Origin of the sequence: Lapillicoccus jejuensis (assembly GCF_006715055.1) — a bacterium.
In the GTDB taxonomy this organism is placed as follows: Bacteria; Actinomycetota; Actinomycetes; order Actinomycetales; family Dermatophilaceae; genus Lapillicoccus; species Lapillicoccus jejuensis.
On record NZ_VFMN01000001.1, the window covers coordinates 2381238 to 2496580 of the forward strand.

Sequence of the window (115343 nt, forward strand, 5' to 3'; positions counted from 1 at the left end):
GACGCCGCCGACATCGTGCTCGGCATGGGCGGCTCGGCGCTGCGCGCGCTGGGCTTCGGCAAGCCGCTCGTCGTGCAGGGCGAGAAGGGCTTCTGGCGGCTGCTCGAGGCCGACTCGATCGACACCTTCCTGTGGACCGGGTGGTACGGGCTCGGCGACGGCCGGGACGGCCGCCCCACGCTCCGCGCCGCTCTCGAGCGCCTCGTGTCCGACAGGGAGCTGCGTGAGCGTCTCGGCCGCCTGGGTCACTACGTCTGCCGTGAGCGCTTCTCGCTGACCAGCGCGGCCCAGCGCCAGGTCGAGCTGTACCAGGAGGCCCTGGACAGCCGCCCCGCGACGTTCGCGACGAGCGCCCGCGAGGCGACCCGTATCGGCTCCCAGTACGTGCACCACGCGATGCTGCGCAAGTGGCGCCGGGCGACCGGCGGCCCGCGCGACGACTTCAACGTGCCGCAGCCCGCCTTCCCGCGCGAGCCCGTCGCGCCGCGCCTCCCCGTCCCCGACCGCGAGAAAGCGGGAGCACGATGACCCAGGACCGCATCCCCCTCGTCGACCTGCGCGCCCAGGTCGCGGAGCTGGGGGAGGAGCTCGAGACCGACCTGCTGCAGGTGCTGCGCAGCGCCGGCTTCGTCGGGGGCCCGCACGTCGCCGCCTTCGAGGAGGAGTACGCCGCCTTCACCGGCGCCCGCTTCTGCGTCGGCGTCGCCAACGGCACCGACGCGGTCGAGCTGGCCCTGCGCGGCGCGGGCGTCGGCCCCGGCGACGAGGTCGTCGTCCCGGCCAACACCTTCATCGCCACGGCGGAGGCGGTCGCGCGCATCGGCGCCCGCACCGTGCTCGTGGACGTGCGTCCCGACACGCTGCTCGTCGACCCGGCCGAGCTGGAGGCGGCCCTGACGGACCGCACCCGCGCCATCGTCCCGGTCCACCTCTTCGGGCAGCTGGCCGACCTCGACGAGATGCGCGAGGTCGCCGACGCCCACGGGCTGGCCGTCGTCGAGGACGCCGCCCAGTCGCAGGGAGCCTCCCGCGGTGGCCGTGGGTCGGGGTCGCTGGGCCACGTCGGGGCGACGAGCTTCTACCCGGGCAAGAACCTCGGGGCGGCGGGCGACGCGGGGGCCGTCACGACCGACGACCCCGAGATCGCCCGTGTCGTGCGGCTGATGTCGAACCACGGCAGCCCGTCCAAGTACGTCCACGACGTCGTCGGGATGAACTCCCGGCTCGACGCGCTGCAGGCCGTCGTCCTGCGTCACAAGCTGCGCCGGCTGGCGGCCTGGAACGCCCGCCGGCGAGCCATCGCCGACCGTTACGGCGCGCTGCTGGCCGACCTGGCCCTCGAGCTCCCGCGGGCGGCCGAGCGCGAGGCGCACGTCTGGCACCTGTACGTCGTGCAGGTCGACCGCCGCGACGAGGTGCTGCGTCACCTGCAGGACGCGGGCGTCGACGCCGGTATCCACTACCCGGTGCCGGTCCACCTCACGGAGGCCTTCCGCCACCTGGGTCACAAGCCCGGCGACTTCCCCGTCGCGGAGGCGGCCGCCGAGCGCATCCTGTCGCTGCCGATGTACCCGCACCTCAGCGAGCAGCAGCAGGACCGTGTCGTGGAGGTCCTCGCCACGGCCCCCGGGCTGACCGGCGCCGACCGAGGATGACCCAGGTCGAGCCGGTTCCCGCGACGGCCGTCGCCGCCGCGGACCCGGCCGAGGGGGCGCCCCACCTCGGTCGGGCCATGGGCACCGGCCTGGCCTGGAGCCTGCTCAACAACGTCGTCGGACGGCTGGGCAGCTTCCTGGCGGGCATCGTCGTCGTGCGGCACCTGGCGCAGGCCGAGTACGGCACCTACGCCACCGGCCTGGTCGTGCTGACCATCCTGCTCAGCATGAACGAGCTGGGGGTCAGCGTCGCCGTCATCCAGCACCGGGGCCGGGTCGAGGACATCGCCCCCACCGTCATGACGATCTCGGTCGTGTCCAGCACGGTGCTGGCGGCGATCGCGTTCGGGCTCACGCCGACGCTCGCGGGGTTGATGGGTGCCCCCGAGGCGACCGGCCTGATCCAGCTCCTGCTCGTCGGCGTCGTGCTCGACGGGATCGCGGCGGTTCCCAACGCCCTCCTGACCCGACTGTTCCAACAGCGTCGACGCCTCGTCATCGACACCGTCGCGTTCGTCGTGGGCACACCGATCACCGTGGTCATGGCGATGACCGGGCACGGTGCGTGGAGCCTGGGCTGGGGGGCGGTGGTCGGCAACCTCACCACGGCCGTCCTGGCCCTGGTCTGGTCGCCGGTGCGGGTGCGGCCAGGCTGGCGCCCCGACGTCGTCCGGGGGCTGCTCGGGTTCGGTCTGCCGCTCGCCGGGGCCTCGCTGCTCGCGCTCCTCATCCTCAACGTCGACTTCATCGTCGTCGGGCACGTCCTCGGGCCGGTGCAGCTGGGTCTCTACCTGCTCGCGTTCAACCTGTGCTCGTGGCCCATCACCGTGGTGACGTCGGCGATCCGACGCGTGGCCATCGCGCTCTTCGCGAGGCTCGCCGAGCACGCCCCGGACGGCGGCCGCGCCGACGTGGGGCGGGTGCTCGGGCTCGTGCTCGCGGTGACCGTGCCGCTGTGCGCGGCCCTCGGCGGGTACGCCGACGTCCTCATCCGACTGCTGTACGGCGAGCCGTGGGTCGCCGCCGCCGCAGCGCTCACACCGCTGGCGGTCCTCAGCCTGGCCCGCGTCGGGGTCGAGGTGACCTATGACTTCCTCGCCGGCAGCGGACGCACCGCGTCCACGGTCTGGCTCCACGGGGTCTGGCTCGTCGCGCTCGTCCCCGCCCTGACCGTGGGCGCCCACGTGGGCGGCATCCGCGGGGTCGGGATCGGTCACGCGGTCGTCGCCGTCCTCGTGGTCGGCGCCACCCTCGCCGTCGTGCTGCACCGCGCCGGCGTGCCGGTGCGGGCGACAGGTCGCCAGCTGCGCCCCGCCGTGGTCGGCGGGCTGCTGCTCTGCGCTCTCGCGGTGACGACAAGGCAGCTGCTCGGAGACACCCTGGCGGCTCTCGGCGTCGGGGTGCTCGTCGGGGCCCCGCTCTACCTCGCCTGCCTCTGGCCGCTGCGACGCGCGGCTCGCGAGCTGTGGGAGCTCCGGGCGGCGCCGGTCGACGGGGCGGGCCCGGCCCCCGCCTGACCGACGCGGTCAGGGCCGGGTGGTCCGCCGGGAGAGCAGCGCCTGCCAGTCGCGGAAGGACCGGTGGGTGAGGAACGGTTTCTCGAAGGCCAGGGAGAACACCCACGAGCCCACCAGGGCGACGGGGACCCCGAGGCCGGTCAGCAGCAGGAAGTGCGCCATCGGGGACACCCGCAGCGATGCGAGCCAGAGATGCCACACCAGCCACAGGATCGGCAGGTGCACGCAGTACACGCTGTAGGAGAAGAGACCCACGGAGCGCAGCGGTCGCGACCCGAGGACCGCGCACAGCCGCGGGAGACCTCCGCACGCGAGGGCGGCCAGGGCGACGGCCGTCACGGCGCCCGCCGCGAGGTCGACCCAGAAGTACTGTTCGTCGACGCGGGCCGAACCCAGGACGCCGATCCCCACGACGAGGGCACCGGCCCCGACCACGGCCACCCGCGACAGCCCGCGGCGCCGGGCGGGGGTCACGCGAGACTGCAGCACGGTGGCGGCCGCCACGCCGAAGGCGAAGAGCAGCGCGAACTGCGGCGTGAGGTTGAGCAGACGGTGCAACGGCTCGACCGTGGTCGCGCCGAGGTAGGCGCCGACCACCACGACGGTGGCCAGCGACACCAGTCCCCGGGTGCCGAAGCGGCGGCGCACCCAGAGCATGAGCGGGAAGAGGAAGTAGATCTGCCACTCGACGGCGATCGACCAGAAGGCGCCGTTGGGTTTGGGGCTGTTGACGACGTCCTGCAGGAGCAGGCCGTGCACGACGACGGCCTTGAGGCTCACCTTGTCGCCGGTGAGGTCGGCGGTGACGACGCCGAAGACGAGACAGGAGAACGCGAGAGCGGCCCAGTAGGTCGGCAGGATGCGCCAGGCCCGTCGCCGCACGAACGTCCTCACGCCACCGCGCAACCGCCACCCGGACCGGGCCGGCGCGATGGCGAGCGAGAACCCGGAGACGACGATGAACACGCTGACCGACAGGTGACCGTAGAGGAGCCACCCGACCCACACCGGTCCGTCGTTGACGGGGTAGGCCGGCCAGATGGTGATCCAGATGTGGTGCAGCAGGACGTAGAGCGCCGCCAGCGCCCGCACCCCGTCCAGGTGCTCGAGGCGGGCCCGGCCCGGGGTGGGTGCTGCGGGGTCCGCCGCGGGGTCCGTCAGGCTCGTGGGTGTCGCATCGGTCCGGCTCATCCGGCACCTCCCGGTCCGTGGCTGTCGACTCGGTCGTCCGTGCCGATGAGACGGGCGAGGTCCCCGGCTCGGGCCGACCAGTCGTGCTGGGCGGCGTACGCCCTGGCCCGGTCGGCGAACCCGGGTCCCGGCCCCTGCTCGAGCAGGCGGCGGACGTGGGCGGCGAAGTCGGCCGGGTCGTGCGCGATGGTCACCAGCGGCGTCCCCAGGGCACGGGCCGAGGGTAGGTCCGTCGTCACGGCCGGTCGCCCGGCCGCGAGGTACTCCAGCGTCTTGAGCGGGAAGCTCGCCCGGTTGAATCGCGAGTCGGCGTAGGGCGTGAGGCCCACGGTGGCGAGGCCGAGGTACGACGGCAGCTCCTCGAACGGGCGGGGGCCGACCCACTGCACGTTAGGACGGGCGAGCAGCGCATCGAGGCGGGTCAGCTCGAAGGTCGCCTGTCGCGGGCCGACCAGCAGGAGCGAGTGACCCGTGTCGGCGACGGCCACGAGGTGGTCGAGGTCGATCCGGTCCGAGAGGTGCCCGATGAACACGGCGACCGGTCCGGGGAGGCGGACGTCGGTCGGCCGAGGTGTCTCGTCGACGTCGGCGTAGTGCGCGGTGTCGCACCCGTTCGGCACGACCTCGACCTCGACGCCCCGCGCCCGCCACCGCTGGGCGAGCTCGTCGGACACCGCGGTGACGACGTCCGCCTTGCGCAGCTGGTCCGCCTCGCGGCGAGCCAGCCAGCGCGGGGAGAGGCCCATGAGGGCCCCGGCGGCGGCGAAGTCGTCCGTGCCCCACAGGACGCGGGTTCGCTCACCACAGGCTCCGAAGAGGTCGTCGAGGGATCCCACCACGACCGCCTCGACGTCCCCGCCCAGGGCGGTGGTGGCCCGGCGCATGGCGCGGCGGCTCGCGAGCAGGGCCAGGCGTCGGACGCCCGGGCGGCTCACCCCGGGTGGGGCCAACGGCGTGAGCCGCGCCAACCCGTCGCGCACGAGCGACAGCCCCTGCCAGTTGTCGGGACGCGTGATCTCGGGCCGCCGGTAGGGCGTGAGGAGGGACATGGGCGGATCGACGAACAGCACCGGACCGTCGGCGCTGAGCTGCTCGGCGAGGTGTCGGTCGGACAGCCGGGCGCCGTCCCAGGAGGTGCCGGAGCAGATCACCACCGTCCGTCGCCACCGGCGCGGGTCGGCCCAGGCGGGCCGAGGACCGGTGCTCACGGCACCAGGGCGGGCACCGCCGCCGGGCTCGGGTCGCGCGGAGGCGCGGCTGCTGCGGAGGGCGTGGGTGGCCCGTCCCCGGAACGCCGGCGGCGCAGCAGGTGCGTGGCGCACGTGGTGAGCACGATGCCGACGACCGCCCCGGCACCGATGCTGCGCGAGGGGCGCCCTCGCACCGGGAAGGCCGGGTTGGTCGAGATGCCTTGCAGTGACAGGGCGCTCGGCCCCGTGGCCCCCACCTCGCGCTGCAGCGCGTCGAGCTGGGTCTGCATCGACGCCAGGACGAGCTGCAGGCCGTCCTCCGCCTGCGGGGCGCTCGACCCCGTGCTGAGGACGGTGATGACCGAGCCGCCGGTGCCGGTCCGGTCGGTCCCCATCATCAGGCTGCCGTCCCCGACGGCGATCTCGAAGTCGCCGACGCCCCGACGGGACAGGCTGTCCCGGTTCTCGGGGGACTCGACGACCCGCAGCAGCACGCTGACCGCGGTGGACGCCCGTCCGGCCCCCGTCACCTTCAGGGTGTCGGGTTGGCTCGGGGGCACGACGATGGCGGTGCCGAGCGCGTGGTACTCGGGACGGGCCAGGTGCGCGGTGACCCCGGCGACCGCGGCCGTGCCGAGCCCGAGGGCGCACACCGCCGCGACGGCCCGCCGTGACAGGGGCCGCTCGGGGACCGTGCGCGCCGCGGACAGGGAGTGCAGCGACCCGACGGCGCCGATGAGCAGGAAGAGCACGCCCACCGCCATCGAGAAGCCGAACAGGTCGAAGGTCGCGGCGTTCACGGCCAGCACGGCCACGCCGGCCAGCAGCGTCTGGGCCAGGTCACGGTCCTGCCCCACCCGCGACCGGCGGCGGATCCGCGCCGCGACGACGAGGACACCCACGAGCAGGACGACGCAGCAGAGCAGGCCGACAACCCCCGTCTCGACCAGCAGACCCAGGTAGGCGTTGTCGAGCGTGCGGTAGAGGCTCGGGATGAAGGTGCCGATGCCGCGGCCGAACAGGGGGCTCTGCTCGAGGTAGGCCAGCACCGGGCCGTAGTCGTCGGTGCGACCCCCCGTGCTCGGGTCGCTCCCGGCGTTGAGGAACAGGCTCTTGAAGGTGCCCAGCAGCCCCGGCACGGCGACGGAGCAGGCAGCCGCTCCGACCACCGTGGCGAGCAGGACCCGCCGTCGCAGCGAGGCGGGCCAGGTGAAGAAGAGCAGGGCCAGGGCGATGGCCGCCCCGAGGATGCCGCTGCGCGCGATCGAGAGCGGGATGGCGCCGGCCATGAGCACCGCGGCGGTCCACGACAGGCGCCGCACGCGCAGGTCCTCGGCGAAGCGTCCGTAGTGGACGGCGAGTGGCGCGAGGGCGGCGAGGACCACCCCGAACTCGATGGGGTGCGCCGTGGTGCCGGTCACCCGTCGGAAGCTCGACCGCGCGATGAGCTCGCCGATGGCGCCGTTCGGGGTGAGACCCGGGATGCGGACGAGGTGGGCGACGTCGAGGCCGAAGAAGAACTGCAGCAGGCCGAGGAGGGCGACGAGGCCGCCCCCGACGGCCAGGGTCTGCAGGACCGCGTCGAGACGCCGGCGCGTCGTCGTCCCGTCGACCATGACGAGGACGGCCCCGCACCACCCGACGAGGGACAGCAGCGCGCGGTCGGCCGAGCTGACCTCCTCGGCGGTCGAGACCGGACGATCCATGCCCGCGACGTAGGAGACGAGGACGGCGAGGGCGAAGGCCAGCAGCAGCCACTTGACCGGGTTGCTCGGCGACGACGGTCGGGGGGCGACCGCGGCGCTGGCGACCCACCAGACCATCATCGCGATGGCCACGAGGCCGGCGGGCGTCCCGGCGGCACCCAGCGGGCCGACGACCAGCTCGGACGGGATGCTGACCAGGACGACGACGTACGCGATGAGGACGGGTTGGTCGTAGCTCCGGAGCCGGGCTGCGCGAGGGGCGCTCACGGCGTCAGCGCAGGACGTTCAGCTCGGCGCGCGACGGCTCCCGCTGCTCGGCCCCGTCCTCCGGACCCGGCTCGTCCGTCGACGGCGAGGTCGGGGCTGGCCGGGCGGAGCGGGCCTGTCGACGGGTCCGCACGGTCGGCGCGAGCGATCCTGCCGACTCGTCGGCGCCGTCGCCGGACCGGGTGCCGGCCAGCTCGCGGGTCCGGTCGTCGAGGTCGTCCTCCGCGTCGGGGGACGCGGGGCCGGCGCGGCGGGACCGGCGGCGCACCGAGCGGTGCTCCGCCAGCAGGATGAGGCCGAGGCAGAGCAGCATGGTCACCGCGGCGACCGCGACGCCGAGCTGGATCTGCGCCTTGCGGATCACCGTGGGCTCGAGGGACCGGGTGAGCACGACGGTCGAGATCTGCAGGTCGCTGCTGACCTTCTGGGACGCCTGGAGCGAGGCCAGGTCGCGCTGGACCTCCGACACGACCTCGTCGCGCAGGCGCTGGGACTCGGCGGCGTCCTTGGACTGGGTGGTGACCATGAGGACGGGGCCGGCGTTCTCACCGAGGTCGGGGACGACCGTGTACGTCGACGCACCCGACTCGCCGACGAGCTTCAGCTGCGTCTGGTCGTCGGTCACGGCGACCTGCACGACGGACGCGACGATGGCCACGGCTCCGCCCAGCGAGAGCAGGGGGTTCGTCGGCTCCGCGACGCCCGGCTCCTTGGCCGACGGCACGAACAGCACCGACGCCTCGCTCTGCTGGACCGGCGGGACGAAGACCAGGACCTGGGCGCCCGCCACGAGACACAGCGCCATGCCCAGGACGACGACCCAGAGCCGTCGTCTCAGCAGGGTGAGCGAGTAAGTGAGCACGGTGAACCTGTCTTCCCCCGAGGACCCCAGCGATCCCCGGCTCGAGGGTAGATCAGGAGGAGGTGGCCGAGGGCGGGAATGGGAGGGACCCGGGAGCCACGACGGAGGCCACCTGGGCGGCGGCGCGGCCCCACGTGTAGTGCTCGCGGCGCTCCGGGGCCCGGGCGGCGCAGGTCGCGTACACGGCGTCGTCGCCCAGCACCCGCGTGACGACGGCGGCCAGCTCCTCGGGGTCGTCCCCGTCCACGAGGCCCCCGGAGACGGCGTCGATGATCTCCGGCATCGCGCAGGCCCGGCGCCCGACGACGGGCAGCCCGCGCGAGAGGGCCTCCGCGAAGACGATGCCGAAGCCCTCGAAGCGTGACGGCATGACGAGCAGGTCGTGCTGCTCGTAGAGGTCGCGCACGGCGGACCCGGGCAACGGCCCGCGCACGTCGAGCCCCGGCGGTCGGGGCAGCCCGCCCGGAAGGGCCTTGGGGCCGGCGATCGTCAGCGTGACGGTGTCGCCCAGGCGGTCGCGCAGCAGCGCGTACGCCCGCACGACGGTGTCGCCGGCCTTGGTGTCGAAGTCCCGCCCGACGAACAGCAGCCTGGCCCGGCCCCCCGGACGGCGTGCCGCGACGGGGGTGTCGGCGAGGGGGACGTTGACGCCCGGGTTCACGACGTGGACCCGGGCCGGGTCCGCCCCGGACCGCACGACGGAGTCGGCCAGCCAGCGGCTCATCGCGAGGACCCCGGTGGCCCGTCGGTAGAGGTGCTGCTGACGGCGGTGCAGGCGCTCGAGGTCGCGCCGGTCGAGGGTGCGGAAGTGGGGCACCGTGGGGTGGGCCTCCATCTCCTGCAGGAGCAGCTCGTAGGAGAGGTCCTGCAGGAGGTAGTACGGCTGGTCCAGCTGGGCCAGGTCGCCCACCTGGAGCACGGGCGCACCGGCCGCGCGCCTCGCAGCGAGGGCCCGGGTCCTCCGCTCGACCGCGGCCACGCCGATGGGCGAGTGGCGCCAGTGGCTCCTCCACCCCGTCGGGGTGCGCCTCGCCGAGGCCACCCTGAGCACCTGACGCACGGCCGGCGGGAGGGTCACGTCGAGGTCCTGCACGTCGAGCAGGGGCTGGAGCGCCCCCAGCAGACGCACAGGGGTCCCCGACCAGGCCGCGTCCCGGTCAGGGCCCCAGTGGCAGGCGAAGCCGAGATCGGTCACCGACCCCCTCCCTCCGCCGGCACGACGCTCGGCGTCGGGCAGGTTAACGGAGGCAGGGGGCCGGGAGGACCGGATCCCGCTTCGCTCAGTTCGCCGTCACGGCGGTGGTGGTGCCCTGCCAGACGTTGTTGGACCACACGTTCGCGGCCCCGTCGCTGAACCGGGCGCCGTTCGGGCCGGTGTTGACCGGGCCTCCCGCGCCGCAGCCGGTGAAGAACTTCTTGCCGAACACGTTGTTGGTCACCGTGATGTGGTGGTTCGGCTGCTCCGAGCCCTTGGTGTAGGACGGGTAGATGCAGTAGCCGCCACCGTTGAGCAGGTTGTTGTTGATCGTCCAGTACGAGTTCGGCGTGCCCTCGGGGTACATGGCGATCGGCGTGGTCTGGTTGATCGGCACCTCCAGCGTGTTGTGCCTCAGCACCACGTTGGTCGCCCCACCGTTGGCGATGACGGCGTCGTTGTGGTCCTGGCCGGAGATGTTGACCAGCTGCCCGATGTAGGAGTCGGTGATGGTCGCGCCGGAGCCCGAGAAGTGGACGCCGCTCGTGACGTTGTGGATGTAGACGCGGGTCATCGTCACGCCCCGGCCGTAGAGCAGCACGCCGTAGTCGGCGCCACCGTTGTTTCCGGCGGGACGGGTGATCTCGACGTCCGTGAGCGTCAGACCGGTCGCGCTGCCGTTGTAGGCGGAGCCCTGCTGGACGATCATCGTGCCGCCCCCGGTCGACGAGCCGCTCGCGCACTGGATCCGCGAGTTGCGGATCGTCACGTTGCTCGCGTCGATCTGGAGACAGGTGCGCACGTCCTTGCCGTCGATGACGGTGCCGGGCGTCGTGATGGTCGACGGACCCGTGTAGGGCTGGAGGGTCACGCCGGTGTGCTGCCAGCCCGCCGAGGTCGGCGTCGGGAACGTCGTGCTCGGCGGCGTCGGGGTCGGCGTCGGGGTCGGCGTCGGGGTCGGAGTGGACGGGGCCGCGACGAACACGGGGTCCACGTAGTAGGTGCTGTCCCGCCACGAGCTGCTCGGGAAGGCGCTGCTGCCGGCGTAGCGGAAGACACCCGTCGTCTCGGTGACCGGCGCCGCGCCGAGGGTCCGGCCGGCGCTGAAGGCGTACTGGCTGGTCGCGTAGTGCCCCTTGGGCGCGAAGTACGAGGCGACGTACGTCGTCCCGGCGGTGACGTTGACCGGCTTGGCGAAGCTGAGGCTCTGCCAGCCCGACGCCGTCTCGGTGGTGACCGTGCCCGAGGCGAGGAGGGCCCCGGTGCTGCTCCACAGGTTCGCGACGTGCGTGCCGGTGTTGCCGACGGTCTTGTAGAAGCGCACACCGGTCACCGTGCCGGAGGTGCTGGTGCTGAACCGGACGCCGACCTCGACCGAAGCCGGGTCGCCGTCGTCCTGCGGGGTGCTGGAGGTGGCGCCGCCGCCGTCCGAGAAGGACGTGCGGGTCAGGGCGGACGCCGACGTCGCGGGGAAGAGCCCGGCGAGGGAGCCGGACACGGCGACGAGGGACAGCGCCAGGACGGCGCGGGAAGGACGGATTCTCAGGGTGATGGGGTTCACGGGAGCTCCAGGGCCCAGGCGGGCCGGGGTTGGGTCGACGCCCCGTCGAGGTCCGTCCGTGGGGTGGACGGCTCCCCGCCCGTGGGGTGGGCGGAGGGAGGCGGGTGCAGGACTCGCTGGGGCGGCGGTGGGGGTGGGGTTGGGGAAGGTTCACGTCCCTGCCAGGCGCGCTCCCGCCGCTTCCGCGAGCGCAGCGAACCTAACCGAGAGGTGGGGGTGGTGCAAGATGAGCGCCGGAGGGGGAGGCCGACAACTCAGGCAATTCGGACTCCACCATACGGTGGGCCGGTTGTGTCGTCCCTCGTCCGTTCGGCCGAAAGGGCGACGGGACGAAGCGCCCTCGGCCTATCCTCCTGGCGTGGTGGCGGCACGACGGGCGTCGGGTTCAGGCACGGCGACCGGGGCCCCGCGCACGCTCGCCTGGTCGGTGCACGCCCGGCTGGGTCCGACGGGTCGGCGCACGGTGCGCGCGGTCGTCGACGCTCCCCTCGCGCCGGTCGTCGGGTCTGTCCGCTCCTCGCGCTGCGAGGACCGCGTCGCCCTCACCCTCGACGACGGACCGGACGACGCCGTCACGCCGGCCCTCCTCGAGCTGCTCGCGGCCCGCGGGGTCCGGGCCAGCTTCTTCGTCCTGGCCCTGCGGGCGCAGCGCCGGCCCGACCTGGTGCGCCGGATGCTCGACGACGGTCACGAGGTGGCCCTGCACGGCGACGACCACCGGCGGGTCAGCACCATGTCGTACCCGGAGGCGCGGTCCTACCTGGACACCGCCCGTGACCGGCTCGAGCAGGTGACCGGGAGTCCGGTGCGCCGCTTCCGACCGCCGTACGGCTCGCAGTCGGTGCGCAGCTACGTCGCGGCGCGCGTGGCGGGGCTGCAGGTGTGCGTGTGGAGCGCTGACGCGCAGGACTGGGTGGACAGATCCGGGGAAGAGGTATCTCGGGATGCGGTTTCCGCCGTCTCCCCGGGGGGGATCCTCCTGCTGCACGAGCGTCTCGAGCCGGACCCGCTGCGCGGCAGCCCCACGACGAGCTTCGACCGGGTGCGGATGGTGGAGGGTGTCCTCGACGGACTCGTCGGGAGAGGGCTGTCCGCGACGTCGGTCAGCGGTCTCGAGGAGGAGGCCCGGCTGGTCCGCTCGGCGTGGTTCCGCCCGTGACGCCGACGGGCCCGCCGGTCGTCGGCGTCGTCGTCGTGACCTACCAGAGCGAGGCGGTCGTCGCGGCGTGCCTGGCAGCCCTGGGGGAAGCGGCTCGGACGACGCGTCTGGACCCCGTCGTCGTCGTCGACAACGCGTCGACCGACGCGACGACGAAGGTCGCGGTCGACGCCCGTCCGGGTGTCGTCGTCCTCCCTGCCGGGGGCAACCTCGGTTACGCGGCCGCCATCAACCTCGCCTGCGCGCAGGCCGTGCCCGAGGACGTGGACGCGGTCCTCGTGCTCAACCCCGACGCGGTCCTGGCGCCGGGGTCGGTCGACGCCATGGTCGGGGCGCTGCACGACGGGGCGGGTCTGGCGGTGCCCGTCATCACGGCGCCGGGGGGCGCGGTCTCCCCCAGCCTCCGCCGTTGGCCGGGACCGGCGACCGCGTGGTCGGAGGCGCTGCTGGGCGGCGGGTGCGCAGGACGGATGGGGTGGGGCGAGACGGTCTGCGACCCGGCGGTGTACGAGCGGGCGCACGACATCGACTGGGCCACGGGTGCCGTCGTCCTCGTCGGCGCCGACGCCCGTCGGGTGCTGGGGCCGTGGGACGAGTCGTTCTTCCTCTACAGCGAGGAGACCGAGCTGATGCTGCGCGCCCGCCGAGCAGGCATCGCCGTGCGGTTCGTGCCGGACGCACGCTGTGCGCACGAGGGTGGGGCCTCCGGCACGTCGCCGCAGCTGTGGGGTCTGCTGCTGCGCAACAAGGTCCTCCTCTACGGACGCGACCACGGACGCCTGGCCACGGCCTGCTTCCGCGCCGGCCTGCTCGTCGGGCAGGGGCTCCGGGCCATCGCGGGGAGCCGGAGATCCGCGGCCGCTGTGCGAGCTCTGTGCGGAGGCCCTGTGCCGCAAGGGGACTCGCGTCCTGCGGCTGCGGAGCGGTGAGCCGGGGTTCTCAGGCCGCCCGGCTGCTCTCGTCGCGCAACCAGCCGGCCGCCATGCTGCGGCGCGCGGCCAGGGTGCGCCCCACGAGCGTCACCGCGAGGAAGACCGCGGCCTGCGCCGGTGAGGCGGCCCGGCGCCGGACCGTGCGGGTCACGTCGCTCAGGCCGGTTCCAGTGCGCGGCGACGCGCCGGTCGGGCCGCGGTCGACCTGGCGGTTGCCCTGCTGGGCCCGCACGCGACGGCGCACGAGGTCGCCCACCGTCCTGGGCGCCTCGATCCGGGCCCGCACCGAGTCGTCGACCACCTTCTCCTGCGGGGCGAACGCGAGGTCGACGACCAGGTCGTCGCCCAGGACGTCGGGGCGCGGGGTGATCCGCGCGAACCCCTCCTCGTCGACGCCGAGGACGCCTCGTCCGACGAGACCGTCGCGCACCGACGGCAGGTGCTGCCAGACGGCGTAGTAGGCCCGCACCACCCACGCGGAGCGTTCGGTGCGCAGGTCGCGCCCCGGGGCGACGGCGTGCCGACCCCCGTGCAGCTGCTCGGCGAGACGCCGTACGCCGTCACCGGTGACGACGACGTCGGCGTCGACGTAGAACCGCGGGAAGCCCTGTGCTCGTTGGTCGCCCAGCACCAGCGCTCCGTGCTTGGAGCCGACCGGCGTGCTGACGACCACGGCCGCGATCGGGTGGCGTCGGGCCACCTCCTCGGTGTCGTCGCTGCATCCGTTGCAGACCACCACGACCTGCAGACCGGCGCCGCCGTCCGGTCCGGCGAGGGCGTCGAGGAGGCGGCCCAGCACCGCCCCCTCGTTGTAGGCGGGGACGACGACGCTGATGGTCACGGCCGGGGCGCGGACGGGCCCGTGGCCGAGCGGATGCCGATGAGCGACTTGGGCAGGCCGGCGAGGCGCTCGAACTGCACCTGCGCGTCCGGGAACAGCGCCCGGAACATCGTCGCGTCGACCAAGGTGGCCGACTGGACCCGCGAGAGCGCGACGTCGAGCGACTCCGCGCGACCGCTGTGGCCGAGCGGGAGGCGCTGCAGCAGGCGGGCGCGCGAGCTCTCCGGCAGCCAGTGGAACACCGGCGCCATGAAGTGCGGCTCCACGGGGAACCAGAAGTACGGCGTCTGCACGACGTACCCGCGGGCGACCCGGCGCACCTCCGCGGCGAACGCCCGCATCTCGGGCCACCGACCGACGTGCTCGAGCACGGAGTTGGCGTGGGCCAGGTCGAACTGGAGGTCGGCGACGTCCTGCAGGTCGCACCCGTTGCCCTCACGGAAGCGGAAGCGGTCGTCGTCCTCGGGGTGCGGCTCGCCCGGGAGGTTGACCACCGTGACGGTGACGTCGTACCGCGTCAGCACGTCGCCCTGGATCGCGTTCCAGTAGGACCGGGTGCCACCGATGTCGATGACGTCGACGTGGCCCTTCTCGGCGTGGATCGCTGCGAGCTCGCGCACCAGCAGCTCGCTGCGGCGGGCGCGCAGCCGCGACCCGAGGCTGCCCGGGTCGTCGTAGTTCGTGGCCCGTCGCATGACCGTAGTGATCGTGCTCATCCGTCTACCTCCCCAAGTGACGCCGCGAGCATAGGAGGGCGGTGGGCGGCTGCGTGGCGCTTTCCGGGATTCCTGGGGGAACCCGGGTCGTACCCACCCAAAAGGGAGAGGATCCCGAAAACCGCTGTCCGCCCGACGTCCTCAGGTCATAGTGACGGGGACGGCGTGGGGCCGCCGGGGGGTAAAGGGGTTGATCTTGCGTACTGGGAAGACGTCGATCGCGCACGTCCTCGTGATCGTGCAGAACCTGCCGGTCCCGCTCGACCGTCGGGTGTGGCTCGAGTGCCAGGCGCTCACCGCCGCCGGGTACCAGGTCAGCGTCATCTGCCCGAAGGGCCCGGGGGACCCGGCCCGCCAGGAGATCGCCGGCGTGCGGCTCTACAAGTACCGCCCGGCCCGGGAGGCCAAGGGCCTGCTGGGCTTCGTCTGGGAGTTCGTCTACTCCTGGGTGCGCACGGCGCTGCTCTCGCTCGTCGTCTGGGGACGGGAGCCGTTCCAGGTCATGCAGGCCTGCAACCCACCGGACACCTACTGGGCCCTCGCCCGTCTCTGGCGGATGCGGGGTGTCCGCTTCGTCTTCGACCAGCACGACCTCAACCCGGAGCTGTTCCTCTCGCGGTTCGGCGAGCCCGAGGGCCTCGCGCAGCGGACCCAGTACGAGGGACTGCTCTGGCTCGAGCGGATGACCTACCGCCAGGCGGACCACGTGCTGTCCACCAACGAGTCCTACCGCGCCATCGCGCAGCGGCGGGGCGGCAAGGCGCCCGAGGACGTCACCGTGGTGCGCAGCGGCCCGGACACGCGGCGGATGCGGCCGATCCGGCCGCGGGGGAGCGGCTGGCGCGGCGGCAGCACCCTGCTGACCTACCTCGGCGTGATGGGACCCCAGGACAACGTCGACGTGCTCCTCGAGGTGATGGACGACCTCGTGCACCGTCGCGGTCGCGACGACGTGCGCCTCGCCCTGCTCGGCTTCGGCGACTGCCTGGCCGACCTCAAGGCGGAGTGCCACGTCCGCGGTCTGGACGGCCACGTGCTGTTCACCGGCCGGGTGGGCCCGGCCGAGATCGCGGAGTACCTCAGCTCGGCCGACATCGGGCTCTCGCCCGACCGACGGACCCCCCTCAACGACGCCTCGACGATGAACAAGGCCATGGAGTACATGGCCTACGGACTACCCGCCGTCAGCTTCGACCTGACCGAGACGCGGGTCAGCGCCGGCCCCTCGGCGCTCTACGTGCCCGACGGGGACGTGGTGGCCTTCGCCGACGCGGTGGAGGAGCTCATCGACGACCCCGACCGCCGGGTGCGCATGGGGGAACTGGCCCGGCACCGGGTGGTCGCGGACCTCGACTGGCGTCCCCAGGCGTCGGCGTACGTCGCCGCGTTCGACCGGGTCAGCGGCTACGTCCGCACGCAGCCGCTGCCCGACCTGCTCCCGGCCCTCGTGGGACCCAGCCCCTCGACCCGCTACGTCGAGGACCAGGACCCGGTCGTGTTCCGGCGCTTCCTGCGCGAGCGCGGACGGCTGTCCCGCGCCCACGACCTGACCGCCTGACCCCTCACCCCTCGACGCCCGTGGGGGCGAAGCCGTCCTTCCGACGGCATACTGGTCGCCCGTGACCACGGACACCTGGCTCGTCGTCGGCCTCGGCAACCCGGGGGCGACGTACGCCGGCAACCGCCACAACGTGGGGGCGATGGCCGTGCACGAGCTCGCCGCCCGCCACGACCCGGGTGCGGCCGCCGGCCGCGGACGCCGTACGGCGACCCCGACGTTCAGGACCCACAAGGCGCGCGCCACCGTCTGCGAGGTGCGCCTCGGCACCGCCCCGGGCGGGGCGCCCGGCCCCCGCGCGGTCCTGGCCGTGCCGTCGACGTACATGAACGAGTCCGGCGGACCGGTCAAGGCGCTGCTCGGGTTCTTCTCCGTCCCCGTCGAGCGGCTCGTCGTCGTCCACGACGAGCTGGACATCCCCTCGGGGGACGTGCGGGTCAAGCTCGGTGGGGGGGAGGGCGGGCACAACGGGCTGCGCTCGATCACCGCCTCGGTGGGGACCAAGGACTACCTGCGCGTGCGGGTCGGCATCGGCCGGCCGCCCGGGCGGATGGACCCGGCCGACTTCGTCCTGCGCGACTTCGGCTCGGTCGAGCGGGCCGAGCTGCCCTTCACCCTCGACACGGCGGCCGACGCGGTGGAGTCGCTCGTCGCCGTCGGGCTGCTCGACACCCAGCAGCGCTTCCACGGGGCCGACCGGCCGACGGCCCGGTGAGCACGCCCCGACGTCGTGCCGGTAGGTCGGGTTTGCCGTCCGGTGCCGCGTTTGTGACAGTTTGCTGATGGACGGGTCCACCTGCGTGACGTCCGGGGTCCTGCTGGGAGATCTCCGGGCAGCAATCCTGCCCAAAATGCGGCGCCGACCGGTCGCCTCCCCCCAGAATGGCCGATGTCGACGCCGACGGCGCGTCGCCTCCGGGGCACCCGCCATGGTCGTGGGGAACGACCAGGGTCCCGGTCGCCGGCGCCGTGCACGGGTCGACCCGTCGCCGCGCTCCTGCGGAGCGCGACCGGTCGGTGGGGGCTGTGGAAGGGGCAACAGAAGTGACCGAGTACGTGGGCACCTATCACCAGGGCGTGCCCGTGGATGACGAGCTGACCGTCACCCGCGAGGCGAGCCCGGGGCGCGCGCGACCGTGGGGGGAGCGTCGCCGACCGCGCAAGTGGGTCTCCGGCTACCGCACCCGCGTGCTGGCGGCCGACCTCGTCTCCGCGGCCGTCGTCGCCGCCGTCGTGGCGCTCGCGACGCCGTCCCAGGGCAGCCTGGGCCGCATCCTCGTCCTGGGCGTGACGCCGCTGGTCTGGGTGCTCGCCCTGGGGCTCGTCCAGACCTACAGCGAGGCGCACATCGGCGCCGGCACCGCGGAGTACCGCGCCGTCGGGCAGGCCGGGCTCCTCGTCGCCTCGACCGTCGGCCTGCTCTTCTTCGTCACCGACGTGCGGGTGCCGCGGGCCGTCCTGGTCCCGCTCGTGCCCGCCACCGTGCTGGCCAGCATCGTCGTCCACTGGGCGCTGCGCCGGGACCTGCTGGCCCGCCGCGAGCGCGGGGCCTGCCTGCACGACACCGTCGTCGTCGGCCGCGCCGACTCGGTCGAGGCCCTCATCCGCGAGATCGTCTCCGCCCCGGAGGCGGGCATGCGCATCGTCGCCGCCTGCGTCTCCGGGCTGGACGACCCCGCCCACCGCGAGATGACCGAGATCGAGGGCGTGCCCGTCTTCGGGCCGCCGGAGTCCGCCCTCGCCGCCGTCGACGCCTACGGCGCCGAGGTCGTCGCCGTCTCCAGCCACCCGGACCTCGTCGGCGCCCCGCTGCGCCGTCTGGGCTGGGCCCTCGCCGAGCGCCAGGTCGACCTCGTCGTCGCCCCCGGCATCGTCGAGGTCGCCGGTCCTCGGCTGTCGCTGCGGCCCGCGGCCGGCGTCTCCCTCCTGCACGTCGAGCGCCCGCTCGACTCCGGCGCCCGCGTCGTCGCCAAGCGCGTCGCCGACGCCCTCATGACCGCCGGCATCCTCGTCGTCGCCCTGCCGGTGATGGCCGTCATCGCGCTGCTGGTCAAGCTGACGAGCGCCGGCCCGGTCTTCTACCTCCAGGAGCGCGTCGGCACCCGCGGCGAGCGGTTCCGGATGGTCAAGTTCCGCACGATGGTCGTCAACGCCGACGCGCTCGTCTCGTCGATGGCCGGCGGGCACGACGTCAACGCCGTCCTGTTCAAGCAGCGCGACGACCCGCGGATCACCTCCGTCGGCAAGATCCTGCGCAAGTACTCCCTCGACGAGCTGCCCCAGCTGTTCAACGTGCTGGCCGGCCAGATGTCGCTCGTCGGGCCGCGCCCGCCGCTGCCGCGCGAGGTCGACGCCTACGAGCCCGACGCCGTGCAGCGGCTGCGCGTGCGCCCCGGCATGACCGGCCTGTGGCAGATCTCCGGCCGCAGCGACCTCAGCTGGGAGCAGAGCCTGCGCCTCGACCTCTGGTACGTCGACAACTGGTCGCTCGTGCTGGACCTGCAGATCCTCGTCCGGACGGTCAAGGCCGTCATCCGACACACCGGGGCCTACTGACACATGACCTCCACGACGACGACCGCGGGCGACGACCACGCGGTCGCCCGCCGCCTCGCCGACTCCGCGGGGGAGGTGCTCCTCGGCCTGCGCGCCGCGCGCACCGACCTCGAGGGCGCCGAGCTCAAGGACGCGGGGGACCGCGCCTCGCAGGAACACCTCGCGGCCGCCCTCGCCGACGTCCGCCCCGACGACGCCGTGCTCAGCGAGGAGGCCAAGGACGTCGGCGACCGCGCGAGCGCGACCCGGGTCTGGATCATCGACCCGCTCGACGGCACCCGCGAGTTCAGCGAGCGCCCCCGCGAGGACTGGGCCGTGCACGTCGCCCTGTGGCAGGACGGCGACCTGGTCGCCGGCGCCGTCGCGCGGCCCGCCATGGGCGCCACGCTCGCGACCGACGCACCCCCGGCCCTTCCGGAGCGCCCGGGTGGCCCCGGCGCCCCCGTTCGCCTGGCGGTCAGCCGCTCGCGCCCGCCGGCCTTCGTCACGGCGCTCGCCGAGCGCCTCGGGGCCGAGCTCGTCCCGATGGGCTCCGCCGGGGTGAAGGCCATGAGTATCCTGGACGGCGCCGCAGACGCCTACGTGCACGCCGGGGGGCAGTACGAGTGGGACAGCGCGGCCCCGGTCGTCGTGGCCCGGGCCGCCGGACTGCACACCAGCCGCATCGACGGCAGCCCGCTCACCTACAACCGCGAGGACCCTTTGCTCCCCGATCTCCTCATCTGCCGCCCGGAGCTTGCCGACTTCCTCCTCGACGCCATCGCCGACACGCACGCCACCGCCTGACAAGGGGCCCCCACGTGACCGACACCCCCAACTACCAGCTGTCCCAGCTCCGGGTCCTCGAGGCCGAGTCGATCCACATCATGCGCGAGGTCGTCGCCGAGTTCGAGCGCCCCGTGCTGCTCTTCTCCGGCGGCAAGGACTCGATCGTCATGCTGCGGATCGCCCAGAAGGCCTTCCACCCGGCCCGGATCCCGTTCGCGGTCATGCACGTCGACACGGGCCACAACTTCGAGGAGGTCCTCGCCTTCCGCGACAAGCGCGCGAAGGAGCTCGGGGTCCAGCTCATCGTGGCCAGCGTGCAGGAGGCCATCGACAACGGCTCCGTGAGCGAGCCGCCGGACGGCACCCGGAACCGGATCCAGACCCCGGTGCTGCTCGACGCGATCGACAAGCACCGCTTCAACGCCATCTTCGGCGGCGCCCGCCGCGACGAGGACAAGGCCCGCGCCAAGGAGCGGATCTTCTCCTACCGCGACGAGTTCGGGCAGTGGGACCCCAAGAACCAGCGTCCCGAGCTGTGGAACCTCTACAACGGCCGGGTCCACGTCGGCGACAGCATGCGGGTCTTCCCGCTGTCGAACTGGACCGAGCTCGACATCTGGCAGTACATCTCGGAGGAGGGCATCGAGATCCCCTCCATCTACTACGCCCACGACCGCGAGACCTTCGTGCGCGACAACATGGTCTACGCCGTCCACGACGTCTGCCGCCCCAAGGCGGGCGAGGAGGTCTCCGTACGGCGCGTGCGCTACCGCACCGTCGGTGACGCAAGCCTCACCGCCGCGGTCGAGTCGGACGCCGACACCGTGGAGAAGGTCATCGAGGAGGTGTCGACCACCCGCATCACCGAGCGGGGGGCGACCCGGGGGGACGACAAGTTCAGCGAGGCCTCGATGGAGGACCGCAAGCGAGAGGGCTACTTCTAAGCCATGGACATCCTGCGTTTCGCGACCGCCGGGTCGGTCGACGACGGCAAGAGCACCCTCATCGGTCGGCTCCTGTTCGACACCAAGACGGTCTTCGAGGACCAGCTCGACGCGGTCGAGCGGGTCAGCCGTGACCGCGGCGAGGACTACACGAACCTCGCGCTGCTCACCGACGGCCTGCGCGCCGAGCGCGAGCAGGGCATCACCATCGACGTGGCCTACCGCTACTTCGCGACGCCCAAGCGCAAGTTCATCATCGCCGACACCCCCGGGCACATCCAGTACACCCGCAACATGGTGACCGGCGCCTCGACCGCGGACCTCGCGCTCGTCCTCGTCGACGCCCGCAAGGGCCTGGTCGAGCAGAGCCGCCGGCACGCGTTCCTCGCCTCGCTGCTCCAGGTGCCGCACCTCGTGCTGTGCGTCAACAAGATGGACCTCGTCGACTACTCCCAGGAGACGTTCGACGCCATCGCGCACGAGTTCACCCAGTTCGCGGCCAAGCTGCGCATCCCGGACCTGACGATCATCCCGGTGTCCGCGCTCAAGGGCGACAACGTCGTCTCGCGCTCGGACAACATGCCCTGGTACGACGGCAGCAGCCTCCTGCACCACCTGGAGAACGTCCACGTCGCGAGCGACCGGAACCTTGTCGACGTCCGCTTCCCGGTGCAGTACGTCATCCGCCCGATGAGCGACGACTGGCACGACTACCGCGGGTACGCGGGCCAGGTCGCCGGCGGCGTGCTGAAGAAGGGCGACGAGGTCCTCGTCCTGCCCTCCGGCTTCACGAGCCGGATCGCCTCGGTCGAGACCGCGGACGGCGAGGTCGACGAGGCCTACCCGCCCATGTCGGTGACCGTCCGCCTCGAGGACGAGATCGACATCTCGCGCGGCGACATGATCTGCCGGCCGCACAACCAGCCGACGCCGACCCAGGACGTCGACGCGATGATCTGCTGGATGGACGAGAGCGCCCAGCTCCAGACCGGGCGCAAGTACGTCATCAAGCACACCACCCGGACGGCGCGCTGCATCGTCAAGGACCTGCAGTACCGCCTCGACATCAACTCGCTCCACCGCGACGAGGAGGCCGGCACGCTGGCGCTCAACGAGATCGGCCGCGTGCGGCTGCGCTCGACGGTGCCGCTCATGGCCGACGCCTACTCGCGCAACCGCACCACCGGCGGCTTCATCCTCATCGACGAGGCCACGAACCGGACCGTCGGCGCGGGGATGATCGCGGACAGCGGGCGGTGACCGTCCAGCCGGCCGCTCCGGCCGGCGCCGCGCCCGGGCCGGCGGCCACGCCGCCGGCCCCGGGCGCCCAGGCCGCCCCGAGCGCCCCCACCGCCCCGGCCCCCCTCGCCGTCCGCCGTCGCGGCCTGACGATCGCGATGGTCGGTCAGAAGGGCCTGCCGGCCACGATCGGCGGGATCGAGCACCACGTCGAGCAGGTCGGCGCCCGGCTCGCCGAGCGCGGCCACGACGTCGTCGTCTACAGCCGCGACACGTACGGCGACATCCCGGCCGACGGCCGCTACCGCGGCATGCGGGTGGTCGCCGCGCCGACCATCGGCACGAAGCACCTCGACGCCATCGTGCACAGCGGTTCCTCGACCCTCAAGGCGATGGCCGCGAAGGCCGACATCGTCCACTTCCACGCGCTCGGCCCCGGCCTCGTCGCGCCGCTGCCGCGCTTCCTCAGCGGCTCCCGGGTCGTCCTCACCGTGCACGGCCTGGACAACGCCCGCGACAAGTGGGGCAAGGCGGCCCAGGCCGTCCTCGGGACGGCGCACTGGATGAGCGGGCACGTCCCCGACGCCACCGTCGTCGTCTCGCGCGAGCTCCAGGCGCACTACGCCCGCACCTTCCACCGCGAGGCGGCGTACATCACCAACGGGGTCCCGACGCCCGAGCGGGTCGACGCCCCCGAGGTGCCCCGCCGCTTCGGTCTCGAGCCGGGCCGCTACCTCATGTTCGTCGGGCGGCTGGTCCCCGAGAAGCGTCCGGACCTGCTCGTGCGCGCCTTCCGGGAGAGCGCGTACGACGGCCAGCTGGCCGTCGTCGGCGTGTCCTCCTTCACCGACGGCTTCACCGCGCAGCTGCGCGAGCTGGCCGCCGACGACGAGCGCATCGTCTTCACCGGTTTCGTCGGCGGGCGCGACCTCGCCGCCCTGTTCCAACACGCCCGCCTGCTCGTGCAGCCGTCCGACCTCGAGGGCCTGCCGCTCACGCTGCTCGAGTCGGTCGCCCACGGCTGCCACGTCCTGGCCAGCGACATCGCCCCGCACCGCGAGGTGCTCGGGCGCGGCACGCCCGCGCACCGGCTGTTCCCGGCCGGCGACCTCGACGCGCTGCGCGCCGGGATCGAGGCGCCCGTGGACGGCGACGCGTGGGACGTGCCGGAGCGCGAGGCCATCCTCCAGCACTACTCGTGGGACCGGGCCACCGAGCAGCTCGAGCAGCTCTACCTCGAGCTGCTCGCGCGCCCCCGCGGTCTGCGCCGCCTCGGCCGCGCGAACGGCACGCCGTGACCGTCGTCGCGGCGCCGCCGACCCTCGTCGGCGAGCACCGCGTGCTCGCCGACCTCGAGCTCGTCCTCGACGGCGTGCTGGAGCCGGGCCACGTCCTCGGCGGGCCCGTCGCGCCGGACCGGAGCGACCCGTCCGCCGCCGACCGCACCGGGCTGCTCGTGCCCGCGCCGCTCGTCGGGCCCGCGCTCGAGGGTGGCGCCCTCGTGCTCGTCGACGAGGAGTCGACGCCGCTGGGCCGCCTGACCGACCTCGAGGCCGAGCCCACCCGGCCGGCCGGCGACGCGGACGCCCCGGTCCTCCTGCGCGGCACGCTCCATCGCGAGCGCCGCCGCGAGAGCGGCGCCGGCCGCGCCCTCGCCCTCGACCCGACCCGCCCCCTCGCGCCCGGCACCCTCCTCGTCGTGCTCGCCCGGCCGGCCCTGCTCGCCGACACCGCGCGGGTCGTGGCGGCCGCCGAGGCCGGTCGGGTCCTGCTCGTCGTCCCCGACGACGCCAGCGACACCGCCGGCGTCCCGACCGCGGTGCTGAGCGCGGCCGCCGTCCGGCTGGCCGCGCGCCTCGTCGACGCCGGGCTCGCCGTCGACGTCGCGACCGCCCCCCTCGCCCGGCGGGGTACCGCCGACGACGCCCGCCTCGTCGACCGGCTGGCCGCCCGCCTCGGGGCCGGGGCCCGGCTCGTCCTCACCGACGACCCCGGTCTCGACGAGGCCGCGGACGGCTGGCAGGACGTCGTACGGGCCCTCGACCTCGGCGAGCCCACGCCGCAGCTCGCCGACGAGGACCGGACCGGCCTCACCCGCTGGCGGCGCCCCCGGGCGCAGCGCGGTCTCGTCGTCTTCCTCACCGGCTTCTCCGGCTCCGGCAAGTCCACCGTGGCGCGGGCGCTGCAGGACTGGCTGCTCGAGCACACCGACCGCACGGTCAGCCTCCTCGACGGCGATGTCGTGCGGCGGCTGCTCTCCTCCGGGCTCGGGTTCGACCGCGCCTCGCGATCGACGAACATCCGCCGGATCGGCTACGTCGCCGCCGAGGTCGCCCGTCACGGCGGGCTCGCCGTCTGCGCCCCCGTCGCGCCGTACGACGTCGACCGGCGCGCCGTGCGCGCCATGGTCGAGGCCGCCGGCGGCGACCTCGTCCTCGTCCACGTCGCCACCCCCCTCGAGGAGTGCGAGCGGCGCGACCTCAAGGGTCTGTACGCCAAGGCCCGCGCCGGCCTCGTCCCCGAGTTCACCGGCATCTCGGACCCGTACGACGTCCCCACCGACGCCGACGTCACGCTCGACACCACCGACACCCCGACCGCGGACGCGGTCGCCCTCGTCGTCGCCCGGCTGCGCGCCGGCGGCTGGATCCCGGAGGCACCATGACCATCGACTGGCTGCTCGTCGTCGCGTCCCTCGCGATCGGCATCGTCGTCGGCCTCACCGGCATGGGGGGAGGCGCGCTCATGACGCCCGTCCTCGTCCTGCTCTTCGGCGTCCCGCCGCTCACCGCGGTGTCCTCCGACCTCGTCGCCGCCGCGGTGATGAAGCCGGTCGGCTCCTTCGTGCACCTGCGCCGCGGGACGGTCAACCTCGAGCTGGTCAAGTGGCTGTGCGTCGGTTCCATCCCGTCGGCCTTCGCCGGCGTGCTCATCCTGCGGTGGATCGGGCACGGGCAGTCGATCCAGTCGGCCATCCAGGTGGCCCTCGGCGTGGCCCTGCTCATCGCCGCCGCCGGGCTCGTCGTCCGCGCCTACCAGCGGCTGGTGGAGCGAGCCCGGGTCCGTGACGGGCGCGCCGCCCCGCTGCCGCAGGGCCGTCCCGAGGTCACCGTCCGCAAGCTCCCGACGATCGTCGTCGGCATCGTCGGCGGCGTCGTCGTGGGGATGACGTCGGTCGGGTCCGGCTCGCTCATCATCATCGCCCTCATGGCGCTCTACCCGACGCTCAAGGCGAGCCAGCTGGTCGGCACCGACCTGCTCCAGGCCGTCCCGCTCGTCGCGTCGGCCGCGCTCGCCCACATCCTCTTCGGCGACTTCAAGCTCGCCCTCACCGTCTCCCTGCTCATCGGGGCGGTCCCCGGCGCCTGGATCGGCGCGCGGCTGTCCTCGCGGGCCCCCGGCGGCATCATCCGCCGGGCCCTCGCCTTCGTGCTGCTCGCCTCGGCCGTCAAGCTGCTCGGCGTGAGCACCGTGTGGACCGGGGTCATCCTCCTCGTCGTCCTGCTCGTGGCCCCGGTCGTCTGGATGGTCGTCCGGCGCCGCCACGGCTTCCCCGCGACGGCCCGCCGTCGCGACCGCGACCGGCGCCCGGAAGGGGCCGCTCCGGCCGGGGCCCGGTGACCGTCACCGCCCGCGGCGGGGCGAGCCGCGACGGCGGCACGCGCGAGCGCGAGCGGATGGCCCGCGGCGGCGGCCTCAACCTCGTCGGCGCCATCACGACGCAGGCCTGCCAGCTGCTCATCGTCGTCGCGCTCGCCCACCTGGCCGGGCAGCGCGAGGTCGGCCGCTACGCCGTCTGCTTCGCCCTCGTCTCGCTCCTCGGCCTGCTGGCCCTCGCCGGCTTCCGCGCCGGCCTGACCCGCTTCGTGGCCATGCACCTCGCGGACGGCGACGCGGCGCGGCTACGGGGCACCGTACGGCTCGGGCTGGGCATCACCCTGGGCGGCTCGGTCGTCATCGCGGTCGCCCTCGCCCTGCTGGCCCCCGCCGTGGCGGGGCTGATGGGTGACGACAGCATCGTCGCGGGCGTCCGGCTCGTCGCGCTGTCCCTCGTGCCGTCCTCGCTGGCCGAGGCGGCGCTGGCCGCCACGCAGGGCTGGCGCTCGCAGAAGGCCTTCACGCTCATCGGCCGCGTCTTCGACCCGGTCTCGCGGCTCGTCCTCACGGTCGTGCTCGTCGCGCTCGGCCACGGCTACCTCGGCGCGATGACCGCCCTCGCGGCCACGTCGTTCGTCACCTGCGCCCTGGCCCTGGCCGCCCTCGCGCGCCGGATGCGCCGCGTCGAGCGGGCCCGTCCGCGGCACGAGCTGGGCGAGCTGATGTCGTTCTCGATGGTCAGCTGGCTGTCGGCCCTCGCCGCGACCGGGCTGATCTGGGCCGACACGCTCATCCTCGGCGCGATGCGCAGCGAGGAGGAGGTCGGTGTCTACAACGTCGCCTCCCGCCTGGTCACCCTCGCCGTCTTCGTCCTGCCGCCCATCACGGCGACCTTCTCGCCCCACATGGCGCACCTCTACCACGTGGGGGACCTCGACGAGGCGGCCAAGGCGTACGGCGCCGCGACGCGCTGGACGCTGCTGCTGTCGATGCCGGCCTTCGTCCTCCTGCTCGTCTTCCCCGGCGACCTGCTGCAGATCTTCGGCCGCGGCTACGGCGAGGGCGTGCTCGTCACCGTGATCCTCGCCGTGGGTCAGCTCGTCGGGGCGGCCGCCGGGCCGTGCGGCATCGTGCTCAACATGAGCGGCCGGGTGTGGCTGAGCCTGCTCGACAACGGGCTCGTCCTCGTGCTCAACGTGGGGCTCAACCTCGCGCTCATCCCGCGCTTCGGCATCGTCGGCGCGGCCGTCGCGTGGAGCGTGTCCCTCGTCGTCGTCAACCTCGTCAAGCTCGTCCAGGCCCGACGGGTCGTGGGCATCTCCCCGGTGGGGGCGATGACGGGGAAGATCCTGCTGGCCGCCTTCGTCGCCGTCTGCGGTGGGGTGCTCGTCCAGGACCTGCTCACGGCGTCCTGGCTCGTCGTCGTCGTCGCCGGCGCCGCCGTGGTAGGTGTGATCTACGTCACACTGATGGTGACCCTCGGGACCCACCCGGACGACGCCGCGATCGCCCGCCGACTCGTGCTCCGACGTGGGACGACGCGCGGTCGACGCCCCGCCTGAGGGTCCGACACGCCCGGCGGGGGCCGGTTCGGAGCCCCGTGGCATGTATACCGTTACGTGACCTTTCCCGGTCCGCTGGCACACGAGACCGAGTTGTCTCCTCCGCGGGCGGTCCTTAGGGTGGCCACCGCCCAGCCCCCGGCGCCCCGAGCCGACCGAGGTGCGACCCCGAACGCGCCTCGCTCCCGACCCGGACACCCCCACGCGCCGGGCGGTCCACCGCACCGGGTCGTTCCCGTGGACCGCGTCGGACGGGCCCGTTCCGACGTGTCTTGGCAGGGACCCCCGGGACGGACGACCCATCCCTCCCACCTCGCGGCCGACGGCCGCGAGGCGCCGAAAGGACCCCTTGGGTGACCCCAACCCGATCCCCCCGACGTCCCCTGCTCCTCGCCCTGCCCGCCACGGTGGTGGCCGCCCTCGTCGGCGGCCTCACCCTCGGCGTGGCCGGCGGAAGCGCGACGGCGGCCACCGAGGCCGCCACCACCAGCCCCGCGACCGCCTCGGCCCCCGCCGCGTCGGTCGCCGGAGCCGGCGCCGCCGCCCGCACCCCGGTCGCCGGCATCACCAGCCTGTCGCGGGCCGGGGCGAGCACCGTCCCGGCGGGCAACGCCCCCGCGGACCGGTCCCTCACCGGTGCCCCGGCGGCGGCCGGACCCTCCGCGAAGGCGCTGCGCACCGTCAAGGTCTCCACGGCGGCCCAGCTGCAGAGCGCGCTCGACCAGGCCAAGCCCGGTGACCTCATCGCGCTCGCCGGCGGCACCTACCGCGGCCCGTTCCTCGTCCGCTCCAGCGGCACCGCCGCCAACCCGGTCGTCGTCAAGCCGGCCGGCACGGGCGCGGTCGTCCTCACCGCGAGCCTGCCGATGCCGTCGTGCGCCGCCACCGGCCCCGACGGCAACCGCACGATCCGGTTCATGAACGGCTCGAGCCACTGGGTGCTGTCCGGGATGACGATCAACGGCGGCGTCGTGCTGTCGGGCGCCAACGCGGACGCCACGCAGAACTGGCAGAGCAAGATGATCAGCACGAAGAACTGGCAGGCGCGGCGCGCCGTCCCCGGGTCGTCGACGCGGGCGCCCGCGCAGCTGTCCCAGGTGACGCCGTACCTCTCGCAGGTGCTGCACCAGAGCGTCTCGAGCGCGGACGACATCCAGCTGCTGGACAACACGATCACGGGCAAGGGCATCTTCGGGCGCCTGACCCGCTTCGGGGTCATCAGCGGCAACACGATCACGAACATCGCCTGCGGCACCGGGCCCGCGCTGTGGCTGAGCAACTTCAGCAGCGGCTGGACCATCCGCAACAACGACGTCTCCAAGGTCGCGAACTCCGCCGCGAGCCACTACATGCACGAGGGCATCCGGATGGGTAACCAGTCGGACTACAACGTCGTCGTCGGCAACACCGTCCACGACATGCCCGGCGACAGCCGCGCCATCACCACCGACCAGGACGGGTCGTGGAACACCGTCACCCGCAACACGGTGAGCTCGGTGGCCATGGCCTTCAACGACCAGCAGGCCGGCTGGGGCAACACCTGGACCTACAACCTGGCGCAGAACATCGGCCAGGCGGCCTTCAGCTTCCGGATGCAGGACATCGGCTTCACCGCCCCCTCGCCGAACAGCAGCACCTACTACGCGCAGGTGACCTGCAACCGGATCGCCTCGACGCCGACGAAGGTGCGCAGCTTCCAGGCCGGCGCCATGAAGGGCGGCACCATCTCCGCCAACGTCTTCCCCACGCCGTACGTCGGCAAGAACCTCGCCTCCTACTGGGTGGCCCAGGGGAACACGTGGAACGGGGCCAAGAAGCTCCCCTCGCCGAGCACCTCGACGGCGGGCTGCTGAGAGTTCGCCCGAGGATCCGCTGAACGTCGCGGGCGGGCCCACCCGGTGGTGCACACTGGGTGGGCCCGTCGCCCGTGCCGGGCCCGTGTCGGACCAGCAGCAGGAGCGTCACCGTGGGGGTAGTCGGAGCCACGACCGAGGGGACCCTGACGGCTCCCGGGCCGAGCCGGGGGTCGCGGGCGGTCACCCGCCTGCTCGAGCTCCTGCTGGCGGTCGTCGTCGCGTCGGCGGCCGTCGTCAGCGGCTACAACTGGGTGGACGGTGACAAGCGGCTGGCCGTGCTGCCCGTCGTCGCCGTCGTGGCGATCGCCATGGGCATCCTCGCCCTGACCCGGTTCTCCGTCTTCGTCCTCATCATCCTCGCGGTGCGCCCGATCCTCGACGCGCTCAAGCTGAGCGGCAGCACGACCGGCACCACGGTCGGCAACACCGCGGCCAACCGCGGCCTGGACCCGTCGAGCATCGTCGGCGTCCTCTTCCTCGTCGCCGCCATCCTCTGGCTCGCCGGCCGGGTGCGCTCGGGCCGTTTCATCGGCGGTTCGCGCGTCCAGCTGGCCATGGGCGCCTTCATCGTCGCCTGCGTCGTCAGCGTCGCCGGGTCGCAGCACGCCCAGGCGAGCGCCCTCGAGTGCCTGCGCATCGGCACCGTCCTCATGATGTTCGTCGTCCTCAACCAGCTGATCACCTCGCGGGCGATGATGACCAAGGTCATCGGGGCCTGCTACGCGGGGATGTGCGGACCGCTGCTCTACACGGCGTACGGCTTCCTCCTCGGGCACCCCGAGTCCGAGCTCAAGGGCGGCTTCACCCGGATCACCGGGCCGTTCAGCCAGTCGAACACCTTCGCCCGCTACCTGGCCTTCCTCGTCGTCTTCGGCGTCGCGATCTACCCCTACGCCAAGCGGTGGTGGAAGGCCGCGCTCGGCGCGATCCTCCTCGTCGGCACCGTCTTCCTGCTGCTCACCGTCACCCGCACGGCGATCATCGGAGCGCTCGTCGGCATCGTCCTGCTCGCCTGGACCCAGCGCCGCAAGGCCGTCGGTCTCGGGCTGGTGGTCGTCATGGCGGGGGCGTTGCTCGTGCCCGGGGTGGCCGGGCGGTTCGCCGCCCTCAGCGACGACACCCCGACGACGAGCAGCGCGGGCGGGGCCACCGGCAACTCGCTGATCTGGCGGCTCAACTACTGGACCGAGGTCCTGCCGCTCGCCAACCGCAACCCGGTCACCGGGATCGGCCTCAACGGCACGCAGTACGAGACCGACGTCGAGAAGCAGCCGCACAACGACGTCATCCGCGCGTACGTCGAGACCGGCGCCTTCGGGCTGCTGGCCTACCTCAGCATGCTCCTCGCGCTCGTCGGCGTCGGCCGCAGGGCCATGGGCCGGGCGGCCCGCGGCACCCTCGAGCACGCGGTCGGGGCCGGGTCGATGGCCGTCTCGGTGACCTTCGTCCTCGGCAGCCTCGCGGCCAACGTCATGTCCAACGTCGTGACCCTCTTCTCCGTCGTCGCGTTCGCCGCCTGCGCGTCGTACGTGTCGCGTTCCCAGGGGGCCTCGATCACCGACCACCAGCGGATGCTCGTCGGGGCGCCGCGCTCCTGAGCGCGCCCGGCGCGACCACCAGCCCGGACGACGTCGGCCGGCCCACCCCGCGGGGTGGGCCGGCCGACGTCGTACGGGCGGTGGGTGGGGCTGTGGGGAGCCCGGTCAGCAGGCCTTGGCGGTGACGTCGTTGGCGGTCGCGGCGACGGAGCCGGCGTTCGAGCGCAGCCCGGCGGCGGTGCCGGCGAAGTCGTTCGCCGTGCCCGTCCGGTCCGCGGCGGTGGCGGCCGCGGACTTCAGGGCGGCGGCGACGTCCGGCAGCTGGGTCATCGGGGTCCTCTGAGCGGTCACGGCGGCGGACACCGCCGACGCGGCGGCCTGGAGCGCGGTGACGCCCGCACGCTGGGTCGCGACCTGCTGGTCGAGGGCGGACGCCTGACCGGACGCGGCGCCGGCCTGCGCCGAGACGATGCCGCGCTGCTGGGCGACGACGCCGCAGTTCTTCGCCGTGCCGTACGCCGACCCGCGCAGGGTCTGCAGCGCGGCGCGGGCCTTCGACAGCTCGTCGTTGCCCGTCTTGACCGCGGCGCGGGCCGGGTCGAGCGAGGGCAGGCTCTTGGTGCGTTCGGCCAGCGTGTTGAGCGCCGCGGCCAGCTGCGGACCGACGAGGGGGCCGGCCGTCGTGGTGGGGGCCGCGCTCGTCGTGCTCGGGGCGGCGGAGGTCGTCGTGCTCGACGCGCCCGACGTGCCGCCCACGCCGGCGAGGTAGGACCCGCCCGCGCTCGGGGTGCCGGTGGAGGTCGAGCCGCAACCGGCCAGCAGGCCCGCGCAGGCCGCGAGGGCGAGGGTGTGACGAAGGCGCATGGTCCGTTCCGCGGGGTCGTGACGAGCAGGGATGGGCGCGAGCCGAGCCCTGCCCCCAGCTGGGATGGTAGCCACGCCGGCAGGGGGCTTGCTGGGAAATGCCCGAACCGTCGGTTGCTCCGCGGGCCCGCCGGTAGACTCCGAGCACGTGCCCAGCCGGCGCTGAGCCTCGGACGGGGCCCGCGCGGCGGGAGGGGCACGACCGCCGGCGGCCGCCACGGCCATGACAGGGGATCGACGTGAGCGCACGAGGACCGATGGGCAACGCCCTGACGGTCGCGCGGGCGCGCCTGACCCACGTCACCGACCGCGTCTCCGGTCGGCACCGGATGACCCCGGGCTACCTCGTCGTCGGCACCAAGCGCGGCGGCTCGACCTCGCTGGCCGACTGGATCGAGGAGCACCCGCTCGTGGGTCCCTGCCGCGTCGGCAAGGGCACCCACTACTTCGACATCCACCACCACCGCGGCCGGGCCTGGTACGACGCCCAGTTCCCCACGACGGGGGAGGGCTACGCCCTGACGGGGGAGTCGAGCCCGTACTACATGTTCCACCCGCTGGCCGCCCAGCGCGTCGTCGCCGAGCTGCCGCAGGTCAAGGTCGTCGCCTGCCTGCGCGACCCCGTCGAGCGCGCCTGGTCCCACCACGCGTACGAGGTCGCCCGGGGGCACGAGACCGAGTCGTTCGAGCGCGCCCTCGAGCTCGAGCCGGAGCGCCTGGCCGGCGAGGCCGAGCGGCTGGCCGCCGACCCGTCGTACGACGCCCCGCACTGGCGCTACCACGCGTACCTGCGGCGGGGGCACTACGCCGAGCAGCTGGCGCCGTACCTGCAGGGGCTGGGGCCGCAGCAGGTGCTCGTCGTGCAGAGCGAGGCGCTGTTCGCCGACCCGGCGGCCCAGCTGGCCCGCGTCTTCGACTTCCTCGGGCTGCCGGCCCACGACGGCGGCGACCACCGCGCGCTCAACGCCGGCCGCGACCGCTCGCCCGTGCCCGAGGCGGTGCGCGAGCGGTTGCGCGCGTACTACGCGCCGCACGACGCGGCCCTCTACGCCCTGCCGGGCGTCGACTTCCGCTGGCCCCACCCCGGTCCCGCGGCTGCACCCACCACCGCCGTCCAGGCCCGCACCGGCGCCGCCTGACCCGACCACCGACCCGCGTCCCGCGGGTGGTGCCGACGAAGAAAGACACGACATGGAGATCATCGAGTACCTGCGCGTGGCCAAGCGCCGCTGGTGGATCCTCGTGCTCGTCCCGGTGCTCGCCGCCGGCCTGACGACCGCGTTCCTCCTGCTGCAGCCGACCACCTACTCGGCCACGGCGACCATCAACTCCGGCGCGCTCGTCGGCAACGAGGGCAGCCCCTTCAGCGGCACGCAGGCCGCGCAGTCGTTCGTCGCGGCGTTCTCGGCGGCCGCCGACAACCCGTCGGTCAAGGCGCAGGTCGCCCAGGCCACCGGGGTCTCCGCCTCGGACCAGACCGACGGCGTGACGAGCACCGCGGTGGGCACGAGCTCGGACGTGCAGGTGGCCTACACCGACACCAAGGGCCAGCGCGCCCAGGAGGTCGTCGGGCAGACCGCGCGCAAGGCGCTCGACCTGATGTTCAGCTCGCGCGCGGCGGCGGCGACCGCCACCCGCGACCGCGCCCTGCAGGCCAACCAGGACGCCAACGCGGCCATCTCCGCGCTGGCCACCAAGTACAAGATCGCCGACCCGCCGCGGGCCTACCAGACGGCGCTCAGCCAGGTCGCCACGCTCCAGCAGCAGCAGGCCCAGCTCCGCGCGTCGGGCAACGCCGCCGGTGCGGCCGCGATGGACGCCCCGATCGCGAGCGCCCAGAACAGCCTCGGGCAGTACCTGCCGATCCTCGCCGAGTACAACAACCTCGCCGCCACCGCGGCCGCGACCCAGCAGGACCTCGCCACGGCGCAGGCGCAGTACCGCCAGGCGCTGTCGATCCAGTCGGCCGCCCAGGGTGACGCGGTCATCTACGTCGGCCCGGCGATCGCGGCCTCGCGGGTGACGACGCTCGTCACCACGGTGGTCCCGGTCTTCGCCGCCGGCATCTTCCTCGGCATCATCCTCGTCGTCCTCGTCGAGGTCGTCTCGCGGCTGCGCCGCGCGGCCCGCGAGGAGCGCGAGGCCCAGGCCGCGGGCGAGCCGGTCCCCGGCTCGCGCTCCGCCCGTCGGCACGGCGTCGACGACGGTGGCGTCGGGACGACCGGCACCGCCGGCACCGCCGCTGCGCCCGACGCGCCGGTGCGCGCCGGCGACGACGACGAGGCGCTCACCCGCAGCTCGGCGGCGTCGTACCGCTGACGCGAGGCGGCGCCGCCGGGGTGACCCGGCGGCGCCGTCCCCTTTCCCCACACCCGCTCCCGCCCGGGAGCACGAGGAGGACCCCCGGATGACCGAGGCCACGCCCCGGCCCATCTTCGTCGTCGGCTGCCAGCGGTCGGGCACGACCATGCTGCGGCTGATGCTCGACTCGCACCCGCGGATCGCCTGCGGTCCCGAGACCCGGTTCCTCGAGGACCTCGAGCGGGTCACCGGCAGCGACTGGAAGCGGCTGCAGCAGTTCGGCTTCCCCCGCGAGGAGTGGCTGGCGCGGATGCGGGCGTTCTTCGGCGGCATCCAGGACGACTACGCCGCGTCGAAGGGCAAGGCGCGCTGGGCCGACAAGAGCCCCCGCTACGCGCTGCACATGCCGTTCCTGCACGAGGTGTTCCCCGACGCGCAGTTCGTCCACGTCATCCGCGACGGCCGTGACGTGGCGGTGAGCCACCGCAAGCGGTTCGGCTACTGGAGCAGCGTCAAGTCGTCGGTGAAGTGGCCGCGCTACATCAAGGCGGCGCGCACCGCCGGCGCGGCGATGCCGGCCGACAGCTACCACGAGCTGCGCTACGACGACCTCGTCGGCGACCCCGAGCGCACCCTGCGCGACCTGCTCGCCTTCCTCGGCGAGGACTGGGACGACGGCGTGCTCGACTTCGTCGGCAAGAAGCACGACGTCCCCGACCGCTACCACCGCCAGCACGCCGCCCGCACCGCGTCCGCCGGCACCGACGGCGCCGTCTACGCCTCCCGCGTCGGCACCTACCGCACCGAGCTCGACCCCCTGGTCCGCGCGCTCTTCTTCGTCACCTCGCGCCGCACCCTCAAGGACCTCGGCTACTGACGTCCCTCCGGGGGCCCCGGACATTATCGGGTCGCCCGATAATGTCCGGCCCCGCCGGAGAACCGAAGTCCGGTGAGGCTCACGGTTCTCCGGCGAAGGCGGACCGTCCGTCGTCCACAACCCCCTGCGGCGATCCCGACCGTCCACAGGCCGGCCCACGCGCCCGTACGACGCGCCGCGGCGTCGCCACCCTGGACCCATGAGCGACGACCTCCTCGAGCGCAGGGCCCTCGGCCAGCACGGCCTCGTCACGACGAGCCAGGCGGCCGAGCTGGGGGTCGACCGCTGGGCGCTGTCGGCGCTCGTCACCGCCAAGCAGCTGGTGCGTCTGGGTCGCGGGGTCTACGCCCTGCCGGCGCCGGAGCTCGACACCGCCGAGGGCCGGCACGAGGCGATGGCCCGAGGGGCGCTGCTCACCTACCCCGAGGCGGCGCTCTCCGGCATCACCGCCGTGATGGCCCACGGCCTGCCCACCGTCGACAAGCTCCCCACCCGGCCGCGCCTCGTCGACGACCTCCCGCGCGAGGTGCTGACCCAGAGCCTCATCCTGCGGCCGAGACGGGGCGAGGGCGTGGTCACCACCGACTGGGGACGGACCGTCGGCGTCGCCGACGCCGTCGTCCAAGTCGCCCGGGAGCACGGCACGGGGCCGGGGCTCGTCGCGGCCGACGCGGCCCTGCACTCGGGCGTGGTGACCCCGGAGCAGCTCGAGGCTGTCGCCGAGCGGGTGCACGGCTGGCCGCGCTACGGACGCGTCCGCACCATGATGGCGATGCTCGACGGCCGCTCGGAGTCCCCGGGGGAGACGTTGCTGAGGCTCGAGCTCACGGCGGCCGGGATCGAGACCACACCGCAGGTGGAGATCCGCGACCCGCACGGACGGCTCGTCGGCCGCGTCGACCTGCTGGTCAAGGGGCTCAAGCTCGTCATCGAGTTCGACGGGCTGGTCAAGTACCGCGACGGCGGCGCCGAGGCCCTCGTCGCCGAGAAGCGCCGCGAGGACGAGCTGCGAGCCCTCGGGTACGTCGTCGTCCGGATCGTGTGGGCCGACCTGCACCACCCGGTGCGCCTGCTCGCCCGGGTCCGCGCGGCCATGGCGCTCGCCGCGCCGCTGCCCGCCGCCTGAGCCCCTGGCACGGCCTCGACCACGGGGCGCCGTACGGGAGCGGGCCTTCGCCGGACTTGGTGAGGCCTCGCCGGACAACGGTTCTCCGGCGGAGCCGGACATTATCGGGCGACCCGATAATGTCCGGGGCCCTCAGGAGCGGAGGGAGGCGGGGCCGGAGGGGGGCGTGAAGGCCGAGAGGTCGTCCACGTCGTAGCCGTAGGCGCGCATGCGGTCGCCGAAGCGGCGGGTGATGAGGCGGCGCTGGACGGCGCCGGGGCGCAGGGCGGGGCCGGCGTACTCGGCCCAGCGGGCGGCGTAGGGGTCACCGCGGCTGGCGCTGAGGGCGGAGTGGTCGATGGGCGTCGACAGGCCGAGGAAGTCGGCGACCCGGGCCAGCTCCTCCTGCGGGGCGGAGACGAGGCGCTCGTAGTGGACGACGAGGACCCGGTCCAGGTGCGGCAGGTCGGCGGCGAGGGTCTCGTGCGCCCGCATCCAGTGGTCGACCATCCCCGACAGGCTCTGGAACTTGCGGGGGTCCGAGGAGGTGAAGCGGCGCCACTTCTTGTTCGACAGGGCGACGGCGACCGGGTGCCGGACGACGACGACGAACGCCGACCCCGGGTAGAGGGCCTGGAGGAAGCGGCCCATGACGATGTTGGGCGGCGACTTCTCCACGAGCAGCCGGGCGTCCTCGCGCCAGTACGGGCGCCAGGCCGCGAGCATCGCCTCCGCGTTGGCGGCCGACACCAGCGGCGACTCCTCGGTCAGGTGCGCCTGCGGCGCGTAGGCGAAGCGCCCCGAGCCGCCGTACACCTTGGCCTTGGGGTAGACCGGCTGCAGGTGCTGGCCCTCGTCCTCCTTGACGCCGGTGCCGGTCAGCCCGCAGATGTCCGGGTGGCCGTCGAGGACCCGCGAGAAGGGCGTCGTCCCGCTGCGGTGCAGCCCCCCGACGAAGACGAGGCGGGAGGGGTCGATCGTCGTCATGACAGGGCCTTCACGAGGTCGCCGGCGGACTGGGTCGTCGTGACCTGCTGCGGGGAGGTCGTCCCGAGCGACCCGCCCGCGCCACCACCCCCGCCGCTCGTCGCGGTCGCGGTCGGGGTGCTCACCGAGCCGGCGTCGGCCGGCAGCGTGACGGACCCGGACGTCGCCCAGACGAAGGCGTGGGTGCGGCCGCCGGCGGTGAAGGCGACGCCGTCGGCGCGCTTGGTGGCGATCCCCTCGATCGTCGCGCCCGCGGACGCCCGCGCCATCGCGACGAACGCCTTGCCCGTGCCGCGGACCGACCCGTCGGGCTCGAGGAGGCCGTAGCGCGGCTCGTCGGCGTTGCGGCCGTCCGGGTTGGGCACGAGTGGCAGCCACAGCACCATCGAGGCGCCCCGGCCGAGCAGCACCGCGACGGTCTTGACCATCTGGTCGACGCGCTCCTGGTCGGTGAGCGAGCCGCCGCGCAGGAACTGCCCCGCCTCCCACACCTGGACGGGCACCCCGGACGGCGTCGTCGCCCGCAGGTAGTCCATGAGCAGCGGGGCGGCCTGGTAGCTCTCGTAGAAGTGCACCTGGCGCAGGTCGGTGACCTTGTCGGCGAGCAGCTTCGTCGTCAGCTGGAGGTACTCGAGGTTGCGCGAGGCCTGGTCCGAGGACAGCGCCGTCTTGAGGTCGTCGGCGCTCGTGACCTCGACGATCTGCTTGCCGCGCGTGCCGAACCGTCGCTCGTAGTAGGTGTTGTAGGCCTTGACGGCCTGGGCGTCCTGCCCCTGGTCGAGCAGCCGCTGCGCGATCCCCGCGCCGTACGCCGTCGAGCTGATCCCCATGTCGGCGACCTTCGCCTGCGGGTCGGCGGCCCGGATCGCGGTGGCGGCCGCCGTCACGAGCTGCTCGAGGTCACCGATCGACCCGCCCCAGAAGGACGGCGAGTTGACCTCGTTCTCGACCGCGTAGACGTGCACGCCCTGCGCCGAGTAGCGCTTGACGGCCTCGATCACCCAGCTCCGGTACGTCGTCATGTCGGCCGGCATGAGCGACTCGGTCTTGCGTCCGCGCGCCTTGGTCGCCTGCTGGTCGCCCGTCGCCCAGCACGCGCCGACGCGCAGCTTGAGCATCATCGACACCTTGAGGCTGCGGGCCTGCTGCACCACCGTGTCGACGGCCGACCAGTCGCGCTTGCCCTGCTGCGGCTCCACGTCGCACCAGGTCAGCTCGTAGAACGTCGGGACGTCGGCGCCGAGCTGGGCGACGTAGCTGCGGGCCAGGTCGACGCGGCTCCAGTCGAACTTCGCCCCCAGCGCGAGCGTGCGGCCCGGGGCCTGGGTGACCACCCCGGTCGGGGCGGCCGTCGGCGCGGGCGTCGACGACGTCGGGGTGGGGGAGGGCGCGGACGAGCCCGTGCAGGCGCCGAGCACGGTGGACAGCGCCAGGGCGAGCAGGGCGGCGGCCGCGGCCGGGCGTCGCCGGCGGTGGGCGGGTCGCGAGGTCATGCGGTCCCTTCGGTGAGGCCGTGGGCCGGCTCGGCGGCCTCACCGGCGGACGAGGCCCGCCAAGCCGAGTCGAGCCGGGCGGCCATGTCGTCGGCGAGCGCGCGCACCCGCGGGTCGAGGTCGAGCCGGCCGCTGCCGTGCGAGACGCGCCGGTCGACGTGCTCGTCGAGCTCGGGTCGGTAGGGCAGGCCGACGAACGCGCACAGCCGGCGCATCTGCGCGGGCGGGTCGGCCGCGAAGGCGTCGTACGAGACGAGGGCGACGTCGTCGCGGGCGTCGAGGCCGAGCTCGAAGTACAGGCCGTTGCGCACGACCCAGAAGAGCGCGGCCGCGCTGTGCTCGCTCATCGCCTCGAGGTCGAAGGAGCGGATGAGCTCGACGGTCGCCGGGGCGAGCCGCTCGCCCTGCCAGCGCTGGTCGGCGAGGCCGGCGGCGATGTCACGCAGCGCCCACAGGTTGGCCGGACCGAACTTGGAGACCTCGGACCGGGCCCGGGCGTCGACGTCGCGGTAGACCCACAGGGCCCGTCCCGGGGCGAGCCCCGGCAGGTCAAGGAAGGTGTCGACGAGGTGCGAGTCGCAGATCGGCTTGACGAAGACGACCTGCTGGCGGCTCCTCAGGACGACGTCGCGCAGGACGTCGGTCGAGCGGATGCGGAAGCGGTCGAAGAGCGCGCCGTCGTTCTCGTTGCGCACCTCGGTCTCCGGGGCCTCGTCGAGACCGCGCATGAGCATGTTGGTGCCCGAGCGCTGCAGGCCCACGACGTAGACCGGGACGGCGGAGCCGGGCGCCTGCGGGTGGGCGCGCCGCCACCTCGCCTTGCGCCACGCGGCGCGTACCCGGGGACGCGGGTCGAGCCGGTCCTCCTCGACGATCCGGCCGAAGCCCTCCGTCCGGGCCCAGTGGACCCGGCGCACCACCTTGCGGACGAGCTGCTGCCGACCGGTCAGCGGCCCCGGGTGGGGCGCGATCTGGCGGTCGTACCAGTCCTTCACAGTCGGGACCTCGCTGGCAAGTGGGTGCGGGAGAGCTGCTCGACCTCCTCCAGCCGCATCGGGCACTCGGCGGCGACGGCCTGCAGGAGGTCGTCGACCCCCGTGACCGGCGTCCGCACGAAGTGCGGGCCGACGAACGTGGCCCAGTCCTCCTCGGTGAGGCCCAGGGCGGGGGCGAGCAGCGCGGTGTTGTCGATGACCTGGTGGGGTCGCGGGTCCACACGGTACATGTTCGGCGCGAGCGACACCCCGGAGCGCAGCAGCAGCGCCAGGCGGTGACCCCCGTCGCCGACGTGGAGCATGTGCGCGACCGGCAGACCCGAGTCGGTGACCGCGGGCAGCGACACGCGGCGCAGGGTCAGCGGCCGGTCCGCGTCGAACCCGTGCCGCTCGACCGACGTGAACACGGCGAGGGCCTTGCCGACCCGGCGGACGAACATCCGCTCGACCTCGGCCTCGTCCTGCAGGACCCACGGGAAGAAGCGGCGCAGCTCGACCTCGCGGAACCACGTCGCGTACGGGTGGTCGCGCAGCTGCGCGGCGAAGTCCGGCAGGTCGTCGGTCGTGGGCCGCTCGGCGTCGATCCGGTCGAAGAGCGAGGCGCGGACGATGACGTCGTACCGGTACGGCCGGATGAGGTCGGAGACGTCGAGCGTCGCGTCGCCGGCGTGCTTCGGCCGCCACGTGGTGACGCGGCGCACCGTGCGGCGCACGGTGTTCGGCCAGGATCGCTGCACTGTCTGGTCCTCCGGACGACATCCCCCGCACTCGTCCCCCCGAGGCGGTCCGAGGCCTTCCCCTCGGCCTCGACCTCCAGTATGACGGGCCGGTTCCGCCGACCCGGGTCATTCCCGGATTTTCCACAGGCCGGCGCCCGGTGTGGTGTCATGGACCCCGGTCGTCCCCACGGCGGCCGGGCGTCCCGACGGCTCGCACCGACCGGGAGCCCCAGGGGCAGGAGTCACGTGCGGATCCTTCACGTCAACAAGTACCTCTACCGGCGCGGTGGCGCGGAGGGGTACATGCTCGACGTCGCCGCGCTGCAGCGCCGCGCCGGCCACGAGGTCGAGCTGTGGGGGATGCACCACCCGGAGAACCTCGCGCCGCTGCCGCTGGAGGACACCTTCGCCTCGTACGTCGAGCTGGAGCCCGCCCCCGGCGGCCTCGCCGGCGTCGCCGCGTCGCTGCGGATGGTGTGGAGCCGCGAGGCCGAGCGCGGCGTGCGCGCCGCGCTCGAGCGCTTCCGGCCCGACGTCGTGCACTGCCACAACATCTACCACCAGCTCTCGCCGTCGGTGCTGCGCCCGATGCGGCAGGCGGGGGTGCCGGTCGTCATGACGCTGCACGACTACAAGCTCGCCTGCCCGAGCTACCAGCTGCTCGCCGACGGCGCGCCCTGCGAAGCCTGCGTCGGGCACGGCACCTGGCACGCGGCCGTCAAGCGCTGCAAGGGCGGCTCGCTCGCCGGCAGCGCCGTCCTCGCCGTCGAGTCGGGCCTGCACCGCGCCACGGGGGCGTACGACGCCGTCGACCGGCTGGTCTGCCCGAGCGCCTTCCTCGCAGGCGTCATGCGCCGCCAGGGCATCGAGGACGACCGGCTGCGGGTGGTCAACAACTTCACCGACGTCCCCCCGGCCGCCCCCCGCGACGACGCCGGCCGCGACGTGGTCTACGCCGGGCGCCTGTCGCACGAGAAAGGCGTCGAGGACGCGATCCGCGCCGTCGCCCGCACCACCGGCGACACCGTCCTGCACGTCGCCGGCGACGGCCCGCTGCGCGCGTCCCTCGAGGAGCTCGCCCGCCGCGAGGCCCCCGGCCGGGTCGTCTTCCACGGCCGTCTCGACGCGGGGGAGCTGGCCGACCTGCTGCGCCGCAGCCGCGCGCTCCTGCTGCCGGCTCGCTGGCACGAGAACCAGCCGATGATCATCCTCGAGGCCTACGCGGTCGGCCTGCCCGTCGTCGTCACCGACCTCGGCGGCCTGCCCGAGCTGGTCACCGACGGCGAGCACGGGCTCGTCGTGCCGCCGCGCGACCCGGCGGCGCTCGCCGCCGCCGTCGACCGGCTCGTCGCCGACCCGGACCTCGCCCTCGCCATGGGCCGGGCCGGGCGGGCCCGCCTCGAGTCCGGCTTCGGCGCCGAGACCCACCTGGCTCGCCTCGACGAGGTGTACGCCGCCGCGGCGCACCGCGCCGAGGGCGCCGGGACCACCGACGCGGCCACGAGGAGCAGCGCGTGACGACGTCCACCCCACCCACCGGCCCCGCGCCCACCGGCACCGACCGGACGGCGACCAAGGTCCTCTTCGTCGCGGGCACGGGTCGCAGCGGCACGACCATCCTCAGCTCGATCATCGGCCAGATCCCGGGCGCCATGGCGGCGGGCGAGATCCGCTACATCTGGGAGCGCGGGTTCCTCGAGGACCACCGCTGCGGCTGCGGCGAGCCGTTCAGCAGCTGCCCGGTCTGGACGCAGGTCGTCGCCACCGCCTTCCCCGACGGACCGCCGGACCCGGAGGCCGTCTCGCGCGACCTGCTCGACCGGCTGCGGATGCTGAGGGTGCCCTCGATGGTGTGGCGCCAGCTGCGCGGGCGCCCCGTCGTCACCCCGCACCCGCACGACGAGGCCATCGCCGCGCTGTACCGGGCCGTCATCGAGGTCGTCCGCCCGACCGTCCTCGTCGACTCCTCCAAGGTCCCGCCCTACGGCAAGCTGCTCGAGCGGCTGCCCGGCCTCGACCTGCACGTCCTGCAGGTCATCCGCGACCCGCGCGCCAACGCCTTCTCCTGGCAGCGGCTCAAGGAGACCCGCGACCGCGAGGGCGCGACCGACACGATGGAGCAGCTCGAGCTGTGGCGCTCCGCGGCGATGTGGCTCGTGTGGAACTACCTCGTCGAGTTCTGGTGGCCCTGGCGCCGCCCGAGCAACGTGCAGGTCCACTACGAGCAGTTCGTCGCCGACCCCCGACGGGCCGTCGAGGACGTCGCCAGCGCCCTGGGCGTGGACGCCTCGAGCGTGGACTACGTCGACGAGCACGCGATCCGGATGCGGGTCAACCACACCGTCGCCGGCAACCCGAACCGCCACGACACCGGGGTGGTGCGGCTGCGCCGCGACGACGAGTGGCGCAACGCGATGCCCCGCTGGAGGCAGGCCCTCGTCACGGCGATGACCCTGCCCGGCCTGCGGCACTTCGGCTACGGCCTGCGCGGCTGAGCCGACCACGACGGCGAACGGCCCCGCCCCCTTCCGGGGCGGGGCCGTCGTCGTGGCGGGGCGCTGCTGGTGCCGCGCTCAGGGCAGGGTGACCGTGACCCCGTTGGAGAAGCGGCTGGCGCCGATGCTGTTGAGCGCCTTGACCTGGTAGACGTGGGTGCCCGAGGCGGGCGCCGGGTCGGTGAGGGTCTGGGTCGGCGCGGTGACGGTGCCGACGCGCACGCCGTCGCGCACGACGACGTACTTCGTGATCGGGCTGCCACCGGGGTCGGCGACGGTCCAGGTGAGGGTGACGACCGAGGGCGGCGTCGTCGTGTCGCGGGTGAGGACCGGCTGGCTCGGCACGCCGCTGGACGGCGTCGCCGTCTTCTCCGGGGTGCTCACCGACGCACCGACGGCGTTGAGGGCCTGGACCGTGTAGTAGTACTGCGTGCCGTCCACGACGGCCGTGTCGGCGTAGGTGCGCGTCGTGGCGTCGACGTCGACGAGCGCCGTCTCGGTGCCGCTGCTCGTGCCGCGCAGGATCCGGTACCCGGTGACCGGGGTGCCGCCGTCGAAGGTCGGCGCGCCCCAGCCGAGGTTCGCGACGTGCAGGCCGCCGGCGGCCTGGAAGGCCGTCGGGACGCCCGGCGCCGTCGTCGCGGCGGCCTGGGGGGTCGCGGTGACGGTCGGGCTGAACGGGCTGTCACCGGCGGCGTTGCGGGTGACGACGGCGTACGCGTACGTCGTCCCGTTGGTCACCCGGGTGTCGACGAAGCTCTCCTGCCCGGGGTTGCCGACGACGCTCCAGGCGCCGCCACCGACCGAGCGGTAGACCACGTAGGAGTAGGTCGGGTACCCGCCGTCGGTCCACGGCACGTCCCAGGTCAGCGCGACCGTCGCGTCGCCCGCCTGCGCCGACACCTGGGTGGTCGCCGGGGCCGTCGTACGGAAGTCGAGGTCGCGGAACTGCGTGAGGAACGGCGTGATCGTCGAGTCGACGCGGGTGAAGTCGCCGCCCACGACGACCGCGCGGGGGGTGGAGGTCATCGACCACAGCCCGAGCGCGCTGTTGACGTTGGGCGCGAAGGCCTGGGTGACCCCGCCGTCGGTCGTCACGGCCGCGAGCTTCTGCCGGTCGAGGCCGTCGAAGGAGGCCCCGCCGGAGAAGTGGCCGCCGCAGTACGTGTACGGCCCGAACACGGCGATCGACTGGACGTCGCCGTTGGCGTGCTTGCTCCACACCGTCTGCCCGGTGGTCGCGTCGAGCCGCGAGCACCCGCCGCCCGAGCCGGTCGCGGCGACGAGCAGCGCGTTGCCGGACAGGGTGAGCGCGTACGCCGGCGCGCGCGCGGTGAGGTTGGTCGTCCCGCCGCGGAACGTCGGGTCGACGGCCGCGGTGGCCGTCGACAGCAGGGTCAGCTTGCCCGCGGGGCCGTAACCGCCGACCGTGGTGAAGTCGCCGCCGACGTAGACCTTGGTGCCGTCGGGGGTCGCGAGCAGCGAGCGGACCCGCTTGTCGAGGACCGGCGCCCAGGCGGTGTCCATCGTGCCCGTGGTGGTGTCGAGCTTCGCGGCGTAGGTCACGGTGTGCGCCCCGGCCGCGTCGGTGACCTTGGTCAGCAGCCCGCCGACGAAGACGCTCGAGCCGGCGACCGTGATGGTGTCGACCTCGCGGTTGATGCGGCCGGTGAAGGCCGTCTTCGTCGCGCCGGTCGCCAGCGAGACGGCGCCGAAGCTGGCCGCCTTGGTGCTGCCGTTGAGCGAGAGGAAGGTGCCGCCGACGAAGAGGGTGTCGCCGCTGGCGGCCAGCGCGAGGACCGACCCGTCGGTCGCCGGCCGCCAGGTCGTGTCGAAGGCCCCGGTCTCGGTGTCGTACTTGGCCAGGTGCCCGGCCGGGAAGGTGTGCCCGCTCGGGTCGACGACCTCGGTGAAGTCGCCGCCGACGACGACCGTCGTCCCGAGGCTCAGCAGGGCGCTGACCCGCCCGTTGGTGCCCCAGGTGCGCGAGGCGTTGGGCACCGCGCCCGACGAGCCGTCGGCGACGGCTCCGGCGGTCGCGGCGGCGCCGACGAGCGTGGCCGCGACGCTCACGGCGAGCAGGCGCAGGGGTGCGCGCATGGTGGTCTCCTGGGCGGGTCCGGCGGTGAGGTGTCGCGCGGGTGGCGCGACGTGACGGGGACGACGCGTCACCCGGCGCACTCCCCGAGCCCGCGACCGACCCGGACGCGCCAGCGCCCGGACCCCGCCGCACCCGTCCCCACGGGTGGCGGCGGGCCCACGGTAACCCCCGCCACCGACACGGGGTGCCGGTTCGCCGCAGGATGGCCCGATCGGGCCCCGGGTGCGCGGGCGCGGCGCGTCAGCGCACGGTGACGAGGACCGCCTTGGACACCTTCGAGGTGCCCGCCGCGCTGACCGACTTGACCTGGTAGCGGTAGGTCTGCCCCTTGACCACATCGGTGTCGACCCAGCTGCCGCCGCCCTGCGAGGTCGCCGGCAGCGTCGTGACCCGGATCCGGTCGCGCACGACGACGTACTTGGTGATCGGCGGTCCGGTCGTGGCGCCCACGGTCCAGGTGACCAGCACCTGCGGGCCGGTCTGCGACGTCGCGGTGACGACCGGGGTGGGCGGCAGGCTGCTCGTGGGGGTCACGGGCAGGGCCGCCGCCCGCGGACCCTCACCGACGGCGTTGAGCGCCGACACCTCGTAGGTGTACGACGTCCCGGCGGCCGCCCCGGGGTCGGTCCACGTCGTCGCCGCGGCGCCGGTGCTGCCGACCAGGACCCGGCTGCCGCCGGACGGGGTGCGGTAGACCCGGTAGCCGGTGACGGGGGAGCCGCCCGTGGCCGACGGGGTCCGCCACGCCACGTCGACCTGGCTGGTCGAGACGGTGGCGAGGACGTCGCGGGGCGCCGCGGGGGCCGCCGCGGCCCCCCGCGCCGGCACGAGCCCGCTCACCGTCGTGGTCGCCGACGCGCCGAGCGCGTTGACCGCGACGACGTCGTACGCGTAGGTCGTCCCGTCGACCACGGCCGTGTCGTCGAACGCGGGGGTCTTCTGGCGGGAGGCGACCACCTTGGTCGTCCCGCCCGAGCGGCGCGTCACGGTGTACCAGGTGACGGGCGAGCCGTGGTCGGTGTCGGGGGCCGACCAGGTCAGCTCGACCCGGCCGTCGTACGCCGTCCCGACGAGGGCGGTGACGGGCGCCGGCACCGACTGGGCGCTCGGCGGCACGACCTGGGCGAGGTGACCGAGCCCGGTCGTCGCGCCGAACCGGGTGAAGTCGCCACCGACGTAGAGGCTCGTCGCGTCGGCGTCCATCGACCAGATGCCGAGGGGGCTGTCGACGCGCGGGGCCCACGCCAGCACGGTGCCGGTGGCGGGGTCGACGGCGGCGATCTTCTGGCGGTCCTGCCCCCCGAACGAGGCGGTCCCGCCGAAGTGCCCGCCGCAGTAGACGACGCCGTCGACGACCTCGACGCCCTGCATGTCGCCGTTCGCCCGCTGCGACCAGCGGGTCGCGCCGGTGATGGTGTCGAGGGCGGCGCACGCGCCGCCGCCGCCCCCGACGGCGACGTACACGCTCGTGCCGTCCCCGGCGACCGCCTGCACGGGTCCCCGGGTCGTGCCGTTGGTGGGCCCTGAGGCGAAGGTGGTGTCGAGCTGGCCCGTCGCCACCGAGAGCCGCGCGAGCTTGCGGGCCGCGGTCGTGTTGCCCCCCATGACGGCGAAGTCGCCGCCGACGTAGACCGAGCCGCCGCCGGGGGCCACGAGGAACGTGCGCACCTGCGCGTCGGGCGCCGGCGCGGGCACGGCGCTGCGCGCCCCGGAGGTCGTGAGCCGGGCCAGGTAGGGGCCGGTCGTCCCGCTCGTCGTCGACACCGAGAGGAAGGAGCCGCCCACGAGGACGTCGCCGCCGACGAGGGCGAGCGCGTTGACGCTGTTCGCGGCCGAGGGGGCCCACGGGGTGAGCGCCCCGGTGGCCAGCGAGACGGCGGCGAGGCGGGTGCGCGGCTGCCCGTTGACGCTCGTGAAGTCGCCGCCCAGCCACAGGGTGGTCCCGTCGGTCGCCACCGAGAGGACCGCGCCGTTCGTGCGCGCGGCGAAGCCGGCGGCGAAGGTGCCGGTGGCCGGGTCGAACACCGCGACGTTCCCGGCGGCCCGGCTGGCGCCGGACGGACCGACGAGGGCGCTGAACGCCCCGGCGACGACGAGGCGCCCGCCGGTGGCGAGGACCTCGTGCACGCGGCCGTTCGTGCCCCAGGTGAGGGCGGCCGAGGTCGGCAGCGGGCTCGTCGTCGCCGCGCCGGCCGGGGCCGCGGCGACGGCGCCGAGGCCGGTGGCGACGAGGGCGACGGTCGCGGCGAGGACGCCGAGGCGGCGTCGGGCCGTGCGCGGGCGGACGGGGTGCGAGGCGGGTCGGCGCAGCGGCATGGAGGGTCCCTCGTGGCAGGTCGAGGGACGCCCGCACCCGGGCGTCGTCCCCCGAGGACGGCACCGGTCCGAGATGGTCCTGTCGCGCGACGACCGACCGGCGCGGAACAGCAGAGCACGTCCAGCGGCCTCCCAGGCAGGAACCGCGGATTTTGGGTCGGCGAGGGACCTGTCGTCACGCAACCGTCATGTCGGCGCGCCCGGTCCGCCCGGCTACGTCCGCTTCGGCCGCCCGCTGTCCCGTCGCTGCTCTTTCGCACCTCCGTCGCACCTCCGCCGCACCTCCGCCGCACCTCCGCCGCACCTCCGCCGCACCTCCGCCGCACCTCCGCCGCACCTCCGCCGCACCTCCGCCGGCCCGTACGACGCCGCGACGGCGGCCGGTGTCGGTGCCCTCGCCTACGATGAACAGGTCGCCCGACGGTCTCCCGGTCCACCCCGGGGTGTCACCGCCTCGGGCCGTTCGCCGTGACCGACAGGTGCTCGACAGACCGTCGCCGGCCCCACCCCGCTCGTCCACCCGCTCGTCCTTCGGAGCACCGTGAGCCCCAGCACCGCCCTGCACCCCACCTCCACCCCCGTCGGATCCGGCGGACCCGCCGGCCCGGCCGACCCCCCGGTCGGTCCCCTCGCCGCCCTCGCCCGGGTCTGGGGCGCCTCCCCGCTCGTCGAGCAGGTGCGCGCCCGCGCCCGCGAGCGCGCCCTGGACGTCGAGGTCGCCGTCCCGCCGGGGGCGCGGGCCGCCCTCACCGCCCTGCTGGCCCAGGGGGGCACCGGCTTCCGGGCCCCCGTCCTGCTCGTCACCGCGACGACGCGCGAGGCCGAGGACCTCGAGTCCGCGCTTCGCTGCTTCCTCGGCCCGGACGCGGTCGCCTCGTTCCCCAGCTGGGAGACGCTGCCCCACGAGCGGCTCAGCCCCCGCTCGGACACCGTCGGCCGCCGGCTGGCGGTGCTGCGGCGGCTGGCCCACCCGGACCCGCAGGACCCTGCGGCCGGCCCGCTCGGTGTCGTCCTCGCCCCGGTCCGGGCGCTGCTCCAGCCGCTCGTCGCCGGGCTCGGCGACCTCGTGCCCGTCGTCCTGCGCCCGGGGGACGAGCGCCCGCTGGAGGACGTCGTCGAGGCGCTCGCCGGGGCGGCGTACACCCGCACCGACCTCGTCGAGAAGCGCGGCGAGTTCGCCGTCCGCGGCGGCATCCTCGACGTCTTCCCGCCCACCGAGGAGCACCCGGTCCGCGTCGAGTTCTGGGGCGACACGGTCGAGGAGGTGCGCTGGTTCAAGGTGGCCGACCAGCGCAGCCTCGAGATCGCCGAGCAGGGCCTGTGGGCCCCGCCGTGCCGCGAGCTGCTGCTCACCGACGCCGTGCGCGCCCGCGCGGCCGAGCTGGCGGCCGAGCTGCCGGGGGTGGCCGACATGCTCGGCAAGCTCGCCGAGGGCATCGCCGTCGAGGGCATGGAGTCGCTCGCGCCCGCGCTCGTCGACGGCATGCAGCCGCTGCTCGACTGCTTCCCGCCCGAGTCGCTGGTCCTGCTCAGCGACCCCGAGCGGGTGCGCACCCGCGCCCACGACCTCGTCGCGACGAGCGCCGAGTTCCTCGAGGCCAGCTGGGTCGGCGCCTCGGCCGGCAGTGGTGCCGTCCCCGTCGACCTGCAGTCCGTCCTCGGGACGGCGTCGTACTGGCCGCTGGCGCAGGTGCGCGAGCACGCCCTGTCGGCCGGCCGCCCCTGGTGGTCGCTCACCGGGTTCCTCAGCGACACCGACCTGGCCCGGTACGCCGACGCGCCGTCCGGCGACGACGAGCCCGGCGAGGCGGTGGCCCTCGGCGTCACCGAGGTCGAGCCGTTCCGCGGCGACACCGAGGCGGCCGTCGCCGCGCTGCGCGGCTGGACCGCCGACGGGTGGAAGGTCGTCGTCGTCACCGACGGTGCCGGGCTGGCCCGCCGCGTCACCGAGGTGCTGGCCGACGCCGGCGTCGCCGCCACCCTCGACCCGGTCGGCGACGACCTCGCGCCCGGCGTCGTCCACGTCAGCACCGGCTCGCTCGGCCACGGGTTCGTCGACGAGGCGGCGAGGCTCGCCGTCGTCACCGAGACCGACCTCACCGGCCAGCCCGGCCAGGGCTCGACCAAGGACATGCGCCGGATGCCGTCGCGGCGGCGCAACCAGGTCGACCCGCTGCAGCTGCGGGCGGGCGACTTCGTCGTCCACGAGCAGCACGGGGTCGGCCGCTTCGTCGAGATGATGCAGCGCACCGTGGGCGGCGCGACCCGCGAGTACCTCGTCATCGAGTACGCCCCGAGCAAGCGCGGCCAGCCCGGCGACCGGCTCTTCGTCCCCACCGACCAGCTCGACCAGGTGACGAAGTACGTCGGCGGCGAGGCGCCCTCGCTCAACAAGATGGGCGGCTCGGACTGGCACAAGACCAAGGCCCGTGCCCGGCGCTACGTCAAGCAGATCGCCGCCGACCTCATCCGGCTGTACAGCGCGCGGATGGCCACCGTCGGGCACGCCTTCGGCCCCGACACCCCCTGGCAGCGCGAGCTCGAGGACGCCTTCGCGTACGTCGAGACCCCCGACCAGCTCTCGACCATCGACGAGGTCAAGGCCGACATGGAGAAGCAGGTCCCGATGGACCGGCTGATCTGCGGCGACGTCGGCTACGGCAAGACCGAGATCGCCCTGCGGGCGGCGTTCAAGGCGGTGCAGGACGGCAAGCAGGTCGCGGTGCTGTGCCCGACGACGCTGCTCGTCTCCCAGCACCTGTCGACCTTCACCGAGCGCTACGCCCCCTTCCCGGTCGTGGTCCGCTCGCTCTCGCGGTTCCAGAGCGACAAGGAGGCCAAGGAGGTCCTCGCCGGTCTCGAGGACGGCAGCGTCGACGTCGTCATCGGCACCCACCGGCTGCTGACCGGTGAGGTCCGCTTCAAGGACCTCGGGCTCGTCGTCGTCGACGAGGAGCAGCGCTTCGGCGTCGAGCACAAGGAGCGGCTGAAGACCCTGCGCACCGCCGTCGACGTGCTGTCGATGTCGGCCACCCCGATCCCGCGCACGCTCGAGATGGCGGTCACCGGCATCCGCGAGATGTCGACGCTGCTCACCCCGCCGGAGGAGCGCCACCCGGTGCTCACCTACGTCGGCGGCTACGAGGAGAAGCAGATCGTCGCCGCCGTGCGCCGTGAGCTGCTGCGCGAGGGACAGGTGTTCTTCGTCCACAACAAGGTCAGCTCGATCGAGCGGGCGGCCTCCCGGCTGCGAGAGCTCGTCCCCGAGGCCCGGGTCGCGACGGCCCACGGACAGATGGGCGAGCACCGGCTCGAGGCGGTGGTCCAGGACTTCTGGGACAAGAAGTTCGACGTCCTGGTCTGCACGACGATCGTCGAGACGGGGCTGGACATCTCCAACGCCAACACGCTCATCGTCGAGCGGGCCGACGCCTTCGGGCTGAGCCAGCTGCACCAGCTGCGTGGGCGCGTCGGCCGCGGCCGGGAGCGCGCCTACGCCTACTTCCTCTACCCGCCGGAGAAGCCGCTCACCGAGACGGCGCACGACCGGCTGATGACCATCCAGAGCCACACCGACCTCGGTGCCGGCATGCAGGTTGCGATGAAGGACCTCGAGATCCGCGGCGCGGGCAACCTGCTCGGCGGCGAGCAGTCGGGCCACATCGAGGGGGTCGGCTTCGACCTGTACGTCCGGCTGGTCGGCGAGGCCGTGGCGGAGTTCCGTGGCGAGGGGGAGTCGGCGCCGGTCGAGATCAAGATCGAGCTGCCCGTCGACGCGCACCTGCCGCACGACTACATCCCGGGCGAGCGGCTGCGCCTCGAGGCCTACAAGAAGCTCGCCGCCGTGCTCGACGAGGCCCAGGTCGAGGAGATCGAGGCCGAGCTGCGGGACCGGTACGGCGCCCCGCCGGCGCCGGTGCAGACGCTCCTGCAGGTGGCGCGGCTGCGCACCGTGGCCCGGGCCGCCGGGATCACCGACGTCGCCGTCCAGGGCCGGTCGGTCCGTTTCGGGCCGGTCGAGCTGCGCGAGAGCCAGCAGCTGCGGCTGCAGCGGCTCTACCCCGGCACGATCGTCAAGGAGGCGCTGCACACGATCCTCGTCCCGCAGCCGATGACCGCGCGGGTGGGGGGCAAGCCGCTGCGCGACGAGGCGGTCCTCTCCTGGGCCGCCGACCTCGTGCGGGCCGTCCTGCTCGACGACATCGCCGGTGCCGCCCGGGTCCAGGCGACCCGATGAGCGCCACGGGCCCCGCGGACGGCACAATGGCCCGCGAGCACGTCATCCCGCACGCCCGGCGCACCCGCCGGGCGGCCCGGCCGGAAGGACCCCGCATGCTGCCGCTCCCGACCCGCGCGACCGAGGTCGGCCGAGCCGTCCCCCGCCGTCGGCGGCGCGCCGCCGTGCCCGCGCTGGCCGCAGCCGGTCTCGTCCTGCTCGGCGGCTGCAGCACCGTGCAGAAGATGAACGCCGTCGCCGTCGTCGACGGCCAGGCCGTCACGGCCGACGAGCTGACCACGGCGACCGACCAGTACAACGCCTTCGCCCGCGCGGCCGGTGGCACCGAGGCGACGCAGACGCAGATCCTGCCCTACCTCGTGCAGTCGCGGATCGTCGTGCCCTGGGCGCGGAGCACGGGCGCGTGGAAGCCGGACGCCAGCTACGCCCAGGTGCTCAGCCGGGTGCCGTCGCCCGCGCCGGAGACCAAGGACCTCTTCGAGGCGATCGTCGTCTCGGGCCAGGCCGCGCAGGGCGGGCTCTCGGAGTCCGCCGCGCAGAGCCTGCAGAAGGCGGTCCAGGACGCCGACGTCACCGTCAACCCCCGCTACGGCACCTTCGTGCGGGGGCTGGCGCCGACGGTGACCCCGCTCTCGCCGAACTGGATCACCCCGGGCTCGACCCCGACCGCGCAGGCCACGGCGCCCGCCGGGCAGTGAGCGGGGGCCGGCTCACCCTGCTGCTGACCAGCCCGCGGCTGCCCGCCGGGCTGCTCACCCGCGAGGCCTGGCAGGTCCTCGAGGCCGCCGACGAGGTGCTCGGGCACCCCGACGAGCCCCAGGTCGCCGCGGTCACCGCCGCGGGGCTGAGCGTCGCGGACCCCGCATCGGCGCACCCGGACCTCCCGCTGGGCCGCGACCTCGTCGCCCGGGCCGACGGGCGCGCGGTGGTCTGGGTCGGCTCCTCGGACGCCGACCCCGGCCTGACCGACACCGTCGCGGCCGAGGTCACCCGGCTCGTCGGTGCGGGGGTCACGCCGCCGGACGTCGAGGTCCTCGTCGGCTCGTGGGACCCGCCGGGGGCCCGAGTCCTCGACCTCGTCGCCGTCATGGACCGGCTGCGCTCGCCCGGCGGCTGCCCCTGGGACGCCCAGCAGACCCCGAGCACGCTCGTGCCCTACCTCGTCGAGGAGGCCCACGAGGCGGTCGAGGCGATCGAGGCGGCCGCCGACGCGGAGGCCCGTGGCGCGGTCCCCGACCGGGTCGCCGTCGTCGAGGAGCTCGGGGACGTGCTGCTGCAGGTCGCCTTCCACGCCCGCGTCGGCGAGGAGCACCCGCACACGCCGTTCGACCTCGACGACGTCGCCGACGCCATCGTCACCAAGCTCGTGCGCCGCCACCCGCACGTCTTCGCCGTCGACGGGTCGTTCGGCAGCGACGCCGCCGACGCCGGGGCCGTCGAGGCGAACTGGGAGCAGATCAAGGCCGGTGAGAAGGCCGCCCGGGGCGACGGGGACACCGGGCCGCTCGCCGGCGTGCCCGCCGGACTGCCCCCGCTGGCGAGGGCGACCAAGGTCGTCTCCCGGCTGCGGCGCCGGGACGCGGCCGACCTGCTCGACGGGGCCCTGACCGACGACGACCCGGCGCCCACCGCGGTCGCGGGTCGGCGTCTGCTGTCGCTCGTCGCCGAGCTCGAGGCCGACGGCGTCGACCCCGACCAGGCCCTGCGCGGGGTGCTGCGCACCCTGGACGCGGCGGCGACCCGCCCGGGCCCGCCGGACCGGGACCGCTAGGCGGTCAGCCGGCTCCAGCCGTGCGTCCAGCCGAGCAGCGCGGTGAGCCGCTCGTCGGACTCGGCCAGCTCCTCCTCGAGCCGGGCCCGCACCGCCGGGGTCAGCTGGGTCTCGCGCGTGTCGTCCCAGTGGTTGGTCCGCTGGAACTCCACCCCGTCGAAGGCGGGCAGACCGACCCGCTCCAGCACCTCGTCGTACGTCGTCGCCGGGTCGGCGAAGAAGTCCTCGGACCGCACGACGAGCAGCTGCTCGCGCGGCACGAAGGAGAGCCACCGCTCGAGCTGGTCGGCGTACCGGCCGCGGGTGACGTAGGACGCGTTGCGGAACAGCTCGATGCCGCGGCGGCTGCCCAGCCCGAGCCGGCGCGCGTGCGCGATCCGCTCGGGCTCGGCGTCGAGCGCGTCGACGAAGCTCAGCGACTCGGCGGCGTACTCGAGGTTGTGCAGGTAGTGGCTGTAGGCCCGCTCGACCGGGTCGCGCAGCAGGGCCACGAAGAGGGCGTCCGGCAGCCGCTCGGCGGCGCGGGCGGGCACCCGGGGGTCGGCGAGGTAGAGGGGGCTGGCCTCCATCGCGCGCTGGTGCGGCAGGACGGCGGGGAAGTGCCCGGCGTACCAGCCGGGGCCCTTGCCGTAGTGCAGGCTCAGCGCGTTGAGCTCCTTGGAGCGGGGGGTGACGACGTCGGGGTGGGCCGCCAGGTAGCGGAAGAGCGACGTCGTCCCGCAGCGCTGGCCGCCGATGACGACGACGTCCGGCAGCGACGTGCCGACGCCGGGGGCGAGCGAGCGCGCCCAGGCGCGGGTCGTCGTGTAGGCGCGGCGCAGGCGGGTGCGCTCGCGTCGTCGCAGCGCGCCGTGACGGGCTGGTGCGGGCACGGGGGACCTCCTGGGACGGGCCGGGCCGTCGGGGGGACGCGGTGGCGAGGGGAGAGCGGTGAGAGGTGCGCTGGGGACGGGGCTGCCGGCCGGGGAAGACTCGCAGTCCGAGGTGAAGCCTACTCATCCGGGAGGGATCGGGACGGTGAACGCGGGAACCGGTCCGACCGCACCTCGGGCGCGCGCGCCGCGGGTCCCGCGAGGGTGGCTAGGCTCGGGTCGGCCCCCGGGGACCGCCCGGGCCCGCCCACCCGTCACTCACGCAAGGAGCCCCTGTGGCCACCATCGAGGCAGTCGGCGCCCGCGAGATCCTCGACTCGCGCGGCAACCCCACCGTCGAGGTCGAGGTGGCGCTGGACGACGGCACGATCGCCCGCGCGGCGGTCCCGTCCGGCGCGTCGACCGGCGCCTTCGAGGCGTCCGAGCGTCGCGACGGCGACGACGGCCGGTACCTCGGCAAGGGCGTCCAGGGCGCCGTCGACGCGGTGCTCGACGACATCCACCCGCGCCTGGTCGGTTTCGAGGCGTCCGAGCAGCGGCTCGTCGACGCCGAGATGATCGAGCTCGACGGATCGCCCAACAAGGCCACCCTCGGTGCCAACGCCATCCTCGGCGTCTCGCTGGCCGTGGCCCGCGCCGCCGCGGACTCGTCCGGGCTGCCGCTCTTCCGCTACCTCGGGGGCCCCAACGCGCACGTGCTGCCCGTGCCGATGATGAACATCCTCAACGGCGGCGCCCACGCCGACTCCAACGTCGACATCCAGGAGTTCATGGTCGCCCCGATCGGTGCGCCGTCCTTCCGTGAGGCGCTGCGCTGGGGCGCGGAGGTCTACCACGCGCTGAAGTCGGTGCTCAAGGCCCGCGGCCTGGCCACCGGTCTCGGCGACGAGGGCGGCTTCGCCCCGAGCCTGGAGAGCAATCGCGCCGCGCTCGACCTCATCCTCGAGGCCATCGAGAAGGCCGGCTACACCCCGGGCACCGACATCGCGCTCGCGCTCGACGTCGCCGCGACCGAGTTCCACGAGGAGGGCGGCACCTACCGCTTCGAGGGCGAGTCGCGCACCTCCGAGCAGATGGTCGACTACTACGCCGACCTCGTCGCGTCGTACCCCCTCGTCTCGATCGAGGACCCGCTCGACGAGGAGGACTGGGACGGCTGGAAGGCGATGACGGACCGTCTCGGCTCCTCGGTCCAGATCGTCGGCGACGACCTCTTCGTCACCAACCCCGAGCGGCTCCAGCGCGGCATCTCGTCGGGCACGGCCAACGCGCTGCTCGTCAAGGTCAACCAGATCGGCTCGCTCACCGAGACCCTCGACGCCGTCGCTCTCGCGCAGAGCAACGGCTACCGCTGCATGATGAGCCACCGCTCCGGCGAGACCGAGGACACGACGATCGCCGACCTCGCCGTCGCGACGAACTGCGGCCAGATCAAGACCGGCGCGCCGGCCCGGTCCGAGCGGGTGGCCAAGTACAACCAGCTGCTGCGCATCGAGGAGGAGCTCGACAACGCGGCCCTGTACGCCGGCGCGGGCGCCTTCCCGCGCTTCGCGGGGTGGACCCCGGCCGCGCAGGACTGAGCCTCGACGGGCCCACGCAGCGCGCCGTCCGCGACGCGCAGGACGCCGTACGGCGCCGCCACGCCCACCCGGGCGTGGCGGCGCCGTCGTCGTCCCGGTGCCTGACACACTGGGCGGCGAGCGAGTGGGCGCGACGAGCCGCGCGAGAAGTGGGACGAGAGGTGACGATGGACCGGACCGCACGACCCGGCCGCCCGGCCGGGCGGGCCACGTCCGCCACCCCCCGTCCCCGGGCCCCGCGACCGGCGTCCGGCCGGACGACGACGGCACGCCCGAGCGCCGCCCGCACGACGAGCCCGCGCCCCGGCCCGGCCGCCCGACGCCCGGCCGAGGCCTCCCGGGGCCGCACGCCGCAGCCGGTCGAGCCGACCTCGTCCAAGGCCTGGGTGCGCGGCGCCGTCCTCGCGACGATCGTCGTCATGCTGCTCGTCACGCTCGTCCCGACCGCGCGGTCGGTCATCCGGCAGCGCAGCCAGATCGCCCAGCTCCACTCGACGATCGCCGCGCAGGAGGCCGACGTCGCCGCGCAGCAGGCCGAGCTGGCCCGCTGGCAGGACCCGGCCTACGTCGAGCAGCAGGCCCGGGAGCGGCTGAAGTTCGTCAAGCCGGGGGAGAAGTCGTACTCCGTCATCGACCCCGCCGACGCGGCCCCGTCGCTGCCCTCGGGAGCCAGCGTCGCCGCGCCGTCGTCCTCGGGCACCCTGCCCTGGTACGGCGCGCTGTGGAAGTCCGTGCAGCTGGCCGACCAGCCCACCGCCGGCATGGAGCCGGTCGCCCCGTGAGCGACGCCCCGCCGGATCCCGGGCGGGCCGACGGCGTGACCGACGCGGACCTCGCCGCGATGTCCCGCCAGCGCGGCCGGCCGATGCGCGGGGTCGTCGCCGTCGCGCACCGCTGCCCGTGCGGCGAGCCCGACGTCGTGCGGACCGCGCCGCGGCTGCCCGACGGCACGCCGTTCCCGACGTCCTTCTACGCGACCTGCCCGCGGCTGACCGGGGCGCTGAGCACGCTCGAGAGCCAGGGCCTCATGCGCGAGATGCAGGACCGGCTGGGCGCCGAGCCCGAGCTGGCGACGGCATACCTCGCCGCCCACGAGGACTACCTGCGCCGCCGTGCCGAGCTCGGCTCGGTCGAGGAGATCGACGGCATCTCCGCCGGCGGCATGCCCGACCGGGTCAAGTGCCTGCACGTCCTCGCCGCGCACTCCCTCGGCGTCGGACCCGGCGTCAACCCGCTCGGCGACGAGGCGCTCGCGCTGCTCGGGCCGTGGTGGGAGCCGACGAGCTGCGCCCAGCAGGCCGCGGAGGACCCGGCGTCGTGACCTCGCGGTCCGTGCGGGTGGGCGCCGTCGACTGCGGCACCAACTCGATCCGACTGCTCGTCGCCGACGTCGACGAGGCGGGCGGGCTCACCGACGTCGTGCGCGACGTCGAGGTCGTCCGGCTCGGCTACGGCGTCGACCGCACCGGCCGGATCGACCCGGCGGCGATGGAGCGCACCCTCGCGCAGAGCCGCCGGTACGCCGACGCGTGCGCGGACGCCGGGGTGGGCGCCGTGCGCTTCGTCGCGACGTCGGCGTCCCGGGACGCCGAGAACGCGGCCGAGTTCGTCGCGGGCGTGCGCGAGGCGTTCGCCCGCTGGGACGTCGCGCCCGAGGTCGTCACCGGCGCCGAGGAGGCGGCCCTGTCGTTCCGCGGCGCGACGGGCGACCTGCGCGCGGCGGGGGTCGCGGCGCCGTACCTCGTCGTCGACCTGGGCGGCGGCTCGACCGAGCTGGCCCGCGGCACCGACACCGTCGAGGCGGCGCTGTCGGTCGACGTCGGCAGCGTCCGGCTGCACGAGCGGCACCTGGCCGGTGACCCGCCGACGCCGGAGCAGGTCGAGGCGGCCCGGGCCGATGTCGACGTGGCCCTCGACGCCGCCGACGCGGCCGTCGACCTCGGGTCGGTGCGCGCCCTGGTCGGCCTCGCCGGGTCGGTCACGACGATCACGGCGCACCGCCTGCGGCTGCCGGCGTACGACGCCGCGGCCGTCCACCTCGCGACGTGCTCGCCGGACGAGGCCCGCGCCGCGTCGCTCGACCTGCTGCACGCGACCCGCGCGGAGCGGGCCGCGCTGCCCTACGTGCACCCGGGCCGGGTCGACGTCATCGGCGCCGGCGCGCTGGTGTGGGAGCGGGTCGTGGCCCGCGTCGAGGCCCGCAGCGCGCCGTACCGGAGCGGGGAGCCGCTGCTCGTCGTGACGAGCGAGCACGACATCCTCGACGGGATCGCGCTCACCGCCGCCGAGCGCCTGCGCTGAGCCCCTGACCGCCGACCCACCCGAATCGGGTTCGCGGCGCTCGGCTCGGGTCGTGACGGGAGCCGAGCGGGACGAATCCGATTCGCGGGGCTGCCCCGGACACGGCGATGCCCCCGGTACCGACCCACCCTGCCCGTGGGTTGAGGTACCGGGGACATCGAGCTCCCGTGTTCGTGACGGGCGCGACCGGCCGCCCGGGAGGATCGTCAGGCCCTTCCCGTCACGTGGAGAAGACTGTCAGCGTCGGCGGGGCCGGACCATCGACCGTGCCGGTCGACCCACCTCGTCCGTACGGCTCCCCGACCCGGCGAACGGCTCGGCCTCAGCTGAGGATGCCGTGTCGCGCGTTCCAGCGCTGCGCGCCCTGGTACGCGTCGACCATCCCCCACACCCAGAAGCCGAACACCCCGACGATCCCGATGACGACGAGGGTGAGCACGCAGGACAGCAGGTAGCTGACGAGGATGAGCACGCCGCGGCGGGTGTCGCCGTTGAGCATCGAGCCCAGACCGGGCAGGAAGAACGACGCGAGCAGCATGAGGGCGGGGGTCTTCGGCGCGACGGCGTACGGCGCCGGGTGCCCCTGCCCGTACGGCGACCCGTACGGCGACCCGGGCGGCGGGTACGCGGCGTACGGCGCCGCCGCGGGGGTGACCGGGGCGTCGTACGGCGACGTCGGCAGCGGGCTGGTGGGCGGGTACGACGGCGTCGGGGAGGGGGCCGGCGTCGGCGGCAGGGCCTGGGTCCAGCGCGAGCCGTCCCAGTAGCCCTGCCCGCCGCCGTAGGGGTACCAGCCGGGTGGTGCTGCGCTCATCTCGTCCTCCGCTGCCCCCGAGGCAGCCACGTCGGGCTGTCAGCCGAGCGAGGCCCGCAGCGCCGCGACGATCTCGGGGCGCAGGTCCGACGCCTGGATGACCTTGTCGACGGACCCTACCTGCACGGCGCGGCGGATGCTGTGGATCCCGTCGAACTCCGACGCCACCTCGCCCAGCTTCTCCGCGCGCACCGAGGTGCGGGTGTCGGTGAGGGCCACCTGGGCCGCCGCCCGGTCGTGCTCCCCGGCCTCGGCCAGCGCCCGCTCGGCCGCGGTGACCCGCGGGTCGGCGGCGGTGCGGGCGTCGACGTCGGCGCTGAACACGACGGCCGCGGCGGGGGCGCCGCCGAGGACCGACGCGAACGAGCCGTCGACGGCGAGCACCGTCATCCGCTCGTTGAGCGCCTTGGAGAACACGACGAAGGCACCGCCGTGGTAGCGCGAGACGACGACGAAGACGATCGGGCCGTCGAAGTTGACGATGGCCCGGCCGATCTCGGCGCCGTACTCCAGCTGCAGCGCCCGCATCGACTCCGGGGAGCCGTCGAAGCCGGACAGGTTGGCCAGGACGACGACGGGACGGTTGCCGCTCGCGGCGTTGACGGCCCGCGCGACCTTCTTGCTCGAGCGCGGGAACAGCGTCCCGGCGGTGTAGGCGTCGGGGCCGTCCGTCGGCGGGATGCCCCGCCGCGGCACCGAGCGGGACTCGATCCCGATGAGCGAGACCGGGATCCCCCCGAGGTGCACGTCGGTGACGACGGCGGTCTCCGCGTCGGCCATGCCGGCCCAGCGCTCGAGGACCGGGTGGTCCTGGTCGGCGACGGCCCGCATGACGGTGCGGATGTCGAAGGCCTTCTTGCGGTCGGGGTTGGTCGCCGCGCCGAAGATGTCGCCGACCGTGGTGAAGTCGCTGCCGGCGAGGACGTGCGGGTACGGCGACACGTCACGGTCGACCGGGTCGCTCGTCGCGACCTGCTTGGGACCGCTCGAGCCGGGGACGACGTACGCGTGGTCGTAGTGCTCGAGAAGCACGTGCAGCGCGCTCGCGAGGTCCGGGGCCCAGTACTGCGCCTGGCCGTTGGGGCCCATGACGCGGTCGTAGCCGCCGATGCCGAAGTTGTCCTCGGCGGAGACGCCGCCGGAGAAGTCGAGCGACTGCTTGCCGGTGAGGACCATCGCCGAGTCGGGCGTCATGACGAGGATGCCCTTGGTGTGCATGAGCATCGTCGCCTCGGCGTTCCAGTACGGCTGGGCGCCGACGTTGATGCCCGCGACGACGATGTTGATCTCGCCGCCCGCCTGGGTGAACTCGATGATCCGGCGCAGCGCGCGGGCCACCCAGTCCATGTTCTCCACGCCGGAGTCCATCGAGATCCGCGCCCCGGCCGAGAGGGCGTACCACTCGACGGGGATGCCCTTCTCCTGCGCGAGGTCGAGGGCGGCGATGATCCGGGCGCACTCGGGCTCGGCGACCGCGCCGAGCGCCTTGGTCGGGTCACCGGCGAGCAGGACGCGCTCGACGCCCTCGGGGTGCAGCCGGGTCGGGCTGGTGACGAGGCCGGCGATGATCCCGGCCTTGTTCAGGCCCGGGGCGCGGTCGACCGGGACGAGCCGGCCCGTGTCGTCGAGGTCGAGCTCCTGCGCGGAGCCGCCCTCGCCGGTGATCATGTTCTGCAGCTCGTAGGGGTAGACCAGGCCGCGGCGACGGGCCCGCAGGACCTTCTGCTGGTAGTCGTCGACGGGCTTGAGCAGCTCGGTGGAGGGCGCGTCGATCTTCGAGGTGACCCCCGAGCCCGGGCGGTAGGAGAACCGCGCCGAGATCGGCACCGGCGTCCCGTCCGGCCCGAGGACGCGGCCCTCGGCGAGGATCTCCTCGATCCCGGCGCCGGCGGTGAGCGGGGCGATCTTGTCCTGCAGCGCGGTGATCTGCTCGACCTCGGCGTCGATGACCGGCCACACGTGCAGCCACACGTGGTTCATGTCGAGCCGGGCGCCGGCGGCGCCGCGGGCGGCGCGGGCGCGCCGGATCGCCTCGAGGCAGCCGGCGATGGCGCGCTCGACGTGCGGCAGCGCCGTGATGGCGCCCGACTCGTCGCGCACGACGCCGAACTGACGCACCTGGGCCAGCGCGACGAGGCGCTGGTCGGACGGGTTGTCCTTGGCGACGGCGTGCAGCAGCACGACGTCCTCGGGCGAGTCGACGCGGGTGAGGTCGAAGGCGCGCAGCCGCCACAGGGCCAGCCGCCGGCCGACCATCGGGTGCACGCCGCGGACGAGGTCGTCCTCGAACAGGCCGGTGCCCTCGGGGTCGGGGCGGAAGGTGAAGTACGCCGTGTCGGCCGCGCGCTCCCCGCCGCGGGAGACGGCGAGGGCGACCCGACGCACCCGGCGCGGGAAGTCGACGCCCTCGAGCGCCTCGCGCAGCGCCGAGACCGCCTCGCCCTGGTCGGCGGGCAGGTCGGGCCAGCGCAGGTAGAGGTCGACGACGGCCTGCTGGCCCTCACGGGCCTGCGCCAGCCGGGCGTCGACCGCCGTGACGAGCGGGCTGCCGGGGGTGAGCTCGGCGACCCGGCCGATGGTCGACACGAGGTGCGTCGGCCGGTCGTCGAGCGTGTAGTCGGCGACGACGAAGGGCCGCCCGTCGACCCCGAGCGAGCGGACGTCGGTGAGGTCGTACTCGCGGTAGTGCCGCCGGACGAGGACCTCGAGCATCGGCTCCTGCTCGGGCAGCTCGTCGTCGAGGCGCGCGGCGAGGAAGCGGACGATCTGCTCGGGGATGGCGGCCAGCTGCTCGATCCGCTCGGCGCGGTCGGCGGCGTCCGGGTGCGCGGCGAGGTCCTCGACCTCGGCGGCGACGTCGGCGAGCACGGCGGCCCGGTCGGCGTCGACGAGCGGCTGGTCGAACCAGCGGAAGCGCACGCTGCGGGCCAGGTCGCCGACGAGCGGGAAGCGCAGCTGCGCGGCGAGCACGAGCCGGTCGAGCACCTCGCGCGCGGTGGCGTCGTGCGGCGGGGTCGGGCGCGGCTCGGTGGTCCAGCGCTGCAGCAGCGCACTGGCCAGCGTGACGTCGGGCGTCGAGCGCTGCTGGGCGAGGAAGATCCGGAAGACCGCGTCGTCGAGCTCGCGGCCGCGGTCGAACGAGGTGACGCCGTAGTGCGCGAGCACCCGGGCCAGCTTGGTCCGGAAGTCGTCGGTGAGCCCGCCGCGCTCCGGGTCGAGGGTGCGCAGGTAGGTGTGGAAGAACTCGCGCGGGGAGTGCACGACGTTCTCCAGGTGCTCCTCCTGCACGACCGGCCGGTTGCGCGAGAGCTCGGCGAAGTCGGCGAAGAGGCGCAGCAGCTCGGTCTCGGCCTCGAGCGGGACCCCGCCCTGCCGGGCCAGCTCGTCACGGGCGGCGAGGTAGGTGCTGAGGGCGTCGCCCGAGCCGGACGGCACGACGTCGTACCCGAGCAGCATGCCGGACAGCTCGGTGAGCGCCTCGCGCGCGCGCTCCTCGGCGGTGCCGTCGGGAGCGGGCAGCGGCAGGTCGAGGTCGACGTCGGAGGCGGTGTCGACGGCCTCGGCCGCGTCGCCGGTCGGCTCGAGCCGCACCAGCGGGGCACCGGACTCGACCTGGCTGCCGGCCGAGACGTGCAGCTCCTTGACCGTCGCCGCGAACGGCGCCGGGATGACGGTCTCCATCTTCATCGACTCGAGGACGAGGACGGGCTGGCCCGCGGCCACCTCGGTGCCGACGGCGGCCGGGGTGGCGACGACGAGCGCCGGCGCGGGGGAGCGCAGGACGCCGCCCTCGTCGCGGCTGACCCGGTGGGTGACGCCGTCGACCTCGACGAGGTGGACGGGGCCGTGCGTCGCGGTGACGAGGCGGTGCCGGCGGCCCTCGAGGGTGAGCCGGCTGCGGTGCGCGTCGAGGCGCTCGACGTCGGCGTCGATCGCGGGCCGGTCGTCGACGGCGACGCGGAAGCGCTGCGGGCCGAGGCGGCTGACCCGGACGACGTACGACGTCCCGCGCAGCTTGAGCTCGACGGTGCGCCCGCCCTTGTGCTGCACCTGCGGGCGCCCGCCGCGGGCGGTCTCGAGCAGGCGCGCGACCTCGGTCTGCTCCTGCTCGTCGTAGGCCTCGATGGCGGCGGCGACGAGCGCGACGCCGGAGTGCGCGGCGGCGACGAGCCGGCCCTGGGAGCGGACCCGGTCGATCCAGCCGGTGTCGCACCACTGCGGCTCGCCGCGGACGACCTCGTGCTGGTCGAGCAGGTCGAGGACGAAGCTCTTGTTGGTCGAGCCGCCCTCGATGACGACGGTCGTGTCCTCCATGGCCCGGCGCAGCCGCCCGAGGGCCTCGTCGCGGTCGCGGCCGTAGGCGATGATCTTGGCGATCATCGAGTCGAAGTCGGCCGGGATGCTGTCGCCCTCGGCCACGCCGGTGTCGACGCGGATGCCGGGGCCGGCGGGCAGCGTGAGCAGGGTGATCCGACCGGGCGACGGCGCGAAGTCGCGGTCGGGGTCCTCCGCGTTGAGCCGCGCCTCGATGGCGTGGCCCTGCTCGACCGGCGGGCGGCCCTCGAGCCGGCCGCCGCCGGCGACGTGCAGCTGCAGCTTGACCAGGTCGGTGTCGGTCGTCACCTCGGTGATCGGGTGCTCGACCTGCAGGCGGGTGTTGACCTCGAGGAAGGCGAAGAACCGGTCGGTCGGGTGGTAGAGGAACTCGACGGTGCCCGCGCCGGCGTACCCGACCTGGACGGCGAGCCGCTCGGCGCTGGCCTTGAGCTCGGCGACCTGGTCGGGGGCGAGCAGCGGCGAGGACGACTCCTCGATGACCTTCTGGTTGCGCCGCTGCACGGAGCAGTCGCGCACCCCGAGGGCCCACGCGGTGCCCTGGCCGTCGGAGATGACCTGGACCTCGACGTGGCGGGCGCCGGTGACGAGCTTCTCGAGGAAGACGACGCCGCTGCCGAACGCGCGCTCGGCCTCGTCGCGGGTGCGGGTGTAGGCGTCGCGCAGGTCGGCGTCGGAGGTGATGACGCGGATGCCGCGCCCGCCGCCGCCGGCGGTCGCCTTGAGCATGAGCGGGTAGCCCACGTGGTGCGCGCTCTGGAGCGCGTCCTCGAGGGTGTCGACGGCGCCCCGGCTCCACGGCGCGACGGGGACGCCGACCTCCTCGGCGATGAGCTTGCTGCCGATCTTGTCGCCGAGCTGGCGCATCGCCTCGGGGCTCGGGCCGACGAAGGTCACGCCGATCCGGCCGCACAGCTCGGCGAAGGCCGGGTCCTCGGCGACGAAGCCCCAGCCGACCCAGGCAGCGTCGGCGCCGCACTCGCGCAGCGCGCGCTCGAGCACGGCGTGGTCGAGGTAGGGGCGGGCGCTCGCGGGCCCGAGGTTGACGGCGAGGTCGGCCTCGCGGACGAACATCGCGCGGCGCTCGCCCTCGGTGTGCAGGGCGACGACCTCGGTGCGGGTGCCGCGCTCGGCGTCGAGCTCGCGGACGGCGTGGATGAGGCGCATCGCGGACTCGCCGCGGTTGACCACGGCGATCCGGCGGAACCGGCGCACGCCCGAGGGACCGGTCCCGGCGGCCGTCGTGGCGGGTGCGGGCGGGGTCGAGGTGGCAGGGTCCTGGGGGGTCGCCGAAGGCGTCGTCACGTCGTCCATCGGCTCGGAATCTTCCACATCCGGCGCCTACTATCGAGTCACAAGCGCCACCCCTTCCTGCGTGGCGGCCGGGTGCGAGGATGCGGGGATGCCGCAGGCCACGCAGGGACCGACCGGCGACGTGCGGCCGCACCCGCTGACGGGCGACCTCTTCCCCTCCCCGGTCCCGCCGGGGACGGGCTGGCCGGGCGACCCGGCGGACGCCGCGACCCCGGTCGCCGCCACCCCCGCGCAGGTACGACGCCTCGCCGCCGCCGCGCCCGACGTCGCGCAGCTCGACGCCCGGATCTCCGTGTGCCGGGCCTGCCCGCGGCTCGTGCAGTGGCGCGAGTCGGTCGCGACGACGGGGCGCCGTGCGTCGTTCGCCGACCAGCCCTACTGGGGCCGTCCGGGCCCGGGCTTCGGCGACCCGGACGAGGAGGCCGTCGAGGTCCTCGTCCTCGGCCTCGCGCCGGCGGCCAACGGCACCAACCGCACGGGCCGGATGTTCACCGGCGACCGCTCCGGCGACTGGCTGTACGCCGCCCTGCACCGCGGGGGGTTCGCCGACCGGCCGACCAGCGTGCACGCCGGCGACGGGCAGCGGCTGCGCGGGATGCGGATCGTCGCGACCGTGCGCTGCGCCCCGCCCGCCAACACGCCGACGACGCTCGAGAAGGAGACCTGCGCCCCGTGGCTCGACCGCGACCTCGAGCTCTCGGCCCCGCGGCTGCGCTCGATGCTCGCGCTCGGCTCGATCGCGTGGGACGCGGCGCTCGGCGCCGCCCGCCGCCGCGGCTGGGAGGTGCCGCGACCCAAGCCGCGGTTCGGGCACGGCGCCGAGGTGGGCCTCGGGACGCCGTACGGCGTCGTGCGGCTGGTCGGAAGCTACCACGTCAGCCAGCAGAACACCTTCACCGGCAAGCTCACCGAGGCGATGCTCGACGATGTCGTCGCGCGGCTGTGAGCTCTCCGGGAGCGCGGTGGCCAAGGGGTGACGCGGCGCCGACCGCCCGGGGTCGGGGCTGCGACTTTCTCACCAACTACCGCGTGTGCCTTGCCAACGGTCGCCGTCGCCCCCCAAGGTGGGGGCCATGTCCATCCGTACCTCGGGGAGCGTCCTGCTGGGCGCCGCCCTCGCCGCCACCGCCCTCACCGCCTGCGGCTCGACCTCCGGCTCGTCCGGGTCGTCGGGCGGGGACAAGACCATCACCGTCGCGGCCAGCGGCGACACCAACGTCCAGCAGCTGTGGCAGCAGCTGCTCATCCCCGACTTCGAGAAGGCCAACCCCGGGACCACGGTCAAGCTGAGCTTCGACCTGCACGGCAACAACGACCAGCAGAACTTCGCCCGCCTCGCCGCGGCCACGCAGCAGAAGAAGGACCCGGGCGTCGACCTCGTCGCGAGCTTCACCGACAAGGCCGCCAGCGCCGGGCTGCTCGCCGACGTCTCCTCGCAGGTGACCAACCTCAAGGACGTGGACCCGCAGATCGTCAAGGCCGGCGGCGCCGGCGCGATCCCGTACCGCGCCTCGTCGGTGCTGCTCGCCTACAACCCCTCCACGGTCATGGACCCGCCCAAGACGCTCGCCGACCTGCTCACCTGGATCAAGGCGCACCCGGGCAAGTTCACCTACAACTCGCCCAAGAGCGGCGGCTCGGGGCAGGCCTTCGTCGTCACCGTCCTCGACAGCCAGACCCCGCAGGCCGACCGCGAGAAGATGACGAGCGGCTACGACAAGTCGCTCGAGAAGGACTGGGACGCGGGCTGGTCGACGCTGTCCGGGCTGAACCAGTACGTGTACCAGAAGGGCGTCTACCCCAACGGCAACAACCAGGTCCTCCAGCTCCTGTCGTCGGGGCAGATCGACATGGCGCCGGTGTGGTCCGACCAGTTCATCTCCGGCCAGGCCGCCGGCACCATCCCCAAGACGGTCAAGGCGCAGCAGATCACCAACCCGTCCTTCACCGGCGGGGCGGCGTACGTCGGCGTGACCAAGGCGTCGAAGAACCAGGAGCTCGCGGCCGAGCTGGCGAACTTCATCCTCACGCCCGACGAGCAGGCGAAGATCGCCGACAAGATCGCCGGCTACCCGGTCATCCCGATCAGCAAGCTGAGCAGCGAGGTGCAGCAGAAGTTCTCCGGCGCCGACGCCAACAACCTGCGCCCGGGGCTGTCCCCGGACCACGCGAGCGACGTCAACGACCTGTGGGACCAGAAGGTCCCGGGGAAGTGACCGAGCAGATGACCGGGAAGTGACCTCCTAGGACATGTCCGCCGAGAACGTCACCGCGGCCGTCGTCCCCGTCCCCGACGGGACGACGGCCGAGCGGCCGAGCCGCCGGCACCGGGCCACCGGCCTGCTGCTGGCCAGCCCGCCGCTGCTGCTCGTCGCCCTCTTCGTGGGCTTCCCGATCGTCGTCGCCGTCGCGTACTCGCTCGGCCACACCGGGGGTCTCAACGCGACCGTCTCCGTCATCGCCAAGGAGCAGGTGACGGTCTCCTCCTGGTGGCAGCAGAGCCTCGGGGCCTACTCCTCGCTCTTCGCCGACGAGAGGTTCCGTCGCGACCTGCTCGTCACGGTGCTCGTCTCGCTCGGGGTCACCGTGCTCGTGCTCGTCCTCGCGTGGGTCATCGCGCTCTACGTGCGGTTGTCGGACTCGTGGGTCTCGCGGGTGCTGTCGGCGCTCGCCGTCGTCCCGATGTTCGTGCCCGTCGTCATCGCCTCGTGGGCCATCCTCACCTTCTACGCCGCAGACGGGTTCCTGCGCTCGGTCGCCGCGACGATGGGGCTGACCGCGCCGGTGTGGGGCTACACGACGACGGCCGTCGTCATCGGCCTGACCTGGACGAGCCTGCCGTTCGCGACGCTCATGGTCGTCTCGGGCGTGCAGGGTGTGCCCGACGCGCTCATCGAGGCGGCCCGGGACGCGGGCGCGTCGCTGCCGCGCGTCGTGCTCAGCGTCATCGCCCCGATGGCGCTGGTGCCGACGGTCATCGCCGGGACGTTCACCGCGATCGGCACGCTGGGCTCGTTCACGGTGCCGTACTTCACCGGCCCGAACGCGCCGAAGATGCTCGGCGTCGACATGTCGGACTACTTCACGTCCTACAACCTGCCCCAGGCGTCGGTCGCCATGGCCGTCGTCGTCTTCGTCGTCGCGGCCGGGTTCGGCGCTGTCTACGTGTGGGCCAACTACCGCAGCGCGGCGAGCACGGGGAGGGTCTGATGGCGACGGTCACGCAGTCCGCGCGGCCGGGCGTCGCGCCCGACGACGCCGTACGGCGTCCTGCCCCGCGGCCGGCGCGCCGCCGCGGCGGGAGGGCCTGGGGCGGGCGGCTGTTCACCGGGTTGCTCGCGGTCGCCCTCGCGCTCTTCATCCTCGGGCCGCTGGTCTGGCTCGGGGTGCACGCCTTCGCGACGAGCTGGACCTACCCGCACCTGCTGCCCGACGGCTGGACGATGCAGTGGTGGTCCGCGGTGTTCGACGACCCCAACCTGTCGGGGTCGGTGGTGCTGTCGCTGGAGTTCGCGGTCGTGACGATGGCCGTGTCGGCGGTGCTCTGCCTGCCGGCGGCGTACGCGTTCGCGCGCTTCGACTTCCCCGGCCGGCGGGTCTTCCTCATCGGGCTCTTCGCGACCAACGCCTTCCCGAAGATGGGGCTGTTCGTCGCGCTGGCGTCGCTGTTCTACACGCTCAACCTCATGTCGACCTTCGTCGGCGTCGTCATCATCCACCTGCTGGGCACGGTGGTCTTCATGACGTGGATCCCGGCCGCGGCCTTCGCGGCCGTGCCGCGCTCGCTCGAGGAGGCGGCCCGCGACGCGGGGGCCGGGCGGTTCACGGTGCTGCGCACGGTGACCCTGCCGCTCGCGCTGCCCGGCATCCTCGTCGCGCTCATCATGAGCTTCCTCGCCTCCTTCGACGAGGCGCAGGGGACCTACCTGGTCGGCAACCCCGACTTCGTCACGATGCCCACCCAGATGTACTCGCTCGTCCTCAACTACCCGCCCCAGGTCGCCGCGGTCTTCTCGATCCTGCTGGCCGTCCCGTCGGCGGTGCTGCTGCTCCTCGTGCGCAAGCACGTCATGGGCGGGCAGCTGGCAGAAGGGTTCCAGATCCGATGACCACCACCCCCGACGCGGCCACCGCGCGCCGTACGGAGCCCTCGACCGTCACCGAGCTCGGGCCGGCGCCCGCCGACGGCGGGCTCGTCCTGCGCGGCGTGCACAAGGTCCTCGGCGGGCGGACCATCGTCGACGCCCTCGACCTCACCGTCGCCAAGGGCGAGCTGGTCTGCCTGCTCGGCCCGAGCGGCTGCGGCAAGACGACGACGCTGCGGATGGTCGCGGGCTTCCTCGACCCCGACGCCGGCTCGGTGACCATCGACGGGCAGGACGTCACGTCGCTGCCGCCGGAGCGGCGGCCGACCGCGATGGTCTTCCAGAACTACGCGCTGTGGCCGCACATGAGCGTCTTCGACAACGTCGCCTTCCCGCTCAAGCTGCGCAAGACGCCGAAGCCCGAGCTGCGCCAGCGGGTCGAGGCGGTGCTCGAGCTCGTAGGGCTCACCCACCACCTGAAGTCCCGCCCCGCGCGGATCTCCGGCGGCGAGCAGCAGCGAGTGGCGCTGGCCCGCGCCCTCGTGCAGGAGCCGCAGGTGCTGCTGCTCGACGAGCCGCTGTCCAACCTCGACGCCAAGCTGCGCGTGCGGGTCCGCGAGGACATCCGCGAGATCCAGCAGCGGCTCGGCATCACGACGGTGATCGTCACCCACGACCAGGACGAGGCGCTGTCGGTGTCCGACCGGGTGGCCGTGATGAACGGCGGGCGGATCGAGCAGTACGCCGCCCCGTCCGAGCTCTACCGCTCGCCGGTCACGACCTTCGTCGGCGGGTTCGTCGGCGCGACCAACACCGTCTCCGGGCGGCTCGAGCCGGCCGGTGGCGGCTGGGTGCTCGACGTGGGCGGGTCGCGGGTGCCGGTGGCGACGACCAACCTCGCGGCTGTCGGACGCGACGACGACACCGTGTCGGTGCGGCCCGAGGACGTCGTGGTGGGCGGTGACGGCGTGCCCGCCGCGGTGGAGCGGGTCATCCCGCGCGGGCACTTCACCGAGGTCGTGCTGCGGCTCGGCTCCGGGGCGGAGGCGGTGCGGGCGTACGTCGACGCCGACGCGGCCCTCGCGGTCGGGGTGGGCTCGAGCGTGCCTGTGCGGTTCCGGCGGGCGCTGGCCTACCGCGACGGCGTGCTCGCGTGACGGCGGCGCAGACGTCCGTGGCGCTGCCGCGCGTCGGGCAGGGTCGGGCGCTGGCCGTCGGTCACCGCGGCGACCCGGTCGCCCACCGGGAGAACACGCTGCCGGCCGTGCGGGCCGCGATCGAGGCCGGCGTCGACCTCGTCGAGGTCGACCTCAAGACGAGCGCCGACGGGGTCAGCGTGCTGCTGCACGACGACCGGCTCACCCGGCTGTGGGAGCTCGACCGCGGCGTGCGCGAGCTGACCGCCGCCGAGCTGGCCGACCTCGGCGGGCCGACCGACCGGCCCGGGGTGGGCGAGGCTCCGTACGTGCCCCGGCTCGAGCAGGCGCTGCGGCTGCTCACCGGGACCTCCTGCGGGATGCTGCTCGACCTCACGTCCGCCGAGTGGGTGCCGGCCGCGCTGGACACGGTCCGGGCCGCGGTGGCCGGCGGCACCGTCCGCCCCGACCAGGTCGCGTGGTGCGGCGGGGTCGACGCGCTGCGGCTCGTGCGCGAGGCTGACGACACCGCGCGCGTGTTCCTCACCTGGGGTGAGGAGCTGCGGACGGGGCTGCCCGACGACGCGCTCGTCGAGGAGCTGCGTCCCGAGTCGTTCAACCCGCACTGGCAGGGCGTCGTCCCTCGGGTCCGCGAGTGGTGCGACGAGCGGGGACTGGGCCTCAGCTGCTGGACCGTCGACGACCGCGAGACGGTCCGCCGGGTCCTCGAGGAGGGGGCCGGGTCCGTGACGTCGAACCGCGTGCCGCAGGTCGTCGCCGAGGTCGCCGCGTGGAACGCCCGATGAGCGCGTCGTCCGTGGACCTCGACGCCGTGCTCGAGGTCGCGCTGGCCTGCGCCGACGACGCGGCCCGGGTGCTGCACGACGTGCCCCGCGGCGAGATCCGCACGAAGAAGCACGCCGCCGACCTCGTCACCGACGTCGACGTCGCGACCGAGCGGACGGTGCGGGCGCGGATCGCCGACGCCTTCCCGGGACACCTCGTCGTGGGAGAGGAGCTCGGCGGCGAGCCCGACCTCGACGGCGACACCCCGACCTGGTGGTGCGACCCGGTCGACGGCACGACCAACCTCGCGTCCGGGCTGCCGTGGACGTCGTTCTCCCTGGCCCTCGCGGTCGGCCGCGAGCCGCTCGTCGGCGTCGTCGCGGACCTGTGGCGCGGCGAGGTGTGGTGGACGAGCGCCGGGGGCGGGGCGTGGCGCCGTACGGACGACGGTGGACGGGAGCGGCTCACCGCCTCGTCCGCGACCGGCCTCGCCGGCCAGGTGCTGCTGACCGAGTGGGCGTCGTACGCGCCGTGGCCGGGGATGCTCGACCTGCTCGCCGCCCTGTGGGAGCGGCACTGCACGAGCCGGGTCATGGGCTCGGGGACGCTCAGCGTCGCGTCGGTCGGCACCGGCCGCGCGGCCGCCGCGGTGATCGGGTCGTTCGGTCCCGAGGACCACCTCGCCGCGCTGCTCATCGGCCTCGAGGCCGGCGCCGTCGTCCGCGACGCAGCGGGTCGGGAGACCCGCTGGCCCGGCCCCGGCCCCTTCTCCGTCGCCGCCCCCGGCGTCGACGCCGACCTCCGGGCCCTGACGACCTCTTGCTTCTGATGTGCCCGAAATCCCTGTCTGAGCACTGAGTTCGGTCACATCCGGAGCACGAAGTCGTCCCTCGGGGGGGGGGGGGGGGGGGGGGGGGGGGGGGTCACCACTCGGCGAGGGAACCGTCGGGCAGGCGCCAGGCGGGCGAGCGCCAGCGGTGGCCGGTCTCCGCGGCCCGACGGACGGCCGACTCGTCGATCTCGATCCCGAGTCCCGGCCCGGTCGGGCGCTCGACGTGGCCGTCGGTGATGGCGAACACGGAGGGGTCGACGACGTAGTCGAGGAGGTCGCCGCCCACGTTGTAGTGGATCCCCCAGCTCATCTCCTGGATGAGGGTGTTCGGCGTGGCGAAGTCGAGCTGCAGGCACGCCGCGAGCGCGATCGGGCCCAGGGGGCAGTGCGGCGCCATGGCCACGCCGTACGCCTCGGCCATCGCCGCGATCCGGCGGCACTCCGAGATACCGCCGGCGTGCGAGAGGTCGGGCTGCGCGACGGCGATGCCCGAGGCCAGCACCTCGCGGAAGTCCCACCGGGAGTAGAGCCGCTCGCCGGTCGCGATGGGGATGGTGGTCGTCGCGCAGATCCGCGCCAGGTCGGCGCTCAGCTCGGGGACGACCGGTTCCTCGACGAACATCGGCCGCAGCGGCTCGAGCAGGCGCACCATCTCGCGGGCGCTGGCCGGGGTGACCCGGCCGTGGAAGTCGACGGCCACGCCGCCGTCGTCGCCCATGACCTCGCGCACCGCGGCGACGCGCTGGAGCATCTCGTCGATCTCGCGCACCGTGGCCAGCTGGCCCAGGCGCCCGGTGGCGTTCATCTTCACCGCGGTGAGCCCCTGCTCGAGCCGCTCCCGCGCCCCCTCGGCGACCTCGCCGGGCTCGTCGCCGGCGATCCACGTGTAGACCCGCTGCCGGTCGCGCACCGGACCGCCGAGCAGCTCGTGGACCGGCGCGTCGCGCACCTTGCCCGCGATGTCCCACAGCGCCTGGTCGACCCCGGCGACGGCGCTGGAGAGGATCGGCCCGCCGCGGTAGAACGCGCCCTTGGTCATCACCTGCCAGTGGTCCTCGATGCGCAGCGGGTCGGTGCCGACGAGGTGGTCGGCCAGCTCGTCGACCGCGGCGGCGACCGTGTGCGCTCGCCCCTCGACCACCGGCTCGCCCCAGCCGACGACCCCCTCGTCGGTCTCGATCTTGAGGAAGCACCATCGCGGCGGCACGAGGAACGTCTCGAGCGAGGTGATCCTCATCGGCCGGCCCCCCGGCCGACGAGGGTGGCGAGCGCGGGCAGCTGCTCGGGCGACTCCAGCGCCGAGCCCACGGCGACCCCGCGCGCACCGGCGTCGAGGAAGGCCCGGGCGTTGTGGCTGTCGATCCCGCCCGTGCAGACCAGCCGCGCCTGCGGGAACGGTCCGGCGATCGCCGCGAGCCACGCGGGCGTGAGCAGCGAGGCGGGGAACGCCTTGAGCCAGGTGTACCCGTGCGCCATCGCGGCCCCCACCTCCGACGGCGTCGCCACCCCGGGCAGGTGCGGCAGGCCCGCGGCCTCGCTCTCGGCGGCGACGGCCGCGTCGAAGCCGGGCGCCACCGTGAACTGCGCCCCGGCGGCCAGTGACCGGGCGACCCGCTCCGACGTCGTCACGGTCCCGGCGCCGATGACGACGTCCCGGCCCGCGGCGGCCTCGACGACGGCGGCGAGGGACTCCACCGCCTCGGGCGACTGCACCGGCACCTCGACGCAGGCGATGCCGAGGTCCCAGGCGGTGCGGGCGAGCTCGACGGAGCGGTCGGCGGTGTACCCGCGCAGGATCGCCATGACGGGCGTGCGGTCGAAGATGGTCGCGAAGTCGACCATGGTGCTCCCTCCGGTGTGGTGCGGTCGGGTCGGGTCAGCGGTGGACGCGTTCGGCGCGGGCGAGCAGGCCGAGCTCGGAACGGCGGGCGGCACCCTCCCAGTCGCCGTGCACCGACACGGCGAACGCCCCGCACTCGACGGCCCGGTCGAGGCACGCCGCGGGGTCGACGCCGTCGAGCAGCCCGCTGAGGAACCCGGCGACGAACGCGTCGCCCGCTCCCACGGGGTCCACCGCGGTCACCGCGAGGGCGGGCCGCTCGATGACGCCGAACGCGCCGTGGACCGAGGCGCCGTCCGCCCCCCGCTTGCGCACGACGACCGACGGCCGCTGCCGGAGCAGGTCGTCCACCGCCGCATGGACGTCGCCGACGTCGCCACCGATGTCGCGCCGGGCGAGCGCGAGGAGCTCGTCGTCCCCACCGAAGACGAGGTCCACGGCGTCGAGCAGGGGGGCGAGCGCGGCGCCGGCCTCCTGAGCGCTCCAGAGCAGCGCGCGGTGGTTGACGTCGAGGCTGACGACGAGACCGGCGGCCCGAGCGGCCCGCACCGCCGTCTCGACGGTCCTCATCGCCGACGCGCTGAGCGCCGGGGTGATCCCCGTGACGTGGAGCAGCCGCGCGCCGGAGAGGTCGGGCACGTCGCCCGGCTGCAGCCGCGACCCGGCCGCCCCGTCGCGGTAGTAGAGCACCGTCAGGGCGTCGGCGGTCCGGTGCTGGCGCACCATGAGGGCCGTCGGCGCGGCCTCGTCGACGACGACCCCCGAGACGTCGACCCCCTCGCCCCGCAGCGTCTCGACGACCATCCGTCCCACGAAGTCGTCCCCGACCCGGCTGACGAACCCGACCGCGTGCCCGAGCCGGGCCAGGCCGATGGCGACGTTGGACTCCGCGCCCGCGAAGCTGAACCGCACTGACGAGCCGGCCCGCAGCGGGGTCGCGGGCTCGCCCATGACGAGGCCGAGCGACTCGCCCAGCGTGATGGCGTCCACGGCGGCGGTCACCAGTCGTGCATGCTGCCGTCGAGGCGGCGGTTGACCGGCAGGTACCTGCGGACGTACGGATACCGTTCCGCCGCCTCGAGATCCACCTCGACGCCCAGCCCCGGCACGTCGTCGTCGACCTCCAGGTGCCCGTCCACGAGCCGGTACGACGTCGTGAAGACCTCCGCCGCCGCGTCGGGGTAGCCCATGAACTCCTGCACCCCGAAGTTGGGGATGGCCACGTCGAGGTGGACGTTGGCCGCCATGCCGATCGGGGAGACGTCGCTCGGCCCGTGGCACCCGGACCGCACCCCGTGGAGGTCGGCGAGGTCGAGGATCCGCCTCATGTGGGTGATGCCGCCGGTGTGCGTCGTCGCGCAGCGGATGTAGTCGATCCACCGGTTGCTGATGAGCTCCTGGCAGTCCCAGATCGAGTTGAACACCTCGCCGACCGCGAGGGGGGTCGTCGTCCCGGCCTTGATCGGGGCGAACGCCCGCTGGTCCTCGGCCGGCGTGACGTCCTCGAGCCAGAACAGCCGCTGCGGCTCGAGCTCCCTGCCCAGCCACGTCGCCTCGGTGGGGCTGAGCCGGTGGTGGCCGTCGTGCAGGAGGGCGAAGCCGAAGCCCAGCTCGTCGCGGACCCGCTTCATGAGCCTCGGCACGAAGTCGAGGTAGAGCGGGGTGCTCCACGCCTCCTCGTCCGGGAGGTCGGTGTGCGCCGGCTCGTAGGCCTCGTCACCGACGTGGACCCCGTACGTCGACGGCAGCCCCGGCACCGAGGCCTGCACCCGCACAGCCGCGTAGCCCTCCTCGAGCCTGCCGGCGACGGAGGCGACGGCGTCCTCGACCGAGTGCCCCGTGGCGTGCGGGTACGTCATCAGCCGCTCCCGCGCGCGGCCCCCCAGCAGCTGGAACACCGGCATGCCGGCGGCCTTGCCCTGCAGGTCCCACAGCGCCTGGTCCACCGCGGAGATCGACGCCATGGTCACCGGCCCGCGGCGCCAGTAGGGGCCGCGGTAGAGGTACTGCCACAGGTCGCCGATGCGGGACGCGTCCTTGCCGAGCAGGAGCGGTGCGACGTGGTCGCGCAGGTAGGACGCGACGGCGAGCTCACGCCCGTTGAGCGTCGCGTCGCCCCACCCGACGAGCCCGTCGGTGGTCCCGAGGCGCAGCGTCACGTAGTTGCGCCCCGGGGAGCAGACGACGACGTCGACGTCCGTGATGGTGCGGGAGCCGTGCCGGGCCCTGGTCGTCCCGAGCGCCGTCATGCGTCGTGCCGCGCCACCGCGCGGGCGACCCGGGCCTCCTCCTGCTCCACGTAGCCGTACATCTCCGGGAGGATGAACTTGGCCGACAGGAAGCCGATGCCCGAGAGGACGGCCACGGCGAGCGTGGCCCAGACCTTGCCCCACGCGTCGGTCATGACGGGGAAGATGAACGCGCCGAAGAACGACGCCGCCTTGACGAACGTGTAGGCGAAGCCGGAGGCGGTGGCCTTGAACCGCGGCGGCGCGACCATCGAGACGATGGTCATGCCGTTGGACGCGTCCCAGTAGTGACCCCACATGAGGATGCAGGCACCGATGACGATGAGCCACTTGATGTCGGCGCCGAGGGCGTAGGCGCCGATGACGAGACCGAGGAACGCGAGCCCGAAGCCCCACATGGCCACGCCGCGGTGACCGATGCGCGGGAGCATGAGCGGGGCGACGAACCCGGAGATCGTGGCGAGCACGTAGATGCCGGCGGTGACGAGGTTCGTCCCGGTGATGTTCGTGTTGCCGACGCTGCCGGTCACGCCGACCCCGGCGGAGACGAGGATGACGGGCAGGTAGAAGCCGAACGCCGTGAACTCGGCTCCCTGGCAGGCGTTGGAGATCCAGCCGAAGATCGTGGCCCGCTTCTTGACCGGGTCGGCGAAGATGACCCGCAGGAAGTCGCCCACCTTGGGCTTCTCCATCGTCACGTCCTCGTCGGGGAGCATGTCCAGCGGGTCGTCGAAGAGCTTCTGCGACGCGGCCTTGGCCTTGACGAACTGGCCGCGCTGCAGCAGCGAGAGCGGCGTCTCCGGCAGGTTGAGCCGGGCGAGCAGGAGGACGAGGGCCGGGATGGCGCCGAGCGCCAGGGCCACGCGCCACAGGATCTCGTGGTCCATGCCGGTGACGTACATGACGGTGATGACGAGGATCGAGAAGACCTCGCCGAGGCCGAACATGAACTGCCAGCGGCTGCCCATGATCTCGCGCTTGCCCTTGGGCATCGACTCCATGATGTAGGCGTAGCCGTTGGAGATGTCGCTGCCGAGCGGGATGCCGATGAGGAAGCGGATGATGATGAGGTCGACGATGTTCTGGGAGAAGCCCTGGGCGACGGCCAGGACGATGAACAGGACCATGGTGAGGATGAACACGCGCTTGCGACCGAGCCGGTCGGCGACGTAGCCGCCGAGCAGGGCGCCGACGAGCGCGCCGCCCTGGACCGCCGCGGTGGCGAGCCCGAGCTCGACGGCCGAGGGGTCGTACTCGGCCTTGATGAAGATGAGGACGAAGGAGATCGCGTAGAGGTCCCAGGCCTCGATGAGGATGGTGGCGATCATCATCCAGCCGCCCCGGTTGCTGGAGGCGGTGCCGTCCTTGTCGAGCAGGACCGCGGTCGCCTCGTCGGACAACCGGCGGATGGTGCCGTGGTCCATGGTCACTCCCTCACGTCGTCGTGGTGGTGGGTCGGTGGTTCTCGGGTGGGCTCGCTACCCGGTCGGGAGCCCCTCAGGCCGTCAGGGCCGGGGTGCTCCTGGCCATCGAGCGGATCAGCGCGGCGGCCGGGTGGCGGCGCAGGTCGGCCAGCAGCTCGCCCACCCGGTCGACGAAGGACGTCCGTGTCGTGAGGTCGTGGCCGAGCAGCGCGGCGTCCACGAGCGCGGCGTGGGCGAGGTCGTGCGGGCCGCGGGCGGCGGCTGCGAGGGAGCGGACCCGGTCACGGACCGGCTCGTGCAGGCCGATGGTGGGGATGGTGACCGCGTCGGCGTCGGCGGTGACCCGCAGCCAGGCGGCCACGAGCAGCGCCAGGTGCTCGGGCACGGACCCTCGGGCGGTGTGCCACGCGACCGCGGCCGGCACCCGCTGGGTCAGCTTGAGCGAGCCGTCGGACCCGACCTGCTCGGTGAGGTGGCGCAGGTCGTGGTTGAGGAACCGCCGGAAGACCTGGGCGCGGTAGGCGGCCGCGTCGAACCCGGCCGGCAGGGGGATGGTCGGCTCCATCTCGTCGCCGAGGGCGCGGTCGGCCAGGGCGCGCAGGTCGGGATCGGCCGCCGCGTCGGCGATCTCGGTCCGCCCGGTCAGGAGGCCGAGGTAGGCGAGCATCGAGTTGGGGGCGTTGAGCAGCCGCAGCTTGACCAGCTCGTAGGCGCCGACCTCGCCGCTGAGGACCGCCCCGGCGGACTCCCAGGCCGGGCGGGGTGCGGTGAAGCCGGAGGCGTCCAGCACCCACATCGAGAACGGCTCGGCCGGCACGGGTACGGCGTCGCTGATCCCGGCCGCGGCCACGGCTCGCCGGGTGGCCTCGGTGGTGCGCGGCACGATCCGGTCGACCATCGTGTCAGGCGTGCCCGCCGCGTCGAGGACCGTGCGGACCGCCGCGCCCTCGCGGGGCGGCAGCAGCGCGGCGTACTGCTCGAGCACCGCGCGCAGGGCGGCGCCGTTGTGCCCGACGTTGTCGCAGCTGACGAGGTCGACCGGGGCGCCGTGGTCGGCACGGGCGAGCAGGCCCGCGGCGAGCAGGCCGACGGCGGTGGTCGGCGGGGCCTCGAGCGTCGCGTCGCGGCGGATGCCCGGGTCGGTGAGGTCGAGGTCGTGGCCGCCGGGGCGGAAGGCGTACCCCTTCTCGGTGACCGTGAGGGTGACCGTCGTCGTCGCCTCGTCCGCGAGGGCGGCCACGACGGCGACCGGCTGGTCGGCGGCGAGGAGCACCTCGTCGACGACCTCGACGGTGAGCGGCGCCGCGGCGTCGGGGCCCACCTCGAGGACGGTGTAGCGCCCGCGCTGGGCACGCAGGGCGGCGACGAGCTCGCGGTTGCGCAGGCTCACCCCGGTGATGCGCCGGTCGCTCCCGGTGACGCGGTTGGCCGCCTGGGTGTAGACGGCCTGGTGGGCCCGGTGGAAGCTGCCCAGGCCGAGGTGCACGACGCGGCTCACGTCACCTCCTCGCCACGGTCGGGGTGCGTTCCGGTTGACGGAACGTCATTCAGTCAGGTGAAATCTCGGGAACAGTAGGCCTCGACGACTCGTTGCGCAAGGGCGCACGGGCAGGGACGGTGCCCGGCATGGACAGGAGGCGTCGTGACCGACACCGGGACGGCGTCCGGGCACAAGCTGCTCGGCCTGCTCGAGGCCCTCGGCGCGGTGGAGCGGCCGCAGCGCCTCGGCGAGCTGGCCGAGCGGACCGGGCTGACCAAGCCGACGGTCCACCGGCTGCTCGGCGTGCTCGCCGACTCGGGGTGGGCGGTGCAGCGCGACGGCGGCTTCTACGAGCTGGGACCGCGCGCCCGAGCGCTCGGCCACGCCGACGCCGAGTGGGGCGACGGCGTCGAGAGCGCCATCCACCAGCTGGCCACGGCGACGAACCAGACCGTCCACGTCGCGGTGCTCGCCGACGGGGAGGTGCTCTACACCCACAAGGCCACCGCGCCCCAGGCCTTCATCATGCGCTCGCGGGTCGGCTCCCGGATGCCCGCGCACTCGACCGCCGTCGGCAAGGCCATGCTCGCCACGCTCCCCGAGCCGCGCCTCGTGGCCCTGCTCACGGCCCGGGGCCTGCCGGCGCGGACGCCCGCGACGCACACCGACGTGGACGAGCTGCTGGCCGAGCTGGCCACGGTGCGGGAGTGCGGCTACGCCCTCGACCGCGAGGAGAACGAGGTCAACGTCCGGTGCATGGCCGTCCCGATCCGGTTGGGGGACAACGGGATCGCCGGCGTGAGCATCTCGACCATCACGTTCCTCACCCCGGAGGCCGAGCTGCTGGGCCTGCTGCCCAGCCTGCGCGACACGGCGGCCCGCGTCGTCGCCGCCCTGTCCTGAGCCTCGGCCCGGCCGGGATGCGGCCGGGATGCGGGCCGGGATCAGGACAGCTCGAGGACGACCTTCGAGGACCGGCCCGGGTCGAGGGCGACGTCCATCGCCCGCGCCACGTCGGCGAGCGGGAAGGTGTGGGTCACGACGTGACCGAAGCGGTCGTCGGTGGCCAGCAGGTGCAGCGCCTCGTCGATCTCGTCGGTGAACCGGAAGGCGCCCCGCAGCGTGATCTCCCGCGACACGAGGGCCCCGAGCGCCACCGACAGGTCCCCGCCCGGCAGGCTGCCCACCTGCACCACCGTGCCGCCGCGCACCACGGACGCGATCGCCGTGCTCAGCCCGCGGGGCGACCCCGACGCCTCGACCGCGACGTCGTGGGCCAGCTCCGGCACCGGCTCGCGGTCGACGCGGACGGTCCTCGTCGCCCCGACGAGGTGGGCGACCTCCAGGGCCTTGTCCTGCAGGTCGGTCGCGGTGACCTCGGCGGCCCCCCGCGCCGCGGCGGCCGCGACGACGAGGGCGCCGATCGGACCGGCCCCGGTGACGAGCACGCGCCGGCCCCGCACGTCCCCCGCCCGGTCGAGCGCGTGCAGGGCGACCCCGAGCGGCTCGGCGAGCACGGCCCGGTCGAGCTCGAGCCCCTGCGGCAGCGGGCGGAGCTGGTCGAGCCGGACGACCGTGTGCTCGGCGAAGCCGCCCTGGGTCTGCGGGTCGCTGGCGGCGGAGCCGAGGTAGCGGGCGTTGCGGCACGTGTTGGGGTGGCCGGCGAGGCACTCGGGGCAGCGGTGGTCGGCATAGGCCGGGTGGATGGCGACCTTCGTGCCGGGGGCGTGCCGGCCGCTCGGGTCGAGGTCGACGGTGCCGACGACCTCGTGACCGAGCACGAGCGGCCCCTGCAGGACGAAGCTGCCCACCCGACCGTCGAGGTAGTAGTGCAGGTCCGAGCCGCAGATGCCGCCGTGCGTCATGCGCACGCGCACCTCGCCCTCGCCCGGGTCGGGGACGGGGCGCTCCTCGACGCGCAGGTCACGGGCGGCGTGGACGACGACGGCCTTCATGGGCGGCCATTCTGCACCCGGGCCCGGACGGCGGTCGGGGCGCTCAGGAGTGGTCGTAGGCGGCGAGCAGGCGGTCGGCGGCGACGGTGGCGGGGAGCTCACCGGCGAGGACGGCACGCCGCACGTCGTCCTGCACGGCGCGGACGCCGGGGGAGTGGCGCAGCCGCTGGTCGAGCTCGTCCCGGACGAGGGCCCAGGTGAAGTCGAGCTGCTGGCCGGCGCGCTTGGCCGCGAGGCCGTCCTCGCCGAGGTGGTCGCGGTGGCGCAGCACCTGCGCCCACACCTCGTCGACACCGCGGTCGTGCAGCGCCGAGCAGGTGACGACCGACGGCACCCACTCGTCCTTGCCGCGGACCAGCCGCAGGGCGCCGTACAGCTCGCGCGCGGCGCCCTTGGCCGTGGTCTCCTGGTCGCCGTCGGCCTTGTTGACCGCGACGACGTCGGCGATCTCGAGGATCCCCTTCTTGATGCCCTGGAGCTGGTCACCGGTGCGGGCCAGGGTGAGGAAGAGGAAGGTGTCGACCATGCCGGCGACGGTGATCTCGCTCTGCCCGACGCCGACGGTCTCGACGAGCACGACGTCGTACGACGCCGCCTCGAGGACCGTCATCGCCTGGACGGTGGCCCGGGCGACCCCGCCGAGGGTGCCGGCCGCCGGCGACGGGCGCACGTACGCGTCCGGGTCGGCCGCGAGCCGCGCCATCCGGGTCTTGTCGCCGAGCACGGACCCGCCGGTGCGCACCGAGGACGGGTCGACGGCGAGCACCCCGACCCGGTGGCCGTCGGCGGTGAGCCGGGTCCCGAGCGCCTCGACGAAGGTCGACTTGCCGACCCCGGGCACACCCGACACCCCGACCCGCACCGCCCGCGACCGCACGCCGGCCAAGGGCCGCGAATCGGATTCGGGGCGCTCGGCTCCCGTCGTGACCCGAGCCGAGTGGCCCGAATCCGAGTCGGCCGAGCCACTCGAATCGGAGTCGATGAGCTCGGCTCCCGTCGTGCCCCGAGCCGAGCGGACCGAATCCGATTCGCGGTCGTCGACCAGGGCCGTCAGGAGCTCGCGCGCGGCCGCGCGGTGCGCGGGACGGCGCGACTCGACGAGGGTGATGGCGCGCGAGACGTCGGCGCGGCGGCCGGCGCGGACGCCCTCGAGGAGGGCGTCGACGTCGACGGCCCGCCCGCCGGACGACCCGCCGGAAGCGCTCAGTGGCCCAGCTGCTCGCGCAGCCGCGCCAGCAGGTCGAGGGCGGACTCGGCGATGACCGTGCCGGGCAGGAAGACCGCCGCGGCGCCCATCTCCTTGAGCCGGGGGACGTCATCGGGCGGGATGACGCCGCCGATGACGACCATGATGTCGCCGCGGCCCTGCCCGGCCAGCGCCTCGCGCAGCGCCGGCAGCAGCGCGAGGTGGCCCGCGGCGAGCGAGCTGACCCCGACGATGTGCACGTCGTTGTCGACCGCCTGCTGCGCGACTTCCTCGGGCGTGGAGAACAGCGGGCCCACGTCGACGTCGAACCCCATGTCGGCGAAGGCGGAGACGATGACCTTCTGCCCGCGGTCGTGGCCGTCCTGGCCCATCTTCGCGACGAGGATGCGCGGGCGCCGGCCCTCCGCCTCCTCGAACTCGGCCGTCGCCTCGAGCACCTGCGGGACGAGACCGCCACCCCCGCCGGTCGACTCGTCGCGGTACACGCCGCTGATCGTACGGATCGTCGCCTGGTAGCGGCCGTAGACCTTCTCCAGCGCCTCGCTGATCTCGCCGACCGTCGCCTTCGCGCGCGCCGCGTCGACGGCGAGCGCGAGCAGGTTGCCATCGAGCCCCGACCCGCCGCCGGTCTCCGCCGAGCGGGTGAGCGCCTCGAGGGAACGCCGTACGGCGTCGTCGTCGCGCTCCGCGCGCAGCCGCTCCAGCTTGGCGATCTGCTGCCGGTAGACCGCGTCGTTGTCGACGCGCAGGACGTCGAGCTGGTCCTCGGCGGCGAGCCGGTAGGTGTTGACGCCGATGACCTTCTGCAACCCCGCGTCGATCCGCGCCTGGGTGCGGGCGGCGGCCTCCTCGATGCGCATCTTGGGGATGCCCTGCTCGATCGCGGCCGCCATCCCGCCGGCCTGCTCGGCCTCCTGGATGTGCGCCCACGCCTTCTCGGCCAGGTCGTGGGTGAGCCGCTCGACGTAGTACGAGCCCGCCCACGGGTCGATGGTGTGCGTCGTCCCGGACTCCTGCTGCAGCAGCAGCTGGGTGTTGCGGGCGATCCGCGCGGAGAAGTCGGTCGGCAGCGCGATGGCCTCGTCGAGCGCATTGGTGTGCAGGCTCTGGGTGTGGCCCTGCGTCGCGGCCATCGCCTCGAGGCAGGTGCGAGCGACGTTGTTGAACGGGTCCTGCGCGGCGAGCGACCAGCCGGAGGTCTGGCTGTGCGTGCGCAGGCTGAGCGACTTAGGGTTCTGCGGGTCGAACTGGCGCACCAGCCGCGCCCACAGCGCCCGGGCCGCGCGGAGCTTGGCGACCTCCATGAAGACGTTCATCCCGATGGCCCAGAAGAACGACAGCCGCGGCGCGAACTGGTCGATGGTCAGCCCGGTCGCGAGCCCGGCGCGGACGTACTCGACGCCGTCGGCGAGCGTGTAGGCCAGCTCGAGGTCGGCCGTCGCCCCGGCCTCCTGCATGTGGTAGCCGGAGATGGAGATCGAGTTGAAGCGCGGCATCCGCGCGGACGTGAACCCGAAGATGTCGGAGATGATCCGCATCGACGGCGCCGGCGGGTAGATGTAGGTGTTGCGGACCATGAACTCCTTGAGGATGTCGTTCTGGATGGTCCCCGACAGCTGCTCAGGGCTCACCCCCTGCTCCTCGGCCGCGGCGACGTAGAGCGCGAGGACGGGCAGCACCGCGCCGTTCATCGTCATCGACACCGACATCTTGTCCAGCGGGATCCCGTCGAACAGCGTCCGCGCGTCGAGGATCGAGTCGATCGCGACCCCCGCCATCCCGACGTCGCCGCGCACCCGCGGGTGGTCGGAGTCGTAGCCGCGGTGGGTCGCGAGGTCGAAGGCGACCGACAGCCCCTTCTGCCCGGCCGCGAGGTTGCGCCGGTAGAACGCGTTCGACTCCTCGGCCGTCGAGAACCCGGCGTACTGCCGGATCGTCCACGGCTGCGTCGTGTACATCGTCGGGTAGGGCCCGCGCAGGAACGGCGCGAGACCCGGCCACGTGTCGAGCGCGTCGAGACCCTCGAGGTGCTCCGGCCCGTAGACCGGCAGCACGTCGATGCCCTCCGGGGAGAGCCACGGCTGCCCGTACGACGCCGCGGATCTGCTTGTCGCCGTAGGTTGCCCGCCCTCCAGGGGCAGATCGGCGAAGCTGCTCGGGATGCTCATGCTCGCGCCTCCTCGCGCGTGTGGACCGGTCGCTCGTCGCCTGGTCGGTCGTCGCCCAGCTTCTCGCGCGTGCGGCTCAGGAAGGCGAGCGCGTCCACGCCCATCGCGCAGGAGTCGTCGGCCCACCCGGCGGGCTTGCCGGCGACGACGACCCAGCGAGCGCCCTTGTCGCGCAACGCCCGCGCGGCATCGGCGCCCCACTGCGCGTAGGCGTCGTCGGTGCCGGCGACGAGCACGACGGGCTGACCGCCGTACGCCGCCGCGACCTCCCCGGCGTCGGCGGTCGCCCCGGCGACGTCGACGCCGATCCCGCCGGCGGCGAGCAGGTTGCTGGCGAAGGTCGCCCGCGCGGTGTGCTGCGCGACAGGGCCGAGGGTGGCGAGGAAGACGGTCGCCGACGGCGGGTCGTCGCGCAGGGCCTCGTACGGCGCCCCGTACCGCCGGACCGGTGGGGCGAGCCGGTCGGGGGAGCGGGTCGGGCGGCGCTCGGCCAGGTCGGGGAACTCGCTGAGCCCGGTGACCGGGCGGCGACGGGTGGCGACGAGCCGGTCGCGCGCGGCGACGGAGTCGTCGACGCGGGCGAGCAGCGAGCCATCGTCGAGCGCGGCGAGCACCCCGCCCGCGGCCTCGATGCGCTGCAGCTCGGCCCAGCCGGCGCGGGCGAGGTCGTCGGTCAGCCGCTCGACGGCGTACGCGCCGCCGGCCGGGTCGGCGACCGCACCGACGTGCGACTCGTCGAGCAGCAGCGCCGACTGGTTGCGCGCCATCCGGCGCGAGAACGCGTCGGCGCGGCCGATCGGCTCGTCGTACGGCAGGACGGTGACGGCGTCGGCGCCGCCGACGCCGGCCGCGAACGCCGCGACCGTCGTGCGCAGGAGGTTGACGTGGACGTCGTACGCGCTGAGCATCGGCCGGCTCGTCACGGCGTGCTGCCGCTGCGGCGCCGGTGCGGCGCCGCAGTGCTCGAGCACCCGCGCCCAGAGGCGGCGGGCGGCGCGCAGCAGCGCGATGGTGGGGAACTGCTCGTCCGTGGCGGCGTAGCGGAAGGACAGCAGGCGCCCCGCGTCGTCGAGCCCGACCTCGGCCTCGAGCGCGCGCAGGTAGGCCAGGCCGACGGCGAGCGAGTAGCCCAGCTCCTGGGCCTGCGTCGCTCCGCGGTCGTGCAGCGCGGTCGCGTCGACGATGGCCGCCTCGACGCCGGCGTCGCGGGCGAGCCGGGCGATCTCGACGAGCGCGTCGAGGGAGACGTCGACACCACGCACCCGCGCGGCGACCGGGTCGGCGCCGAGGCTCGTGCCCGCCGCGGCGGTCACCCCGGTCGCGCGCAGGTGGTCTACGAACGCGCGCGCCGTGTCGAGCGCCGACCCCGGCGCGTCGAGGACGACGGGCGCGACGTCGAGCAGCACCCCGTCGAGGAGCGCGGGCAGGTCCGTGTCCGGCGCGACCCGCAGCCACAGCGAAGTGACCCCGCCCTCGAGGTCGGCGAGCGCCTCCTCGCGGGCGGCGGCCGGGGCGACGTCGTCGCCGACGCTGAGCAGCGCGCGGACGTCCCAGGCGCCGACCCGCTGCGGGCGGCCGCCGGTCACGAGGCCGTCGAGGTCGTCGGGGGTGCCGAGCGGGGTGACGGTCAGGCCGTCGAGGGTGCGGCGGGCGAGCTTCTCCCAGACCAGCGCGTCGGCGTCGTCGTCCGTGAGCCGGCCGGCCTTGCGCAGCACCCCGGCGGCGGCGTGCTCCCACTGCTCGCGGGTGGCGGTGGCGCCGTCGGCGAGGGCCAGGCTGCCCTGGGCCGGCTCGAGGTCGGCGCGCTCGTCGAGCCCGCCCCGCACCTCCTCGGCCACCGGCTCGGCCGCGTCGCCGTCGTTCTCGCTCATGCCCCCGACTGTATTGAGGCCGGGACCCGCTCGACACCTCGCCGGGTGTCGGACACGTCACCCGGCCGCGTCGCGCGCCTCGCTACCCTCGCGACCGTGAGCCTCGTCGCCGTCACCGTCCTCGGGACCGACCGTCCCGGCATCGTCGCCGACCTCACGTCGGCCCTCGCCGCGACGGGTGCGAACCTCGAGGACTCGACGATGACGCTGCTGCGCGGCCACTTCGCGATGGTCGTCCTCGTGCGGGCCGACACCGACCCCGACGCCCTGGCCGACGCGCTCGCGCCGCTCGCCGCCGACGGCGCGCTCGCGGTCGACGTGCGCGCCCTCCCCGAGGGCCACGGGTCCGGTGCCGACGGGGCGTCGTACACCCTCAAGGTGCACGGGGCCGACCGCCCGGGCATCGTCGCCGCGCTCACCCGCGTCGTCGCCGACCACGGCGGCAACGTCGTCGACCTCGGCACGCGCCTGTCGCGCGGGCTCTACGTCCTCACCGCCGAGCTCGTCCTGCCCGCCGGGGTCACGCCCGCGCGGCTCGAGGAGGACCTGCACGCCGCCGCCCGCGCGGTCGGCGTCGACGTGCACCTCGACCCGATCGACGACGACCTGCTGTGACCGACACCGCTGCTCCCGGCCCCGCCTGGCGGATGCCGGACCTCCCGCCCGGGCACGTACGGCGCGTCGTCGAAGCACCGGACCCGGTCCTCTCGACGCCGGGCGCCGACGTCGACCCCGCCGACCCCGAGGTCGTGCAGCTGGCCGCCGACCTGCTCGCCACCCAGGCCGTCTCGCCCGGCTGCGTCGGCCTCGCCGCCCAGCAGGTCGGGGTCGCCGTACGACTGTTCTCGGTCGACGTCACCGGCCACGCGAAGACGAAGGTCTGCCACGGCGCGTTCGTCCTCGCCAACGCCGAGGTGGTCTCGGCGACCCGCAGGGAGAAGGGCCGCGAGGGCTGCATGTCGGTGCCCGACCTCACCGGCGACGTCGCCCGCGCCCGCCGGCTGACCGTCCGCGGCCAGCTGCCGGTCACGGGGGAGTGGGTCGAGGTCGTCACCGACGCCTTCGAGGCCGTCGCGCTCCAGCACGAGGTCGACCACACCGACGGCCTGCTCTTCCTCGACCGGGTCGCCGGCCCGTCCGCCGTGCACCCGCGCCGCACCTACCTCTGACCTCGCCACCACCTAGGCTGACCCCGCCCCCGTAGCCCAACCGGCAGAGGCAGGCGACTTAAAATCGCTGGGTTGCGAGTTCGAGTCTCGTCGGGGGCACCCAGCCCGTACGGCGCCCGGTCCGCCCCCACGTGAGACCATCGACGAGAGCCGACACGGCTCACCCGGACGAGGGAGCCGTACCCGGAACGCGACAAGACGGCCACGAGGAGTGGTTGTCGTGTCGTGGTTGGTGCTCGTCGTCTCTGGCGTCCTGGAGTCCGTGTGGGCCGTGGCCCTGAGCAGGACGCAGGGCTTCTCCCGCCCCGTCCCGACGGCGATCTTCGCCACCGCGCTGGTCGCCAGCATGGGCGGCCTCGCGTTCGCGCTCCGCAGCCTGCCGGTCGGGACGGCGTACGCCGTCTGGGTCGGCATCGGAGCCGGGCTCACCGTCACCTACGGCATGGTCACCGGCGCCGAGACGGTCAGCGTGCTCAAGGTGGCGCTGATCGTCGGCCTCGTCGGCTGCGTCGTCGGCCTCAAGCTCGCGCACTGATCGCACCCCTAGGGTGACGGCCATGCCGCTCCTGTCCTTCGGTGACCACCAGCCCCGCGTCGACCCGACCGCCTGGGTCGCCGGCAGCGCCGAGCTCGTCGGAGACGTGACGCTGCACGCCGACTCCAGCGTCTGGTACCAGTCCGTCCTGCGCGCCGAGCTCGCGCCGATCACGCTCGGCGCGGGCAGCAACCTCCAGGACGGGTGCGTCGTGCACACCGACGAGGACTTCCCGACGACGATCGGTGCCCGCGTCAGCGTCGGCCACCGCGCCGTCCTGCACGGCTGCACGATCGGCGACGGCGCGCTCGTCGGGATGGGCGCGGTCGTCCTCAACGGCGCGGTCGTCGGCGAGGAGTGCCTCGTCGCCGCCGGGGCCGTCGTCCCGGAGGGCATGGTCGTCCCGCCGCGGACGCTCGTCGCCGGCGTGCCGGCCAAGGTCCGCCGCGAGCTCGACGACGCCTCCCTGCTGCGGGTGCGGGCCAACTCGGTCATCTACGTCGAGCTCGCGCAGCAGCACCGCGACACCGCCCGCCCGGTGCCCGCCGACGGTTCCTGAGAGCGAACCTGGGAAGATCCTGACAACGCCGACCCCCAACCGGGAACACCGGCGCCCCGCCGCTCGTAGAACGAGTGCACACCCCTCGCGCCCGCCCGGGCGCCCAGCAGTCGACAGGAGCACGGAGATGGCCGGCAACAACCCGGTGTTCTCGAAGTTCGAGCAGCAGGCGTCCCAGCAGGGCTACGCCGGCTTCGGACGCAACCAGGCGCCGACGTACCCGCCGCAGTACCCCGGCCCGCAGGGCGGCTACGGCCCGCAGGACCTCGACGCGCTGTACCAGCAGCCGTCCGCCGGCCCGCTGCAGACCGGCCGGCTGACCGTCGACGACGTCGTGATGAAGACGCTGGGCCTCTTCGTCCTCGTCCTCGCCGCCGGCGGCGTCTCGTGGGTCCTCACGGACAGCCAGCCCGCGTTGACGACGCCCCTGTGGCTCGGCGGCATGCTCGTCGGCCTCGGCCTCGGCCTGGCGATCTCCTTCATGAAGAAGGTCAGCGTCCCGCTCATCCTGCTGTACGCCGTCGCCGAGGGCCTCTTCCTCGGGGCGTTCAGCCGTGTCATGGAGGCCGCGTTCCCCGGCGTCGTCACCTCGGCCGTCGTCGCCACGCTCGCCACCTTCGCCGGCATGTTCGCGGGCTACCGCTTCGGGATCATCAAGGTCACCGACAAGAGCCGCCGGATCTTCGGCCTGGCCATCCTCGGCTACCTCGTCTTCAGCCTCGTCAACGTCGTCGCCCTGCTCGCCGGCTGGACCTCCGGCTGGGGCTTCGGCGGCGGCGGCATGCTCGGCATCGCCATCTCGCTCCTCGGTGTCGGCCTGGCCGCGTACTCGCTGGCCATGGACTTCGACTCCATCGACCGCGCCGTCCGCGCCCAGGTCCCGCAGCAGTACTCGTGGCTGCTGGCCCACGGCCTCATCGTCAGCCTCGTCTGGCTGTACGTCGAGATGCTGCGCCTCTTCGCGCGGCTGCGCGACTGACCGGCCCCGCACCACGGACGCCGACCGCGTGACCACTCCGCCGCGACCCCTGCCGACCGGGGTCGCGGCGGAGCTGCGTCGGGTCACCGACCGGTGGCGCACCCTCCCGGTCGCCGAGGCAGGCCGCCGTACGGCGACCGTCCGCACCCTCCTCGACGAGCTCGCCGTCGCCACCGCACCGCACGCCGGTCCGGTCCCCGACCTCGGGCCGGCCGCCCTGCCCGACCAGCTGGCCGTCCTCGTGTACGACGCCGCGGCGGCGGGGGAGGACCCGCAGCGGCTCGAGGCCCGTCTCGCGGACCTGCGCCGCGCCCTCTGACGCGCCGCTGCGGACGCGTCACCTGCGACCGCGCCGCCAGTCGGCCGTGAGATCCCCGATCCGGGCTGCGAGCCGAAACTCCCGGGGAACCGATCGCGTTCCCCGCCCGTGACCGCACGTCCCCTCCTGCCGCCGGCCCTCCGGTCGGCCTCGCGACCGCGCCTCGCCGCCCTCGTCGCCCTCGTCCTCACCACCGGTGCGCTCGCCGGAGTCGCGAGCGCCCGCAGCGCCGCGCCGGCCGATCTCCTCGTCGTCCGCCCACCGACGGTGGCGGCGCTGACGGCCCCGGCGGAGCTCACCGTCACCGTCGGCGCGACCCCGACGGACGGCGTCGTGCCGTCCGGCGCGATCGGGCTGTCCTTCGACGAGAACGTGCTCGGCAGCCGGGGCCTTAGCGCGGCCGCCGGTCTCGTCCCGCTGATGCGACGGCTGGGCCCGTCGATCCTGCGCATCGGCGGGACCTCGTCGCAGTGGGGCCGCGCGGTGCCGTTCACCGCCACGCAGCTGCACTCGCTCGACACGGTGCTGCGCGGGAGCGGTTGGCGGGCGATCCTCACCGAGGACGACGCGCACTGGTCGGCGAGCGTCACCGCTCAGGACGCCCGCGCCGCGAACGCCGTCCTGGGCCCGCGGCTCGCCGGGATGGCGTGCGGCAACGAGCCCGCGGGCTACGCCCCCTCCGGCTGGCGGCCGCGGGGGTGGACGACCGCGCAGACCGTCGCCGACGAGCTGACCTGTCTGCGCGCCGTGCACGCCGCCGTCCCGAGCATCCGGCTCGTCGGTCCCGACGCGGGCCAGGGCGACTGGGTGCGCCGGTGGGCGCCGCAGGGCGCGAGCAGCGTCGCGATCGTGACGACCCACCTCTACCCGATGGCCGCGTGCCGGGTGCCGTGGCCGCTGCCCGGGACACTGCTCGGCCCCGCGGCGCAGCGGGTCGCGCTCGAGGACGTCGCCCCCGCGCTCGCCGCGGCCCGCGCCGCGCACCGGCCGCTGCTGCTCGACGAGACGAACTCGGCCGCCTGCGGCGGGATCCGTGGCCTCAGCGACGCGTACGCCGCCGCGCTCTGGGCCCCCGACGACGTCCTCACCCTGCTCCAGGCCGGGGTCGTCGGTCTCGACTTCCACGGGGCACCGAACGCCCACGGCTGCAGCCAGTACTCACCGATCTGCCTCCCCGCCGGCGCGAGCACCGACCGCGCCCAGCCGGTGTACGACGGCCTGCTCCTCGCCCACGACCTCGGCACCGGCCGGCTGCTGCCGGTCTCGGGGACGACCGCGCTGCTGCGGGCGCACGCCCTGCTGCGGGGGGACGGGCGCACCGCGGTGCTGCTCGACAACGAGTCCGACCACCCGGTGCTCGTCCACCTCGTCGTGCCGCACTCCTCGGGCTCGGCGGCCGAGACGCTCATGACCGACCCCGGCGGCCTGCGGGCGCGCGGTGGGGTCTGCTTCACGACCGGCCAGGTGGACGGGACCGCGGAGGGCACGGGCACGACGTCGTACGTCGTCCGGTTGCCCGCCTTCAGCGCCGACGACGTCGTCACCGCGGTCTCGGTCGCCGCCTGACCCGAGGTGTCGGCGGGAGCACGGCCGAGGACGCTCCCCGGCACGCTGGACCCGGCCGTGAAACCCTCCGTGGGGGGTGCGGACATGAAGGGGTGTGACGGTGGACGAGAGGGGCTCGGGGGCTTCGCGGGATGGTGATGCCCGGCCCCAGGAGCCCCACGTCCCGGTGCGGGGCTCGCGGACGAGCGTTCACGGCGGGGAGGGCGCCGTCGCGTCGCTGTTGGAGCCGGGTCGGGGGACGGGGCCGGCTCGCGACCATGAGGAGCTGGTGTGGGGTCGTGCCCGCAGCGGCGACGGACAGGCGTTCGCGGTCGTGTTCGACCTGCACCGTGACCGGGTCTACGTCCATGCGCTCCGGATGCTGGGGGCGCCCGGCGACGCCGAGGACGTGGCGGCGTCGGCCTTCCTCGAGCTCTGGCGCCGACGGGACGCCGTACGCGTGGTCAACGGTTCGGTCCTGCCGTGGCTGCTGGTCACTACCGGGAACGTCGCCCGGAACACGGCCCGGGCACGGCGTCGGTACCGGGACTTCCTCGCTCGCCTACCGCACAGCGGCGACCTGGCCGGAGAGGCGGCCCGCCCCGGGGTGTCGGGGAGTGCCGCGGAGGCGAGGGATGCGGCGGAACAGGCTCTGGCCGGACGTGAGCTCGGGGTGGACCCGAGGCTGCGGGACGCGCTGCGGGCCCTGCCCGAGCTCGACATGACCCTGCTCCTGCTCGTCGGCTTCGAGGACCTCACCGTCGCGGACGCCGCCGCCGCGACGGGGATCAGTCCGGCGGCGGCCAAGACACGGCTGCATCGAGCCCGTCTGCGGATCCGGCAGCAGCTGGCTGACTTCCCGGAGGACTCGACCGGCACCGAACGCATCGGAGCAGCGCGATGACGATCCGGATGGACGACCACTTCGCCGGCGCCCTGCGGGCCGCTCTCATCGAGCACGTCACGGAACAGGGCGCGGAGCACCGTGCTCGGTCCACGGCGCGGCGACGGCAGGCACGGCTCCGGGTGGTGGTCGGTGCCGTCACGGGCCTGGCCGTTCTCGGTGGCGGGGTCGCCGTGGCGGCGGCCGGGGGATGGTTCTCGCTGCCCGGTTCGGATGTCGTCACGACGTCGGCGCCGGCGGTGACGGTCACCCGGTCCGGGACGGCCACGGTCGAGCTGGGAGCGATACCGAGCGACGCCACCGATGTGACGTTGCAGCTGTCCTGCCTCACCGCGGGCACGTTCACCTTCTCCGACGGTGCCTCGATGATCTGCTCCGCATCAGATGCCGGAACCCGTCAGGGCGTCACGACGTACCGACTCCCACTCGCGCCTGGTCAGCACTCCATCACGATCACCAGCAGTCCTGCGACGCGTTGGACCCTCATCGCGACGTTTGCGCACGTGGAGGTCAGTGAGTGGGGCCGCAACGCCGACGGGCTCACGTACGGCGTGCAGAACGCGCACGGGACCCCGGACCTGATCGCCGTCACCGCGACGAACGGCAGAGAGGGCTACGCCTTCGACCGAGACCTCGACCCGCCCCCACCGACCGGCCTGCAGACCGGGCCTGAACCCGCGCGCACCATCCCCGTCTTCACCTCCGACGGTCACACCCGCATCGGCGTCTTCGTCATCGGCGGGGACCCGCACGAGGGAACCACCCCTATCCGCTGAACGGTCCTGAGGTCCGCACGGTATCCCTACTGCCACAGGGACCGTGGTCGGATGCCCAGACGACGGGCCGTGACGATGTAGCCAGCGACGATGGCGGTGGAGGCGAACGCGGACACGGCCATGAGACCACCGACCGCGTAGCGGAAGGTGGTCCCGGCGGGCGTCGTCCCCGTGTTGAACGCGATCGCGCCGGCCAGGAGGAGCCCGGCGACCCCGTTGGGGAGGATCAGCACGTGCTGCTCGACATCGAGGACCGCCGCCAGCCGGTCGTCCTCGCCGACGGGGCTGCCCTGCCTCACCATCTTGTGGACCCGGGCCATGTCGTACCGGACGGCGTCCCGCTCGGCGCGGGTACGGCGCCGCCACCGCACCTGCACGACCACCGAGGCGACGAGGACGGCGGCCCCGACGACGGCCACCACGCTCAGCCAGACGTCCACGTGCGTCCCCTCTCACCGCGCGAGGAGGTCAGGCCCTGGGCGCGGGCGCCGGTCAGTGCGCGGCGCAGCTGGACGAAGGAGCCACCGATCATGACGAGGGCGAGGATCATCATCACGGCGACGAACCACGGCACCGGGCGGTGCGACGCGGCGGGTAGCCCGACCGCGACCGCTCCGAGGAGCAGGAGGGCGAGGACGAGCCACGGTGCTGTCCGCAGCTGCCGTCGCGCCGAGTCGACGCAGGCCTGCGCGATCGGCCGGTCGTCGTCCGAGATCGTCTCGCCTCGGCGTAGGGACCGGTAGACGCGGCGGATGTCGCGGCGGTCGCCGCTGACGATCAGTGCTCGCGCCGTCGTGTCGCGACGGAAGAAACGTCGCCGCAGCAGCCGGAACTGGATCGGGATGACGACGAGGAGGAGGACGGCGGCGATCGACCAGGGAACCCAGGTCGGGACCGGGTGGTGGCCCGGGCGCGGGGTGGGTGGGTCGAGCCGCGCGTTGACGACGAAGACGACGACGAGGGTGGCGGGCAGGACGAGCAGCTGGGAGATCCAGATCCGACGCCACGCCCGTTCCAGACGCCGACGCTGCTCCACCGTCAGGTCGTCGTCGACGTCGCTGCCCGCGCTCATGTGCCCCCCGTTGACCCGTCATCAGCTCCAGATGGGAACGTAGCGACGGACCCGGAGCTCCGCAGCCCTTCGGTGGATTCGTGCTTCGCCCCGTCGCTGTCTCGTCGTCCCGCGGGCAACGACCGGTCAGTACAGGTCGGACAAGCGGATCAGCTCCGGATCAGTCGGGTGCGGCCACCCCACCAGCGACAGCAGCAGACGCCCGGTGTGGTCCTCGAACCGGTTGTACCGCAGGCTCCAGACCAGGCATGCCAGGTCGAGCTCGGGACGGGCGGCCATCACTCCGTCGCCCCAGTCGACGACGCCGGTCAGCTCCCCGGTGCTCGGGATACCCAGGATGTTCGGGAGGGTCAGGTCGCCGTGGAAGACGTCGGCGTCCTGAAGCGTCGACCAGGCGGCGCCGAGGACCTCGACCAGACGCTCGGGCTGGGTGCGCCACGCCGGGTCCGTGGCCGGCACACCAGGTAGCGCGGACAGCAACAGCCGATCCCCACGCGCGGCAATCACCGTCGGCACCGGCAGGCCGCGTGCCGCCAGCCGCGGCAGCAGCGCCGCCGTCCCGTCGTCCGGCCGCAGGTAGGCCTCAGCGCCGTCGACCAGCCGGACTCGGTGCACGCCGCCGCGGCCCAGCACGGCCGGCTCGATCTCCTGAACCTCCGGCCATCTCGGGTCAACGGTCACGCCGACCACTGTGCCCGTCCTGTCTGTCGGCGCCGCACCCGTCTTCATCGGAACCGGGTGGCGGTCGAGCCTGTCACGATGGCCGCCGTGCGACAGAGGATCGATCTCGACGCGGCGGCCGAGGAGCTTCGCCGCCGAGCGGCATCCTGGCGCGAGAACGGTCTCCACGTCGGTGACCTCACGTGGGCGGACGGCCAGACTACGGTGCACCCCGTCACGACCGACCGGGGCGCCGTGCGCGGCGACTACTCGGTCGGCGTCGCCGTCCGGCGCGGCGAGCGCGAGGGGATCCTCGTCCTGTACGGGGGCGGCTGGTGCGACCTCATCGTCTGGTCCGGTCGTCCCGGCGATGCCGCCGTCGACGAGGTACCCGGGTGGCAGGACTGGCTCGACCTCCAGGCGTTCTCCCGGGTCGTGGACCGGTTCGAGGCGCTCCTGCTCGAGTAGGGCACGTCGCCGTACGGCTCGGCCCGAGGGCTGATCGACCGCACGCGCCAGGCGACCCCCCGCCATGGAGCAAGGGCCGGCGGGGCATGCGCCCCGCCGGCCCTCGCCGATCCTGTTGGTCGAGCTCGCTCAGCTGAGGCGCTCGTACAGGATCGCCATGCCCTGGCCGCCGCCGACGCACATCGTCTCCAGGCCGATGCTCTTGTCGTGCTCGCGCAGGTTGTGCAGCAGCGTCGTCGTGATCCGCGCGCCGGTCGAGCCGAAGGGGTGCCCGAGCGCGATGGCGCCGCCGTTGACGTTGAGCTTGTCGAAGTCCATGCCGAGGTCGTCGGCCGACGCGAGCACCTGCGCGGCGAAGGCCTCGTTGATCTCGTACAGGTCGACGTCGTCGATGGTCATGCCGGCGCGGGCGAGCGCCTGCCGCGAGGCCTCGACCGGGCCGAGGCCCATGATCTCGGGGGACAGGCCGGAGACGCCGGTCGAGATGACCCGGGCCAGGGGCGTGAGGCCGAGCTCGGCGGCCTTGGTGTCGCTCATGACGACGACCGCGGCGGCGCCGTCGTTGAGCGGGCAGCAGTTGCCGGCCGTGACGGTGCCGTCCGGGCGGAAGACCGGCTGGAGACCCGCGACACCCTCCATGGTGACGCCGGCCCGGGGGCCGTCGTCCTTGCTGACGACCGTGCCGTCGGGCAGCGTCACCGGGGTGATCTCGGCCTCGAAGAAGCCGTTGGCGATGGCCTTCTCGGCGCGGTTCTGGCTGGAGACGCCCCATTCGTCCTGACGCTGGCGCGAGATGCCGCGCGACGTGGCGACGTTCTCCGCGGTCTGGCCCATGGCGATGTAGATGTCGGGCAGCAGGCCGTCCTCGCGGGGGTCGCGCCAGGTCTCGTTGCTCTCCGCGGTGGCCTTGGTGCGCGCGACGGCGTCGGCGAAGGCCGGGTTCTGCACGTCCTGCTCGGCGCCACCGGCCCCGGCGAAGCTCGTGTACTGCGAGACGCACTCGACGCCGCCGGAGAGGAACGCGTGCCCCTCGCCGGCCTTGATGGCGTGGAAGGCCATCCGGGTCGTCTGCACGCTGGAAGAGCAGAACCGGTTGACCGTGGCGCCGGGCAACGCGTCGTAGCCGGCGAGCACCGCGACGACGCGGGCGAGGTTGGACCCGTGCCGACCGGACGGCTCGGCGCAGCCCCAGTAGAGGTCGTCGAGGTCGGCCGGGTCGAGGCCCGGGACCTGGTCGAGGGCGGCGCGGACCATCTGCACCGAGAGGTCGTCCGGGCGGACGTCCTTGAGCGAGCCCTTGAAGGCCCGGCCGATCGGCGAGCGGGCGGTCGAGACGATGACGGCTTCGGGCACGGGTCCTCCAGGGTCGGCGGTGACGGGGGACGGCGACGCGGTAAGCGCTCGCTTAGTCCAGGTCCGATCGTAGGCCCGACGGCTGGGCGGGGACAGTCCCGGGGCTGTGCGGCCGGTCACCGCCCCTAGCATCGTCCTCACCGACGCCGTACGGGCCGTTCACAGGTCCTCGTCGGCCGCAGTCCAGCAGGGGAGATCCGTCATGCACCGTCCTCGCGTCCGCCCGCGACCCGCCACCCGCGGCGCCTCGCTCGCCGTCGCCCTCAGCCTCGCGCTCGCCCCCGTCGCCCTCGGCGGCTGCTCGTCGGGCTCCGGCTCGACCGGGACCGCCGCCACCGCCGGCACGAGCTCGTCGGCCTCGTCGGCCTCGTCGGCCTCGTCGGGCTCGTCGGGCTCATCGGGCTCGCCCAGCTCCTCCGGCCCGTCCAGCGAGGCGAGCTCGTCCACCACCTCGTCCGCGTCGCCGACCTCGACCGGCGAGGTCGACGCGCCCAGCCCGAGCGACCTGCTGGCCAAGGCCAAGGCCGCCGTCGAGCAGGCCAAGAGCTCGCACGTCTCCGGCACCGTCAAGGACTCCGGCAAGCCGGTCACCGTCGACGTCGCCGGCACCTCCGACGGCACCAGCGCCCAGGGATCGGTCAAGACCGCCGAGGCGACCATCGAGTTCATCCTCGTCGGCGGTCAGACCTACATCCGCGGCGACCAGAAGTTCTGGGCCACGGCCGGCGCCCCCGCCGCCCGCGCCGCCGAGCTCGCCTCGTCGAAGAAGTGGGTGAAGGCGTCCGCCGCGGAGGCCAAGTCCTTCACGCAGCTGGCCAACCCCAAGGCCCTGCTCGGCGAGCTGCTCGGCACGGACACCAACTCCCTCACCCAGAAGGTCGACGCGACCACCGTCGACGGCGCCCCGTGCTGGGGTCTGCGGGACCGCATCGGGTCCGACGACGCCGAGCTCGACGTGCTCAAGTCGTCGTACCTGCCGGTGCGCCTGGCCATCGGCAAGGGCCAGAGCCTCACCTTCGGCGACTGGGACTCGGTGCCCACGCCCACGGCGCCCGCGGCCTCGCAGATCATCACCGGCTGACCGCCCGTACGGCGTCCTGTCCGCAGGCTCCGGTGGCGGCTCGCCACCGGGGCCGCTCAGCTGCCGGGGACCTGCTCGGCGGCCACCGCCGTCGTCCCGACCAGGCCCGTCGCCGCGCCGCCCGCGCCGGCGCGCGCCGTCCGCTCGGGTACGGGGCGCCGGACGCGGCGCAGCCCGATGGCCCAGCGCCCGCGTGGTCCGCGCTCGGCGCCGGCGACCTCGGTCGCGCTGACCTCGGTGCCGGGGGCGGCGACGGCAGCGCTGGCCGTCCGTGAGACCGGCCCGACGGTGTCGCCGCGGCGCCAGTCCGGCGTCGTCGACGACTGCTCCTCCCACAGCCCGAGAGCCACGCACACGGAGGGCAGCATCGCCGACGCGGCGCGGGCGTAGCCGGCCGACGAGGGGTGGAAGCGGTCCTTGGCGAACATCTCCTCGGGGCTGCGGGCGAACTCCGGCCCGAGCAGGTCGCCGAGGGAGACGCTGCGCCCGCCGGCCTCGACGACGGCGACGGTCTGCGCGGCGGCCAGGTCGCGGCTCCACCGCCGCGCCAGCAGCCGCAGCGGCTGGGCCACGGGGGTGACGGCGCCGAGGTCGGGGCAGGTGCCGACGACGACCTCGGCCCCGGCGTCGCGCAGCCGGCGCACCGCCCGGGCGAGGTGCCGCACGGCGACGGCCTTGTCGATCCGGTGGGTGACGTCGTTCGCGCCGATGAGGATGACGGCGGCGTCCGGGTGGGGTACGGCGTCGAGGGCGTTGACGACCTGGACCTCGAGACCGCTGGACTCGGCGCCGACGACGGCGACGTTGGTCAGGCGGACCTGGCGCCCGGCGAAGGCGGACAGCCCGCCGGCGAGGAAGGCGCCCGCGGTCTGCATGGCCGAGTCGGCGCCGAGGCCGGCGGCGGTGCTGTCGCCGAGGACGAGCAGCTCGAGGGGGGCGCCGAGACCGGCGCCGTACAGGCCGTCGTCGTCGGGGGCGCCGTCGAACGGCTGGCCGACGATGCGGCGGGCGAGGCGGGCCTCGACCGTGATGACGCCGTACCCGAGGGCGCCGAGCGCACCGATGCCCGCGACCCCGAACCCGCCGCCGTACGCGGCGGCCTGGGCGATGCGTGTCGCCCTGCGCGCCCTGCCCATGGACCGTCCTCCTACCAGTGCTGCTGCTGACTGCTGCTGCGCGTGCCGGTGGCGGTCGGGGTGCTGCTGCCCGACGTCGTTGCCCGGCTCATCCCGGTAGATCGGTCACCCTCCGCCTCTTCTTAACGTAACGCCGGTCCCAGCGGGTTCGCTCCCGTCGTCACCCGCCCGCGCGCGGTCCGGCGGGACGCGCGGATCTGACAGGATCGGGGGGTGAAGTACGCCGAGCACATCAGCGACCTCGTCGGCGACACCCCGCTGGTCCGCCTCACGAAGGTGACCGAGGGTCTCGCCTGCACCGTCCTCGCCAAGGTCGAGTACCTCAACCCCGGTGGGTCCGTGAAGGACCGGATCGCCCGCCGGATGGTCGAGGCCGCCGAGGCCTCCGGGGAGCTGCGCCCCGGTGGGACGATCGTCGAGCCCACCTCCGGCAACACCGGGGTCGGGCTCGCCCTCATCGCCCAGCGCCGCGGGTACCAGTGCGTGTTCGTCTGCCCCGACAAGGTGGCCGAGGACAAGCGCAACGTGCTCAAGGCGTACGGCGCGGAGGTGGTCGTCTGCCCGACGGCCGTCGCCCCCGACCACCCCGACTCCTACTACTCGGTCTCCGACCGGCTGGTGAAGGAGATCGACGGAGCCTGGAAGCCGAACCAGTACTTCAACGTCGAGGGCCCGAACAGCCACTACCACTCGACCGGTCCGGAGATCTGGGCCGACACCGAGGGTGAGATCACCCACTTCGTCACCGGCATCGGCACCGGCGGCACCATCTCGGGCACCGGCCGCTACCTCAAGGAGGTCTCGGAGGGGAAGGTCCGCGTCATCGGGTCCGACCCCGAGGGCTCGGTCTACTCCGGGGGCACCGGCCGGCCGTACCTCGTCGAGGGCGTCGGTGAGGACTTCTGGCCCGGCGCCTACGACCCCTCGGTCGTCGACGAGGTCATCGCCGTCTCCGACGCCGACTCGTTCGCCATGACCCGCCGCCTCGCCCGCGAGGAGGGCCTGCTCGTCGGCGGCTCGTGCGGCATGGCCGTCGTCTCCGCGCTGCGCGCGGCGAAGGACCTGCCGGCCGACGCGGTCGTCGTCGTCCTGCTGCCCGACTCGGGCCGTGGCTACCTGAGCAAGATCTTCAACGACGAGTGGATGGCGTCGTACGGCTTCCTCCACGACGGCGTCGAGACGACGGTCGGGGACGTGCTGCGCAGCAAGTCCGGCGACCTGCCGGCGCTCGTGCACACCCACCCCAACGAGACGATCCGCGTCGCCGTCGACATCCTGCGGGAGTACGGCGTCTCGCAGATGCCGGTCGTCAAGGCCGAGCCGCCGGTGATGAGCGGCGAGGTCGCGGGCGCGGTCAGCGAGCGGCACCTGCTCGAGCTGCTCTTCACCCAGCAGGCGCACCTGGCCGACTCGGTCGAGAAGCACATCGAGCCCGGCCTGCCGCTCGTCGGCGCCGGCGAGAAGGTCTCGGTCGCGCGCCAGGAGCTGCAGACCTCCGACGCGATCCTCGTCGTCGACGGCGGCAAGCCCGTCGGCGTCCTCACCCGCGCCGACCTCCTGGGCTTCCTCAGCGACTGAGGTCCCCGTCGGGTCCTGCACGGCCCACACGCGAACACCCCACTTGTTGCTACTTTCCGACCGACCCGCGGTCGGCGCGCCGACCGAGACCGGGTCGGAAAGTGGCAACAAGTGGGGTTCTGCGTATCCCGGGGTCAGCCGCGGGCGGTGACCGCGGTGGCGCCGTACGGCGTGCTCGCCGTCAGCGCCTCGCGGTCGGCGGCGTCGAGCGCGGCCAGCGACGAGCCGCGGGTCTCGCGCAGGGCGAGCGCGGCGACGGTCGTCACGGCGCAGGCGACGGCGAGGTAGACCGCGGTCGGGACCCACGAGCCGGTCGTCTTGAGCCACTCGGTGGCGAGCACCGGCGCGAGCGAGCCGGCGAGGACCGAGGTGACCTGGTAGCAGATCGACACCCCGGAGTAGCGCATCCGCGTCGGGAACAGCTCGGCCATGATCGCGGGCTGCCCGGCGTACATCAGCGAGTGGAAGAGCAGGCCGAGGATGATCGCGCCGAGGATGACGGCGGTCTGCTTCGTGCCGAAGGCGGGGAAGGCGATGAAGCCCCAGCTCGCCGAGAGCACCGCGCCGGTGAGGTAGACGGGCCGGCGGCCGACCCGGTCGGCGAGCCGTCCGACGAGCGGGATGACGGCGAAGTGCACGAGGTGCGCGATGCCGATGACGCCGAGGATCGAGGCCGTCTTCATCTTCAGCCCGGTGCCGAGGTAGACGATCGAGAAGCTCACGACGAGGTAGTAGAGGATGTTCTCGGCGAAGCGCAGGCCCATCCCGACGAGGATGCCGCGGGGGTGGCGGCGGACGACCTCGAGGGCGCCGTACGGGCGGTCGTCGTGGGCGATGGCCTCGCGGGCCTCCTCGAACAGGCGCGACTCCGAGACCGTACGACGCACCAGCGCGCCGACGAGGACGACGACCGCCGAGAGCCAGAAGGCGACCCGCCAGCCCCAGGCGAGGAACGCGTCGTCGGACAGGGTCCGCGACATGACCCACAGCACCGCGGTGGCGAGCAGGTTGCCGGCCGGGACGGCGGCCTGCGGCCACGACGCCCAGAACGCGCGGTCGCGGTCGGGCGCCTGCTCGGCGACGAGGAGCACCGCCCCGCCCCACTCGCCGCCGATGGCCAGGCCCTGGACGAAGCGCAGCAGCACCAGCAGGATCGGCGCCCACACGCCGATGCTCGCGTAGGTCGGCAGGCAGCCCATGGCGACGGTCGCGGCGCCGATGAGCCCGATGGTCAGCTGCAGCGTGTGCTTGCGCCCCAGCCGGTCGCCCAGGTGGCCGAAGACGACCCCACCCAGCGGGCGGGCGAGGAAGCCGACGGCGTAGGTGACGAAGGCGCCGATGACCGCGTCGTACTGGTTGTCCATGTGCGGCAGCAGGACCTTGCTGAAGACCAGCGTGGCCGCCGTCGCGTAGAGGAAGAAGTCGTACCACTCGACCACGGTCCCGGCCATCGAGGCGCCGACGAGGCGGCGCAGGCCGGGTGGGGTGCCGCCTGCGCCGCCGGGAGCGTCGCCGGCGCCGGGGCCGGCCGGGCGGGTGGGGGTGGGGGGTGCGCTCATGCGGGCTCTCCGTCGTCGTCGGTGACGTGTGCGCCAGCGACGCACCGCGACGATGATGCAGGTGCGGTTACGCTCACGCCATGGCCAAAGAGGCACCGGCGGTGTGCGAAAACGCAGATCCCGCCTCGTCGGTGCGGGGGTCGGCGCCCAGCCCCGACCTGCTGCTCGTGCTGCTCGAGGTGGCCCGCAGCGGCCGCTACACGGCCGCCGCGGCCACGCTCGGGATCGACCACACGACCGTCGCCCGCAGGATCGCCGCGCTCGAGAAGGCCGCCGGCGGGCGGGTGCTCGCGCGCTCGGCCGGCGGCTGGGCGCTGACCCCGCTCGGCGAGCGGCTCGCCGTGGTCGGGCAGCAGGTGGCGGACGTCCTGCGCGGGGTCGGTCCCGACGGCGCGGTCGTCGACGCGGTCGCCGGGACGGTGCGCGTGACGGCGACGGACGGGTTCAGCGCCTACATCGCCTCACCGGCGGTCGCGGCGCTGCGGCGCGAGCACCCCGACCTCAGCGTCGAGATCGTCACCGCCACCCGGCAGGCGGCCCCCACGCGCTCCGGCACCGACATCGAGGTCGTCGTGGCCGTGCCGCAGGTGCACCGGGCCCAGGTGGTGCCGCTGGGGGAGTACGAGCTGGGGATGTACGCCGCCCCGGGCTACCTCGCGGAGCACGGCACGCCGACCTCGATCGACGACCTCGCCGGGCACGGCCTGGTCTACTTCGCCGACTCGATGCTCCAGGTCGACGAGCTCGACGCCCCGCGCCGGCTCGTCCCGGGGATGGTCGACGCGCTGACGTCGACCAACGTGTTCGTCCACGTCGAGGCCACCCGCGCCGGCGCCGGCGTCGGCTTCCTGCCGTGCTTCATGGCCGACCGGCACGACGACCTCGTGCGGGTCCTGCCCGACCTCGTGGCCGAGCGGCTCGTCTACTGGATGGTCGTGCGCCGCGAGGGGCTGCGCCAGCCGACGGTCGCGGCGGTCGTCGGGGCGCTGCGCGAGGCGGTCGCCACGATGGCGCCGGTGCTCCTGCCCAGCACCCGCGGCCCGGCCGGCACGTGATCAGCCCCCCGTCTCGACACCCCACATGTTGCTGCTTCCTGACCGGTCCGCGGTCCGGCGGCCGCCCGGGGTGGTGTCAGGAAGCAGCAACAGGTGGGGTTCTCAGGCCTCCGGGTCCCAGCTGAGCAGCCGCACCCGGCTCACGTGGTCGACGTGCTCGTGCATCGCGGCGGCGGCCCCCGCGGCGTCGCCCCGGCGGATCGCCGCGAGCACCGCCTCGTGGTCGGCGAGCGACTGCTCCGGGCGGCCCGGCTGGCGCAGCGACTCGTGCCGGCTCTCGGCGATGCGGTCGCGGATCTCGTCGTAGAACGCGGCCAGCAGCCGGCTGCGCGCGGCGGCGACGACGGCGCCGTGGAAGAGCCGGTCGCCCTCCTCGGGCGGCTCACCTGCGGCGACCTGCTCGCGCATCACCCGCAGCGCGTCCTCCATCGCCGCCAGGTCCGCGTCCGTACGACGCCCCGCGGCCAGCGCCGCGAGCTTGGTCTCCAGGGCGTCGCGGGCGTCGAGGACGTCCGGCAGGAGGCGGCGGCGGGTGACGAGGTCGCCGTACGGCTCGCCGTCGAGGCTGTCGCGGCGCAGGTAGACGCCGCCCCCGTGCCGGGTCTCGACGAGGCCCTGGACCTCGAGGGCGACGATCGCCTGGGCGACCGAGGCGCGGCTGACGCCGAGCCGGGCGGCGAGATCGCGCTCGGCGGGCAGCCGGCTGCCGGCGGTGAGGCCGGCCTCCTGGGCGTGGGCGCGCAGGCGGTCGACGACCTGCTCGTAGAGACGGCCCTTGGTGACCGGTCGCAACGCGTCGCCCACCGCGGCCTCCTCGCCCGGGTCCGTGGAGGCCCTTGACAGGCCCGTCCCTCGGGAGCAAGGTACCCGGCTGACGGCAAAGAGGCCAAGTGGCTCAGCCACTGCTCCGGAAGGTGACCCCATGAGCGGACAACCCGCCCACCCCACGCTCGACCCCGCCACCGCCCGCAGCCACCAGCGTCGGGCCGTCCTGGCCAGCACGGTCGGGACGACGATCGAGTGGTACGACTTCTTCCTCTACGGCTCGGCGGCGGCGCTCGTCTTCCCCAAGCTGTTCTTCCCGGGCGAGAGCGACTTCGCCGGCGTGCTGGCCTCGTTCGGCACGCTCTTCGTCGGCTTCGCCGCCCGCCCGGTCGGTGCCGCGATCTTCGGCCACTACGGCGACCGGGTCGGGCGCAAGGCGACGCTGGTGACGACGCTCGTCCTCATGGGCGCGGCGACCTTCCTCATCGGCTGCCTCCCGCCGTACTCCTCGGCCGGCGTCCTCGCGCCGATCCTGCTGACCCTGCTGCGCGTCGCGCAGGGCATCGGCGTCGGCGGCGAGTGGGGCGGCTCGGTCCTCATGGCCATGGAGTGGGGGTCGAAGAAGCGTCGCGGCCTCATGGCCAGCTACCCGCAGCTCGGGGTGCCGATCGGCCTGCTGCTCGCGACGGCGATGCTCAAGTGGATGAGCTCGATCATGTCCCCGGAATCCTTCGACGCGTGGGGCTGGCGGATCCCGTTCCTCGTCAGCGCGATCCTCGTCGGGGTCGGGCTCTACGTGCGGCTGCGGGTCATGGAGTCGCCGGAGTTCTCCGCGGTGAAGAAGACGGAGAAGGTGGCCAAGCGGCCGTTCGTCGAGGTGCTCAAGGAGCACCCGCTGGAGATCATCACCTCCGCCTTCGTCCGCATGGCCGAGCAGGCACCGTTCTACCTCTTCATCACCTTCGTGCTGACCTACGGCACCAAGGTCGCCAAGCTGCCGCGCGGTGACCTGCTCAACTACACACTCGTCGCCGCCTCGCTCGGCTTCATCACCGTGCCGCTCTTCGGGTTCCTCTCGGACAAGCTCGGCCGGCGGCTGACCTACGGCGTCGGCATCGTCGCCGTCGCGCTCTACGCGTTCCCCTACTACGGCCTGCTCAACACCGGCACGGGCGGGGCGGCGCTGCTGGCCATCGTCCTGTCGCTCGTCTTCCACGACATCATGTACGGCCCCCAGGCCGCGCTCATCGCCGAGAGCTTCGGGACCAACCTGCGCTACAGCGGCGCGGGCATCGGCTACCAGCTCGCGTCGGTCATCGCCGGCGGTCCGGCCCCGCTCATCGCGGCGGCCATCTTCGAGAAGACCGGCAGCAGCACCGGCATCAGCCTCTACATCATCGGCTGCTGCGTGCTGTCGATGATCGCGCTGCTGCTCATGCCTCGCACGACGCAGCGGCGCGAGGAGGAGGCCGAGCGCGCGGCCGCGCCGGTGGCGTCGTGACCCGTCCAGACGGCGAGGGGGAGGACCAGCCGCCGTACGACGCCGCGAAGGCGTGGGCGACGCGCGAGGGCGCCCTCGGGGGCCTGCGGGTCCTCGACCTCACCCGCATCCTGTCGGGGCCGTTCGCGTCGATGGTGCTGGCTGACCTCGGCGCCGACGTCATCAAGATCGAGGACACCCGCGGCGGCGACGACACGCGCCGGTGGGGGCCGCCGTTCCAGGGCGAGGACGCGGCGTACTACCACGCGGTCAACCGCAACAAGCGGTCGCTGGCGGTCGACCTCAAGACGCCGGAGGGGCTCTCGCTCGTGCGGTCGTTGGCGCTGTCGGCGGACGTCGTGCTGGAGAACTTCCGGCCGGGGACGGCCGACCGGCTCGGGCTGGGGTACGACGAGCTGTCGACGGCGAACCCGCGGCTGGTCTACGGGTCGGTGAGCGGGTTCGGCCAGACCGGGCCGGACAGTCGGCGCGCGGGGTACGACGCCATCGCCCAGGCCATGTCGGGGGTCATGGGTCTGACGGGGCCGGCGGGCGGTGAGCCGGTGCGCTTCGGGGTGGCGGGGGCCGACCTCGGCGCGGGGATGTGGGTGGTCATCGGGGTCCTCGCGGCCCTGCGTTCTCGGGACACGACCGGGCGGGGGCAGCACGTCGACGTCGCGCTGCTCGACGGGATGGTGTCGTGGTTGACCTACGGGGCGCAGAACTACTTCGCGACGGGGAAGCGACCGCACCGGCACGGGTCGGCGCACCCCAACATCGTCCCGTACCAGGCGTTCCCGACCGCCGACGGCGACATCATGGTGGCGGTCGGGAACGACTCGCTGTGGGCGCGGTTCGCGCCGGTCGTCGGGCTGGGCCACCTCGTCGACGACCCGCGGTTCGCGACGAACCCCGACCGGGTGAGCCGGCGCGACGAGCTGCTGCCGATCATCGAGGAGGCGTTCCTGGCGAAGCCGGCGACGGAGTGGGCGGCGCTGCTCGAGGAGGCGGGCGTGCCCGCCGGTCCGGTACACGAGGTCGACGAGGCGCTCGCGCACCCTCAGGTGCTCGCCCGCGACATGGTCGTCGACCTGCCGCACCGCGACCTCGGCGACGTGCGCACGCTGGGGTCGCCGCTCAAGCTGTCGGGGACGCCGACGACGCTGCGGCACGCCAGCCCCGCCTACGCCGAGCACACCCGCGAGCTACTGGCCGCGATGGGTTTGGACGACGCGGCGATCGAAGCGATGGTCGCCTCTGGAGGGGTGCGAGGATGACCGTGGCGGGCTCGGTTGCGGAAAATCAGCGCTAGCTTGAGGACGCACGCCGTCGTTGAAACGTAGAGGGCGGAGCTTGATGAGTGGTCATGAGTTTCGCCGGGAAAGGTGGGGCTGGATGCACTCGTCTGAGGGGTACTCGGTGCGGCTGATGGGGCGCACCGACTTCCGTACTCCGATCGTTCGCGCACTCTCCACATTCTTGCCAGGGGTATGAGAAAGCCTTCGAGCAGTGTCGTTGTTTGGACAAAACCTGTCCAAGACGGCGAGGGGCGATCAAGGACAGAGGTCGCTCGACTGCGTCGTGGAATCGACTTCGCGGGCTGGAAATCCATCAACGCTGCCGAAGGCACGGTGTTCGCTTCAAAGGAACTTGCGGCCGTTGCTTAACCTTTGAGCAGCGAATGGCGCTGTCGTTGAGCGGCTTCCTCAATGTGCCCGAGTCAGGAACGAGTACACCTTGCGGCGCCCGAGGCGCCCGCCCACGGGCTCACTAGTCGGGCAGTGCCGTGGGGCACGACAACGGGCTCGGCACCCGCGCGTCGCGCTACAGGTCGCGGCGCGGTCGCACGAGGCGGACGGCCGCCGACAGACGGCTACCCACGCCGTCACCAGACTGGCCGCCGGTGGCGGAGCCGATGTGCGAGGTCTCGTCGGTCAGCCCCCTCGCCTGACGCGACGCCGTATGGCAGTTCCTGGTAGGCGGGGCAGAAAAACAACCTTGCATTCGTTCATGAGTTGGCTAAAAGGCGTGATCTGAGAGCGACTACATCGCTTTAGCGCCGTCATCCCGGGCCCGTAGGGATTAAAGATTTCTCGTACACTTCGCCACGTCGGGAAAGAGCCAGCACGCTCAGACGCGGTAGTCTGTAAACCTTGAGATCCATACGAGGAGGCTTGTGTTGGCTGGTGAGGGTCTGACCTATATTCAAACGCTGATTTCTGGGGCAGCTGGAGGTATGCTCGCGCTCGTTGGCGAGGTCGTGACGTCCCTCCTGGGCAACCGAAGTGCGCGTTCACGTCAGGAGGCAGAAAATTCAAGAGCGGATCAGGCGGCTCGTGACGCCTTCGAACTGGAGAAGCTCCTGCGGCTGGATGAGATGTTGTTGACATGCTTCCGACTCGCTCAGACTGTGATCGATGACTCTGATCAGCAAAATCTTCTCGCGGTACAATTGCGGAACGCCGCGGACGAAGTGCGTCATCTACAGAGGCTAAGTTTCTCTGACGATGTCCGAGCGGCCACGTCTTCCGCCTACAAAGAAATCGCGCAGTATTCATGGAACCGAGATATGCAGGATGACCCCTCAAAGGCCGGAAAGGCGGTGCTTCATGCGCAAGAAATCGTTGGGGCCCGCATCCGTCTCTTGTTTGGGGCGCAGTCACCTTAGTGACGAGGAGGTGCGCGCAGGCCGTACTGGCCGAATGAGACCGACGGGTCATTGGCCGATGGGTAACTGACGTGTGAGCCATAGGAGAATGCGCGGGGGTAGCTACCAGTCCGCCATGTGTACCCCATGACTTCACAAACCCTTGCCAGCTGTGCGCGACAAGCCGCGCCTTTCGAATGCGGTTTGTACCGTTTCTTTAAGGATTAGTCGGCCAAATGCCGGATATAGCCCAGTGGGGTCTAGGGTTCTTATCCAGTCTTATTCGCAGGCGACCCATCGAGACGGAGCGGACCCCTTCTCGAAATCTTTTTCAGAAGGGTGCTTAGGCGTAGGCATTGAGCGTGGCCTCAAGTGTCCAGATCCGTACGTCCGTAAAGTTGCTAGCCGATCTAAATTCGTCTCGTTCTACTAAAATCGCAACATCTCCAGTTCCCATGCGCCCATCGCCGAGAAGATCCATGAGAGAACTTCCCGTCGAGTCGCCAGTCAGGAGGTAGTCCAGTCGTGCTTTGTCCCACTGAACGTCACGAATAATCCAGGGCGGCTGAGTTTCTTGAGCCTGCCTGAGAGCGGTAGTGAACCGCCTCGCCGCGCCGCGCCGATCGCCTCCGCATTGCGCGACGTGGTTGCCTGTTTCGATAATTGTAGTGAGAGGGAGCACGAAGCGATGGCCGTCTTTGTAGCGGGCAATAAATTCATCCGCTATTTGCTGGTGTCGACTTGCTTTGCCAGGGACGTCAAGAATTTCTAGGAAGACAGACGTGTCGATAAGCCATACGGGCATGTCGGGCATCTCTAGCTCCCAAAAATCTCGGCAAGAGATTGCTGTGCCACGTCACCGGCATCAGGAGCGCCCGGACGTAGGGCGTCGTCCACGGCGCGGCTTCCCAGCGTTGATGGCCCGACCACCTCGAAATAGTCAGGGAAATCCACTAGTCGCGTCACCCTGCTCCAGCCATCTGCGTCACGGGTTACAACAACTACGTCTTGGTGATCCGAACCGTCTAATGAGTCTAGGATTGCCGGGCTGTGGGTAGTAGCCAGGGTTTGTACTCGACGGTCACCAGCCGCGGCCTTTAGCCGAGAGACGAGCAGAGAGGCCTGTGAGGGATGTAGTCCGTTCTCGAGTTCCTCGACTACCAACAGGCGTTCGGCGGGTGCGTCTCCCTGCATGGGCTCGAGTAAGGCGGCAGCAATAGCAAGAAAGCGAAGAGTGCCATCGCTCATCAGTCGCGCGGGGATGGCCCGATCTTCACCGCCTATATGCTCCGTGAGGGTTACCATTACGTCGCCGAGCTGGCTTGTGACAGACGCCAAATCGGCTACCTGTGCTTCTGACAAGCTGCGGGTCATGTCAAGAAGTTCTTGTCGGGCGACGGAATTTGATGCGATCCGGCCGAGGACTGCAGATAGATTATCCGCGCCACGCCGGAGGACTGCGTCCTTCTCTGGCACGTACTCGCGCATTTGGTGTGGAACTGGATCTAGAAGGAAGACCCCATTCAGGGCGCTCAACATCTCTGCTGCTCGTTCATGCACGTCGCGGCCCGCCTGTGAGGTGACTGGAACCCGGACTGCAACCTGCGACGTCAGCAGCTGGTCAGCGCGCATGGTCACTGGAGGGTTCACGCCCCGCTTTCGGCTCTCCCATCGCGCGGTGATGTCAGCGCTGTGGGGGTTAGGGGGGTCTGATGCGAGCCAATAGCGCCGCTGACCGTCACCGCGATAACTCCACAGGCGCTCAGAGACAATCTGCACGGTAGGCGAGGTCTGGACCTCCACGTCCAGGTGCAACCGGCCGGCGGCGCCATCAACTGAGCAACCGATCGCGAAGCGCGTCTCGCCAACCGGCGCGCATCCTTCCGACCCCCCCCGTACTAGGGGACCTTCGCGACCCCCATCGAGCGCGTCGCGCAGGCTGGCGCCGGTCGCCATGGCCGACAACACACTTACTGCATCAAGGATGTTCGACTTCCCCGAGCCGTTCCGCCCGACGACAAGCGTGAGCGGCCCCACGTTGATGCGGGCGTCCCTCACGCTCTTGAAGGACGCCAGCCGAATCTCGCGAAGTCGCGTTGCCATGGCACTGACACTACTTGTACGTCAGAGCGAGCTGACAGCGGACTGGCCGATCAAGCTAGATCGCGAAGCTCCGTTGCGAGGCGCACTGTGGACCTCGCTGGGCTAAGGCCTTTCAACTTAGCGGGACTAGGATAATCGGAACACCCACGCGATCAGATAGAAAGCATGACAGGTCTTACGCGAATCTGGTGCCGAGTGGAAACCGTTCGCTGCTACTCGAAATGGTGGACCAAATTAAATATGACAGATGCTGTTGCAAAAGTAGAGGTTATGGCGATTCGAGCAGGCCTATTTTTCTCGGGCAAGTCAGTGATGGCGGCGAACTTCGGCCGAGCTCAACCCGCCTAGCTCACCAGGGTGGAGGAGCTTGGCAAGGTCCTCGACTCCGTCGACGAGTCGCGGGCCCGGGCGCGCGACGCAGCCATTGGAGTCCATGGCCCTGACCAGCACACCGTCGGGCAGAACGCCTGCCGCAAGCAGTTCGCGCGCCTGCTCTGCCGACGCGGCGAGGTCGTACCCGCAGGGCGCGACGACGACGACGTCCGGCGGGGTCGCGAGGGCCTGCTCCCACGTCACCCGCGTGGATTTCCCGCCGACCTCACCGATCGTCGGCTCACCGCCGGCGGCGAGGATCATCTCGGGCACCCAGTGGCCGGGCGCGTAGGGCGGGTCGGCCCACTCGAGCAACAGCACCTTCGGTCGGGGGAGGCCCTCCACCGCCAGCCGCACCGCGTCGAGCCGATCGCGGAGGTCCTCAATCTGGGCCCGCGCCTCGTCACCGCGGCCGACGGCGTCGCCCAGCGTCACGAGCGTGCCGAGCACCTCGTCCAGCGTGTGCGGGTCGAGCGTCAGCACGTCGGCCCGGCACCCCAGGTGACCGAGCGCCGCCTGCACGTCGTCGACGTCGACCGCGCACACCGCGCACAGGTCTTGCGTGACGACGAGGTCCGCGTCGAGCCCGGCCAGCGCGCCCTCGTCGAGGTGGTAGAGGTCCTCACCGGCGCGTACCCGCGCGGACACGACGGCGTCGATCTCGGCCGGCGACAGCCCCTCCGGCAGTGACGACGTCGACACGACCCGGCGCGTCCGCGCCTCCGCCGGGGTGTCGCACTCGAACGTCACCCCGACGACGTCGTCCCCGGCGCCGAGCCCGAAGAGCATCTCGGTGGCCGACGGCAGGAGGGAGACGATGCGCACCTCTCGACCCTACGTCGCGTGCTCGTCAGGTCGCGGCGACCGTCGCTTCCGCGACGTGCCAGCCATCGCGGGTCTGGATGACGAGCTTGCTGATCGTCGACCGCTCGACCCAGCAGGCCGCCTGCAGCGTCGTCTGCCCGGACGGGGTGCCGGTCCACGACGCGACCTCCCACGAGCGGCCCTCGCGGTCGGTGACCTCGAGGTAGAAGACGCCGTCGGTCGGGAGGTTGTCGCCGTCGAGGACCATCTGGGTGCCCCAGGTGCGCGGCTCCAGCGAGATCGACACGACGGTGCGCGACCCCGGCGGGCCGGTTGCGACGATCCGGTCCGACCCGGCGCGCCACTGCTGGACGACGGGGTAGAGCGTCAGCCCCGACAGGACGCTGGCCACGACGAGGACGGCCGCCGCGGCGGCGGTCAGCAGCCGGCGCCGGACGCGGCGGCGCCGTACCTCCGCCAGGAGCGCGACGGGGGCGACCGGCTCGCCGTACGACGGCGCGCCAGGGACCGCCACGGCGGTGGCCGCCGTGGGCGAGGTCGGCGCAAGAGCGTCCGCGTCGACCGGGTCGACGAGCGCCAGCAGCGCCGGCAGCCCGGAGACCTGCGCCAGCTCGGTCTGGCAGGTCGGGCAGGTGCGCAGGTGCTGGGTGAAGGCGCGGTGCTCGTCCTCGGAAAGACCTCCCAGGACGAAGGCACCGAGCAGCAGGTGCAGGTCGTCGCCGGACGGGGGCGGGCTGGTCGGTGTCACCGGGTCACCCCCATCTCGTCGAGGACGGCGCGCAGCGAGCGGACCGCGTAGAAGGCGCGGGACTTGACCGTCCCCTCCGGCACCCCGAGCTCGCGGGCGGCCTCGGCGACGGTGAGCCGGCGGTAGTACAGGCGCAGGACGACGTCGCGGTGGGCCTCCTGCAGCCGGGCGAGCGCGTCCTCGACGAGCATCTGGTCCAGCGCCCGGTCGATCTCCACCGCGGGGTTCGTCTCCAGCGGGTCGCGGCGAGCGTGCGCGTCGTCGTGCTCCTCGGCGACCTCGGTGACGCGGCGGCCGGCGGCCCGGTGCATGTCGATCATGATGTTGCGGGCGGTCTGGAAGAGGTAGGCCCGCATGCTCGCCACCTCCGGGGCCTGCCTCCACACGCGCAGCACCGTCTCCTGCACGACGTCGTCGACGCGGGCGTGGTCGATCGACGTGCGCGCGACGAACCGGCGCAGCGCAGGCGCGTGCTCGCGGTAGATCTCCGCGACCGCGTCCTCGTCGAGTGGGACCACGACTCCTCCTTCACCCCGGGAGACGCCGGGCCCGCCCGGACGGTTCACGGGAGCCGTACGGCGCCCCGCGGGGCACCCGATGGCCGGGATCGAGGGCTACGCCTGGCCGGTGGCGCGCAGGACGTCCTGGAACCAGTCGACCGCCGTGTCGAAGGCCTTACCGCCCTTGATCCGGTCGAACTCGATGGCCCGCAGCTCGTCGCCGCGCTCCTCGTCGTGCCCGACGACGCCCGGGGTGCCGGCGACCGCCGCGTCGACGGCGACGTGGACCATCTGCCGGATGAGCTCGAGGTCCTGCGCGTTCGCCGGCGCCGAGCGGGCGAAGTACCCGCTCTTCTGGACCATGGTCTTCTCGGCGCCGATCCGCTTCGCGAACTGCTGGGCGAACCACGCGCCCGGGTTGACCGCGTCGAGCTTGACGTGGCCGAACGGGTCGCGCGGGACCTCGTCGCCGGAAGCCTCCATCTGGGCAACGATCTCCTCGACGCCCGCTCCCTCCGAGACGAAGAGGTTGACGCAGCCGACGTCGTCCATCACGCCGCGCAGCCGCTCCGCCTCGGCGTCGAGGTCGATCGGCAGCTCGGGCACGAAGACCGCGTGCACGCCCCATCGCTCCGGCGTCAGCCCGATCGAGGGCACCCACTCCTGCGCGTCGCGCCAGCGCAGGTACTCCCGCGCCGTCGCCCCGGTCAGCCACCCGCAGCCGCGACCCATGACCTCGTGGACGATGAGCATCCGCGGGTTGGCGCCGTGCTCGGCCAGCACGTTCTGCGCGAAGCGCGAGCCCTGCTCAGCCGCCGTGGCCGCGCCGAGCGACTGACGGATCGGCACGACGTCGTTGTCGATCGTCTTCGGCAGCCCCACGACGGTGAGCGCGTGCCCGCGCTCCTTGAGGAACGAGGCCAGGTCGGCGGCCGTCGTGTTCGTGTCGTCGCCGCCGATGGTGTGCAGGACGTCGACACCGTCGTCGGCCAGGCGCTGCGCGGCCGCCTCGAGCGGGTCCTGCCCGACCTTGACGAGACCGCGCTTCTCGAGGTCCTTCGCGTTGGTGAGCTTGACCCGGCTGTTGCCCAGCGGCGAGCCGCCGTACGCGTGCAGCAGGTGCGCCGAGCGCCGCGCCTCGTCGTCGATGACGACCTTCGTGTCGCTGAGCACCCCGTGGTAGCCGTGCCGGTAGCCGATGATCTCCACCTCGGGCATCAGCTCGGTGTAGCGCTCGATCAGACCGCCGACGGCGGACGACAGGCAGGGGGCGTACCCCCCGGCCGTGAGCAGGGCGACGCGGGTGATGGCCATGCCGACAAACCTAGTTGCCCCCGTGGGTAGCGTCGACCGCGTGTCGACCCGTGAGCCGCTCGAGGCCCTGACCATCCGGCCCGAACGGCCGGAGGACCACGACGCCGTACGGCGCCTCGTCGGCGACGCCTTCGGCGGGCCCCGGGTGCCCGACCTGCTCGACGACCTGCGGGCTGGCGACGGCTGGGTCGACCTGTCCTTCGTCGCCGAGGCGCGCACGGACGGCAGGGCGCAGGTGGTCGGGCACGTGGCCTACACCCGCAGCGTCCTCGACGCCCCCGACCGGCTGCGCGACGTCCTCGTCCTCAGCCCGCTGTCGGTCGACCCGGCGTGGCAGCGGCGGGGCGTCGGCCGCCGGCTGGTCCTCGACTCCCTCGCCGCGCTCGGCGACCGTCCGGAGCCGCTCGTCCTCCTCGAGGGCTCACGGGCCTACTACGGCCGCCTCGGGTTCGTGCCGGCGGAGCCGCTCGGGCTGCGCCGGCCGAGCCTGCGCATCCCGCCGCCCGCCTTCCAGGCGTGGCCCCTGCCGGCGTACGACGCCGCGGGCGGTGCGGCCACCGTCCGCGGGACGCTCGTCTACCACCGCACGTTCTGGGACCACGACTGCGTGGGCCTGCGGGGCTGACGGCGTCCGGTCGCCCAGGGTCAGCGGCGGTTGTGGTGCTCCACGACCTGGCGCGCGACCTCGGCGATCTTCATGTTCATGTCCTGGGAGGCCTTGCGCAGCAACGCGAACGCCTCGTCGTCGCCGACCTTGTGGAAGGCCATCATCAGGCCGACGGCCTTGCCGATCTCCCGGTTGCTGTCCAAGCCCTTGGCCAGCGTCGCCGCCTGCAGGCGGCTGTTGACCGCGCCGAGGGCGACCGACGCGAAGGAGGCGAGGACGATGGCCTGGTCGACCGACCGCTCGTCCAGACCGCCGGGCTCGTCCGAGAACAGGTTGAGCGCACCGACCTTGCTGTCCTCGACGACGATCCGGAAGCCGGCCGCCGAGCGCACCGGCGTGCGGGCGACGACCGCGGACGCCAGCGTCGGGTACTGGTCGTCGGTGCGGAAGTCCTCGACCAGCTGCGGCGCGACCTCGATGATGGCGTCGACGCACGGGCCCTCGTGGTGCCGCCGCTCGAGCTCGTCCACGAGGCGGGCGACGTCGTCGGTGGCGGCGACGGTGCGGAAGTCGTTCCGCGACCCGCGGAGCATGAGGCTGGCGTGGGTGCAGCCGTCGACGAGCTCGACGGCAGCCGAGACGAGCGCGGAGTTGATGCCGTCGTAGTCGGCCGACGCGTAGATGACGGCGGCCAGCTGCTCGAACGCGACGCCGAGCCGGCTGGGGGCCGTGGTGGGCGGGTCGGCGGGTGCGGTGCTCGGCATGGTGGAGGCCTCCGAGGTGAAGAGGTCGGGTCGGGACGGCATCTTGTCACGCGACCCCCTACGGACGCCTCCGTCGTGGCTGCGGTGAGACGCGACCGCACCCGAGGCGCCGGTGAGCCGGCACCTCGGGTGCGGACCTGACGTCGCTGCGGAGAGGGGTCAGGCGGCCCGAGGGGCGGGCGCGACGTCCGGCAGATCGGCCGGAACCGGTCGCCGGACCGGGACCACCGCGGCCGGCGCGGCCTCCGGCACGAGGGTCGCGACCGGCTCCAGCTCCTCGCGTAGGTGGGCCAGGAGCTTGGTGAGGATGCGGGAGACCTGCATCTGGCTCACCCCGAGGCGCTGGGCGATCTGCGACTGGGTGAGGTCCTCGTCGAAGCGCAGTGAGACGACGTACCGCTCCCGGGCGGTCAGCGACGAGATGGCCGCCCGCAGCGCGACCCGGTCCTCGACGTGGCCGATGCCGTCGTCCTCCGCCGGGAGCTGCTGCTCGAGGCTGGGGGCGTCGTCACCGGGACGGTGGTCGAAGGACAGGGCGGTGAAGCCGGACGCCGCCTCCAGGGCCCGCTCGAGCTCGGCCGGTTCGACCTCCAGGGCGAGCGCGAGCTCCTCCTGCGACGGCGGGCGGTGCAGCCGCTGCTCGAGGTCGCGGCTCGTCGGGCCCACGCGGGCGTGCAGCTCCTGCAGCCGGCGGGGCGGACGCACGGCCCAGCCGTGGTCGCGGAAGTGCCGCTTGACCTCACCGGTGATGGTGGGCGACGCGAAGGCGGGGAAGGCGACGCCGCGGTCGATGCGGAAGCGGTGGACGGCCTTGAGCAGCCCCAGCCGCGCGACCTGCACGAGGTCGTCGCGCTCGAGGCCGCGACCGGCGTAGCGCGAGGCGATGCCGTCGGCGAGGGCGAGGTGCAGGCGCACCAGCGACTCCTCGAGCGCGGCGCGCTCGCGGGCGACCGTCGAGGCGTCGCGCTCGGCGAACAGGCGGGTGGTTCTGGTGGTCAGATCCTCGTGCGTGAGAGCCAGTGTGGTGGCGCTGGTGGACATGACAACCTCCGGGGGAGTGGACCGTGCGGCGCCACTGCTGGACCACCTCTCGACCAAACCACCGGGCCGGGGGGTCGGCAACCGTCGTGCGGTTTGCGGTTGTGTGGCGACGGGTAGACCCCCTCGGCTGCGACCGTGACGGGCGAGGAACTCGTCAGGCACGACGTGGTGCCGTCGACGTCCGCGACGGCGCAGTACGGGGTCCCGACCGCCGCCTCGGTGTGCGGTCGGGCCTCGCCCGCAAGAAGCGCGGGACGCCCATCGACCCTCAGCGACGAGGGCGAGGAGATGACCCGTGTCCGTCGACCCCGTCGACCAGCCGATGCTGTCCCTGTCCGGTCCCCCGCCGGATCCGGCTCCCGGGATGGTGCCCTCGGGGCCGACCGACCTGCGGCGCCTGTCCGTGCGCGAGCTCATCCGCGCCCTCACGGCGGTGGAGGACGCCCGCCGCCGCGCGGGTGACCTCGCGCTACCGCCGACGCTGGCCGCGCAGGAGGCGGCCATCGTCA

General features: G+C 73.5%; 98 protein-coding genes, 1 tRNA gene and 1 riboswitch (1 of these 100 only partly in view). Of the genes, 55 read left to right on the forward strand and 44 right to left on the reverse strand.

All coding sequences use genetic code 11. From position 1 onward, the window contains the following. The 3 genes in view from FB458_RS11290 to FB458_RS11300 are tightly spaced (each overlapping or abutting the next) and all read left to right on the forward strand, a layout consistent with a single transcriptional unit that may run on beyond the window. Positions 1-528 carry the final stretch of a glycosyltransferase family 4 protein gene (locus FB458_RS11290; protein WP_141848573.1) on the forward strand. Its footprint begins 753 nt before the window's first position, so the window shows 528 of its 1281 coding nt (coding positions 754-1281); its start codon lies off the left edge, out of view; its stop codon occupies positions 526-528. Then, on the forward strand, positions 525-1655 hold the full coding sequence (locus FB458_RS11295; protein WP_141848574.1) for a DegT/DnrJ/EryC1/StrS family aminotransferase: 1131 nt from the start codon (positions 525-527) through the stop codon (positions 1653-1655). Before FB458_RS11290 ends, FB458_RS11295 begins: the two co-directional genes overlap by 4 nt. Continuing rightward, positions 1652-3172, forward strand: coding sequence for an oligosaccharide flippase family protein (locus FB458_RS11300; RefSeq protein WP_141848575.1), 1521 nt, complete (start codon positions 1652-1654; stop codon positions 3170-3172). Before FB458_RS11295 ends, FB458_RS11300 begins: the two co-directional genes overlap by 4 nt. A 9-nt stretch (positions 3173-3181) precedes the next feature. Here FB458_RS11300 and FB458_RS11305 read toward each other — a convergent pair whose 3' ends face one another. From FB458_RS11305 to FB458_RS11330, 6 genes are all read right to left on the reverse strand, one after another. Beyond that, positions 3182-4363, reverse strand: a complete 1182-nt coding sequence (locus FB458_RS11305) for an acyltransferase family protein (protein WP_141848576.1) — start codon at positions 4361-4363, stop codon at positions 3182-3184. Continuing rightward, positions 4360-5571 carry a glycosyltransferase gene (locus FB458_RS11310; RefSeq protein WP_141848577.1) on the reverse strand — a complete coding sequence of 404 codons (1212 nt, stop codon included), beginning with the start codon at positions 5569-5571 and terminating at the stop codon, positions 4360-4362. Before FB458_RS11310 ends, FB458_RS11305 begins: the two co-directional genes overlap by 4 nt. Beyond that, positions 5568-7526: an O-antigen ligase family protein gene (locus FB458_RS11315; protein ID WP_141848578.1), complete on the reverse strand. Its 1959-nt coding sequence runs from the start codon at positions 7524-7526 to the stop codon at positions 5568-5570. Before FB458_RS11315 ends, FB458_RS11310 begins: the two co-directional genes overlap by 4 nt. Positions 7527-7530: 4 nt before the next feature. Beyond that, complete coding sequence (locus FB458_RS11320; RefSeq protein WP_141848579.1) at positions 7531-8388, reverse strand: YveK family protein; 858 nt, start codon at positions 8386-8388, stop codon at positions 7531-7533. A 52-nt stretch (positions 8389-8440) separates the two neighbouring features. Next, positions 8441-9583, reverse strand: a complete 1143-nt coding sequence (locus FB458_RS11325; protein ID WP_141848580.1) for a glycosyltransferase family 4 protein — start codon at positions 9581-9583, stop codon at positions 8441-8443. Positions 9584-9668: 85 nt separating this feature from the next. Then, positions 9669-11144: a DUF4082 domain-containing protein gene (locus FB458_RS11330; protein ID WP_170185651.1), complete on the reverse strand. Its 1476-nt coding sequence runs from the start codon at positions 11142-11144 to the stop codon at positions 9669-9671. A 358-nt stretch (positions 11145-11502) separates the two neighbouring features. On the opposite strand from FB458_RS11330, the gene FB458_RS11335 reads away from it, so the two are divergent. Together FB458_RS11335 and FB458_RS11340 are read left to right on the forward strand one after the other, a co-directional pair. Further along, positions 11503-12303: a polysaccharide deacetylase family protein gene (locus FB458_RS11335; RefSeq protein ID WP_170185652.1), complete on the forward strand. Its 801-nt coding sequence runs from the start codon at positions 11503-11505 to the stop codon at positions 12301-12303. Further along, positions 12300-13232, forward strand: a complete 933-nt coding sequence (locus FB458_RS11340; RefSeq protein ID WP_141848583.1) for a glycosyltransferase family 2 protein — start codon at positions 12300-12302, stop codon at positions 13230-13232. Before FB458_RS11335 ends, FB458_RS11340 begins: the two co-directional genes overlap by 4 nt. A gap of 10 nt (positions 13233-13242) precedes the next feature. On the opposite strand, the gene FB458_RS11345 is transcribed toward FB458_RS11340, so the two are convergent. Together FB458_RS11345 and FB458_RS11350 are read right to left on the reverse strand one after the other, a co-directional pair. Then, complete coding sequence (locus FB458_RS11345) at positions 13243-14076, reverse strand: glycosyltransferase family 2 protein (protein WP_170185653.1); 834 nt, start codon at positions 14074-14076, stop codon at positions 13243-13245. Beyond that, a complete protein-coding gene (locus tag FB458_RS11350; protein ID WP_141848585.1) occupies positions 14073-14792 on the reverse strand; it encodes a class I SAM-dependent methyltransferase in 720 nt (239 codons plus the stop codon). The genes FB458_RS11345 and FB458_RS11350 overlap by 4 nt, the downstream gene beginning before the upstream one ends. Positions 14793-14988: 196 nt before the next feature. On the opposite strand from FB458_RS11350, the gene FB458_RS11355 reads away from it, so the two are divergent. The 12 genes from FB458_RS11355 to FB458_RS11410 all read left to right on the forward strand — a co-directional run bounded on the left by FB458_RS11355 (position 14989) and on the right by FB458_RS11410 (position 30470). Then, complete coding sequence (locus tag FB458_RS11355) at positions 14989-16350, forward strand: glycosyltransferase family 4 protein (RefSeq protein WP_141848586.1); 1362 nt, start codon at positions 14989-14991, stop codon at positions 16348-16350. Positions 16351-16411: 61 nt separating this feature from the next. Next, entirely contained in the window at positions 16412-17065 is a 654-nt protein-coding gene (gene pth / locus FB458_RS11360) for an aminoacyl-tRNA hydrolase (protein ID WP_141848587.1), read from the forward strand. Between the two features lie 329 nt (positions 17066-17394). Beyond that, on the forward strand, positions 17395-18906 hold the full coding sequence (locus FB458_RS11365; protein ID WP_246061173.1) for a sugar transferase: 1512 nt from the start codon (positions 17395-17397) through the stop codon (positions 18904-18906). Positions 18907-18909: 3 nt separating this feature from the next. Next, positions 18910-19692, forward strand: coding sequence for a 3'(2'),5'-bisphosphate nucleotidase CysQ (locus tag FB458_RS11370; RefSeq protein WP_141848589.1), 783 nt, complete (start codon positions 18910-18912; stop codon positions 19690-19692). A 14-nt stretch (positions 19693-19706) separates the two neighbouring features. Continuing rightward, positions 19707-20618: a sulfate adenylyltransferase subunit CysD gene (cysD, locus tag FB458_RS11375; protein WP_141848590.1), complete on the forward strand. Its 912-nt coding sequence runs from the start codon at positions 19707-19709 to the stop codon at positions 20616-20618. Positions 20619-20621: 3 nt separating this feature from the next. Continuing rightward, positions 20622-21878, forward strand: coding sequence for a sulfate adenylyltransferase subunit CysN (cysN, locus tag FB458_RS11380; RefSeq protein ID WP_141848591.1), 1257 nt, complete (start codon positions 20622-20624; stop codon positions 21876-21878). After that, entirely contained in the window at positions 21875-23155 is a 1281-nt protein-coding gene (locus FB458_RS11385; protein ID WP_141848592.1) for a glycosyltransferase family 4 protein, read from the forward strand. Before cysN ends, FB458_RS11385 begins: the two co-directional genes overlap by 4 nt. Then, the gene (cysC, locus tag FB458_RS11390; RefSeq protein WP_211356014.1) at positions 23152-24522 is read left to right on the forward strand and encodes an adenylyl-sulfate kinase; all 1371 of its coding nucleotides are present in this window, start codon (positions 23152-23154) and stop codon (positions 24520-24522) included. The genes FB458_RS11385 and cysC overlap by 4 nt, the downstream gene beginning before the upstream one ends. After that, complete coding sequence (locus tag FB458_RS11395) at positions 24519-25478, forward strand: sulfite exporter TauE/SafE family protein (RefSeq protein WP_141848593.1); 960 nt, start codon at positions 24519-24521, stop codon at positions 25476-25478. The genes cysC and FB458_RS11395 overlap by 4 nt, the downstream gene beginning before the upstream one ends. Continuing rightward, the gene (locus FB458_RS11400) at positions 25475-27016 is read left to right on the forward strand and encodes an oligosaccharide flippase family protein (protein ID WP_141848594.1); all 1542 of its coding nucleotides are present in this window, start codon (positions 25475-25477) and stop codon (positions 27014-27016) included. The genes FB458_RS11395 and FB458_RS11400 overlap by 4 nt, the downstream gene beginning before the upstream one ends. A 353-nt stretch (positions 27017-27369) precedes the next feature. Further along, complete coding sequence (locus FB458_RS11405; protein WP_141848595.1) at positions 27370-28869, forward strand: right-handed parallel beta-helix repeat-containing protein; 1500 nt, start codon at positions 27370-27372, stop codon at positions 28867-28869. A gap of 113 nt (positions 28870-28982) precedes the next feature. Beyond that, entirely contained in the window at positions 28983-30470 is a 1488-nt protein-coding gene (locus FB458_RS11410) for an O-antigen ligase family protein (RefSeq protein WP_141848596.1), read from the forward strand. Positions 30471-30575: 105 nt separating this feature from the next. On the opposite strand, the gene FB458_RS11415 is transcribed toward FB458_RS11410, so the two are convergent. Beyond that, on the reverse strand, positions 30576-31274 hold the full coding sequence (locus tag FB458_RS11415; protein ID WP_141848597.1) for a hypothetical protein: 699 nt from the start codon (positions 31272-31274) through the stop codon (positions 30576-30578). A gap of 239 nt (positions 31275-31513) precedes the next feature. Here FB458_RS11415 and FB458_RS11420 point away from each other — a divergent pair, with 239 nt between their 5' ends. From FB458_RS11420 to FB458_RS11435, 4 genes are all read left to right on the forward strand, one after another. Then, on the forward strand, positions 31514-32413 hold the full coding sequence (locus FB458_RS11420) for a sulfotransferase domain-containing protein (RefSeq protein ID WP_211356015.1): 900 nt from the start codon (positions 31514-31516) through the stop codon (positions 32411-32413). A gap of 52 nt (positions 32414-32465) precedes the next feature. Next, positions 32466-33593 carry a Wzz/FepE/Etk N-terminal domain-containing protein gene (locus tag FB458_RS11425; protein WP_141848598.1) on the forward strand — a complete coding sequence of 376 codons (1128 nt, stop codon included), beginning with the start codon at positions 32466-32468 and terminating at the stop codon, positions 33591-33593. Between the two features lie 88 nt (positions 33594-33681). Beyond that, positions 33682-34452 (forward strand): sulfotransferase family protein, encoded by a 771-nt coding sequence (locus FB458_RS11430; RefSeq protein WP_141848599.1) that lies wholly within the window; start codon positions 33682-33684, stop codon positions 34450-34452. A gap of 199 nt (positions 34453-34651) precedes the next feature. Continuing rightward, complete coding sequence (locus FB458_RS11435; RefSeq protein ID WP_141848600.1) at positions 34652-35578, forward strand: type IV toxin-antitoxin system AbiEi family antitoxin domain-containing protein; 927 nt, start codon at positions 34652-34654, stop codon at positions 35576-35578. 132 nt (positions 35579-35710) lie between these two features. Here the strand turns inward: FB458_RS11435 and FB458_RS11440 are convergent, their stop codons facing one another. Genes FB458_RS11440 through FB458_RS11455 form a run of 4 tightly spaced genes read right to left on the reverse strand, consistent with a single transcriptional unit; the run spans position 35711 to position 39769 of the window. Next, positions 35711-36544, reverse strand: a complete 834-nt coding sequence (locus FB458_RS11440) for a sulfotransferase family protein (protein WP_141848601.1) — start codon at positions 36542-36544, stop codon at positions 35711-35713. Next, entirely contained in the window at positions 36541-38037 is a 1497-nt protein-coding gene (locus tag FB458_RS11445; RefSeq protein ID WP_141848602.1) for a hypothetical protein, read from the reverse strand. Before FB458_RS11445 ends, FB458_RS11440 begins: the two co-directional genes overlap by 4 nt. Further along, entirely contained in the window at positions 38034-39032 is a 999-nt protein-coding gene (locus FB458_RS11450; protein WP_141848603.1) for a sulfotransferase, read from the reverse strand. Before FB458_RS11450 ends, FB458_RS11445 begins: the two co-directional genes overlap by 4 nt. Beyond that, positions 39029-39769 (reverse strand): hypothetical protein, encoded by a 741-nt coding sequence (locus FB458_RS11455; RefSeq protein ID WP_141848604.1) that lies wholly within the window; start codon positions 39767-39769, stop codon positions 39029-39031. Before FB458_RS11455 ends, FB458_RS11450 begins: the two co-directional genes overlap by 4 nt. Before the next feature lie 228 nt (positions 39770-39997). Here FB458_RS11455 and FB458_RS11460 point away from each other — a divergent pair, with 228 nt between their 5' ends. After that, on the forward strand, positions 39998-41269 hold the full coding sequence (locus tag FB458_RS11460) for a glycosyltransferase family 4 protein (protein WP_170185654.1): 1272 nt from the start codon (positions 39998-40000) through the stop codon (positions 41267-41269). Beyond that, the gene (locus tag FB458_RS11465) at positions 41266-42246 is read left to right on the forward strand and encodes a sulfotransferase (protein ID WP_141848606.1); all 981 of its coding nucleotides are present in this window, start codon (positions 41266-41268) and stop codon (positions 42244-42246) included. The genes FB458_RS11460 and FB458_RS11465 overlap by 4 nt, the downstream gene beginning before the upstream one ends. Positions 42247-42324: 78 nt before the next feature. On the opposite strand, the gene FB458_RS11470 is transcribed toward FB458_RS11465, so the two are convergent. Beyond that, positions 42325-44346, reverse strand: coding sequence for a fibronectin type III domain-containing protein (locus tag FB458_RS11470; RefSeq protein ID WP_141848607.1), 2022 nt, complete (start codon positions 44344-44346; stop codon positions 42325-42327). A gap of 241 nt (positions 44347-44587) precedes the next feature. Further along, a complete protein-coding gene (locus tag FB458_RS11475) occupies positions 44588-46663 on the reverse strand; it encodes a fibronectin type III domain-containing protein (protein ID WP_141848608.1) in 2076 nt (691 codons plus the stop codon). Between the two features lie 676 nt (positions 46664-47339). Between FB458_RS11475 and mfd the strand changes: the two genes are divergently transcribed. From mfd to FB458_RS11490, 3 genes are read left to right on the forward strand one after another with little or no spacing between them, the layout of a single operon-like run. Beyond that, positions 47340-50900, forward strand: a complete 3561-nt coding sequence (gene mfd / locus FB458_RS11480) for a transcription-repair coupling factor (protein ID WP_141850496.1) — start codon at positions 47340-47342, stop codon at positions 50898-50900. Further along, positions 50897-51598, forward strand: coding sequence for a hypothetical protein (locus tag FB458_RS11485; RefSeq protein WP_141848609.1), 702 nt, complete (start codon positions 50897-50899; stop codon positions 51596-51598). The genes mfd and FB458_RS11485 overlap by 4 nt, the downstream gene beginning before the upstream one ends. Beyond that, a complete protein-coding gene (locus FB458_RS11490) occupies positions 51595-52671 on the forward strand; it encodes a MazG nucleotide pyrophosphohydrolase domain-containing protein (RefSeq protein ID WP_141848610.1) in 1077 nt (358 codons plus the stop codon). The genes FB458_RS11485 and FB458_RS11490 overlap by 4 nt, the downstream gene beginning before the upstream one ends. Here FB458_RS11490 and FB458_RS11495 read toward each other — a convergent pair. Continuing rightward, positions 52668-53543, reverse strand: a complete 876-nt coding sequence (locus FB458_RS11495; protein WP_141848611.1) for a sulfotransferase family protein — start codon at positions 53541-53543, stop codon at positions 52668-52670. The genes FB458_RS11490 and FB458_RS11495 overlap by 4 nt on opposite strands. 275 nt (positions 53544-53818) lie before the next feature. Between FB458_RS11495 and eno the strand changes: the two genes are divergently transcribed. The 4 genes from eno to FB458_RS11515 all read left to right on the forward strand — a co-directional run bounded on the left by eno (position 53819) and on the right by FB458_RS11515 (position 57424). Further along, entirely contained in the window at positions 53819-55123 is a 1305-nt protein-coding gene (eno, locus tag FB458_RS11500; protein WP_141848612.1) for a phosphopyruvate hydratase, read from the forward strand. 167 nt (positions 55124-55290) lie between these two features. After that, the gene (locus FB458_RS11505) at positions 55291-55905 is read left to right on the forward strand and encodes an FtsB family cell division protein (protein WP_141848613.1); all 615 of its coding nucleotides are present in this window, start codon (positions 55291-55293) and stop codon (positions 55903-55905) included. A 59-nt stretch (positions 55906-55964) separates the two neighbouring features. Beyond that, complete coding sequence (locus tag FB458_RS11510) at positions 55965-56444, forward strand: DUF501 domain-containing protein (RefSeq protein WP_141850497.1); 480 nt, start codon at positions 55965-55967, stop codon at positions 56442-56444. Then, positions 56441-57424, forward strand: a complete 984-nt coding sequence (locus FB458_RS11515) for a Ppx/GppA phosphatase family protein (protein WP_141848614.1) — start codon at positions 56441-56443, stop codon at positions 57422-57424. The genes FB458_RS11510 and FB458_RS11515 overlap by 4 nt, the downstream gene beginning before the upstream one ends. Before the next feature lie 322 nt (positions 57425-57746). Here FB458_RS11515 and FB458_RS11520 read toward each other — a convergent pair whose 3' ends face one another. Beyond that, on the reverse strand, positions 57747-58238 hold the full coding sequence (locus FB458_RS11520) for a hypothetical protein (RefSeq protein WP_141848615.1): 492 nt from the start codon (positions 58236-58238) through the stop codon (positions 57747-57749). A gap of 39 nt (positions 58239-58277) precedes the next feature. Further along, entirely contained in the window at positions 58278-63887 is a 5610-nt protein-coding gene (locus tag FB458_RS11525) for an ATP-binding protein (RefSeq protein WP_141848616.1), read from the reverse strand. An 88-nt stretch (positions 63888-63975) separates the two neighbouring features. Between FB458_RS11525 and FB458_RS11530 the strand changes: the two genes are divergently transcribed. The 7 genes from FB458_RS11530 to FB458_RS11560 all read left to right on the forward strand — a co-directional run bounded on the left by FB458_RS11530 (position 63976) and on the right by FB458_RS11560 (position 70723). Continuing rightward, the gene (locus FB458_RS11530) at positions 63976-64833 is read left to right on the forward strand and encodes a uracil-DNA glycosylase (protein WP_141848617.1); all 858 of its coding nucleotides are present in this window, start codon (positions 63976-63978) and stop codon (positions 64831-64833) included. A 127-nt stretch (positions 64834-64960) separates the two neighbouring features. Further along, complete coding sequence (locus FB458_RS11535; protein ID WP_141848618.1) at positions 64961-66103, forward strand: extracellular solute-binding protein; 1143 nt, start codon at positions 64961-64963, stop codon at positions 66101-66103. A gap of 34 nt (positions 66104-66137) precedes the next feature. Further along, the gene (locus tag FB458_RS11540) at positions 66138-67097 is read left to right on the forward strand and encodes an ABC transporter permease (protein WP_141848619.1); all 960 of its coding nucleotides are present in this window, start codon (positions 66138-66140) and stop codon (positions 67095-67097) included. After that, positions 67097-67996 carry an ABC transporter permease gene (locus FB458_RS11545; protein ID WP_141848620.1) on the forward strand — a complete coding sequence of 300 codons (900 nt, stop codon included), beginning with the start codon at positions 67097-67099 and terminating at the stop codon, positions 67994-67996. The genes FB458_RS11540 and FB458_RS11545 overlap by 1 nt, the downstream gene beginning before the upstream one ends. Continuing rightward, positions 67993-69129, forward strand: coding sequence for an ABC transporter ATP-binding protein (locus FB458_RS11550; RefSeq protein ID WP_141848621.1), 1137 nt, complete (start codon positions 67993-67995; stop codon positions 69127-69129). The genes FB458_RS11545 and FB458_RS11550 overlap by 4 nt, the downstream gene beginning before the upstream one ends. Then, the gene (locus FB458_RS11555) at positions 69126-69914 is read left to right on the forward strand and encodes a glycerophosphodiester phosphodiesterase (protein WP_141848622.1); all 789 of its coding nucleotides are present in this window, start codon (positions 69126-69128) and stop codon (positions 69912-69914) included. The genes FB458_RS11550 and FB458_RS11555 overlap by 4 nt, the downstream gene beginning before the upstream one ends. Beyond that, complete coding sequence (locus FB458_RS11560; RefSeq protein ID WP_141848623.1) at positions 69911-70723, forward strand: inositol monophosphatase family protein; 813 nt, start codon at positions 69911-69913, stop codon at positions 70721-70723. The genes FB458_RS11555 and FB458_RS11560 overlap by 4 nt, the downstream gene beginning before the upstream one ends. Positions 70724-70817: 94 nt before the next feature. On the opposite strand, the gene dgoD is transcribed toward FB458_RS11560, so the two are convergent. The 6 genes from dgoD to FB458_RS11590 form a co-directional block, all read right to left on the reverse strand. Further along, entirely contained in the window at positions 70818-71963 is a 1146-nt protein-coding gene (gene dgoD, locus FB458_RS11565) for a galactonate dehydratase (RefSeq protein WP_141848624.1), read from the reverse strand. After that, positions 71960-72568, reverse strand: coding sequence for a bifunctional 4-hydroxy-2-oxoglutarate aldolase/2-dehydro-3-deoxy-phosphogluconate aldolase (locus tag FB458_RS11570; RefSeq protein ID WP_141848625.1), 609 nt, complete (start codon positions 72566-72568; stop codon positions 71960-71962). Before FB458_RS11570 ends, dgoD begins: the two co-directional genes overlap by 4 nt. Before the next feature lie 34 nt (positions 72569-72602). Further along, positions 72603-73568: a sugar kinase gene (locus tag FB458_RS11575; RefSeq protein WP_246061174.1), complete on the reverse strand. Its 966-nt coding sequence runs from the start codon at positions 73566-73568 to the stop codon at positions 72603-72605. After that, positions 73565-74815, reverse strand: a complete 1251-nt coding sequence (gene manD, locus FB458_RS11580) for a D-mannonate dehydratase ManD (protein WP_141848626.1) — start codon at positions 74813-74815, stop codon at positions 73565-73567. Before manD ends, FB458_RS11575 begins: the two co-directional genes overlap by 4 nt. Then, positions 74812-76239, reverse strand: a complete 1428-nt coding sequence (locus FB458_RS11585; RefSeq protein ID WP_141848627.1) for an MFS transporter — start codon at positions 76237-76239, stop codon at positions 74812-74814. Before FB458_RS11585 ends, manD begins: the two co-directional genes overlap by 4 nt. Before the next feature lie 73 nt (positions 76240-76312). Next, positions 76313-77737, reverse strand: a complete 1425-nt coding sequence (locus FB458_RS11590; RefSeq protein WP_141848628.1) for a mannitol dehydrogenase family protein — start codon at positions 77735-77737, stop codon at positions 76313-76315. A 144-nt stretch (positions 77738-77881) separates the two neighbouring features. Between FB458_RS11590 and FB458_RS11595 the strand changes: the two genes are divergently transcribed. Beyond that, entirely contained in the window at positions 77882-78622 is a 741-nt protein-coding gene (locus FB458_RS11595) for an IclR family transcriptional regulator (protein WP_141848629.1), read from the forward strand. A 41-nt stretch (positions 78623-78663) separates the two neighbouring features. On the opposite strand, the gene FB458_RS11600 is transcribed toward FB458_RS11595, so the two are convergent. The 4 genes from FB458_RS11600 to FB458_RS11620 form a co-directional block, all read right to left on the reverse strand. Beyond that, on the reverse strand, positions 78664-79674 hold the full coding sequence (locus FB458_RS11600) for an L-idonate 5-dehydrogenase (RefSeq protein WP_141848630.1): 1011 nt from the start codon (positions 79672-79674) through the stop codon (positions 78664-78666). Positions 79675-79717: 43 nt separating this feature from the next. Then, entirely contained in the window at positions 79718-80551 is an 834-nt protein-coding gene (meaB, locus tag FB458_RS11605; RefSeq protein ID WP_342778052.1) for a methylmalonyl Co-A mutase-associated GTPase MeaB, read from the reverse strand. Between the two features lie 326 nt (positions 80552-80877). Then, positions 80878-83049, reverse strand: a complete 2172-nt coding sequence (scpA, locus tag FB458_RS11615; protein WP_141848632.1) for a methylmalonyl-CoA mutase — start codon at positions 83047-83049, stop codon at positions 80878-80880. Continuing rightward, positions 83046-84920 (reverse strand): methylmalonyl-CoA mutase family protein, encoded by a 1875-nt coding sequence (locus FB458_RS11620; protein ID WP_141848633.1) that lies wholly within the window; start codon positions 84918-84920, stop codon positions 83046-83048. Before FB458_RS11620 ends, scpA begins: the two co-directional genes overlap by 4 nt. A gap of 96 nt (positions 84921-85016) precedes the next feature. Here FB458_RS11620 and FB458_RS11625 point away from each other — a divergent pair, with 96 nt between their 5' ends. The 10 genes from FB458_RS11625 (at position 85017) to FB458_RS11670 (ending at position 91706) form a co-directional block, all read left to right on the forward strand. Then, positions 85017-85535 (forward strand): glycine cleavage system transcriptional repressor, encoded by a 519-nt coding sequence (locus FB458_RS11625; RefSeq protein WP_141848634.1) that lies wholly within the window; start codon positions 85017-85019, stop codon positions 85533-85535. Continuing rightward, positions 85532-86089 (forward strand): peptide deformylase, encoded by a 558-nt coding sequence (locus FB458_RS11630; protein WP_211356016.1) that lies wholly within the window; start codon positions 85532-85534, stop codon positions 86087-86089. The genes FB458_RS11625 and FB458_RS11630 overlap by 4 nt, the downstream gene beginning before the upstream one ends. 25 nt (positions 86090-86114) lie before the next feature. After that, a tRNA-Leu gene (locus tag FB458_RS11635) sits at positions 86115-86188 on the forward strand. A gap of 43 nt (positions 86189-86231) precedes the next feature. Further along, a riboswitch (guanidine-III (ykkC-III) riboswitch) is annotated at positions 86232-86296 on the forward strand. Between the two features lie 13 nt (positions 86297-86309). Continuing rightward, positions 86310-86624, forward strand: coding sequence for a DMT family transporter (locus FB458_RS11640; protein ID WP_141848635.1), 315 nt, complete (start codon positions 86310-86312; stop codon positions 86622-86624). Between the two features lie 22 nt (positions 86625-86646). Beyond that, positions 86647-87183 (forward strand): gamma carbonic anhydrase family protein, encoded by a 537-nt coding sequence (locus FB458_RS11645; protein ID WP_141848636.1) that lies wholly within the window; start codon positions 86647-86649, stop codon positions 87181-87183. Between the two features lie 127 nt (positions 87184-87310). Next, on the forward strand, positions 87311-88162 hold the full coding sequence (locus tag FB458_RS11650) for a Bax inhibitor-1/YccA family protein (protein ID WP_141848637.1): 852 nt from the start codon (positions 87311-87313) through the stop codon (positions 88160-88162). Positions 88163-88190: 28 nt separating this feature from the next. Further along, a complete protein-coding gene (locus tag FB458_RS11655) occupies positions 88191-88481 on the forward strand; it encodes a hypothetical protein (protein WP_141848638.1) in 291 nt (96 codons plus the stop codon). Positions 88482-88589: 108 nt separating this feature from the next. After that, positions 88590-90047, forward strand: a complete 1458-nt coding sequence (locus FB458_RS11660) for a hypothetical protein (protein WP_141848639.1) — start codon at positions 88590-88592, stop codon at positions 90045-90047. A gap of 313 nt (positions 90048-90360) precedes the next feature. Then, positions 90361-90930 carry an RNA polymerase sigma factor gene (locus FB458_RS11665; protein ID WP_246061175.1) on the forward strand — a complete coding sequence of 190 codons (570 nt, stop codon included), beginning with the start codon at positions 90361-90363 and terminating at the stop codon, positions 90928-90930. A gap of 8 nt (positions 90931-90938) precedes the next feature. Next, entirely contained in the window at positions 90939-91706 is a 768-nt protein-coding gene (locus FB458_RS11670; protein WP_141848640.1) for a hypothetical protein, read from the forward strand. A gap of 26 nt (positions 91707-91732) precedes the next feature. Here the strand turns inward: FB458_RS11670 and FB458_RS11675 are convergent, their stop codons facing one another. The 3 genes from FB458_RS11675 to FB458_RS11685 form a co-directional block, all read right to left on the reverse strand. Next, positions 91733-92146: a hypothetical protein gene (locus FB458_RS11675; protein WP_141848641.1), complete on the reverse strand. Its 414-nt coding sequence runs from the start codon at positions 92144-92146 to the stop codon at positions 91733-91735. Then, positions 92131-92778, reverse strand: coding sequence for a hypothetical protein (locus tag FB458_RS11680; RefSeq protein WP_141848642.1), 648 nt, complete (start codon positions 92776-92778; stop codon positions 92131-92133). Before FB458_RS11680 ends, FB458_RS11675 begins: the two co-directional genes overlap by 16 nt. Before the next feature lie 126 nt (positions 92779-92904). Beyond that, on the reverse strand, positions 92905-93627 hold the full coding sequence (locus FB458_RS11685; protein ID WP_170185655.1) for a phosphotransferase: 723 nt from the start codon (positions 93625-93627) through the stop codon (positions 92905-92907). Between the two features lie 36 nt (positions 93628-93663). Here FB458_RS11685 and FB458_RS21335 point away from each other — a divergent pair, with 36 nt between their 5' ends. Beyond that, positions 93664-93906: a hypothetical protein gene (locus FB458_RS21335; protein ID WP_170185656.1), complete on the forward strand. Its 243-nt coding sequence runs from the start codon at positions 93664-93666 to the stop codon at positions 93904-93906. Between the two features lie 129 nt (positions 93907-94035). Here FB458_RS21335 and FB458_RS11690 read toward each other — a convergent pair whose 3' ends face one another. Further along, positions 94036-95259, reverse strand: a complete 1224-nt coding sequence (locus FB458_RS11690) for an acetyl-CoA C-acetyltransferase (protein ID WP_141848644.1) — start codon at positions 95257-95259, stop codon at positions 94036-94038. 202 nt (positions 95260-95461) lie between these two features. On the opposite strand from FB458_RS11690, the gene FB458_RS11695 reads away from it, so the two are divergent. After that, the gene (locus FB458_RS11695) at positions 95462-96340 is read left to right on the forward strand and encodes a LolA-like protein (protein ID WP_141848645.1); all 879 of its coding nucleotides are present in this window, start codon (positions 95462-95464) and stop codon (positions 96338-96340) included. A gap of 56 nt (positions 96341-96396) precedes the next feature. Here the strand turns inward: FB458_RS11695 and FB458_RS11700 are convergent, their stop codons facing one another. Further along, positions 96397-97476, reverse strand: coding sequence for an SGNH/GDSL hydrolase family protein (locus tag FB458_RS11700; protein WP_141848646.1), 1080 nt, complete (start codon positions 97474-97476; stop codon positions 96397-96399). 213 nt (positions 97477-97689) lie between these two features. On the opposite strand from FB458_RS11700, the gene FB458_RS11705 reads away from it, so the two are divergent. Continuing rightward, entirely contained in the window at positions 97690-99054 is a 1365-nt protein-coding gene (locus FB458_RS11705) for a cystathionine beta-synthase (protein ID WP_141848647.1), read from the forward strand. A 134-nt stretch (positions 99055-99188) separates the two neighbouring features. Here the strand turns inward: FB458_RS11705 and FB458_RS11710 are convergent, their stop codons facing one another. Beyond that, a complete protein-coding gene (locus FB458_RS11710) occupies positions 99189-100613 on the reverse strand; it encodes an MFS transporter (RefSeq protein WP_141848648.1) in 1425 nt (474 codons plus the stop codon). A gap of 80 nt (positions 100614-100693) precedes the next feature. Here FB458_RS11710 and FB458_RS11715 point away from each other — a divergent pair, with 80 nt between their 5' ends. Further along, entirely contained in the window at positions 100694-101668 is a 975-nt protein-coding gene (locus FB458_RS11715; protein WP_141848649.1) for a LysR family transcriptional regulator, read from the forward strand. Between the two features lie 102 nt (positions 101669-101770). On the opposite strand, the gene FB458_RS11720 is transcribed toward FB458_RS11715, so the two are convergent. After that, a complete protein-coding gene (locus FB458_RS11720; RefSeq protein ID WP_141848650.1) occupies positions 101771-102472 on the reverse strand; it encodes a FadR/GntR family transcriptional regulator in 702 nt (233 codons plus the stop codon). 118 nt (positions 102473-102590) lie between these two features. Here FB458_RS11720 and FB458_RS11725 point away from each other — a divergent pair, with 118 nt between their 5' ends. Together FB458_RS11725 and FB458_RS11730 are read left to right on the forward strand one after the other, a co-directional pair. Beyond that, positions 102591-103934, forward strand: coding sequence for an MFS transporter (locus FB458_RS11725; RefSeq protein ID WP_141848651.1), 1344 nt, complete (start codon positions 102591-102593; stop codon positions 103932-103934). Then, entirely contained in the window at positions 103931-105190 is a 1260-nt protein-coding gene (locus tag FB458_RS11730) for a CaiB/BaiF CoA transferase family protein (protein WP_141848652.1), read from the forward strand. The genes FB458_RS11725 and FB458_RS11730 overlap by 4 nt, the downstream gene beginning before the upstream one ends. A 1037-nt stretch (positions 105191-106227) precedes the next feature. Here the strand turns inward: FB458_RS11730 and FB458_RS21340 are convergent. The 7 genes from FB458_RS21340 to FB458_RS11760 all read right to left on the reverse strand — a co-directional run bounded on the left by FB458_RS21340 (position 106228) and on the right by FB458_RS11760 (position 112422). Next, complete coding sequence (locus tag FB458_RS21340) at positions 106228-106395, reverse strand: hypothetical protein (protein ID WP_170185657.1); 168 nt, start codon at positions 106393-106395, stop codon at positions 106228-106230. A gap of 508 nt (positions 106396-106903) precedes the next feature. Beyond that, on the reverse strand, positions 106904-107374 hold the full coding sequence (locus tag FB458_RS11735) for a hypothetical protein (RefSeq protein ID WP_141848653.1): 471 nt from the start codon (positions 107372-107374) through the stop codon (positions 106904-106906). A 2-nt stretch (positions 107375-107376) separates the two neighbouring features. Further along, entirely contained in the window at positions 107377-108663 is a 1287-nt protein-coding gene (locus FB458_RS22260) for an AAA family ATPase (RefSeq protein WP_141848654.1), read from the reverse strand. A gap of 306 nt (positions 108664-108969) precedes the next feature. Continuing rightward, a complete protein-coding gene (locus FB458_RS11745; RefSeq protein WP_141848655.1) occupies positions 108970-109860 on the reverse strand; it encodes an ABC transporter substrate-binding protein in 891 nt (296 codons plus the stop codon). A gap of 25 nt (positions 109861-109885) precedes the next feature. Continuing rightward, complete coding sequence (locus FB458_RS11750) at positions 109886-110608, reverse strand: anti-sigma factor family protein (protein ID WP_141848656.1); 723 nt, start codon at positions 110606-110608, stop codon at positions 109886-109888. Further along, positions 110605-111126, reverse strand: a complete 522-nt coding sequence (locus tag FB458_RS11755) for a sigma-70 family RNA polymerase sigma factor (protein ID WP_141848657.1) — start codon at positions 111124-111126, stop codon at positions 110605-110607. Before FB458_RS11755 ends, FB458_RS11750 begins: the two co-directional genes overlap by 4 nt. Positions 111127-111222: 96 nt before the next feature. Beyond that, positions 111223-112422, reverse strand: a complete 1200-nt coding sequence (locus tag FB458_RS11760) for a pyrophosphate--fructose-6-phosphate 1-phosphotransferase (RefSeq protein ID WP_141848658.1) — start codon at positions 112420-112422, stop codon at positions 111223-111225. Positions 112423-112462: 40 nt separating this feature from the next. Between FB458_RS11760 and FB458_RS11765 the strand changes: the two genes are divergently transcribed. Next, on the forward strand, positions 112463-113047 hold the full coding sequence (locus FB458_RS11765; RefSeq protein WP_246061177.1) for a GNAT family N-acetyltransferase: 585 nt from the start codon (positions 112463-112465) through the stop codon (positions 113045-113047). Between the two features lie 20 nt (positions 113048-113067). On the opposite strand, the gene FB458_RS11770 is transcribed toward FB458_RS11765, so the two are convergent. Continuing rightward, the gene (locus FB458_RS11770; protein WP_246061178.1) at positions 113068-113835 is read right to left on the reverse strand and encodes a GAF and ANTAR domain-containing protein; all 768 of its coding nucleotides are present in this window, start codon (positions 113833-113835) and stop codon (positions 113068-113070) included. A gap of 117 nt (positions 113836-113952) precedes the next feature. Then, positions 113953-114834 (reverse strand): SigB/SigF/SigG family RNA polymerase sigma factor, encoded by an 882-nt coding sequence (locus tag FB458_RS11775; RefSeq protein ID WP_141848659.1) that lies wholly within the window; start codon positions 114832-114834, stop codon positions 113953-113955. Positions 114835-115343: the final 509 nt, after the last annotated feature.

Coding starts and splice junctions, on each gene's coding strand:
- FB458_RS11295 (WP_141848574.1), top strand. CDS start 525: ATGACCCAGGACCGCATCCCCCTCGTCGACCTGCGCGCCCAGGTCGCG.
- FB458_RS11300 (WP_141848575.1), top strand. CDS start 1,652: ATGACCCAGGTCGAGCCGGTTCCCGCGACGGCCGTCGCCGCCGCGGAC.
- FB458_RS11305 (WP_141848576.1), bottom strand. CDS start 4,363: ATGAGCCGGACCGATGCGACACCCACGAGCCTGACGGACCCCGCGGCG.
- FB458_RS11350 (WP_141848585.1), bottom strand. CDS start 14,792: ATGAGCACGATCACTACGGTCATGCGACGGGCCACGAACTACGACGAC.
- FB458_RS11370 (WP_141848589.1), top strand. CDS start 18,910: ATGACCTCCACGACGACGACCGCGGGCGACGACCACGCGGTCGCCCGC.
- cysN (WP_141848591.1), top strand. CDS start 20,622: ATGGACATCCTGCGTTTCGCGACCGCCGGGTCGGTCGACGACGGCAAG.
- FB458_RS11395 (WP_141848593.1), top strand. CDS start 24,519: ATGACCATCGACTGGCTGCTCGTCGTCGCGTCCCTCGCGATCGGCATC.
- FB458_RS11415 (WP_141848597.1), bottom strand. CDS start 31,274: ATGCGCCTTCGTCACACCCTCGCCCTCGCGGCCTGCGCGGGCCTGCTG.
- FB458_RS11425 (WP_141848598.1), top strand. CDS start 32,466: ATGGAGATCATCGAGTACCTGCGCGTGGCCAAGCGCCGCTGGTGGATC.
- FB458_RS11430 (WP_141848599.1), top strand. CDS start 33,682: ATGACCGAGGCCACGCCCCGGCCCATCTTCGTCGTCGGCTGCCAGCGG.
- FB458_RS11435 (WP_141848600.1), top strand. CDS start 34,652: ATGAGCGACGACCTCCTCGAGCGCAGGGCCCTCGGCCAGCACGGCCTC.
- FB458_RS11440 (WP_141848601.1), bottom strand. CDS start 36,544: ATGACGACGATCGACCCCTCCCGCCTCGTCTTCGTCGGGGGGCTGCAC.
- FB458_RS11445 (WP_141848602.1), bottom strand. CDS start 38,037: ATGACCTCGCGACCCGCCCACCGCCGGCGACGCCCGGCCGCGGCCGCC.
- FB458_RS11470 (WP_141848607.1), bottom strand. CDS start 44,346: ATGCGCGCACCCCTGCGCCTGCTCGCCGTGAGCGTCGCGGCCACGCTC.
- FB458_RS11475 (WP_141848608.1), bottom strand. CDS start 46,663: ATGCCGCTGCGCCGACCCGCCTCGCACCCCGTCCGCCCGCGCACGGCC.
- FB458_RS11485 (WP_141848609.1), top strand. CDS start 50,897: ATGAGCGCCACGGGCCCCGCGGACGGCACAATGGCCCGCGAGCACGTC.
- FB458_RS11505 (WP_141848613.1), top strand. CDS start 55,291: ATGGACCGGACCGCACGACCCGGCCGCCCGGCCGGGCGGGCCACGTCC.
- FB458_RS11510 (WP_141850497.1), top strand. CDS start 55,965: ATGTCCCGCCAGCGCGGCCGGCCGATGCGCGGGGTCGTCGCCGTCGCG.
- FB458_RS11520 (WP_141848615.1), bottom strand. CDS start 58,238: ATGAGCGCAGCACCACCCGGCTGGTACCCCTACGGCGGCGGGCAGGGC.
- FB458_RS11525 (WP_141848616.1), bottom strand. CDS start 63,887: ATGGACGACGTGACGACGCCTTCGGCGACCCCCCAGGACCCTGCCACC.
- FB458_RS11530 (WP_141848617.1), top strand. CDS start 63,976: ATGCCGCAGGCCACGCAGGGACCGACCGGCGACGTGCGGCCGCACCCG.
- FB458_RS11535 (WP_141848618.1), top strand. CDS start 64,961: ATGTCCATCCGTACCTCGGGGAGCGTCCTGCTGGGCGCCGCCCTCGCC.
- FB458_RS11540 (WP_141848619.1), top strand. CDS start 66,138: ATGTCCGCCGAGAACGTCACCGCGGCCGTCGTCCCCGTCCCCGACGGG.
- FB458_RS11545 (WP_141848620.1), top strand. CDS start 67,097: ATGGCGACGGTCACGCAGTCCGCGCGGCCGGGCGTCGCGCCCGACGAC.
- FB458_RS11550 (WP_141848621.1), top strand. CDS start 67,993: ATGACCACCACCCCCGACGCGGCCACCGCGCGCCGTACGGAGCCCTCG.
- FB458_RS11560 (WP_141848623.1), top strand. CDS start 69,911: ATGAGCGCGTCGTCCGTGGACCTCGACGCCGTGCTCGAGGTCGCGCTG.
- dgoD (WP_141848624.1), bottom strand. CDS start 71,963: ATGAGGATCACCTCGCTCGAGACGTTCCTCGTGCCGCCGCGATGGTGC.
- FB458_RS11570 (WP_141848625.1), bottom strand. CDS start 72,568: ATGGTCGACTTCGCGACCATCTTCGACCGCACGCCCGTCATGGCGATC.
- manD (WP_141848626.1), bottom strand. CDS start 74,815: ATGACGGCGCTCGGGACGACCAGGGCCCGGCACGGCTCCCGCACCATC.
- FB458_RS11585 (WP_141848627.1), bottom strand. CDS start 76,239: ATGGACCACGGCACCATCCGCCGGTTGTCCGACGAGGCGACCGCGGTC.
- FB458_RS11600 (WP_141848630.1), bottom strand. CDS start 79,674: ATGAAGGCCGTCGTCGTCCACGCCGCCCGTGACCTGCGCGTCGAGGAG.
- scpA (WP_141848632.1), bottom strand. CDS start 83,049: ATGAGCATCCCGAGCAGCTTCGCCGATCTGCCCCTGGAGGGCGGGCAA.
- FB458_RS11620 (WP_141848633.1), bottom strand. CDS start 84,920: ATGAGCGAGAACGACGGCGACGCGGCCGAGCCGGTGGCCGAGGAGGTG.
- FB458_RS11645 (WP_141848636.1), top strand. CDS start 86,647: ATGCCGCTCCTGTCCTTCGGTGACCACCAGCCCCGCGTCGACCCGACC.
- FB458_RS11650 (WP_141848637.1), top strand. CDS start 87,311: ATGGCCGGCAACAACCCGGTGTTCTCGAAGTTCGAGCAGCAGGCGTCC.
- FB458_RS11670 (WP_141848640.1), top strand. CDS start 90,939: ATGGACGACCACTTCGCCGGCGCCCTGCGGGCCGCTCTCATCGAGCAC.
- FB458_RS11680 (WP_141848642.1), bottom strand. CDS start 92,778: ATGAGCGCGGGCAGCGACGTCGACGACGACCTGACGGTGGAGCAGCGT.
- FB458_RS11695 (WP_141848645.1), top strand. CDS start 95,462: ATGCACCGTCCTCGCGTCCGCCCGCGACCCGCCACCCGCGGCGCCTCG.
- FB458_RS11700 (WP_141848646.1), bottom strand. CDS start 97,476: ATGGGCAGGGCGCGCAGGGCGACACGCATCGCCCAGGCCGCCGCGTAC.
- FB458_RS11710 (WP_141848648.1), bottom strand. CDS start 100,613: ATGAGCGCACCCCCCACCCCCACCCGCCCGGCCGGCCCCGGCGCCGGC.
- FB458_RS11715 (WP_141848649.1), top strand. CDS start 100,694: ATGGCCAAAGAGGCACCGGCGGTGTGCGAAAACGCAGATCCCGCCTCG.
- FB458_RS11725 (WP_141848651.1), top strand. CDS start 102,591: ATGAGCGGACAACCCGCCCACCCCACGCTCGACCCCGCCACCGCCCGC.
- FB458_RS21340 (WP_170185657.1), bottom strand. CDS start 106,395: ATGACGCACTTCGTCCGCGGCGTTCCGCAATTGTACCGCGAGAAGATT.
- FB458_RS11735 (WP_141848653.1), bottom strand. CDS start 107,374: ATGCCCGACATGCCCGTATGGCTTATCGACACGTCTGTCTTCCTAGAA.
- FB458_RS22260 (WP_141848654.1), bottom strand. CDS start 108,663: ATGGCAACGCGACTTCGCGAGATTCGGCTGGCGTCCTTCAAGAGCGTG.
- FB458_RS11760 (WP_141848658.1), bottom strand. CDS start 112,422: ATGGCCATCACCCGCGTCGCCCTGCTCACGGCCGGGGGGTACGCCCCC.
- FB458_RS11770 (WP_246061178.1), bottom strand. CDS start 113,835: ATGCCGTCCCGACCCGACCTCTTCACCTCGGAGGCCTCCACCATGCCG.
- FB458_RS11775 (WP_141848659.1), bottom strand. CDS start 114,834: ATGTCCACCAGCGCCACCACACTGGCTCTCACGCACGAGGATCTGACC.